General features: G+C 61.5%; 103 protein-coding genes, 3 tRNA genes, 2 pseudogenes and 1 riboswitch. Of the genes and pseudogenes, 56 read left to right on the forward strand and 52 right to left on the reverse strand.

Annotation, left to right across the window (positions count from 1 at the left end; genetic code table 11):
• Window positions 1-229 precede the first annotated feature (229 nt).
• Both E5221_RS11180 and nhaR read right to left on the reverse strand, forming a co-directional pair.
• Entirely contained in the window at window positions 230-2,356 is a 2,127-nt protein-coding gene (locus E5221_RS11180) for a TonB-dependent receptor (RefSeq protein ID WP_247847418.1), read from the reverse strand.
• Window positions 2,357-2,464: 108 nt separating this feature from the next.
• Window positions 2,465-2,673: riboswitch (cobalamin riboswitch) on the reverse strand.
• A 34-nt stretch (window positions 2,674-2,707) separates the two neighbouring features.
• Window positions 2,708-3,601, reverse strand: a complete 894-nt coding sequence (gene nhaR, locus E5221_RS11185) for a transcriptional activator NhaR (protein ID WP_015269780.1) — start codon at window positions 3,599-3,601, stop codon at window positions 2,708-2,710.
• A 134-nt stretch (window positions 3,602-3,735) separates the two neighbouring features.
• On the opposite strand from nhaR, the gene E5221_RS11190 reads away from it, so the two are divergent.
• Together E5221_RS11190 and E5221_RS11195 are read left to right on the forward strand one after the other, a co-directional pair.
• Entirely contained in the window at window positions 3,736-3,975 is a 240-nt protein-coding gene (locus tag E5221_RS11190) for a hypothetical protein (RefSeq protein ID WP_247847420.1), read from the forward strand.
• Window positions 3,976-4,004: 29 nt separating this feature from the next.
• Window positions 4,005-4,757: a TerC family protein gene (locus tag E5221_RS11195; protein ID WP_003260907.1), complete on the forward strand. Its 753-nt coding sequence runs from the start codon at window positions 4,005-4,007 to the stop codon at window positions 4,755-4,757.
• A gap of 131 nt (window positions 4,758-4,888) precedes the next feature.
• On the opposite strand, the gene E5221_RS11200 is transcribed toward E5221_RS11195, so the two are convergent.
• Window positions 4,889-5,065 carry a hypothetical protein gene (locus E5221_RS11200; protein ID WP_015269782.1) on the reverse strand — a complete coding sequence of 59 codons (177 nt, stop codon included), beginning with the start codon at window positions 5,063-5,065 and terminating at the stop codon, window positions 4,889-4,891.
• A gap of 165 nt (window positions 5,066-5,230) precedes the next feature.
• On the opposite strand from E5221_RS11200, the gene E5221_RS11205 reads away from it, so the two are divergent.
• Window positions 5,231-5,965 (forward strand): peptidase C39 family protein, encoded by a 735-nt coding sequence (locus tag E5221_RS11205; protein ID WP_061302677.1) that lies wholly within the window; start codon window positions 5,231-5,233, stop codon window positions 5,963-5,965.
• 120 nt (window positions 5,966-6,085) lie between these two features.
• On the opposite strand, the gene E5221_RS11210 is transcribed toward E5221_RS11205, so the two are convergent.
• Window positions 6,086-7,369, reverse strand: coding sequence for an FAD-binding oxidoreductase (locus E5221_RS11210; RefSeq protein ID WP_247847423.1), 1,284 nt, complete (start codon window positions 7,367-7,369; stop codon window positions 6,086-6,088).
• 203 nt (window positions 7,370-7,572) lie between these two features.
• On the opposite strand from E5221_RS11210, the gene E5221_RS11215 reads away from it, so the two are divergent.
• The 4 genes from E5221_RS11215 (at window position 7,573) to E5221_RS11230 (ending at window position 9,258) form a co-directional block, all read left to right on the forward strand.
• Window positions 7,573-7,649: transfer RNA gene (locus E5221_RS11215), tRNA-Val, on the forward strand.
• 166 nt (window positions 7,650-7,815) lie between these two features.
• Window positions 7,816-7,892, forward strand: a tRNA-Val gene (locus E5221_RS11220).
• A 131-nt stretch (window positions 7,893-8,023) separates the two neighbouring features.
• A complete protein-coding gene (locus tag E5221_RS11225) occupies window positions 8,024-8,593 on the forward strand; it encodes an SPOR domain-containing protein (RefSeq protein ID WP_003260952.1) in 570 nt (189 codons plus the stop codon).
• A gap of 239 nt (window positions 8,594-8,832) precedes the next feature.
• On the forward strand, window positions 8,833-9,258 hold the full coding sequence (locus E5221_RS11230) for an HD domain-containing protein (RefSeq protein ID WP_003260953.1): 426 nt from the start codon (window positions 8,833-8,835) through the stop codon (window positions 9,256-9,258).
• 12 nt (window positions 9,259-9,270) lie between these two features.
• Here E5221_RS11230 and E5221_RS11235 read toward each other — a convergent pair whose 3' ends face one another.
• Complete coding sequence (locus E5221_RS11235; protein WP_003260955.1) at window positions 9,271-9,513, reverse strand: DUF1654 domain-containing protein; 243 nt, start codon at window positions 9,511-9,513, stop codon at window positions 9,271-9,273.
• A gap of 124 nt (window positions 9,514-9,637) precedes the next feature.
• Window positions 9,638-10,726, reverse strand: a complete 1,089-nt coding sequence (locus tag E5221_RS11240) for an asparaginase (RefSeq protein ID WP_015269784.1) — start codon at window positions 10,724-10,726, stop codon at window positions 9,638-9,640.
• Window positions 10,727-11,132: 406 nt separating this feature from the next.
• Between E5221_RS11240 and E5221_RS11245 the strand changes: the two genes are divergently transcribed.
• The 7 genes from E5221_RS11245 to E5221_RS11275 all read left to right on the forward strand — a co-directional run bounded on the left by E5221_RS11245 (window position 11,133) and on the right by E5221_RS11275 (window position 18,152).
• Window positions 11,133-12,089, forward strand: coding sequence for a sugar ABC transporter substrate-binding protein (locus E5221_RS11245; protein WP_061550493.1), 957 nt, complete (start codon window positions 11,133-11,135; stop codon window positions 12,087-12,089).
• Window positions 12,090-12,110: 21 nt separating this feature from the next.
• A complete protein-coding gene (locus E5221_RS11250) occupies window positions 12,111-13,664 on the forward strand; it encodes a sugar ABC transporter ATP-binding protein (RefSeq protein WP_061550492.1) in 1,554 nt (517 codons plus the stop codon).
• Window positions 13,661-14,656, forward strand: coding sequence for an ABC transporter permease (locus E5221_RS11255; protein ID WP_061550491.1), 996 nt, complete (start codon window positions 13,661-13,663; stop codon window positions 14,654-14,656). The genes E5221_RS11250 and E5221_RS11255 overlap by 4 nt, the downstream gene beginning before the upstream one ends.
• 4 nt (window positions 14,657-14,660) lie before the next feature.
• The gene (locus E5221_RS11260) at window positions 14,661-15,683 is read left to right on the forward strand and encodes a LacI family DNA-binding transcriptional regulator (protein ID WP_061550490.1); all 1,023 of its coding nucleotides are present in this window, start codon (window positions 14,661-14,663) and stop codon (window positions 15,681-15,683) included.
• Window positions 15,684-15,698: 15 nt separating this feature from the next.
• Window positions 15,699-16,607: a ribokinase gene (gene rbsK / locus E5221_RS11265; protein ID WP_182328656.1), complete on the forward strand. Its 909-nt coding sequence runs from the start codon at window positions 15,699-15,701 to the stop codon at window positions 16,605-16,607.
• Complete coding sequence (gene rbsD, locus E5221_RS11270) at window positions 16,604-17,002, forward strand: D-ribose pyranase (RefSeq protein ID WP_061550488.1); 399 nt, start codon at window positions 16,604-16,606, stop codon at window positions 17,000-17,002. The genes rbsK and rbsD overlap by 4 nt, the downstream gene beginning before the upstream one ends.
• Window positions 17,003-17,150: 148 nt before the next feature.
• Window positions 17,151-18,152, forward strand: coding sequence for a nucleoside hydrolase (locus E5221_RS11275; protein ID WP_247847426.1), 1,002 nt, complete (start codon window positions 17,151-17,153; stop codon window positions 18,150-18,152).
• Here E5221_RS11275 and E5221_RS11280 read toward each other — a convergent pair.
• Window positions 18,124-18,336 (reverse strand): hypothetical protein, encoded by a 213-nt coding sequence (locus tag E5221_RS11280; protein WP_003260960.1) that lies wholly within the window; start codon window positions 18,334-18,336, stop codon window positions 18,124-18,126. The genes E5221_RS11275 and E5221_RS11280 overlap by 29 nt on opposite strands.
• Window positions 18,337-18,612: 276 nt before the next feature.
• Between E5221_RS11280 and E5221_RS11285 the strand changes: the two genes are divergently transcribed.
• A complete protein-coding gene (locus E5221_RS11285; protein WP_023660761.1) occupies window positions 18,613-18,933 on the forward strand; it encodes an I78 family peptidase inhibitor in 321 nt (106 codons plus the stop codon).
• 222 nt (window positions 18,934-19,155) lie between these two features.
• Here E5221_RS11285 and E5221_RS11290 read toward each other — a convergent pair whose 3' ends face one another.
• Window positions 19,156-19,368 (reverse strand): cold-shock protein, encoded by a 213-nt coding sequence (locus E5221_RS11290; RefSeq protein WP_003250656.1) that lies wholly within the window; start codon window positions 19,366-19,368, stop codon window positions 19,156-19,158.
• A 162-nt stretch (window positions 19,369-19,530) separates the two neighbouring features.
• Window positions 19,531-19,836: a hypothetical protein gene (locus E5221_RS11295; protein WP_038409261.1), complete on the reverse strand. Its 306-nt coding sequence runs from the start codon at window positions 19,834-19,836 to the stop codon at window positions 19,531-19,533.
• A 338-nt stretch (window positions 19,837-20,174) separates the two neighbouring features.
• On the opposite strand from E5221_RS11295, the gene thrS reads away from it, so the two are divergent.
• From thrS to E5221_RS11340, 9 genes are all read left to right on the forward strand, one after another.
• Window positions 20,175-22,097 carry a threonine--tRNA ligase gene (gene thrS / locus E5221_RS11300; RefSeq protein WP_013972004.1) on the forward strand — a complete coding sequence of 641 codons (1,923 nt, stop codon included), beginning with the start codon at window positions 20,175-20,177 and terminating at the stop codon, window positions 22,095-22,097.
• Window positions 22,097-22,648: a translation initiation factor IF-3 gene (gene infC / locus E5221_RS11305; RefSeq protein ID WP_013972005.1), complete on the forward strand. Its 552-nt coding sequence runs from the start codon at window positions 22,097-22,099 to the stop codon at window positions 22,646-22,648. The genes thrS and infC overlap by 1 nt, the downstream gene beginning before the upstream one ends.
• Window positions 22,649-22,709: 61 nt before the next feature.
• Window positions 22,710-22,904, forward strand: a complete 195-nt coding sequence (gene rpmI, locus E5221_RS11310) for a 50S ribosomal protein L35 (protein ID WP_003250667.1) — start codon at window positions 22,710-22,712, stop codon at window positions 22,902-22,904.
• 27 nt (window positions 22,905-22,931) lie between these two features.
• Window positions 22,932-23,288 (forward strand): 50S ribosomal protein L20, encoded by a 357-nt coding sequence (rplT, locus tag E5221_RS11315; RefSeq protein WP_003250671.1) that lies wholly within the window; start codon window positions 22,932-22,934, stop codon window positions 23,286-23,288.
• A 109-nt stretch (window positions 23,289-23,397) separates the two neighbouring features.
• Window positions 23,398-24,414 carry a phenylalanine--tRNA ligase subunit alpha gene (gene pheS / locus E5221_RS11320; protein ID WP_013972006.1) on the forward strand — a complete coding sequence of 339 codons (1,017 nt, stop codon included), beginning with the start codon at window positions 23,398-23,400 and terminating at the stop codon, window positions 24,412-24,414.
• A 33-nt stretch (window positions 24,415-24,447) separates the two neighbouring features.
• Window positions 24,448-26,829 (forward strand): phenylalanine--tRNA ligase subunit beta, encoded by a 2,382-nt coding sequence (gene pheT, locus E5221_RS11325; protein WP_247847427.1) that lies wholly within the window; start codon window positions 24,448-24,450, stop codon window positions 26,827-26,829.
• Window positions 26,830-26,833: 4 nt separating this feature from the next.
• Window positions 26,834-27,136: an integration host factor subunit alpha gene (gene ihfA / locus E5221_RS11330; RefSeq protein ID WP_003250679.1), complete on the forward strand. Its 303-nt coding sequence runs from the start codon at window positions 26,834-26,836 to the stop codon at window positions 27,134-27,136.
• Window positions 27,117-27,473: a MerR family transcriptional regulator gene (locus E5221_RS11335; protein ID WP_003250681.1), complete on the forward strand. Its 357-nt coding sequence runs from the start codon at window positions 27,117-27,119 to the stop codon at window positions 27,471-27,473. The genes ihfA and E5221_RS11335 overlap by 20 nt, the downstream gene beginning before the upstream one ends.
• A 112-nt stretch (window positions 27,474-27,585) precedes the next feature.
• Window positions 27,586-27,662: transfer RNA gene (locus tag E5221_RS11340), tRNA-Pro, on the forward strand.
• Between the two features lie 580 nt (window positions 27,663-28,242).
• Here the strand turns inward: E5221_RS11340 and E5221_RS11345 are convergent.
• Together E5221_RS11345 and E5221_RS11350 are read right to left on the reverse strand one after the other, a co-directional pair.
• Window positions 28,243-30,111, reverse strand: coding sequence for a DUF2075 domain-containing protein (locus E5221_RS11345; RefSeq protein ID WP_085721282.1), 1,869 nt, complete (start codon window positions 30,109-30,111; stop codon window positions 28,243-28,245).
• A gap of 24 nt (window positions 30,112-30,135) precedes the next feature.
• A complete protein-coding gene (locus tag E5221_RS11350) occupies window positions 30,136-30,519 on the reverse strand; it encodes a nucleotide pyrophosphohydrolase (protein WP_085721283.1) in 384 nt (127 codons plus the stop codon).
• 408 nt (window positions 30,520-30,927) lie between these two features.
• On the opposite strand from E5221_RS11350, the gene E5221_RS11355 reads away from it, so the two are divergent.
• Window positions 30,928-31,791 (forward strand): hypothetical protein, encoded by an 864-nt coding sequence (locus E5221_RS11355; protein ID WP_143492667.1) that lies wholly within the window; start codon window positions 30,928-30,930, stop codon window positions 31,789-31,791.
• Window positions 31,792-31,999: 208 nt separating this feature from the next.
• Here the strand turns inward: E5221_RS11355 and E5221_RS11360 are convergent, their stop codons facing one another.
• The 9 genes and pseudogenes from E5221_RS11360 to E5221_RS11400 form a co-directional block, all read right to left on the reverse strand.
• Window positions 32,000-32,623 carry a hypothetical protein gene (locus E5221_RS11360; protein WP_247847429.1) on the reverse strand — a complete coding sequence of 208 codons (624 nt, stop codon included), beginning with the start codon at window positions 32,621-32,623 and terminating at the stop codon, window positions 32,000-32,002.
• A complete protein-coding gene (locus tag E5221_RS11365) occupies window positions 32,610-33,845 on the reverse strand; it encodes a hypothetical protein (protein ID WP_247847431.1) in 1,236 nt (411 codons plus the stop codon). The genes E5221_RS11360 and E5221_RS11365 overlap by 14 nt, the downstream gene beginning before the upstream one ends.
• Window positions 33,846-34,307: 462 nt before the next feature.
• A complete protein-coding gene (locus tag E5221_RS11370) occupies window positions 34,308-35,645 on the reverse strand; it encodes a hypothetical protein (protein ID WP_085721286.1) in 1,338 nt (445 codons plus the stop codon).
• A gap of 276 nt (window positions 35,646-35,921) precedes the next feature.
• Window positions 35,922-36,683, reverse strand: a complete 762-nt coding sequence (locus tag E5221_RS11375; protein WP_143492669.1) for a hypothetical protein — start codon at window positions 36,681-36,683, stop codon at window positions 35,922-35,924.
• Between the two features lie 301 nt (window positions 36,684-36,984).
• Entirely contained in the window at window positions 36,985-37,560 is a 576-nt protein-coding gene (locus E5221_RS11380; protein WP_218191473.1) for a hypothetical protein, read from the reverse strand.
• A gap of 476 nt (window positions 37,561-38,036) precedes the next feature.
• The gene (locus E5221_RS11385; RefSeq protein WP_013973047.1) at window positions 38,037-39,020 is read right to left on the reverse strand and encodes an IS5-like element IS2000 family transposase; all 984 of its coding nucleotides are present in this window, start codon (window positions 39,018-39,020) and stop codon (window positions 38,037-38,039) included.
• Window positions 39,021-39,062: 42 nt separating this feature from the next.
• The gene (locus E5221_RS11390; RefSeq protein ID WP_247847773.1) at window positions 39,063-39,266 is read right to left on the reverse strand and encodes a hypothetical protein; all 204 of its coding nucleotides are present in this window, start codon (window positions 39,264-39,266) and stop codon (window positions 39,063-39,065) included.
• Entirely contained in the window at window positions 39,263-40,243 is a 981-nt protein-coding gene (locus tag E5221_RS11395; RefSeq protein ID WP_085721289.1) for an integrase domain-containing protein, read from the reverse strand. The genes E5221_RS11390 and E5221_RS11395 overlap by 4 nt, the downstream gene beginning before the upstream one ends.
• Window positions 40,244-41,188: 945 nt before the next feature.
• A pseudogene (locus tag E5221_RS11400) lies at window positions 41,189-42,444 on the reverse strand (integrase domain-containing protein).
• Window positions 42,445-42,860: 416 nt separating this feature from the next.
• On the opposite strand from E5221_RS11400, the gene E5221_RS11405 reads away from it, so the two are divergent.
• Window positions 42,861-43,664: an HNH endonuclease gene (locus E5221_RS11405; RefSeq protein ID WP_085721290.1), complete on the forward strand. Its 804-nt coding sequence runs from the start codon at window positions 42,861-42,863 to the stop codon at window positions 43,662-43,664.
• A gap of 116 nt (window positions 43,665-43,780) precedes the next feature.
• Here E5221_RS11405 and E5221_RS11410 read toward each other — a convergent pair whose 3' ends face one another.
• Both E5221_RS11410 and E5221_RS11415 read right to left on the reverse strand, forming a co-directional pair.
• Window positions 43,781-44,044: a DUF3077 domain-containing protein gene (locus tag E5221_RS11410; RefSeq protein ID WP_003256566.1), complete on the reverse strand. Its 264-nt coding sequence runs from the start codon at window positions 44,042-44,044 to the stop codon at window positions 43,781-43,783.
• Window positions 44,045-44,209: 165 nt separating this feature from the next.
• Window positions 44,210-44,452: a hypothetical protein gene (locus E5221_RS11415; RefSeq protein ID WP_085663224.1), complete on the reverse strand. Its 243-nt coding sequence runs from the start codon at window positions 44,450-44,452 to the stop codon at window positions 44,210-44,212.
• A gap of 542 nt (window positions 44,453-44,994) precedes the next feature.
• Here E5221_RS11415 and E5221_RS11420 point away from each other — a divergent pair.
• Complete coding sequence (locus E5221_RS11420) at window positions 44,995-45,657, forward strand: HD domain-containing protein (protein WP_100414106.1); 663 nt, start codon at window positions 44,995-44,997, stop codon at window positions 45,655-45,657.
• Between the two features lie 29 nt (window positions 45,658-45,686).
• Here E5221_RS11420 and E5221_RS11425 read toward each other — a convergent pair whose 3' ends face one another.
• Window positions 45,687-46,523, reverse strand: a complete 837-nt coding sequence (locus tag E5221_RS11425; RefSeq protein WP_247847435.1) for an HNH endonuclease — start codon at window positions 46,521-46,523, stop codon at window positions 45,687-45,689.
• A 226-nt stretch (window positions 46,524-46,749) separates the two neighbouring features.
• On the opposite strand from E5221_RS11425, the gene E5221_RS11430 reads away from it, so the two are divergent.
• Window positions 46,750-47,961: a hypothetical protein gene (locus E5221_RS11430; RefSeq protein WP_137109000.1), complete on the forward strand. Its 1,212-nt coding sequence runs from the start codon at window positions 46,750-46,752 to the stop codon at window positions 47,959-47,961.
• Between the two features lie 242 nt (window positions 47,962-48,203).
• On the opposite strand, the gene E5221_RS11435 is transcribed toward E5221_RS11430, so the two are convergent.
• Window positions 48,204-49,241, reverse strand: a complete 1,038-nt coding sequence (locus E5221_RS11435) for a sensor domain-containing diguanylate cyclase (protein ID WP_247847437.1) — start codon at window positions 49,239-49,241, stop codon at window positions 48,204-48,206.
• Window positions 49,242-49,441: 200 nt separating this feature from the next.
• Between E5221_RS11435 and glsB the strand changes: the two genes are divergently transcribed.
• Window positions 49,442-50,350, forward strand: coding sequence for a glutaminase B (gene glsB / locus E5221_RS11440; RefSeq protein WP_015269909.1), 909 nt, complete (start codon window positions 49,442-49,444; stop codon window positions 50,348-50,350).
• A 39-nt stretch (window positions 50,351-50,389) separates the two neighbouring features.
• Here the strand turns inward: glsB and E5221_RS11445 are convergent, their stop codons facing one another.
• Together E5221_RS11445 and E5221_RS11450 are read right to left on the reverse strand one after the other, a co-directional pair.
• On the reverse strand, window positions 50,390-51,112 hold the full coding sequence (locus tag E5221_RS11445) for a FadR/GntR family transcriptional regulator (RefSeq protein WP_024086746.1): 723 nt from the start codon (window positions 51,110-51,112) through the stop codon (window positions 50,390-50,392).
• 765 nt (window positions 51,113-51,877) lie between these two features.
• Complete coding sequence (locus E5221_RS11450) at window positions 51,878-53,611, reverse strand: IlvD/Edd family dehydratase (protein ID WP_247847438.1); 1,734 nt, start codon at window positions 53,609-53,611, stop codon at window positions 51,878-51,880.
• A 184-nt stretch (window positions 53,612-53,795) separates the two neighbouring features.
• Here E5221_RS11450 and E5221_RS11455 point away from each other — a divergent pair, with 184 nt between their 5' ends.
• The 3 genes from E5221_RS11455 to E5221_RS11465 all read left to right on the forward strand — a co-directional run bounded on the left by E5221_RS11455 (window position 53,796) and on the right by E5221_RS11465 (window position 57,905).
• On the forward strand, window positions 53,796-55,103 hold the full coding sequence (locus tag E5221_RS11455) for an MFS transporter (RefSeq protein ID WP_247847440.1): 1,308 nt from the start codon (window positions 53,796-53,798) through the stop codon (window positions 55,101-55,103).
• A gap of 28 nt (window positions 55,104-55,131) precedes the next feature.
• Window positions 55,132-56,121, forward strand: coding sequence for an AraD1 family protein (gene araD1, locus E5221_RS11460; RefSeq protein WP_247847442.1), 990 nt, complete (start codon window positions 55,132-55,134; stop codon window positions 56,119-56,121).
• Between the two features lie 209 nt (window positions 56,122-56,330).
• Entirely contained in the window at window positions 56,331-57,905 is a 1,575-nt protein-coding gene (locus E5221_RS11465) for an aldehyde dehydrogenase (NADP(+)) (RefSeq protein ID WP_247847444.1), read from the forward strand.
• 57 nt (window positions 57,906-57,962) lie between these two features.
• On the opposite strand, the gene E5221_RS11470 is transcribed toward E5221_RS11465, so the two are convergent.
• From E5221_RS11470 to E5221_RS11485, 4 genes are all read right to left on the reverse strand, one after another.
• On the reverse strand, window positions 57,963-58,727 hold the full coding sequence (locus tag E5221_RS11470; RefSeq protein ID WP_247847445.1) for a DUF2182 domain-containing protein: 765 nt from the start codon (window positions 58,725-58,727) through the stop codon (window positions 57,963-57,965).
• Window positions 58,708-59,343 carry a DUF1326 domain-containing protein gene (locus tag E5221_RS11475; RefSeq protein ID WP_013972018.1) on the reverse strand — a complete coding sequence of 212 codons (636 nt, stop codon included), beginning with the start codon at window positions 59,341-59,343 and terminating at the stop codon, window positions 58,708-58,710. The genes E5221_RS11470 and E5221_RS11475 overlap by 20 nt, the downstream gene beginning before the upstream one ends.
• Before the next feature lie 122 nt (window positions 59,344-59,465).
• Entirely contained in the window at window positions 59,466-60,266 is an 801-nt protein-coding gene (locus E5221_RS28875) for a DUF6708 domain-containing protein (protein ID WP_348984757.1), read from the reverse strand.
• Window positions 60,266-63,481, reverse strand: a complete 3,216-nt coding sequence (locus E5221_RS11485; RefSeq protein WP_247847447.1) for a T6SS effector BTH_I2691 family protein — start codon at window positions 63,479-63,481, stop codon at window positions 60,266-60,268. The genes E5221_RS28875 and E5221_RS11485 overlap by 1 nt, the downstream gene beginning before the upstream one ends.
• 245 nt (window positions 63,482-63,726) lie before the next feature.
• On the opposite strand from E5221_RS11485, the gene E5221_RS11490 reads away from it, so the two are divergent.
• Window positions 63,727-63,894, forward strand: coding sequence for a hypothetical protein (locus E5221_RS11490; protein ID WP_167506594.1), 168 nt, complete (start codon window positions 63,727-63,729; stop codon window positions 63,892-63,894).
• A gap of 96 nt (window positions 63,895-63,990) precedes the next feature.
• Window positions 63,991-64,170, forward strand: coding sequence for a hypothetical protein (locus E5221_RS11495; RefSeq protein ID WP_176240842.1), 180 nt, complete (start codon window positions 63,991-63,993; stop codon window positions 64,168-64,170).
• 333 nt (window positions 64,171-64,503) lie between these two features.
• On the opposite strand, the gene E5221_RS11500 is transcribed toward E5221_RS11495, so the two are convergent.
• The 3 genes from E5221_RS11500 to E5221_RS11510 form a co-directional block, all read right to left on the reverse strand.
• On the reverse strand, window positions 64,504-65,268 hold the full coding sequence (locus E5221_RS11500; RefSeq protein WP_015269918.1) for a hypothetical protein: 765 nt from the start codon (window positions 65,266-65,268) through the stop codon (window positions 64,504-64,506).
• A gap of 64 nt (window positions 65,269-65,332) precedes the next feature.
• The gene (locus E5221_RS11505) at window positions 65,333-66,610 is read right to left on the reverse strand and encodes a bifunctional O-acetylhomoserine aminocarboxypropyltransferase/cysteine synthase (protein WP_024086755.1); all 1,278 of its coding nucleotides are present in this window, start codon (window positions 66,608-66,610) and stop codon (window positions 65,333-65,335) included.
• 170 nt (window positions 66,611-66,780) lie between these two features.
• Window positions 66,781-68,538, reverse strand: a complete 1,758-nt coding sequence (locus E5221_RS11510) for an OPT family oligopeptide transporter (protein WP_247847448.1) — start codon at window positions 68,536-68,538, stop codon at window positions 66,781-66,783.
• Between the two features lie 242 nt (window positions 68,539-68,780).
• Between E5221_RS11510 and E5221_RS11515 the strand changes: the two genes are divergently transcribed.
• Both E5221_RS11515 and E5221_RS11520 read left to right on the forward strand, forming a co-directional pair.
• On the forward strand, window positions 68,781-69,974 hold the full coding sequence (locus E5221_RS11515) for an ATP-binding protein (RefSeq protein ID WP_061550923.1): 1,194 nt from the start codon (window positions 68,781-68,783) through the stop codon (window positions 69,972-69,974).
• Between the two features lie 172 nt (window positions 69,975-70,146).
• Window positions 70,147-70,308 (forward strand): hypothetical protein, encoded by a 162-nt coding sequence (locus E5221_RS11520; protein ID WP_024086757.1) that lies wholly within the window; start codon window positions 70,147-70,149, stop codon window positions 70,306-70,308.
• 80 nt (window positions 70,309-70,388) lie between these two features.
• Here the strand turns inward: E5221_RS11520 and E5221_RS11525 are convergent, their stop codons facing one another.
• Window positions 70,389-71,360, reverse strand: a complete 972-nt coding sequence (locus E5221_RS11525; protein ID WP_247847450.1) for a helix-turn-helix domain-containing protein — start codon at window positions 71,358-71,360, stop codon at window positions 70,389-70,391.
• A 130-nt stretch (window positions 71,361-71,490) separates the two neighbouring features.
• On the opposite strand from E5221_RS11525, the gene E5221_RS11530 reads away from it, so the two are divergent.
• Window positions 71,491-72,132, forward strand: a complete 642-nt coding sequence (locus E5221_RS11530; protein WP_247847451.1) for an HD domain-containing protein — start codon at window positions 71,491-71,493, stop codon at window positions 72,130-72,132.
• 116 nt (window positions 72,133-72,248) lie between these two features.
• On the opposite strand, the gene E5221_RS11535 is transcribed toward E5221_RS11530, so the two are convergent.
• Window positions 72,249-73,235 carry a 5'-nucleotidase gene (locus E5221_RS11535; RefSeq protein ID WP_247847452.1) on the reverse strand — a complete coding sequence of 329 codons (987 nt, stop codon included), beginning with the start codon at window positions 73,233-73,235 and terminating at the stop codon, window positions 72,249-72,251.
• 142 nt (window positions 73,236-73,377) lie between these two features.
• The gene (locus tag E5221_RS11540; protein ID WP_247847454.1) at window positions 73,378-74,286 is read right to left on the reverse strand and encodes a LysR family transcriptional regulator; all 909 of its coding nucleotides are present in this window, start codon (window positions 74,284-74,286) and stop codon (window positions 73,378-73,380) included.
• A 94-nt stretch (window positions 74,287-74,380) separates the two neighbouring features.
• On the opposite strand from E5221_RS11540, the gene E5221_RS11545 reads away from it, so the two are divergent.
• Window positions 74,381-75,556 (forward strand): MFS transporter, encoded by a 1,176-nt coding sequence (locus E5221_RS11545; RefSeq protein ID WP_247847455.1) that lies wholly within the window; start codon window positions 74,381-74,383, stop codon window positions 75,554-75,556.
• A gap of 130 nt (window positions 75,557-75,686) precedes the next feature.
• On the opposite strand, the gene E5221_RS11550 is transcribed toward E5221_RS11545, so the two are convergent.
• Window positions 75,687-76,310 (reverse strand): glutathione S-transferase, encoded by a 624-nt coding sequence (locus E5221_RS11550; RefSeq protein ID WP_247847457.1) that lies wholly within the window; start codon window positions 76,308-76,310, stop codon window positions 75,687-75,689.
• A gap of 197 nt (window positions 76,311-76,507) precedes the next feature.
• On the opposite strand from E5221_RS11550, the gene E5221_RS11555 reads away from it, so the two are divergent.
• Entirely contained in the window at window positions 76,508-76,810 is a 303-nt protein-coding gene (locus tag E5221_RS11555) for a DUF3077 domain-containing protein (RefSeq protein WP_015269932.1), read from the forward strand.
• A 78-nt stretch (window positions 76,811-76,888) separates the two neighbouring features.
• Complete coding sequence (locus E5221_RS11560; RefSeq protein WP_247847458.1) at window positions 76,889-77,611, forward strand: hypothetical protein; 723 nt, start codon at window positions 76,889-76,891, stop codon at window positions 77,609-77,611.
• A 99-nt stretch (window positions 77,612-77,710) separates the two neighbouring features.
• Here E5221_RS11560 and E5221_RS11565 read toward each other — a convergent pair whose 3' ends face one another.
• The 3 genes from E5221_RS11565 to E5221_RS11575 form a co-directional block, all read right to left on the reverse strand.
• Window positions 77,711-78,190 (reverse strand): transposase, encoded by a 480-nt coding sequence (locus E5221_RS11565; protein ID WP_061550929.1) that lies wholly within the window; start codon window positions 78,188-78,190, stop codon window positions 77,711-77,713.
• Between the two features lie 233 nt (window positions 78,191-78,423).
• Window positions 78,424-78,966, reverse strand: coding sequence for a WYL domain-containing protein (locus E5221_RS11570; RefSeq protein ID WP_247847460.1), 543 nt, complete (start codon window positions 78,964-78,966; stop codon window positions 78,424-78,426).
• Window positions 78,967-79,073: 107 nt separating this feature from the next.
• Entirely contained in the window at window positions 79,074-80,060 is a 987-nt protein-coding gene (locus tag E5221_RS11575) for a zinc-binding dehydrogenase (protein WP_061550931.1), read from the reverse strand.
• Window positions 80,061-80,459: 399 nt separating this feature from the next.
• On the opposite strand from E5221_RS11575, the gene E5221_RS11580 reads away from it, so the two are divergent.
• The 4 genes from E5221_RS11580 (at window position 80,460) to E5221_RS11595 (ending at window position 83,550) form a co-directional block, all read left to right on the forward strand.
• Window positions 80,460-81,653, forward strand: a complete 1,194-nt coding sequence (locus tag E5221_RS11580; RefSeq protein WP_247847462.1) for an MFS transporter — start codon at window positions 80,460-80,462, stop codon at window positions 81,651-81,653.
• 30 nt (window positions 81,654-81,683) lie between these two features.
• Complete coding sequence (locus E5221_RS11585) at window positions 81,684-82,790, forward strand: alkene reductase (RefSeq protein ID WP_247847463.1); 1,107 nt, start codon at window positions 81,684-81,686, stop codon at window positions 82,788-82,790.
• Between the two features lie 243 nt (window positions 82,791-83,033).
• Entirely contained in the window at window positions 83,034-83,279 is a 246-nt protein-coding gene (locus tag E5221_RS11590; RefSeq protein WP_013972043.1) for a type II toxin-antitoxin system Phd/YefM family antitoxin, read from the forward strand.
• Window positions 83,269-83,550: a type II toxin-antitoxin system RelE/ParE family toxin gene (locus E5221_RS11595; RefSeq protein WP_003259987.1), complete on the forward strand. Its 282-nt coding sequence runs from the start codon at window positions 83,269-83,271 to the stop codon at window positions 83,548-83,550. Before E5221_RS11590 ends, E5221_RS11595 begins: the two co-directional genes overlap by 11 nt.
• Before the next feature lie 39 nt (window positions 83,551-83,589).
• Here E5221_RS11595 and E5221_RS11600 read toward each other — a convergent pair whose 3' ends face one another.
• Window positions 83,590-83,985 carry a hypothetical protein gene (locus E5221_RS11600; protein WP_023662326.1) on the reverse strand — a complete coding sequence of 132 codons (396 nt, stop codon included), beginning with the start codon at window positions 83,983-83,985 and terminating at the stop codon, window positions 83,590-83,592.
• Between the two features lie 88 nt (window positions 83,986-84,073).
• On the reverse strand, window positions 84,074-84,982 hold the full coding sequence (locus E5221_RS11605) for a LysR family transcriptional regulator (protein ID WP_013972045.1): 909 nt from the start codon (window positions 84,980-84,982) through the stop codon (window positions 84,074-84,076).
• Between the two features lie 291 nt (window positions 84,983-85,273).
• Here E5221_RS11605 and E5221_RS11610 point away from each other — a divergent pair, with 291 nt between their 5' ends.
• Genes E5221_RS11610 through E5221_RS11620 form a run of 3 tightly spaced genes read left to right on the forward strand, consistent with a single transcriptional unit; the run spans window position 85,274 to window position 88,872 of the window.
• Window positions 85,274-86,578, forward strand: a complete 1,305-nt coding sequence (locus E5221_RS11610) for an MFS transporter (RefSeq protein WP_247847465.1) — start codon at window positions 85,274-85,276, stop codon at window positions 86,576-86,578.
• A gap of 30 nt (window positions 86,579-86,608) precedes the next feature.
• The gene (locus E5221_RS11615) at window positions 86,609-87,850 is read left to right on the forward strand and encodes a Zn-dependent hydrolase (RefSeq protein WP_015269941.1); all 1,242 of its coding nucleotides are present in this window, start codon (window positions 86,609-86,611) and stop codon (window positions 87,848-87,850) included.
• Window positions 87,850-88,872, forward strand: coding sequence for a histone deacetylase family protein (locus E5221_RS11620; protein ID WP_247847466.1), 1,023 nt, complete (start codon window positions 87,850-87,852; stop codon window positions 88,870-88,872). Before E5221_RS11615 ends, E5221_RS11620 begins: the two co-directional genes overlap by 1 nt.
• A 343-nt stretch (window positions 88,873-89,215) precedes the next feature.
• Here the strand turns inward: E5221_RS11620 and E5221_RS11625 are convergent, their stop codons facing one another.
• A complete protein-coding gene (locus tag E5221_RS11625; RefSeq protein WP_039613366.1) occupies window positions 89,216-90,640 on the reverse strand; it encodes a PLP-dependent aminotransferase family protein in 1,425 nt (474 codons plus the stop codon).
• Between the two features lie 197 nt (window positions 90,641-90,837).
• Here E5221_RS11625 and E5221_RS28800 point away from each other — a divergent pair, with 197 nt between their 5' ends.
• From E5221_RS28800 to tam, 3 genes are all read left to right on the forward strand, one after another.
• Window positions 90,838-90,963 carry a hypothetical protein gene (locus E5221_RS28800; protein ID WP_023661944.1) on the forward strand — a complete coding sequence of 42 codons (126 nt, stop codon included), beginning with the start codon at window positions 90,838-90,840 and terminating at the stop codon, window positions 90,961-90,963.
• Window positions 90,963-92,372, forward strand: a complete 1,410-nt coding sequence (locus E5221_RS11630) for an amino acid permease (RefSeq protein WP_013972050.1) — start codon at window positions 90,963-90,965, stop codon at window positions 92,370-92,372. Before E5221_RS28800 ends, E5221_RS11630 begins: the two co-directional genes overlap by 1 nt.
• A gap of 128 nt (window positions 92,373-92,500) precedes the next feature.
• Window positions 92,501-93,277 carry a trans-aconitate 2-methyltransferase gene (gene tam, locus E5221_RS11635; protein ID WP_082810535.1) on the forward strand — a complete coding sequence of 259 codons (777 nt, stop codon included), beginning with the start codon at window positions 92,501-92,503 and terminating at the stop codon, window positions 93,275-93,277.
• On the opposite strand, the gene E5221_RS11640 is transcribed toward tam, so the two are convergent.
• Both E5221_RS11640 and E5221_RS11645 read right to left on the reverse strand, forming a co-directional pair.
• A complete protein-coding gene (locus tag E5221_RS11640; RefSeq protein WP_247847467.1) occupies window positions 93,267-93,638 on the reverse strand; it encodes a DUF2784 domain-containing protein in 372 nt (123 codons plus the stop codon). The genes tam and E5221_RS11640 overlap by 11 nt on opposite strands.
• Before the next feature lie 142 nt (window positions 93,639-93,780).
• A complete protein-coding gene (locus tag E5221_RS11645) occupies window positions 93,781-94,650 on the reverse strand; it encodes a LysR substrate-binding domain-containing protein (protein WP_013972053.1) in 870 nt (289 codons plus the stop codon).
• Window positions 94,651-94,893: 243 nt separating this feature from the next.
• On the opposite strand from E5221_RS11645, the pseudogene E5221_RS11650 reads away from it, so the two are divergent.
• The 5 genes and pseudogenes from E5221_RS11650 to E5221_RS11670 all read left to right on the forward strand — a co-directional run.
• A pseudogene (locus E5221_RS11650) lies at window positions 94,894-96,141 on the forward strand (MFS transporter); the annotation flags it as partial.
• A gap of 84 nt (window positions 96,142-96,225) precedes the next feature.
• Window positions 96,226-97,617 carry an FAD-dependent oxidoreductase gene (locus tag E5221_RS11655; protein ID WP_247847468.1) on the forward strand — a complete coding sequence of 464 codons (1,392 nt, stop codon included), beginning with the start codon at window positions 96,226-96,228 and terminating at the stop codon, window positions 97,615-97,617.
• 97 nt (window positions 97,618-97,714) lie between these two features.
• Window positions 97,715-98,425, forward strand: a complete 711-nt coding sequence (locus tag E5221_RS11660) for a YebC/PmpR family DNA-binding transcriptional regulator (RefSeq protein ID WP_123084949.1) — start codon at window positions 97,715-97,717, stop codon at window positions 98,423-98,425.
• Between the two features lie 138 nt (window positions 98,426-98,563).
• Window positions 98,564-99,508 (forward strand): LysR family transcriptional regulator, encoded by a 945-nt coding sequence (locus tag E5221_RS11665; protein WP_015269948.1) that lies wholly within the window; start codon window positions 98,564-98,566, stop codon window positions 99,506-99,508.
• 120 nt (window positions 99,509-99,628) lie between these two features.
• Complete coding sequence (locus E5221_RS11670) at window positions 99,629-101,041, forward strand: DOPA decarboxylase (protein WP_247847470.1); 1,413 nt, start codon at window positions 99,629-99,631, stop codon at window positions 101,039-101,041.
• Window positions 101,042-101,176: 135 nt separating this feature from the next.
• Here the strand turns inward: E5221_RS11670 and E5221_RS11675 are convergent, their stop codons facing one another.
• Entirely contained in the window at window positions 101,177-102,550 is a 1,374-nt protein-coding gene (locus tag E5221_RS11675; protein WP_013972058.1) for an MFS transporter, read from the reverse strand.
• Between the two features lie 290 nt (window positions 102,551-102,840).
• Here E5221_RS11675 and quiC point away from each other — a divergent pair, with 290 nt between their 5' ends.
• Window positions 102,841-104,748: a 3-dehydroshikimate dehydratase QuiC gene (quiC, locus tag E5221_RS11680; protein ID WP_038409298.1), complete on the forward strand. Its 1,908-nt coding sequence runs from the start codon at window positions 102,841-102,843 to the stop codon at window positions 104,746-104,748.
• 144 nt (window positions 104,749-104,892) lie between these two features.
• Here the strand turns inward: quiC and E5221_RS11685 are convergent, their stop codons facing one another.
• From E5221_RS11685 to E5221_RS11710, 6 genes are all read right to left on the reverse strand, one after another.
• On the reverse strand, window positions 104,893-105,561 hold the full coding sequence (locus E5221_RS11685) for a methyltransferase domain-containing protein (RefSeq protein ID WP_015269952.1): 669 nt from the start codon (window positions 105,559-105,561) through the stop codon (window positions 104,893-104,895).
• A gap of 139 nt (window positions 105,562-105,700) precedes the next feature.
• On the reverse strand, window positions 105,701-107,059 hold the full coding sequence (gene chrA / locus E5221_RS11690) for a chromate efflux transporter (RefSeq protein ID WP_054572802.1): 1,359 nt from the start codon (window positions 107,057-107,059) through the stop codon (window positions 105,701-105,703).
• 17 nt (window positions 107,060-107,076) lie between these two features.
• Window positions 107,077-107,940 carry a sensor domain-containing diguanylate cyclase gene (locus E5221_RS11695; protein ID WP_247847471.1) on the reverse strand — a complete coding sequence of 288 codons (864 nt, stop codon included), beginning with the start codon at window positions 107,938-107,940 and terminating at the stop codon, window positions 107,077-107,079.
• Between the two features lie 90 nt (window positions 107,941-108,030).
• Window positions 108,031-109,359, reverse strand: coding sequence for a TolC family outer membrane protein (locus E5221_RS11700; protein WP_247847473.1), 1,329 nt, complete (start codon window positions 109,357-109,359; stop codon window positions 108,031-108,033).
• Between the two features lies 1 nt (window position 109,360).
• Window positions 109,361-110,701, reverse strand: coding sequence for an HlyD family type I secretion periplasmic adaptor subunit (locus tag E5221_RS11705; protein ID WP_039613355.1), 1,341 nt, complete (start codon window positions 110,699-110,701; stop codon window positions 109,361-109,363).
• A 6-nt stretch (window positions 110,702-110,707) separates the two neighbouring features.
• Window positions 110,708-112,444, reverse strand: a complete 1,737-nt coding sequence (locus E5221_RS11710; protein ID WP_247847474.1) for a type I secretion system permease/ATPase — start codon at window positions 112,442-112,444, stop codon at window positions 110,708-110,710.
• Window positions 112,445-112,595 lie beyond the last annotated feature (151 nt).

A 112,595-nucleotide genomic window follows, 5' to 3' on the forward strand; every position in this document is an offset into this window, starting at 1 on the left:
CGTCGGGTAGTGGTTTCTGTGTTGAGCGATCTCTTCGCGGCTACCCAGCGGACCTGTAGGAGCAGCCTTGTGCTGCGAAGGGGTCGGCATGACAGAAGCTTTTCTGTGGCAGTTATGGCCTCTTCGCAGCTCAAGGCTGCTCCTGCAAAGGTTTCTCATCGGGCCTGAGGGCAGCCTACTCCTGTGGGAGCGGGCAAGCCCGCGAAGAGGCCGGTGCAGGCAGTGCAGGTCAGAAACTGTAATCCACCGTCGCAAAGTACGACCGTGGCATCCCCATCAGCCACTGCTGGCCACTGAACGCCGACTGCACATACTCACGGTCGAACAGGTTGTTCAACTGCAACCCCAGCCGCACATCCGGCAACACCTGCCAGCCGATGTCGGCATCCACCACGGTGTAGCCGGGGGCGCTCTGGGTGTTGGCGGTATTGGCATAGCGCTCGTCCACATAACGCGCGCCAATGCCGGCCTCCAGCCGCTGGCCGAAGCCTTTGCTCAGCCACAGGTTGGCGGTACGCCGCGGGACATTGGCCGGGCGATTGCCCGCACGGTCCTGCGCCACGCCGCCGACCATTTCGTTGAAGTCGTCGTACCTTGCGCGCACGATCGCCGCATTGGCCGACACCTGCCACTGGTGCGCCAGCTCCAGTTCCAGGGTTGCCTCCAGGCCGTCGGACGTCTGCTGGCCAGCCTGTTGCTTCTCGTGGGTGATCGGGTCATCCACCAGCAGCTTCTTCTTGACGATGTGGTAGGCCGCCAATGTCCATTCGCCACGCCCTTCCCAGAAGCGCTGCTTCAGGCCCACTTCGGTCTGCCTGGCTTCGGTCAGGTCGTAGTGCATCTGGTTGGCGCTGAGGCTGATGAGGTTGTCGACCCCATCCTCGCTGGTGGAGTACTGGCCATACAGCGACAGGTCGTCGCTGACCGCAAACACCAGCCCGGCACGCCAGTTGCCGCCTTGCAGGCTGCGGTCGCTGCGGCTGTCGGTGGTCAGTTTTTCCTGGTCGATGTGGTTCTGGTCGCGGCGCACGCCGGTGACCAACGACAGGCGATCGCTCAACTGCAGGCGGTTTTCGGCGAACAGGGCAAAGGTGTGGGTGGTGGACAGCGTTTGCGGGCGCAGCGGCGAGGCGCTGTGGAACCAACCCGGTTGTGGCTGCCAAGGGTCGACGTAGTCATCGCCCACATCGTTGTAAGGCGCGTTGCTGTCGACGTTGAAGCGGACCTTGTTGTACTCGGCGCCGACCACGGTCTTGCTGGCCAGGCCAAACAGCCTGTGGTCGAGGGTGAAGGCCTGGCGATCGCCGAACTGTTCCTGGTTGTGCTTGATCTGCAGATAGCTGCCGCGCAGCAGCTGCTGGCGCCCTGCATCCCAGCTGTACTCCTCGGCATTGCGCCAGTGACGGCGGCTCTTGATGTAGTACAGCTGGTTGCTGGCGCTGAGGTGATCGTTCAACGTCCAGTCGGTATTCAGGCGGGTCCATTCATCGACGTAATGCTGCACGTCGTCCTGCACGTTGTAGTTCTTCTTGCGCAGGCTGCTGCGGTAGTGGCCGTCGATCAGCGGGGTGCCGTAGTAGTTGGCAGGCTGCGCATCGCCGCGGTCGTGAGCGAGGGTGAAGCTGAGGTCGTCGCTGGCATCGAAGCGCAGCGCGGCGCTCAGCGCCAGGCTGCGTGACGGGGTGCGGTCGACCCAACCGTTACCGGTTTGCTGGTTCAGGGCCAGGCGGTAGCTCAGGCGCTCACCGAGGCTGCCGCCGCTGTCCAGGCCGAGCTGCTGGCGGTCCCACGAACCGTAGCCCAGGCGCAGGTGGTTGCGTACCTCGCCGGCAAACGGCTTTTTCGGGATCACGTTGACCACCGCCCCGGTGGCGCCTTCGCCATACAGCACCGAAGCCGGGCCGCGAATGACATCGATGCGCTCGACCATCCACGGGTCGACCGGGAACGTCTGGGTGCCGGCACCGGTGTACAGGCGTGCGCCGTCGAACAAGGTCATCATCGAGCCGTGCCCGGTAAAGCCGCGGGCGGACAGCCCCGTGCCGCCGTCGCCCGGGGAGCCGATGTAGCTGATGCCCGCTGAGCGGGTCACCGCGTCCTGCACGGTGAGGTTGTTGCGCTGCAGGATCTGCTCGGCGCTGATGCTGCTGGTGCTGGCCGGTGTCTCCAGGGCGCTGAGGCCCAGGCGCGAACCAGCCTGGGTCGGTGTGGCCAGGTCGATGGCGTGGCTGTCGAGCGTGTCGGTGATGGCCGTGGAGGGCAGGGCCAGTGGCTGTCGCTCGAGGTCATCGGCCAGGGCCGGCAGGGAAACGGCCAGGCAGGCCGCCAGGGGGTGAAGCTTGAAAATACGGGACATGTCGTTCCACTACTGCAGGAATGAATGGATCCCGGTGGAAAACACGCAAAGGCGCACCGTGCACGCAGGCGCACGCACGGATACCGGCCTGCGCCCGCCCACCGCGGGTTGCCAAGTGAAGCTCCAGGCCGGTCTCCGGGCTTGCGAGGGGCATGAAACCTTCACCTTCCCATGCAAGTGCACAGTGGTATCTCGAAGGGTTCGCTCGCTTACCGTTGCGGGGGCAGCGCCGGACTTGTCGTGGGCAACACGACGCACCGGCTTCCCGTTTCACCCTGCGCGCGGCGGCGCAGGGCACCTGAAACTGGCGGGCATATGACCATTGAAACGCGGGGGCGTCAATTCTGCCTGCTACCAGTGAAACAACTCTCGTCGTGCCCCCTCGGTAATCGCCACGATCCCCGGGTGCTTGACCTTGCGCTCCACCGAAATGGCATAGAACGACTCGTGCACCGCCTCGGTCTGCCCGATAAGCTCCACGCCATATTGGCGGCACACTTCCTCGGCGATCACGCTGGGCGCGACGAAGATGCCGCTGCCCGACTGCCCGAATGCCTGCATCAAGGCACTGTCATCGAACTCGCCCACGATTCGTGGCTGCACCTGCTGCTCACCCAGCCAGCGCAGCAGGCGGCTGCGTACCACGGTTTCCTGCCCGGGGATAAGCAATGGCGCATCCTGCAGGCAGGCGGGGAAGGGGCCTTCCAGGCGTTGTGCCAGCGCCGGGGTGGCGAAGAAGCTCAACCCACACTCGCCCAGTTTCTGGCTATAACCCTTGATGTCCAGGTGGCTGGGCATGGGACTGTCGGAAATCACCAGGTCCAGGCGCTGGATCGCCAGGTCGGCCAGCAGCCGTTCGAGCTTGTCTTCGCGGCAGTTGATGCGCAGCACGTCGTCCAGCTCCATGGTCGGTGCCAGCAGGCGGTAGACGATTGACTTGGGCACCACGTCCGCCACACCCACGCGGAACAGGATCTGCTCCTGCGGGCCGGCCCGCAGCATGGCCTCCAGTTCGCTTCCCAGCTGGAACATCTGCTCGGCATAGATCAGCGTCTGGCGCCCGGTTTCGGTCAGTTCCAGCTGGCGCCCCACGCGCTGGAACAGCTCCAGGCCATAGGTCTGCTCGAACAGGCTGATCTGACCGCTGATGGTTTGCGGGGTCAGGTTCAACTGTTCGCTGGCGCGGGCGATGCTGCCGGTCTTGGCCACGGCCCAGAAGTAGTGCAACTGCCGATAGTTGAGCATCGGTATCGTTCCGGATTCGTAAAAACCGAAGTATAACCGCTGAAAATACGAATTTTCCGGATGTGTTGCGCTCTTTAGAATGCGACTCCATCAGGCGCCGTGTGCGCCGCCGGAACATGAAAAGCGAGGAACCCATGCTGCACCTAAAATCCATCGGCACGCCGCTGGTGCTGGCCTTGGCCCTGTTCACCCTGGCCGGTTGCGAGCAGGCCGAGAAATCCGCCCAGCAGATGCTCGACCAGGCCGCGCAGTCGGCCAAGCAGGCCATCGACGACACCAACAAGGCCGCACAGCAGGCGTTGAGCGAGGCCATCGGCAGCGAAGGGCAAAAGCCCAAGGACGCCGACAACAAAGAAGACACCCAGGAAATCTGACCCCCAACCGCTGCTGCAGGATTTGAACAATGGAATACTTGCTGGAACTCGTCGCTAGCCCTACCGCCTGGGTTGCCCTGGCTACGCTGGTGGCCATGGAAGTCGTGCTGGGCATCGACAACCTGATCTTCATCTCCATCCTGACCAACAAGCTGCCGGTGGAATACCGCTCCAAGGCGCGCCGTATCGGTATCAGCATGGCCCTGGTCATGCGCCTGGCCTTGCTCAGCACGGTGGCCTGGATCGTCCAGCTGACCGACCCGGTGTTTGAAGTATTCGGCAATGCCTTCTCCTGGAAGGACGTGATCCTGATTGCCGGTGGCCTGTTCCTGCTGTGGAAGGCGACCAAGGAAATCCACGAGAACGTCGACCCGCACGGGGCCAAGGAAGAAGCCAAGGTGTCGTCGACGGTTACCCTGGGCTTTGCCGCGGCGATCTTCCAGATCCTGTTGCTGGACATCGTCTTCTCGGTAGACAGCATCATCACCGCCGTGGGCATGACCGAGCACCTGCCTATCATGATCATTGCCGTTATCACTGCCGTGATCGTCATGATGGTGGCCGCCGACCCGTTGGCCAACTTCATCAACGACAACCCGACCGTGGTGATGCTGGCCCTGGGCTTCCTGATCATGATCGGCATGACGCTGATCGCCGAAGGTTTCGGCGCCCATGTACCGAAGGGTTATGTGTACGCGGCCATGGCCTTCTCGACGGCGATCGAGATCCTCAACATCCTGGCCCGTCGGGCGCGGTTGAAGCGTGAGGCGGCTGAAGGTTGATGTGAAAAAGCGGGGCGCTTGCGCCCCGTTCGCGGGTGAACCCGCTCCCACAGGTCCCCGCCGTTTCTGAAGGCAGTGGAGGACCTTGTGGGAGCGGGTTCACCCGCGAATGGGCCTCGGAAATCTCTGAATCAGTGCACCCCGGCATGCCGCCGCGACCGGCGCACAGGCTGTGGCTTGGCGGGGGCCTGCGGTGGCAGGTGGTGGTGGGAATGACGCCGCACGATACGCAGTACACCCCATAGCATGGCGGCTGCAACGCTCAGCCACATGCCAACCAGCATGAGGATTGCCATGGTCAGGCTCATCTGTGCCTCCATCTCTACGGGCCGCGCTCGGTCGCCGACGCTGGCCTTCCAGACACTGCTTTAGTCTAGTCTTTCGCCTGTGACGTTCCATTGACCAAAGGTCTATTGCTTGGTCCGATTTGCTCCTAAGCGGTGTCGGACTATACCCGCGCCGCTGTCCGACCTATGATCGGTGGCCAGAGCCGGGCGCTGCCTGCCCGGCGTTGGAGCAAGCGAGTGTCCATGCAGCAACCTTCCTTCAAGACCATCCCTCGTCGGCTGCTGGCTGCCTGCCTGGTTGCAGCCAGCCTGGCCGGTTGCGCCAGCGCACCCTCCGGCAACCTCAAGGGCCTGCCGCAGCGGGTCGAAATCAGCAGCGTGCCGTTCTACCGTGGCAACGCCAACCACAGCGGGGCCATGGCATTGGCGGCGGTGCTGTCGCAACAGGGGGCTCCGATCACGCCGGGGCTGCTGGACAAGCCGCTGAACCTGCCGCAGGGCGCCGAGGCGCTGGACACCAGCATCCCCCGGGTGGCGCGCGACTACGGCATGGTGGTGTATCCGCTGGACAAGCAGCTGGACGCGCTGTTGACCCAGGTGGCGGCGGGCAACCCGGTGCTGCTGCGTTACGAGGATGGTTCGGCCTGGTGGAGCGAGCCACGCTACGCCGTGCTGATCGGCTACGACCGCTACAAGCAGCGGGTGCTGTTGCGCTCGGGCATGCACCGGCGGCAGTTGATGGCGTTCGATGACTTTGCCTCGGCGTGGGCGAAGCTTGGGAGCTGGGCGGTGCTGGTGCAGCCACCTCGGCAGCTGCCAGCCCAGGTGGACCGCCAGCGCTGGTTGCAGGCTGCCGATGAACTGGCCCGGGCGGGGCAGGAGATTGCGGCGAAGCAGGCTGTGAGTAGCCTGAACAAATAGCTTTGTCTGTACCGGCCCTTTCGCGGGTAAACCCGCTCCCACAGGAAACCCGCTGCCCTCAGGTCCAGTGATGTCCCTGTGGGAGCGGGTTTACCCGCGAAGAGGCCAGCCCTGCCTACATCAGAAGCCCAGGCGATCGCGCAGGCTGTAGTACCAGGCCCCAATGGCGCTGAACGGCACGCGCAGCATCTGGCCACCCGGGAACGGGTAGTGCGGCAGGCCGGCGAAGGCGTCGAAACGCTCGGCCTGGCCACGCATGGCCTCGGCCAGCACCTTGCCCGCCAGGTGGGTGTAGGTCACGCCGTGACCCGAGCAGCCCTGGGAGTAGTAGATATTGTCGCCGATACGGCCAACCTGTGGCAGACGCGACAGGGTCAGCAGGAAGTTGCCGGTCCAGGCGTAGTCGATCTTTACGTTTTTCAGTTGCGGGAAGGCCTTGAGCATCTTCGGACGGATGATCGCCTCGATGTTGGCCGGGTCACGCGCGCCGTACACCACGCCACCACCGAAGATCAGGCGCTTGTCGCTGGTCAGGCGGTAGTAGTCGAGCAGGTAGTTGCAATCCTCGACGCAGTAGTCCTGCGGCAGCAGGGTGCGCGCCAGTTCGTCGCCCAGCGGTTCGGTGGTGATCACCTGGGTGCCGCATGGCATGGACTTGCTGGCCAGCTCCGGCACCAGGTTGCCCAGGTAGGCGTTGCCGGCGACGATGATGAACTTGGCGCGGACCTTGCCCTGCGGGGTGTGCACCACCGGGTTGGCGCCGCGCTCGATGCGTACGGCCGGGGTTTGCTCATAGATGATGCCGCCCAGCGACTCGACCGCAGCGGCTTCGCCCAGGGCCAGGTTCAGCGGGTGGATGTGGCCGCCGCTCATGTCCAGCATGCCGCCCACATAGTTTTCGCAGGCGACCACTTCGCGGATGCGCTTCTGGTCCATCAGCTCCAGCTGGTTGTGGCCGAAGCGTTCCCACAGGCGCTTTTGCGACTCCAGGTGGCCCATCTGCTTGCTGGTGAGGGCAGCGAACACGCCACCGTCCTTCAGGTCGCACTGGATGTTGTACTTGGCCACGCGCTCACGAATGATGCGCCCGCCTTCGAAGGCCATGTGGCCCAGCAGTTGGGCCTGCTTGGGGCCGACGGTGCGCTCGATGACGTCGATGTCGCGGCTGTAGCTGTTGACGATCTGGCCGCCGTTGCGGCCCGATGCGCCGAAGCCGACCTTGGCTGCTTCGACGATGCTCACCTTGAAGCCGTTCTCCAGCAGGAACAGGGCGCTGGACAGACCGGTGTAGCCGGCGCCGATGATGCACACATCGGTTTCCACCTCACCCTGCAGCGCCGGACGTGGCGGCACCGGGTTGGCCGAGGCGGCGTAGTAGGACTGGGGGTAGGGGGTGTTAGCCATGCTGCAGGAACCTCGTGTTTTATATTTTTAACGAATGTACCGATGCTATCAATAATAATAAACACCCGCTAGTCGTCCGTTGAAAATCCTTTACTCGGTCCCCGCCAGCGCACTTTTCTATAAAGAGTTTAAGATTCAGTAGGTTAGCGCGAAAAAAAGTGTTGACAGGGTTTTTGGAATGGGTAGAATGCGCACCACACGACAGGCACATAGCTCAGTTGGTTAGAGCACCACCTTGACATGGTGGGGGTCGTTGGTTCGAGTCCAATTGTGCCTACCAAATCGAAGAAGGGGTGATCCGCAAGGGTCACCCCTTTTTTCATTGGGTTCTCGCGGCCTGGTGCTGCGCGGCAGTCCCTTATGCACGAATTCGCAAAGTTTTTGATTTTTCTGAAAAAAACGCTTTACAGGTACGCATTTGATCACTAATATGCGCACCACATGACAGGCACATAGCTCAGTTGGTTAGAGCACCACCTTGACATGGTGGGGGTCGTTGGTTCGAGTCCAATTGTGCCTACCAAATCGAAAAAGGGCGATCAGTAATGATCGCCCTTTTTGCTGTGCGCATGAAGCAGCGTGTAACGTTTGGTCGCGGTTCGGGGCATTGCCCGGCGTGCTAGAATCCGCCCCTTCGAATCTGGAGGTACACGCGTGCGCAAACTGGCTGTGGTAATGGCAGTGCTCGCCCTGGCGGGCTGTGAGAACGAGGTCGAAGGCGTGCACAAACAGGTGGCCGAACACCTGCACAACCCCAAGACCGCCAAGTTCGGCAACGTGCGGATCGACACCCAGGGCACCATCTGCGGCCAGGTCCGTGGCAAGGATGATGCCGGGCAGTACGAGGCCTACCGCAGCTACGTGGCCATCAAGCGCGATGGCCAGTACGAAATCATCGTCGACGACAGCGGCAACAACCTGCGCATCCGCGAGATGTGCGGCGGCGCCGAGCTGCAGCGCCGCGCCGAGGCCCTGGCTGGCCAGCCGGCCCCGCAAGGCTGGGATGTGGAAGTGATTCAGGGTGCAAACATGGGCGCGCTCAGCGACATGACCGCACGCCTGATCGAAAAGGGCATCCCGTCCTCGGTGGAGTACCGCGACGGCAAGCCGGTGGTGCTGATGGGGCCATTCCCCACCCGTGAGGAAGCCGAAGCGCGCAAGGCCGAGGTAATGGCCAAGCTGGGTACCGATTCGGTGGTGATTCAGCACGGCGCAGCGCGCTGAAAACTCTGTGTGAGTGGGGCTGTAGGAGCGGCCTTGTGTCGCGACGGGCTGCGAAGCAGCCCCACAGAATCTGCTGTGATGCCGAAATCCCGGGGCTGCTTCGCAGCCCGTCGCGACGCAAGGCCGCTCCTACAGGGCGTGCGCCAGCTTCCGGATTTCGAGCAGGCTAACGCGCGCTAGACATTGTCCGCACAGTTTTGGCTATGCTTGTCAGGAAGAAGCCGAACGGGGAGGGCCTCATGTCTACACTGGAGCGGGCCATTGCCGTGGCCGCCAGGGCGCATGAAGGGCAATACGACAAGGGTGGGGCCGCTTATATCCTCCACCCGCTACGCGTGATGATGCGGGTTTCCACAACCGAACAACGGATTGTCGCGGTGCTGCACGATGTAATCGAAGACACCCCGCTGACCCTGTCCGACCTGGCGCGCGAGGGTTTCGCGCTGAAAATCCTTGCCGCCCTGCTGGCGCTCAGCCGCCGTGAGGGCGAGGCCTACCAGGACTTCGTGGTGCGCCTGGGCGGTGACCCGCTGGCGCGCACCGTCAAGCTGGCCGATCTGGCCGACAACAGCGACCTTTCGCGCATCCCGTGCCCAGGCCCCACCGACCTGGCGCGGCTGGCGCGTTACCGCGAAGCCAGCGCCTACCTGCAGGCCTTGGCTTGAGGCTGAATGCAGTCAGTCTTCCTTCGGTACCGTCCAGAAAATCTGCACGCCGCCATCGTCGCGGTGGGCGAGGGTGACGTTATCGTTTTCGGCGATTTCCTCTAGCAGGGTTTCCCAATCTTCCGGGGTTTCCTGCTCCAGACGGAAGATCAACGCCGCACGGCTGCGCTGGGCAGTGGGGCTGTTGATGATTTTCTGAATGCGCATACCCAGTTGTTCATAGCTGCTTGGGGTGGCGGAGGCGGTGCTGGACACAAGTGTTTCCTTGTTTTTGCTGTATGCGCATACAGTATTTCACTGTAAGTAATTTCGCAACAGTCAGACAGCAAACGCCCCGCCTGGGCAGCGGGGCTGTTTGCATTTCAGGGGTGGCTGGCGATCAGTACTCCCAGAAGATCCGCTGCAGCTCCTTGCTGTCCTGGGTCCTGGTCATCGCTACCATCGCCAGAATCCGCGCTTTCTGTGGGTTCAGGTCATGGGCCACGACCCAGTCGTTCTTGTCATCCGGCTGCTCGGCGTTGCGCAGCACGAAGCCACCCTGGTTGACGTGCGACGAGCGAATGATCTGCACGCCGTTCTTGCGCAGCTCCTGCAGCGCCGGCACCACGCGCGACGACACCGAACCGTTGCCGGTACCGGCATGGATCAGTGCCTTGGCGCCGTTCTGCGCCAGTGCCTTGTAGGCGGTGTCGGTGACGTTGCCATAGCCATAGGCGATATCCACCTGCGGCAGGCTGCTGATCTGCTTGATGTCGAACTCGGAGTTGACCGTGTGGCGCTTGGCCGGCAGGCGGAACCAGTACGACTTGCCTTCCACCACCATGCCCATCGGGCCCCAGGCGCTCTTGAAGGCTTCGGTCTTGATGTTCACTGCCTTGCTGACATCGCGCCCGGACTGGATCTCGTCATTCATGGTCACCAGCACGCCCTTGCCGCGCGACTGCTTGTCGCTGGCCACGGCCACGGCGTTGTAAAGGTTGAGCATGCCGTCGGCGGACATGGCGGTGCCCGGGCGCATCGAACCGACGACCACGATCGGCTTGTCGGTCTTTTCCACCAGGTTGAGGAAGTAGGCGGTCTCTTCCAGGGTGTCGGTGCCGTGGGTGATGACGATACCGTCGACGTCCTTGCTTTCGGCGAGTTCGGCAACGCGTTTGCCCAACTTGAGCAGGTCGTCGTTTGAGATGCTCTCAGAGGCGATCTGCATGACCTGCTCGCCGCGGACGTTGGCCAGGTCGGCCAGCTCCGGCACACCGGCGATCAGTTTGTCGACGCCCAGCTTGGCGGCCTGGTAGGTGGCGCTGTTGGCGGCGCTGGCACCAGCGCCGGCAATGGTGCCGCCGGTGGCGAGGATGACCACATTGGCCAGCTTCTGCTGGGTTTCAGCCTCTTTGGCCGAAACGGTGGCTGGAATGGCCAGCAGCACGGCGAGTGCGCTGGGGGCGAAGATTTTCAGTGCGGCATTCATCGTTATTGTTCTCTCTCTTCCTAATGAGATGGTGGTTTTGTCGCACAGGGTGCAAGGCAGGTTTCGTACCAGTTGCGCGCACGGCCCTTGTGGGGGCGGCCTTGCGTCGCGAAAGGGGCGCGTAGCGGCCCCGGATTCCGGCGCAACAACACACATTGCCGGGGCCGCCTTGCGGCCCTTTTGCGTCACAAGGCCGCCCCAACATGAAGGTGCGGTCCATTCGAGATTCCGAACAAACGCAGGAAAAGACGTTCGGCTTTTCGGAAAAAATCCGGATAAACTGCGCCAAGCTCGACTTGACCTCCGACAGCCAAACGGATTTGACAAACCCCGGTCCTGTTTCCATAGTTAGGCAACGCAAACGTTTGCGATCCGACAAAAAACACAAGATTCGGAGTCATCGTCCATGAAACTGCCGTTCCCCGGTCGTCTGCTGGCCCTCGCGGTCATTTCCTCGCTGTCCCTGGCCCTGCCAATTTCCACCGCCCATGCCGAAGACAAGCCCAAGGTCGCCCTGGTCATGAAGTCGCTGGCCAACGAGTTCTTCCGCACCATGGAAGACGGCGCCAAGGACTACCAGAAAGCCCACGCCGATGAATTCGAACTGATCGCCAACGGCATCAAGAACGAGACCGACACCGGCGAGCAGATCCGCATCGTCGAGCAAATGGTCAACGCGGGCGCCAAGGCCCTGGTCATTGCCCCGGCGGACTCCAAGGCGCTGGTATCGGCGGTGAAGAAGGCCATGGACCAGGGCGTGGTGGTAATCAATATCGACAACCGCCTGGACCCTGAACTGCTCAAGAGCAAAGGCATCAGCGTACCCTTCGTGGGCCCCGACAACCGCAAGGGCGCGCGCCTGGTGGGTGACTACCTGGCCAACGAGAAGCTCAAGGCCGGCGACCAGGTCGGCATCATCGAAGGCGTGCCGACCACCACCAACGCCCAGCAGCGTACCGCCGGCTTCAAGGACGCCATGGACGCCGCGCAGATCAAGATCGTTTCGGTGCAGAGCGGCAACTGGGAAATCGACAAAGGCAACGCCGTCGCCGCCTCCATGCTCAACGAATACCCCGACCTGAAAGCCCTGCTGGCCGGCAACGACAGCATGGCCCTGGGCGCGGTGTCGGCCGTGCGTGCCGCCGGCAAGACCGGCCAGGTGCAAGTGGTGGGCTACGACAACATCAACGCCATCAAGCCGATGCTCGCCGATGGCCGTGTACTGGCCACCCTCGACCAGGCGGCCAGCCAGCAGGCGGTGTACGGCATCCAGGCGGCGCTGAAAATGGTCAAGGGCGAGAAACCCGACGTGGATGCCGACAACGTCATCCAGACCCCGGTCCAACTCATCACCAAACCCTGATCGCTGGCAGGAGAAACGGCCATGCCTGCATCGGCCAACGAAGTAGTGCTCGCCGCCAGCGGCCTGGGCAAGACCTACGCCCAGCCCGTGCTCGGCGAGGTCAGCCTGAACCTGCGTGCCGGCGAAGTGCTGGCCCTGACCGGCGAGAACGGCGCGGGCAAAAGCACCCTGTCCAAACTCATCAGTGGCCTGGAAACCCCCACCACCGGGCACATGCGCTACCGCGGTCAGGCCTACGCGCCTGGCAGCCGCAGCGAGGCTGAGCGCCTTGGCGTGCGCATGGTCATGCAGGAACTGAACCTGCTGCCCACGCTGACCGTGGCGGAAAACCTGTTCCTCGACAACCTGCCCGGCCGCTTCGGCTGGATCAGCCAGAAGCGCCTGCGCCAGCTGGCCACGGCCGCCATGGCCCAGGTCGGCCTCGACGCCATCGACCCGGACACCCCGGTCGGCGAGCTGGGCATCGGCCACCAGCAGATGGTCGAGATCGCCCGCAACCTGATTGGCGACTGCCATGTGCTGATCTTCGACGAGCCCACCGCCATGCTCACCGCGCGCGAAGTGGAGCTGCTGTTCACCCAGATCGAGCGCCTGCGCCAACGTGGTGTGGCCATCGTCTACATCTCCCATCGCCTGGAAGAACTGCAGCGCGTGGCCCAGCGCATCGTCGTGCTGCGCGACGGCAAGCTGGTGTGCGACGAACCGATCGAGCGCTACAGCAGCGCCGAACTGGTCAACCTGATGGTCGGCCGCGAGCTGGGCGAGCATATCGACCTGGGCCGCCGGCAGATCGGCACGGCGCTGCTCAAGGTCGACAGGCTCAGCCGTGCCGACAAGGTGCGTGGAGTGTCGTTCGAGGTCAGGGCAGGGGAGATCTTCGGCATCTCCGGCCTGATCGGTGCCGGCCGTACTGAGCTGTTGCGCCTGATCTACGGCGCCGACCGTGCCGACAGCGGCAGCATCGCCCTCGGCCAGCCGCCCAAGGCTGTCACCATCGACTCGCCCAAGGCTGCGGTGCAGGCCGGTATCGCGCTGATCACCGAAGACCGCAAAGGCGAGGGCCTGCTGCTGACACAGTCGATCAGCGCGAATATCGCCCTGGGCAACCTCGGCGCGGTTTCACGGGCCGGGGTGCTCGATGGCGAAGCCGAAGCGGCATTGGCCGAACGCCAGATCCAGGCCATGCGCATTCGCAGTGCCGGCGCGCAGCAGGTGGTGGGCGAGCTGTCTGGCGGCAACCAGCAGAAGGTGGTGATCGGCCGCTGGCTGGAGCGCGACTGCCAGGTGCTGCTGTTCGACGAGCCCACCCGTGGCATCGACGTCGGCGCCAAGTTCGACATCTATGGCCTGCTGGCCGAGCTGGCGCGCCAGGGCAAGGCCCTGGTGGTGGTGTCCAGTGACCTGCGCGAGCTGATGCTGATATGCGACCGCATCGCCGTGCTGTCGGCCGGTCGCCTGATCGACACCTTCGAGCGGGACCATTGGAGCCAGGACCAGTTGCTGGCCGCGGCCTTTGCCGGTTATCAGAAACGTGACGCATTGCTGCATGAAGCAGCTCCCAGGATGGATGCATGAAAACCACCCCGCTCGACAGCCAAGGCGCCGCACCGGTGCGCCGCAGTGGCACCTATCTTGGCCTGGGTACCTACCTGGGTCTGGCCGGCGCCTTGCTGGCGATGATCGTGCTGTTCTCGTTCCTCAGCAGCCACTTCTGGTCGTACAACACCTTCAGTACCCTGGCCAACCAGATCCCCGACCTGATGGTACTGGCGGTGGGCATGACCTTCGTGCTGATCATCGGCGGCATCGACCTGTCGGTGGGCTCGGTACTGGCGCTGGCGGCCTCCACGGTCAGCGTGGCGATCCTCGGCTGGGGCTGGGGCGTGGTGCCTTCGGCCCTGCTGGGCATGGCCGTGGCGGCACTGGCCGGCAGCATCACCGGCGGCGTCACCGTGGCCTGGCGCATTCCGTCGTTCATCGTTTCGCTCGGGGTGCTGGAAATGGCCCGCGGCCTGGCCTACCAGTTCACCGACTCGCGCACCGCCTATATCGGTGATGCCTATGCCTGGTTCTCCAACCCCATCGCATTCGGCATCTCGCCGGCGTTCATCATCGCCTTGCTGGTGATCGTGCTGGCCCAGTTGGTGCTGACCCGCACGGTGTTCGGCCGCTACCTGATCGGTATCGGCACCAACGAAGAGGCCGTGCGCCTGGCCGGCATCGACCCGCGCCCGTACAAGGTGCTGGTGTTCGCCCTGATGGGCCTGCTCGCCGGGCTGGCCGCGCTGTTCCAGATCTCGCGCCTGGAAGCCGCCGACCCCAATGCCGGCTCCGGCCTGGAGCTGCAGGTAATCGCCGCCGTGGTGATTGGCGGCACCAGCCTGATGGGCGGGCGCGGCTCGGTCATCAGCACCTTCTTTGGCGTGCTGATCATTTCGGTGCTGGCCGCAGGGCTGGCGCAGATCGGTGCCAGCGAACCGACCAAACGCATCATCACCGGGGCGGTGATCGTCATCGCCGTGGTGCTCGACACCTACCGTAGCCGGCGTGCAGGCCGGCGGAACTGAGAACATGGCAACCATCAAAGACGTCGCGGCACTGGCGGGCATTTCCTACACCACCGTGTCCCATGTGCTGAACAAGACCCGGCCGGTCAGCGAGCAGGTACGGCTGAAAGTCGAAGCCGCCATCGCCGAGCTCGACTACGTGCCCAGCGCCGTGGCCCGCTCGCTGAAAGCACGCAGCACGGCCACCATCGGCTTGCTGGTGCCCAACAGCGTCAACCCGTACTTCGCCGAACTGGCGCGGGGCATCGAAGACGCCTGCGAACGCAACGGCTACTGCGTGATCCTGTGCAACTCCGACGACAACCCGCAGAAGCAGCGCAGCTACCTGCGCGTACTGCTGGAAAAACGCATCGACGGCCTGGTGGTGGCTTCGGTGGGCCAGGACAGCGACCTGCTGCAAAGCCTGACTGGCGTGCGCACGCCAATGGTGATCGTCGACCGCGAACTGGATGGCATCGATGCCGACCTGGTGCGCATCGACCACGAGCAAGGCGCCTACCTGGCCACCCGCCACTTGCTGGAGCTTGGCCACCGCGACATCGCCTACATCGGCGGCCCCGCCGAGACCGGGGTCACCCAGCTGCGCCTGAGCGGCTTCCGTCGCGCCATGGCCGAGGCCGGCGCAGCGGTGCTGGGCGACCGCGTGCTGCACTGCGACTTCACCAGCCCGGGGGGCCATGCGGTGGCAACCCGGTTGCTGGAGGGCAAGCGGCCTACGGCGATTTTTGCCGGCAACGACATGATCGGCTTCGGTGTGTTGCGTGCCGCGGCCGAACGCAATATCAACGTGCCCGGCGAGCTGTCGGTGATCGGCTTCGACGACATCGAGCTCAGCCGTTACGTGTACCCGCCGTTGACCACGGTGGGCCAGTCGATTCGCGAGCTGGGCGAGAGCGCCGCGTCGCTGTTGCTGGCGCGTATCGGCACCCCCCGCCAGGGCGCGGCAGAGCAACGCATCGTCGCCCCGCGCATTGTGCTGCGCGAGTCCACCGGGCCGCGCCCGGACCTGTTCAACGATTACCGCTGATGCTAAGGAAATGTCATGAATGCCAAGGTTGTGGTGGTCGGTAGCCTCAACATGGACCTGGTGGCCCGCGCGCAGCGCCTGCCCCGGGCCGGCGAAACACTCCCCGGCGAAAGCTTTTTCACCGTGCCGGGCGGCAAGGGGGCCAACCAGGCAGTGGCCGTGGCGCGCCTGGGCGGCAGCGTGGCGATGATCGGCAACGTCGGCGACGATGACTATGGTCGACAACTGCACCGGGCCCTGTATGTGGAAGGCATCGACTGCCAGGGCGTCACCACCTGCCAGGGCGTGTCCAGCGGTGTGGCGCTGATCACCGTGGATGCCGCCAGCCAGAACTGCATCGTCATCATCCCCGGTGGCAACGGCCTGCTGACCCCGCAGTCGGTGCAGCGTTTCGATGCGCTGCTGCAGGCGGCCGAAGTGATCATCTGCCAGCTGGAAGTACCGGCCGACACCGTGGCCTGGACCCTTGCCAGGGGGCGCGAGCTGGGCAAGCGGGTAATCCTGAACCCGGCGCCGGCGACCGGCCCCTTGCCGGCGGACTGGTTCGCCCGCATCGACTACCTGACGCCCAACGAAAGCGAGGCCGAAGCCCTGACCGGCGTGGCGGTGACTGACCTGGACAGCGCCCGACGTGCCGGCGAGTGCTTGCTGCAACTGGGCGCGGGCAAAGTGATCATTACCCTGGGCGCGCAAGGGGCCTTGCTGGTCACCCCTGGGGGCCACCAGCACTTCCCCGCGCCGGTGGTGCAGCCGCTGGACACCACGGCAGCCGGCGATACCTTCATCGGCGGCTTTGCCGCTGGCCTGGTGCGCGGCCTGGGGGAGGGCGACGCCATCGCTTTCGGCCAGCGCGCCGCAGCCCTGTCGGTTACCCGCGCCGGCGCCCAGCCGTCGATTCCCTACCTGGCGGAGCTTGCGCCATGAAGAAAACCCCACTGCTGAACGTTGCCCTTTCGCGGACCATCGCCGGCATGGGGCATGGCGACATCCTGGTGATCGGCGATGCCGGGCTGCCGGTGCCGCCGGGTGTCGAACTGATCGACCTGGCCGTCACGCCTGGCCTGCCGGACTTCGCCAGCGTGTTGCGGGTTGTGCTGAGCGAGTTGCAGGTAGAGCGCCACGTGCTGGCCGAAGAGATGCAGAAAGTGGTGCCGCCGGCGCTGGTCGAAATCGAGCGGCTGAAGGGCAAGCTGGGCAAGCGCGAATGGCTGAGCCATGAAGATTTCAAGGAGTTGTCACGCAGTGCCCGTGCGGTTGTGCGCACTGGCGAGTGCCAGCCCTACAGCAACATCGCGCTGATTTCCGGCGTGACTTTCTAGCTCGTCGTCCCCTGTGGGAGCGGGTTCACCCGCGAACACCGGCGAAGCCGGTGCCAGCCACCGCGTTGCCTTCTTCGCGGGTAAACCCGCTCCCACAGGGATTTGCGGTGTATCAGGAATACCAATCCAGGCAACAGGAGTGCCACCCATGCTCAAACCCCTGCTACAAGGAATCGCCCTCATGGCCGCAGCCACCACCCTCCAGGCCGCCCCCATCGACCTGATCATCGACACCGACCCCGGCGCCGACGACGTGGTCGCGCTGTTCCTGGCCATGGCCTCGCCCGACGAGCTCAACGTCCTCGCCATCACCACCGTGGCCGGCAACGTGCGCCTGGAAAAGACCTCGCGCAACGCCCGCCTGGCCCGCGAATGGGCCGGCCGCGAAGACATCCCCGTTTACGCCGGCGCCGCTCGCCCGCTGGTGCGCAAGCCGATCTACGCCGCCGAGGTGCACGGCGAAGAAGGCCTCACCGGCAGCCAGGTGCACGAAACGAAAGCGCCGCTGGCCCAAGGCAATGCCGTGCAATACCTGGTCGACACCCTTGGCGCCGCCAAGCCTCACAGCATCACCATCGCCATGCTCGGCCCGCAAACCAACCTGGCCCTGGCGCTGATCCAGCGCCCGGACATCGCCAAAGGCATCAAGCAAGTGGTGGTCATGGGCGGTGCCCATTTCAACGGTGGCAACATCACCCCGGCGGCGGAGTTCAACCTCTATGCCGACCCGCATGCCGCCGAAGTGGTGCTGGCCAGCGGCGTGCCGCTGACCTACCTGCCGCTGGACGTCACCCACAAGCTGCTGACCAGCGACGCCCGCCTCAAGCAACTGGCGGCGGTGAACAACCAGGCCAGCAAGCGGGTGGTGGATATCCTCAACGCCTACATCACCCACGACATGGACCTGTACGGCATGCCCGGCGGCCCGGTGCACGACGCCAGTGTCATCGCCTACCTGCTCAAGCCCGAACTGTTCAGCGGCCGGCGTATCCACATGACCATCGACAGCCGCGAAGGCCCCAGCTTCGGCCAGACCCTTGCCGACTGGTACGGCGTGCTCAAGCAGCCAGCCAACGTGATGTGGGTGGAAAAGGGCGATGCCCAGGGCCTGTTCGACCTGCTCAGCGCCCGTTTGGCGCGATTGGAATAGCCGTGTGCGGCGCGTAGCGCTCGAACACCTGGTCGAAGAAGCTGCGTGCCGCCTCGGCGCCGCGATCGCGCACCAGCAGGTCGATGGCAATCAGCAGCAACTCCTCCGGCGTGCCAGGGCTGTACGCGCTCTGGCCTTCGGCCCATTTGACCTTGATATCGGCTTCGATGCTGTGGCTGCTCATGAAAGGCTCTCGCTTGGGGCCCGGGACGAAGGGGCGAACACCTGACCCTGGTGTTCGATGGAGGCGGGGTGCGCTCCACTTCTTGCACTAAATCATGACTTTGCGTCAGTGACCTTGCGGCTTAAGCATATGGCAAACGCAGCGGGTTGTGCAAAATCCGGTCACGATTGCGTTTTCGCCTCGGCTGGCGAGTTCAGGCAGACTTGACCGGTTTTGCAACAAAAGATCAGCGGAACTGTCGGATCAGACAGTTCCCGGACCGATTTAGGAGGCTTCATGTTCCGTACCCGTGCTTACCTGGCAACCCTGGCGGTGGCTGCTGTCCTGGCTGGTTGCAGCACTGGTGGCAATTCTGCTGGTGGCGCTGCGCCAGCCACGCCGGCAGGCAACGATGGCCGCTGCGAAGCCAGCGGCGCCGATTTCGCCATTGGCAAGCTTGCCAGCGCCGAGCTGCTGGAGCAGGCGCGCAAGGCCAGTGGTTCGCAGATGGCACGTATTCTCAAGCCGCACGACGTGGTTACCCTCGAGTACCGCTCCGAACGCTTGAACCTGAATGTGGACGAGCAGGGCAAGGTGGTTCGCGTCAACTGCGGTTGATACAGCCCGGAGGATCGACGCGGTCCCTGTAGGAGCGGCCTTGTGTCGCGAAAGGGCCGCAAAGCGGCCCCGGCCATTGATGCTGCGAAGCTGAAACCCTTGGGCCGCTACGCGGCCCTTTCGCGACACAAGGCCGCTCCTACAAAAAACGAGCGCGTGCAGCCTGGTAAACGCCCATAAAAAAACCCGCCACAAGGGCGGGTTTTTTTACAGCTATCCGAATTACTCCGGACGAACCTGTGCAGCCTGCATGCCCTTCTGGCCGCGCTCGGCGACGAAGGAAACAGTCTGGCCTTCTTTCAGGCTCTTGAAGCCGTCAGATTCGATGGCCTTGAAGTGAACGAACAGGTCGTCGCCGCCGCCTGCTGGGGTGATGAAGCCGTAGCCTTTCTCATCATTGAACCATTTGACGGTGCCTTGTTGGCGATTGGACATGGGTGAATCTCCAGAACATTTAGTTTTTTCAGTGGTGCAATGCGGCCGAGGCTACGGAGCACGGAACACATCATAGTCTAATTCTGCGCATCTAGCGCCTTTTACCTTCGCAGGATGTTGATCCAGCTCAAAGAATGGCTGGTCTGCTCTGGCTTTAAGGTTTCAGCTCTTCGGTGCACAGGCCTGTTTCACGGCCATCTGGGCCTTCTGCATCAGCTTGGCGTCCACGCCATCGTTGCTGTCGAGGTCGGCAATTTCCGCGTCGGTGAAATTCTTTTTGATGGTTTGCGCGCCACAGTCGCAGTGCTTTTTCGCGGTCGCAGCGTCAACGCCTTGGCCTTGAGCCACTTGCGTGCACTGGGTCATGTAGGCAGCTTCCTTCCCGGCCGGGAAGTTGCCGGCGTTCGCAGCCATGGGCAGCAGCAGGGCCCCAGCGGCCGCCAGGGCCAGAAGAGACGGAACTCGCATAACCAGTTACTCCTTGGGTTAAGGTCTCATCAAGAGTAGGTTGCTTCCCAAAGTCTGATAGGAATTTTTCCGCGTTAGTTCACCGCTGCGGCGTAATTTCCAAATATTTCTGCCTGGCATGCAACCCGCGTGCTAGCATGCCCGGCTTGCAGCTGACAACTTGCAGCTTGCAGCTATCTTTTTTCTTTCCAGTCACTCTGGTTCGTCCCTGGCAAGCCGAAAGGCTTCTGCCACTGTGAGGCAGGCTTCCCGTTGCGGGAAGGCAGGTCGGATCTTGTACTGGCTCATCCCAACCCACGTGACCTTTGGTAGGGGTCACCACTAGGAGAGGAGGCGCCATGCCCGTTATTACTCTTCCCGATGGCAGTCAACGTTCGTTCGATCATGCCGTATCCGTAGCCGAAGTCGCCGCTTCCATCGGCGCCGGCCTGGCCAAGGCCACCGTGGCCGGCAAGGTCGACGGCAAACTGGTCGATGCCTGCGACCTGATCAGCAACGACGCCACCCTGCAGATCATCACCCCTAAAGATGAAGAGGGACTGGAGATCATCCGTCACTCGTGCGCCCACCTGGTCGGCCACGCGGTGAAACAGCTGTACCCGACCGCCAAGATGGTGATCGGCCCGGTCATCGACGAAGGCTTCTACTACGACATCGCCTACGAGCGCCCCTTCACCCCTGAAGACATGGCCGCCATCGAAAAGCGCATGATGGAGCTGATCGACAAGGACTACGACGTCATCAAGAAGGTGACCCCGCGCGCCGAAGTCATCGACGTGTTCAAGGCCCGTGGCGAAGACTACAAGCTGCGCCTGGTCGAAGACATGCCGGACGAGCAGGCCATGGGCCTGTACTACCACGAAGAATACGTCGACATGTGCCGCGGCCCGCACGTGCCGAACACTCGCTTCCTCAAGGCATTCAAGCTGACCAAGCTGTCCGGCGCCTACTGGCGCGGCGATGCCAAGAACGAGCAGCTGCAACGCGTGTACGGCACCGCCTGGGCCGACAAGAAGCAGCTGGCTGCGTACATCCAGCGCATCGAAGAAGCCGAAAAACGCGACCACCGCAAGATCGGCAAGCAGCTCGACCTGTTCCACCTGCAGGAAGAAGCCCCGGGCATGGTGTTCTGGCACGCCAACGGCTGGACCGTGTACCAGGTACTCGAGCAGTACATGCGCCAGGTCCAGCGCGTCAACGGCTACCAGGAAATCAAGACCCCGCAGGTTGTCGACCGCATTCTCTGGGAACGTTCCGGCCACTGGTCCAACTACGCCGAGAACATGTTCACCACTTCGTCGGAAAGCCGTGACTACGCGGTCAAGCCGATGAACTGCCCGTGCCACGTGCAGGTGTTCAACCAGGGCCTGAAGAGCTACCGCGACCTGCCGCTGCGCCTGGCCGAGTTCGGTGCCTGCCACCGTAACGAGCCGTCCGGCGCCCTGCACGGCATCATGCGCGTGCGTGGCTTCGTGCAGGACGACGCGCACATCTTCTGCACCGAAGAACAGGTGAAGAAGGAAGCCGCCGACTTCATCAAGCTGACCTTGGACGTGTACAAGGACTTCGGCTTCACCGACATCGCCATGAAGCTGTCGACCCGCCCGGCCAAGCGCGTGGGTTCCGAAGAGCTGTGGGACCGTGCCGAAGGCGCACTGGCCGATGCCTTGAACGAATCGGGCCTGGAATGGGAATACCAGCCGGGCGAGGGCGCCTTCTACGGCCCGAAGATCGAGTTCACCCTGCGCGACTGCCTCGGCCGTAACTGGCAGTGCGGTACCCTGCAGTACGACCCGAACCTGCCAGAACGCCTGGATGCCAGCTATATCGCCGAAGATAACAGCCGTGTTCGCCCGGTCATGCTGCACCGCGCCATCCTCGGTTCGTTCGAGCGCTTCATCGGCATGCTGATCGAGCACTACGCCGGCGTGTTCCCGGCCTGGCTGGCCCCAACCCAGGCCGTGATCATGAACATCACCGACAAGCAGGCCGATTTCGCCCTCGAGGTGGAAAATACCCTGAACGGTAGCGGTTTCCGTGCCAAGTCGGACTTGAGAAATGAGAAGATCGGCTTTAAAATCCGCGAGCATACTTTGCTCAAGGTCCCGTACCTTTTGGTTATAGGGGATCGCGAAGTCGAAACGCAGACCGTCGCCGTACGCACCCGTGAAGGCAAAGACCTCGGCTCCATGCCGGTGGCTGAATTCACGCAGCTGCTCAACAGCGCTGTTGCCCAGCGCGGTCGCCTAGAATCGGAGTAATGACTATTAAGCGTGAAATGAGAAACGATAAACGAACTGCACCGAAAGCCCCGATCAACGAGAATATCTCGGCACGCGAGGTTCGGTTAATTGGCGCTGACGGCGAGCAGATTGGCATCGTCTCGATTGATGAAGCGCTTCGTATCGCTGATGAAGCGAAGCTGGATCTGGTGGAAATCTCCGCCGACGCGCAACCGCCCGTCTGCAAGGTGATGGACTACGGCAAGCACCTCTTCGAGAAGAAGAAGCAGGCCAACGAAGCCAAGAAAAACCAGAAGCAGATCCAGATCAAAGAAATCAAGTTTCGTCCAGGGACGGAAGAAGGGGATTACCAGGTAAAACTACGCAACCTGGTACGTTTCCTTACCGATGGGGACAAGGCCAAGATCTCTCTGAGATTCCGCGGCCGTGAGATGGCCCACCAGGAGCTGGGCATGGAGCTGTTGAAGCGGGTCGAAGCCGACCTCGCCGAATACGGCTCCGTTGAGCAGCATCCGAAGATGGAAGGACGCCAGCTTATGATGGTCATCGCCCCCAAAAAGAAGAAGTAATCTCCCGGGCACGGCAGGCCTGATGATTATTGTGTAATTTTATCGAATGCGGAGTTCCAACATGCCAAAAATGAAAACCAAGAGCGGTGCTGCGAAGCGCTTCCTGAAGACCGCTTCCGGCTTCAAGCACAAGCACGCTTTCAAGAGCCACATCCTGACCAAAATGTCGACCAAGCGTAAGCGTCAACTGCGCGGTGCCAGCCTGCTGCACCCGTCTGACGTGGCAAAAGTCGAGCGCATGCTGCGCGTACGTTAATTCTGGTTTAGATAGAGGAAGTTACTCATGGCTCGTGTTAAGCGTGGCGTCATCGCTCGTAAGCGTCACAAGAAAATTCTGAAACTGGCTAAAGGCTACTACGGTGCACGCTCGCGCGTATTCCGCGTTGCCAAGCAGGCTGTCATCAAGGCAGGTCAATATGCCTACCGTGACCGTCGTCAGAAGAAGCGTCAGTTCCGCGCACTGTGGATCGCTCGTATCAACGCCGGTGCCCGCACCAACGGTCTGTCCTACAGCCGTCTGATTGCTGGCCTGAAAAAGGCTTCGATCGAAATCGACCGTAAGGTTCTGGCCGATCTGGCAGTGAACGAAAAAGCGGCGTTTGCTGCGATTGTCGAGAAAGCTAAAGCCGTTCTGGCTTAAGTACCCGCGACAATCACCCGGCGGCGCTAGCGCCGTCGGGCATTGAACGTCATCGATAGGGGAAGAGCCTTCAAAGCTCTTCCCCTATTTTCGTATCTGGAGTCTGTACATGGAAAACCTGGATGCGTTGGTCTCCCAAGCCCTAGAGGCCGTGGAGCGCGCTGAAGACATCAATACCCTGGAACAGATCCGGGTGAATTATCTCGGCAAGAAAGGCGAGCTGACCCAGGTGATGAAGACCCTGGGCAACCTGCCAGCCGAAGAGCGGCCGAAAGTCGGCGCGCTGATCAACGACGCCAAAGAGCGCGTTACTGTTGTGCTCAATGCCCGCAAGGCCGCCTTCGAAGAAGCCGAGCTCAGCGCTCGCCTGGCTGCCGAATGCATTGACGTCACCCTGCCAGGCCGCGGCCAGGCCACCGGTGGCCTGCACCCGATCACCCGTACACTCGAACGCATCGAGCAGTTCTTCACCCACATCGGCTACGGCATTGCCGAAGGCCCAGAGGTGGAAGACGACTACCACAACTTCGAAGCGCTCAACATCCCCGGCCACCACCCGGCCCGGGCGATGCACGACACCTTCTACTTCAATGCCAACATGCTGCTGCGCACCCACACCTCGCCGGTGCAGGTGCGGACCATGGAGTCCACCCAGCCGCCAATCCGCATTGTCTGCCCGGGCCGCGTGTACCGCTGCGACTCGGATATCACCCACTCGCCGATGTTCCACCAGGTCGAAGGCCTGCTGATCGATCGCGATATCAACTTCGCCGACCTCAAGGGCACCATCGAAGAATTCCTGCGCGTGTTCTTCGAAAAAGAACTGGCGGTACGTTTCCGCCCATCGTTCTTCCCCTTCACCGAGCCGTCCGCCGAAGTCGACATCCAGTGCGTGATGTGTTCCGGCAAAGGCTGCCGCGTGTGCAAGCAGACCGGCTGGCTGGAAGTGATGGGCTGCGGCATGGTGCACCCGAACGTGCTGCGCATGTCCGGCATCGACCCTGAAGAGTTCCAGGGCTTCGCCTTCGGCATGGGCGCCGAGCGCCTGGCCATGCTGCGCTACGGCGTCAACGATTTGCGTCTGTTCTTCGACAACGACCTGCGCTTCCTCGCGCAATTCCGCTAGGTCAATGCCCGACGCAACTTTCAGGAGAACAGCATGAAATTCAGTGAACAGTGGCTGCGCGGTTGGGTAAACCCGCAAGTCTCCCGTGACGAACTGGTCGCCCGCCTGTCCATGGCCGGCCTCGAAGTCGACAGCGTTACCCCCGCTGCCGGCCAGTTCAGCGGCATCGTCGTGGGCGAAATCCTCGCCACCGAACAACACCCGGACGCCGACAAGCTGCGCGTGTGCCAGGTAAGCAACGGCCAGGAAACCTTCCAGGTTGTTTGCGGCGCCCCTAACGCCCGCCCAGGCATCAAGATCCCGTTCGCCATGATCGGCGCCGAACTGCCAGGCGACTTCAAGATCAAGAAGGCCAAGCTGCGCGGCGTCGAGTCCTTCGGCATGCTGTGCTCGGCTGCCGAGCTGCAGATCAGCGAAGAGAACGAAGGTCTGCTGGAACTGGCTGCCGACGCCCCGGTTGGCGAAGACATTCGCCAGTACCTGAGCCTGGACGACGCCAGCATCGAAATCGGCCTCACCCCCAACCGCGGCGACTGCCTGTCCATCGCAGGCCTGGCCCGCGACGTCAGCGCCCTGTACGACACCCCGGTCACCCGCCCGGTAGTGCCAGCCGTACCGGCTGCCCACGACGAAGTGCGCCCGGTCGAAGTCAGCGCCCCGGCTGCCTGCCCACGCTACCTGGGCCGCGTCATCCGCAACGTCGACCTGAGCAAGCCGACCCCCCTGTGGATGGTCGAACGCCTGCGCCGCAGCGACGTGCGCAGCATCGACGCTGCCGTCGACATCACCAACTACGTGATGCTCGAACTCGGCCAGCCGATGCACGCCTTCGACCTGGCAGAAATCAACGGCGGCATCCGCGTACGCATGGCTGAAGAGGGCGAGAAGCTCGTCCTGCTCGACGGCCAGGAAGTTGCCCTGCGCGCCGACACCCTGGTAATCGCCGACCACACCCGCGCCCTGGCCATCGCCGGCGTCATGGGTGGCGAGCACAGCGGTGTGAACACCGAAAAAACCCGCGACCTGTTCCTGGAAAGCGCCTTCTTCGAGCCAATCTCCGTCGCAGGTAAAGCCCGTTCCTACGGCCTGCACACCGACGCCTCGCACCGCTACGAGCGCGGCGTGGACTCGCAGCTGGCCCGCGAAGCCATGGAGCGCGCCACCCAGCTGCTGCTGGACATCGTCGGCGGCGAAGCCGGCCCGGTCGTCGAAGCCGTCAGCGAACAGCACCTGCCGCAAGTGGCCCCGGTCACCCTGCGCGCCGAACGCATCACCCAGATGCTCGGCATGGAAATGGACCCAGCCCAGGTCGAGCAACTGCTCAACGCTCTGGAGCTGACCACGACTAAAAACGGGGAAGGGCAGTGGACCGTCAACGTCCCAAGCCACCGCTTCGACATCAGCCTGGAAGTGGACCTGATCGAAGAGCTGGCCCGCCTGTACGGCTACAACAACCTGCCGGTTCGCTACCCGCAAGCCCGCCTGGCCCCCCAGGGCAAGCCGGAAACCCGCGGTGACCTGCCGACCCTGCGCCGCCTGCTGGTTGCCCGCGGCTACCAGGAAGCCATCACCTACAGCTTCATCGACCCGAAACTGTTCGAACTGTTCAGCCCGGGCGTAGAGCCGCTGTTGCTGGCCAACCCCATCTCCAGCGACATGGCCGCCATGCGTGCGTCCCTGTGGCCGGGCCTGGTCAAGGCACTGCAGCACAACCTGAACCGCCAGCAAGACCGCGTGCGCCTGTTCGAAAGCGGCCTGCGCTTCGTCGGCCAGCTCGGCGACCTGAAGCAGCAGCCGATGATCGCCGGCGTTGTCACCGGCAGCCGCCTGCCAGAAGGCTGGGCCAACGGCCGCGACGGCGTCGACTTCTTCGACGTGAAGGCCGACGTGGAAGCCCTGCTGGGCTACTCCGGCGCCCTGAGCGACTTCACCTTCAGCGCCGGCAAGCACCCAGCCCTGCACCCAGGCCAGACCGCCGCCATCGAGCGTGACGGCAAGCTGGTCGGCTACCTCGGCGCCATCCACCCAGAGCTGGCAAAAGCCCTGGACCTGGACCGCCCGGTGTTCCTGTTCGAGCTGGTGCTGGGCGACGTGGTCGAAGGCCGCCTGCCGAAATTCAGCGAGCTGTCCAAGTTCCCGGAAACCCGCCGCGACCTGGCCTTGATCGCAGGACGTGATGTAGCTTCTAGCTCGGTGCTTGAAGTAATTCGTGACAATGCAGGCGAATGGCTCACAGACCTCAGGCTGTTTGATGTCTACCAAGGTAAAGGCATTGATCCTGATAGAAAAAGCCTTGCCGTCGGCTTGACCTGGCAGCATCCATCGCGCACTCTTAACGACGATGAGGTGAACGCCGCACTGCAAAACATCCTCACCTCGCTCGAACAAAGGTTGAACACCACGTTAAGGAAATAACGGCATGGGTGCTCTGACGAAAGCTGAGATGGCCGAAAGGCTGTACGAGGAGCTGGGGCTTAACAAGCGTGAGGCCAAGGAGCTGGTCGAGCTGTTTTTTGAAGAAATTCGGCACGCACTTGAAGAGAACGAGCAGGTCAAGCTGTCCGGTTTCGGCAACTTCGACCTTCGCGACAAACGCCAGCGGCCGGGCCGCAACCCCAAGACAGGGGAAGAAATCCCGATCACCGCACGGCGCGTCGTCACCTTTCGTCCAGGGCAGAAGTTGAAGGCCCGGGTTGAGGCCTATGCTGGAACCAAGCCATAACGACGAACTGCCCCCCATACCGGGCAAAAGGTACTTCACCATTGGTGAGGTGAGTGAGCTTTGTGCGGTAAAACCGCACGTGCTGCGGTATTGGGAGCAGGAGTTCGATCAGCTCAATCCCGTGAAGCGGCGGGGGAACCGGCGGTACTATCAGCGGCAGGATGTGCTGATGATTCGCCAGATTCGTGCGCTGCTTTATGATCAGGGGTTCACCATTGGCGGGGCTCGGTTGAGGCTTTCCAGTGATGAGGCCAAGGATGAGTCAAGCCAGTACAAGCAGCTGATTCGGCAGATGATTGTCGAGTTGGAGGATGTGTTGGTGGTGTTGAAGAAGTGACCTGAGTTTTTGATGAGTGAAAATTTTTGAGAAAAAGCTTTCATTTATCAGGAGGTTAGGGTACATTCTTCAACGTTCTCGGTAGCATTGAGAACATGCTTCAAAGCCCAGTCGGGGCGTAGCGCAGCCCGGTAGCGCACTTGCATGGGGTGCAAGGGGTCGAGTGTTCGAATCACTCCGTCCCGACCATTATTTAAACGACTAAGCCACCTTCGGGTGGCTTTGTTGTTTCTGGAGTTCTTGGTTTTTTAGAGGCTTCGCTTGTTTCATTAATCAATCTTGTGATTCGGTTAGGCAAGATAGCTGCGCGCATCGTTTCGCGAACCTCTTAACTGAGCAGGCGTATCGTAAAGGGGTAGGCTAACCTGGTTCGATTCGCTGTCCAGCTACGGATGTTCCCTGCGCTAAGTGATGAGGGCCGGTGTGGGCGAATAGATTTGCGGGCTGAACTTCTTGTGTTGGACCGTAAGCAGCTTTTCACTGGTCGTGCTACGGAGTGCGCGACCCATGCATCGAGAGCGCCGGGGTAATTTGAAACCAGTCGGTATCTATCTGTTTTTTTCTAGTTAATAATTTATTGGTCAACTTGCTTGGAATACCAGCTGGAACGCAGCGTGGTCTGGACTCCGATGGATGGTGCTTTTGTGAACCCCCCCCCAAACGCGAATCGGGTCCAAATCTATCAAGCAAATGGTCGTGCTGTTGATTGTCGCCCCTGCGCGTACGATGTCCCCACTCGCACGTACAGGAGCTCCTGACGACGATACCGTCAATGATTACCGTGCTGGCTAAGCCGACTCTCGAAGTACTGCGCAGTCTCTTTGTCGGTGCAGTACAGGTAGCAACCCTTCATCCCGCGTGTCATCAGGGTTCGATACGTATTTTTGATGATCAGGTCTGTTTCACTTTTCGCGAGTGTAGGTTGCTCTTTCATCATTTTTTTCCAGCCGCGAATCGATTTATCGTGCTTGTCGCGCTCATCTGGGGATGTCACGACCTTACCGTCACGTACGACTAGGTCTGGCCCGATGATCACCCCGACGTAGTCGACTTCCAAACCTTGGCAGGTATGAATGCAGCCAACCTGCTCAATGGAGTTCTCAGCGATGATCCATAGGCTGCCATCCTGATCCAGGTTCCATTGGCGTTTGTAGTCACCAATCACGATATCAGCAGCGGTGGGGTCTTTCTTGCTCAACCAAGGCCAGCAATAGCCCGCGACCACACGAGCTTTGTTCCCGTGGTTTTTCTCGTTGATTGCGTCATGCATCGCCTGAGGTGAGTCGAACACCTTAAACTCGTACTCTTGGGTCTCAAGCGTCGGATTTGCCGTCGAGCGAATGCCTAGCGTGTCATCCAGCCATGCCAGGTAACCGTCAGAACCACTGCAGCGAAACTGCGAAGACAGCACGTGTTCTTCAACCACCGCACCCTTGGCTTTCGCAAAGGCGCGAATCGCCTGCTTGCTGCCGATATCGCTCAAGGTTACACGCTGGTCCTCATCAATGAAGAAAATGGAGCATTTCGCTGAGTCAATCAGCTCCTTGATCTGGTTCTCCCCAAGGTTTCCATAAAGCCCGCTTTTCTCATTCAGCCGGTGAGCCTCGTCTACGATAAGCGCATCGAATGTGTTGGGCTCAGTGTCGATGAATGCCCCAGAGCCTGAAAAGAAATTCGAGAAATGGCTACGCTTGATAGTGCCAACCAGTTTGCTTTCGTAGACCTTGCGAGGGGCAGCATTCTTGGAGACGTATTTGCTCATCAGCTTCAATTCGGTGAGCTTCACCAGCAGATTGATAGCCAGAACAGTTTTTCCGGTGCCCGGTCCACCTTCGATGATCATCACCTTGGATGCTTGGTCCGAGGCCTCGCTTGCCGCCGCCAGCGCCGACTCAAAAATTGCTTTCTGATCGTCAATCAATACGAACTCGGGCTTGCCTTTCATCAACCCCCCAAGGGCTTCGGCTAGCGCCTTGGAGGGGCGAATTTTTCCTTCGGACAGCTCGTAAAGAACCTCTTTGTTGTCGCCATGACTTATATGCTTTTTCAGAAAGGCTCTGAGTTTACTGAGCTCTTCCGGGCCTTTCAGAAACAGCGGAGCCTTGCTGATGTGGGGCTCATAGTGGGCTGAATCTATGACCCCGTCGCTGACGTAGTTATGGAGGTAGGCACACGGACGGATTTCGATGCTTTTGTCATACACCGCCTCGTTGAAGCCTTCCAGCAGCGCTGCATAGGACCATACCTGATAGGACGGGTGAATGGTTTCAATGAGGCCGCCACCCAACGCCGTTTTGACGATGGCGTCTTTGGTCGTGGCGTTGGCCTTGCTCCATTGCTTCAGCTCGATCAGTACGGCCTTTTTTGCCTGTTTTTCGTCGCGACCGGTGAGTAGAAAGTCGATTCGCTTCGACGACTGCGGAATGTGCAATTCAATGGCCAGGCCCGCATCGCTCGGCAGGCCCTCATCTCTAAGGACCTTGGCCATGTACGTTAGGGACCCTTGCCACGACCTGATTTCCGAGGTGCCAACGTTCTTGCCGGTTGCTTCCTTGTAATGCCTGAGGATCACCTCCTCAATGTCATCGTTATCGTTGTCTTTGAGAAATTGCTGTTTGGTCGCAGCGTAAACGATCACGGGTTGTCCTTAGGTGCGTGTTGGTCAGAGTCGGTCGTACTTTTTGCTGTTGCTTCTGGCTTTATCTACGGGGTACTTCTGGCCATTCGAGGCGAGTTTCTGTGTCACGGCCTCGTTGAGGTCAATGCCGAGTACGCTGCTCAGGCGAACCAGGTACATCAGTACGTCCGCCAGTTCGTCCTTCACGGCTTGGCCGATTTCGGGATCTGTTGCGGCGGAGATCGAGTCGGCATCGCTCATCCATTGAAAAATCTCGCACAGCTCGCCTACCTCGCCAGTGAGAGCCAGGATGAGATTTTTGGGGGAGTGGAACTGCTGCCAGTCGCGATCATCTGCGAACTGTTGGAGGGATGCGGCAAGCCTCACTACGTCAACCAGTGGCGCGGACGAGCTGTCTGAGTCACTCACGGGGCTATCTCTTGGGCTTCGGTGGGGAAATGTGTAGGAAATCAGATCGTGGATTGTAAGGGGTTTTGCTCCCTTCGCAGTTTTTTTGTGCTTTGTCTTGCCTGTGGCTGCCAGCCGGATTGCTGTCCACATTGAGCGTAGAGGCCATTCGTGCATGCAAGATAGATAGGCAAGCTAATCAAGCCGATCGGCAGAAAACGACCCAAATCTATGGTTGGTAGAGGGCTTCTTTCGACCCAATGCTGCACTTCACCACAGGCAGCAAACGACTAAACACGTACCGCGCCGCAGTTACGTAACAACCTTTCGTTGAGGATTGGATTTCTCTAAGGAATCTGGGGGTATTCCGTATTTCCGTTTGTGCAGTATAAAATGTTGAAAAATCGCCGCATCGCCTAGAAGCATAAAATGACAAACCAAAGCACAACGCGACACCAAATACCCAGTCCAAATACCGACACCGTTCAGACGACCGCTCCCTCCAAAAGCTTTCTAGCAGATCTCATGGCGCTTCTTGAGAGACATCCTGCTGTAAGCAAAGCTCTTATGATTGCTTTCTCTGCCATAGGTGGATTCTTACTGTCCTTGTCAGCATCCTATAAATTTATTGAGCAGCAAGTGCAGTCACAAGCAGAAGTAAAATTGGCTCCATATGAAAAACTTTTTTCTGTTCAGTCGCTTCTATTAAGCGGTGAGTATGATTTGGCCGCGCAAGAACTTCACGAACTGACTGCGGAGAAAGTGATAGAAAAATTCCCTAAAAAAATGCAAGTCACAATATATGACAATCTATTGTTCGCCATAGTTAATGCCAATAGCTACACGGACTATGAGCCTGATATATATAAGATACAAGCCAAGTTTCACGAGAGTGCTCCAAGCACTGGCTGGCGATCCCAGCAGCTAGGTTGGTATTTTATGCGACTTGGCGTCTATGATAAAGCTATAGAGTACTTCAACAAGTCAAAAGCGGCGTTCGACTCGCAAAGCGACTACCTCTCAAGCGTCGACCCGCTTCGAGGGCTCCTCACAATCGCTATAGTGCAGGGCAAAATGAATGATGCGAAAGACGCATCAGAAAGAATAATGGCTATAAATAGTATGGCCTACAGAAGTTACGATGATTTGATTGCAGATGTAAAGCAAATACCCAGTAACAAAGATTTTCTAAATGTACGTTCTAGAGAAAGAGAAAACTTTGACGTTAATTTAAGAAATTATATAAAGCTACTGGATGGCCAGAGCAGTGAACTGAAGAAGGTCAGCAAGTAGGGGGCCAATCCGTACCGAATCCTAGAGGCGATCTAGCGAAAGATGTGCGTATCGCATCATCAAAGTGAATCGCCTCGGTTTTGGGGGCTAGATTTAGTGTCTGCTTTTGGCCGTTAGCTGCCTGCCTCGAATGGCAGCTCTCGACCTATAGCAGCCCTTCGCAGTGGGGTCCTACTGGTTAAAACAGCGCCTGGCTTACAAACGTTCTCTAGTGAAGCTCCGATGCGATCGAGTTTTTTTGGGGCTCCAAATAGGTAACCTGGCCTAGCTCTGTTAGTAATTTTGAGTTTATGTTCAAATCGCCATCTTTGATATTGTAGTACCAAATAGAGTCTTTATCCTTCCTGAAGGCGCAAGCCTTAGTTGTGCTTTCCTTGTCCTTTAAGATTACCCAGTGGCATCTCTCAATAAAAGTCTCTGAAAGCTTGATTCCGACTTCTTGTGATTTTTGGTAGGACGAAAAACACAGGTATATTATATAAAGGAGCAACAGGAAGCCAAGCGGGGTGTATTGCAGTGCGCTTTTTATTTGACCAAAATAGCTGGGTATATTCGCTATCGCGGAGCCAGGGCTAGTTAATTTGGCTACAGACCAGGCTACTGCCAGCAAGATAGCAATGATGAAATATAACAAGAAGAATAACTTTAAGTGGCCGTAAAATATTTCAAAGGTGATAAGCCCTCCATCATATAGTATCTTGTCGATAGATGGTTGGCTGAATTCTGGATTAATGCCGAACTCTCGCATGAAAGCACTGTTTTGGCTTGTGCCAGCGGCATAGACACATCCTGTTATTAATAGTGCGCTGCTGATTGGCTCAACGATTTTCATGAGATTTCCCTATCTCCAGCACGTTGATACCAAACTCGAATGCTTCGAGCTTTTCAGTATCTACCTTAGTGAGGCTTAGGTTGAGACTCTTTTTTACCTCAATGATTGAGTGATCTTGACTTTCAATGTTTTCAGCTTGAGAGCTGGCGGCCTTGGCAATAGATTTTAGTTTCTGAGATATGGCGGGGGTTTTATACTTGTCAGAGAATATATCGTTTGTGTCTTTTTTTATAGCCAGTGTCGGTGCGGCTTCGTTATTTGTCAGGCTGGCTATCTCCTCGGCGCCTACTTGTCCGGTAAGTAGTAGGCAAGCCAAGACGGAAGCAAAAATTTGATTTGTAAGGGATTCGCCAATTAGCGGTATTCTACACCACATATCACCTGGCGACATAAACTCAGCTTGACAGGTGACTATGTCGCTCGTCCCCAAAAGTACTGCGCTTTCGGCAAGCTGCGCCAACCGATTTATATCGAAATGCTCTTCGCTAAGAAGGATCTCGGTTAGGCTTTTGATTAGTGCGACATTTTGGAAGAGCTTGCCTACAGCAAGTGCATTTACACGGTGACTTGTTTTGATTTTGTTTGAAAAGAATAGTGACTCGCCATCCGTGAAAAACGGATAAATTAAGTGAAATATTTTCTCTTTGTGGTTATTTAAGGAAGTAACTGTTTGCTGGCCGCTTGTAGCTTTTCTAACTGCGCCAGGTAGCTCAGATCGAGAAATTGACGGTCCCCAAATTACTCGCTTTCTCAATTTATACTCTAATGAGGATCGTTCAAAGCCAAGTGTGCCATCTTTTTTGGTGGTTGGTATGCGAATAGGGGTGTGGTCGATATAAGGAATAGTATCACTGCAGATTCCGAAACTATAGCCGTCATCCTTTTCGTTTCGCGTAACTATAAGGTCTCCACACTTGATTTCATTTGAAAACCGTCTAATCTGACTTAAAATATTGAATCCAGCTCTATTAAGCTTGCGACTCTCTTTTCCGTCTGTGCTTTCGCGAAATTCGCTATATTTTTCATTTGCTAATAGTTGTACCTTAAGAAACTCTTCGGTAGGTAGCGCGCTGGGAATATTTCCACTATACGCCCTCTCCAAATGCTCGATTGCTATCACACCCCCGGCTCGAAAGTGTTTAGCATATTTTCCTTTTTCTGCGCGTATGAACCATACGTTTTGTTCTTTCGTAAGGAGAGCGATTTTCAAATTTTGAAGCATTTTAAATCCTTTTAATTTAAATGTATTTACAGCTGGCGATAATGTAGGGGGGCACGATTCAATAGCCGTATGAGCAGCATGATGACATGATGGCTCGATGATGGCTATACAGCGGTGGTTGGGCCTCATCCGAATATGGCATACGAACCTGACACTCGATCTCGCATTACGAGCGCTAGCAGCAAGCACACCTTGATTCTCGTAGACACAAGATTGAGTTCCTGGGCCGGAGGCACCCGCTACTCGGACGCCCACAGCCGATTCGTCCATCATGAGATGGCCTTAACCCATACCCGTCGTTTAGGAAAAGCAAAAAAGGCCATGAACTGACTTTGACGAAGGGCTCCTGTTGGCCGTTAGCTGCTCGCTATGAGTGGCAGCTATCGACCCATAGTTGCCCTGCGCAGATCAGAGCTAACAGCCAATGATTGTCACTTGCAGCATGGTCCAGAGCTCCTCTTGCTATCCCCGCTTGAAGAGGTTGGATGTACACATTGCAACGTAACTTACCCATCGGCCTGAACCGACCAGTAGGCGTTTCAGTAAATGCACGCCCTGGCTTATGCGGAGTCGAGCCGCGCGAAAGACGCGACGCCTGTCAGCTACGGGTCGCGCATCAATCAGGCATAGCTTGGTGGTGGCCAAGGCCACTTTTGCACCAACCGCAGCGGCGACAGCGAGGAAATATAGCCAGCGATGATTCTTGGCTTGATCATGCTGGCCAACCAGCGCCGACAACTGCTTCAAATAGGGCTTAGCAGCGGCGAGCCGAGGAATAATGCATTCGCTGGCCAACGCTACAGTGTGGCTGCCTATACCGTCGCTCACAAGACCTTGGGGGCCATCAGGTTTGACAGAACAAAAATAGTGAGGGACATACTCGCAGGTACTCGAGATCGGCGATGACTGTGAAATGTCTCGGGATAGGTTCTTTACTGGGCATAGTTTTTGATTGTATTCGGCAATCTCTTTTCGAATCGAAATGACATCGTCATCGCTTAACGTCCAACGACTCGCTGAGTAAAATCCTTTAGAGTCATCTGGCGCGAATGTTATGAAGTAGTTAGCTTCACCTTCTTTGATTTTTGTGAAAGTCCACTGCGAATAGCGGCTCCACTGGCACGACTTCAAATCACTTAGTCCATTGGCCTTGCAGTAGTCGTCGTAGCGCCTAATTTGGCTTAGCAAATAGCCGCTTGCTTCCTGGATGCCTGCCGTCGTCCCTTTCAGCATAGCATTGTCCTCACTTGCGCCGTTGTCTGATACGAAGAACACTGCGGCGACCAATGCCATCGGGAACCAGAAATGATCGTAGACCTGACGGAACCGATCGGTAAGGTTGAGGTTGTCATACGCGAGAACCATGATGCCCCACCCAATGATGGCGCACAGCATCAATAGGGGAATCAGCCCAATCTCACTTCCTAGGTTTCCCACACCATGGATAGTGTAACGAGTAGGAAGGTAATTAATCGTCGGAAATAGGCCCGCGCAGTTCAATACACCTGGCAAGAGTAATAGCGTCAAAAATGTGAGTAGGCCCTGCTTCTTGCCTACCGTATAGGCTGCCGCTGCAAGCATTGGAATCACCAACAGCGACAGCATTACCAAATAGCCTAGCGTAATCACCATCGCTTGATCGGGCGACCAATAGCCGGCAATGATTTTCCCAGCGGCGTCACGCTCGGTGAAGCTTGATGACACAACGTCCAGGCCTTCCAAAACTTGGTGCAGATTGTAGGCTGCGCCATGGAGAAACTTTGCATACGGGTGGAAGAAGCTAGCGATGGAGATTGACATAAATGTTGGTCCTTGGATTGTACCCCTTTCATTTCTTTTGCTAGGCGTAAATAAGGGCAGCCCTTGATAAGAAGTACTCAAACGTTTGGGCTATACGAACCTTTACGAAGGCCTGCAATCGACCAGAAGTATCCGTTCGTGCATTAGCCTTCAGTTTTGTGCGGCCCTAACGCAAACTTTTAGTGTCTGAAAGCGACAACGGTAGGCGTCCTTGTAGTCAGCCAGGTTGGTGAGCCATATCATGAATCCTGGTTCAACGAATTAGTCCGTCTGGTACTAACCTACCTCGCAGGTACTCTCATCTGCATACTTGTTTGGATCTTGAAGCAATTCTTCGATTAGTGGCTGAGTCGCGGCAAGTTGGACCTTCAGCGGAGGCGTCTTAGATAGCAACAACTGCATTGATGCCACCATAGACATTTTCATGGCCTCGCTCCCTTCTTTACCAAACGCTCCGCTAAAACTCATTTGGTACGCACTCCGATCAATTATTGAGTTAAGTGCTTCCATTTGCATGATTAGCGACATTAATTCGGCGCGTAGTTGATGGTGTGTGATTTCGCCAGAGCTAACCAGATCAGACGCTACGAATACTTGAAATTTAATGCCGGGAACCGTCGTGCCGGACTGATAAAGATACTTCTCTTCCTGCATTAGGTTGCAGATCTGAATGTTTGATGTGATTTCGGCTGAAAGTGCGGTAATTCTAGATACAAGTAGTGCTCTAGCTAATCGATCTTTTTCGGCTGCAGCCTCATTAGACTGAGTGAAAGTTACGTAAAGCTGAGCGAATACAGTGAGCGCTGCAACGCTTGCGACCAGAGAGAAAACAGAAGATGCGCTTTCAATTGCGGGGCGCCACGCTGGCTTACCGAGCCACGTTATCAAAACTGCGATACACATTACGCCGATTAGAACAATAAGTGCTTTTAGCATGGGGGAGTACTTTCGAAATTTAGGCAAAAATAGCCTAGAGGCTGATTGCCGGGCAAGAATTTTTTCGTCTTGCATGAGCAAAAAACGATCATTGCCATCCACTGTGATGGCGACTCCGCGCGGATGAGGGCGAGGAGTCTAAGGCGGTAGCAGCATGTCCATCGTCAACGTTGACCGACTAATATTGCTTTCGTGAGGCATGCCATATTTCCACGGGACTGAATCTGATCGATTTCTGTACATCACCAACGGCGTCTAAGGATCGGGAGCTGCCGGTCGCCGCTAAATGCTATAAGCCAATAGCGGTCATCGAGAGAGAGAAAAATACGGTAGTGGTAAATGAAATCTTCGCCCGCTACTTGTGGATGGGGTCCACGTATTAATTGTTGGAGCCTGCTCTGCGCTACTTTTGTGCTTTGCGCCAGTGCTCAAGAAGCTCAGTATTACCAGATGCCACCTCAATAAGCATTTGCAGTGACAAGATCGGGCCGGGAACTATGCTTGCTTCATCAATATGCTGTTCGTCAAAATCTGGGTTGGTGGCAATTTCAAAGTTAACAACCCACCATATTTCTATTTTTCGCAGCAGCTCTAACAACTCTTCGAAATGAGCTTCATGATTAGACTCGACCTGACCTGTGACCACCTCGAACAGTTGATGTGCTAACAAGTTTCTAGTTTTTTTGAGTTTTTCGTACTGCTCAAGATCTTTGCTGTCTAGTGCTCCACTTTCTTGCAACCAATCAAGAGATGCATAAAGCGCGCTCTTGTTACGAGACAAAACTCTATTTTGGTACTCCACGCTAATGATCGGGCCGGTTTCGTCCCGCCCATTTGTATAGAAATTGCGAAGACGGTCAATCGTCGAGTTTTTAAGTATCTCAAAAGCTGTGATGAACATCGTCGCTAGAAAAAGAGAGGGTTTGACCAAATCTGGGTCAAGAAAGCGTTCCCATCGTTCAGGAGTAGTTTCCATCATGTTCTTAACTCTTGGTTAATTGTCTGGCTTTAGCCCGTCCTAGCGAGCGAATCGAACGATTTTAACTACTTGTTACACCAGCCAAAGTGACGTCATTGCTAGACGTTACCAATCGGCCTAGGAGCTGTCTAGCTGACGTGTAGGGAAGTGTGGAAAGGGCCAGCTCTTGACTGCCCACGCCCGCTCACCAGAAGATCTATGCTGACGCCAACGGCAGGTATGGGTCAATACAAGCCGGTCTCATTCATAGAAATTCCATGTTTTTAGTAAACGACGAGCGATCAGTCGCACGGTGAGCAAATAGTAATACCGTGTAGAACCGCTGCGTTGACTCAGCCTATGCTCAAGAAACCAATCTAAGGAAACTCCGAACAAGTTGCTCATCAGTCGGAAATGGGCGGCTTAGGGATGCCGAAAAGCCCGCTTTTCAGTCGCTGATTATTGGATAACCAAGGCAAAGCCTTGGTTATCCGGACTCACGGGCGCACCTCTCCCGCAGCAGGCAATAATTGCCGGCGCACCATCCACAGATTCGACAGGGCAAACAGCGTGGTCAGTTGCGCCGTGTTCTTGGCCAAGCCGCGAAAACGAGTCTTTACATAGCCGAACTGGCGTTTGATCACCCGGAACGGGTGCTCCACCTTCGCACGCACTTGCGCCTTGGCCTTTTCGATCTTGCGCTTGGCTTGGTAGAGCACGCTGCGTTTGCTCAAGTGTTTGTAGGTGCTGCGGCGGGCAGCGACCTGCCATATCACCTGCCGTCCCTCGTGTTCTGGCCGCTTTTCCACGCCTGTGTAACCCGCATCCGCACACACGACATTCTCTTCGCCATGCAATAGCTGAGCGACCTCCGTCACGTCAGCTACGTTCGCGGCGGTGCCATGAACGTGATGCACCAGACCCGATTCAGCATCCGCGCCGATGTGGGCCTTCATGCCGAAATAGTACTGGTTGCCCTTCTTCGTTTGATGCATTTCAGGATCGCGCTTGCCTTCCTTGTTCTTGGTCGAACTGGGCGCGTGGATGATGGTCGCGTCGACAATGGTGCCCTGGCGCAACGACAGGCCCTTGTCTTGCAGGTAATTGTTGATGGTTTCCAGAATGCCGGCTGCCAACTGATGCTTCTCCAGCAGGTGCCGGAAGTTCATGATCGTCGTGTCTTCGGGGATCGGAGCGCTGAGCGTCAGACGAGCGAACTGGCGCATCGAAGTGATCTCGTACAGCGCCTCTTCCATGGCGGGATCGCTCAAAGAGAACCAATTCTGCAGCAGGTGAATGCGCAGCATGGTTTCCAGAGGATAAGGCTTGCGGCCACCGCCAGCCTTTGGGTAGTGAGGCTCGATCAACGCCACCAGTCCACTCCACGGTACCACCTGTTCCATCTCGGCCAGGAAACGCTCGCGACGGGTTTGCTTGCGCTTGCCGGCGTACTCGAAATCGGAAAAGCTCATCTGACTCATGGGATGGCGGACTTGTAGAAGGCAGTTGGACGGAGGGCTATTTCAGCACAGGTCAGATGGCCTGTGCTGACTTGATCGGAGAATCCCTAAGTGTTTTTTCTTCCAAGCCCAAGGCGTCTGTTGCTGCCAGCGCTCTGCTATTTCAGCCTGAATGATTTTCGCCTGGCGTATATGGCGCTGCCGCGTTGCGTACGATCCCGCCATCACCGCAGCCAAGAACAGTTCCATATCGAATGGCTTACTCACATGCTTCCTCCAATGTAGGCCGCGACCACATCGATTCGACCGTGCCCCAGCTCATAGCTGATTTGCCTTCTGGCCTTACGATCAAGGTTTTTTACTAACTGGTAGCATTGCCCGCCGTTGATAGGTGCGTGGTGCTGGGTGATTTGCTCATAGCGCTCACATGCGTACGCTGCTCGTAGCTCATGGAAGCCTTTGAGGTTGTGGTCATGCAGGATGTCCCGCGCAGGGCGGATGATTTCCTGCATTAAAGTCAGGTAGCTTTCATCTGGTGCAATCAGGTTGCGGCTACCCGCAGGTGACACCTGCCGTGCAAACCCAAGTGCAGCTCGAACATGTTCGTTCACCGCAATCCAGCGTGGCGCCAAGGCTCCGGCGCGCCCGCCTTTGGTGCCGTCCTGAATGTTGATCCGGCCTAAGTCTTGAGCCTCACGGCTCAGCCGTGGCAGGTCAGCCAAGATGGCCTCACGCAAGCGCATGCCGGTGGCTCGCGCCAACAGAACAATCGCTGCGGCCCGTTGCTGATGATCGCGACAAAGCGCATCGACGATCTGCTTAACCTGTTCGCGGTCTTGGCCTTGCGGAGCCGATTGGCGAACTCCGGTGCGCTGCATTCCCAACGCCTTGCTCGGACTGGGCAATTTCACACTCTGATCACCGCGCAGCGCCGCCATTGTCCTGTTAACGCTGGATAGGCGGTTTTGTGCGGTGCTGACAGCAAGGTCACCGCGCCTTACCACGTCGCGCAGGTACGCCGCATAGTCCGCCAATACCTTCCGATCAATCTGCCGCGCATCATTGATACCGGGCCCTTGTTCGGAGCGGCACCATCTGACGAATGCCTGCCACCGATCACAGTGTGCCTTCACCGTGCCGTAGTGGCCGCCGCCGAACATGTCTTTCAACGCCTGCGGCCCTGCGTAGCTCAGTTGCCTGCCGTAGCCGAAATTACGGCCATCGCGTCTACCCACCAATGCCATGTCGAATCACCTCATCGCCTGGTCTCCGATCCTCGCCCCACGTCATCCCGCCAAGAATGTTGAGTGTTATCAGGGATCAAGGCCCATGCGACCTGTGGGGAATGTCCTCTGCGCGGGACTGGCGGCTCCTTACGACCGGGAGCAAGGGCATCTCATGATCTGGCCTCCTGAGCACTGTTACCGGTGGGCGGGTGGAGGCAGCACTGGCTGACGAGACCTGCGCCTGAAGATCCTGAGCCATGTGCAAGCAGCAATGCGATGACCGGGGCATGCCTGACTGTCAGTCAGGTGCAGTTCATTCCTTGGTCTGCGGCACCATCATCTACAGCGCTGTTGCTGGTGACATCGGCGTTTGTCACGCCGATTGTCACGAGGGGAATTGCCGCAAAGCCATGTGCGATCAGGGCTGCAGCAGTGGTAGAAGTGCCCGTCTCTTTCCAGAGAAAGAGACGGGCACAGGTTGGCGCAGGATTCGGCCAAGCGGATAGGTTGCTGCAGGGCAGCGAGGTACGGTGTATCTGGCGCACGAGCGCTATATGTGTAAGAGCATCCACCACATGGGTAGTGACCGGGCGAGCTACCGGATGCGAATCGCCCTTGGGGAGAACCACCGCAGAGCGGCGTGACCTTTAAGGCTCGGGTCACCTGGGGTGCTGTCATCGACAGCCTTTGCACGGCCAGTTCTACGCCTGTGGATAAACCCGGTCAAGGGCCGAAATTCAGCGCCCTTGAGGGCGTGAAAAGTGGTTATCCATCGGTGGAATTCCATGGTAAATCCCGGACAACGTTGTGGCTTTTAGCTCTTCAAAGTGAGGTCCATCCAAACAGGGCGGCTTTGCAGCCCTGTTTGGATGGACCCGTGCTGACAAGCGGATAAACGAGGCTGCTTTCCCTGAATCTTGAACGCTCAGTTGTTGTCGCTGCCGTTATTGCGCCTGCATAGCGCTAGCGGATCGGCACCACGTTCTTGTCTCTGATTTGGCCGTATGCAGAGACGAGCAGGCTGCCGGTGGCGGCTTTCTGGATGTACTCACTCCACCAGGCCATCATCGGGCGCCTTCGCTCAATGTAGTCGGCTCGGTTGTAGGCGCTGCGCACCTCATCCTTGTCGACATGCGCCAGTGCGACCTCAATGAGTTCGGGGTCCCACCCATGTTCATTCAAGATGGTGCTGGCCATCGAGCGCATGCCGTGGCTAACCAACCGATCCTGAAAACCCATGCGTTTCAACGCCATGTTGGCGGTCTGGCTATTGGCGTGAGTGCGTGGATTTCTATCGGCCGGGAAGACGTACTCGCGATGACCGCTGTGAGTCTTCAGTGACTCCAGCAGTGCGACAGCGTGATCACTCAACGGGATGCTATGTGGGCGGCGCTTCTTCATCCGCTCCGCAGGGATAGTCCAAACGCGCCTTTCAAAGTCGATGTCTGCCCAGCGAGTAGTCGCTGCCTCGGCGGGGCGAGTCATCGTGTGCAACTGCCATTCGATCAGGCAGCGAGTGGTGCGTTTGATGCTGGCGTTCGCGATCTCCAGCATGAGCTCGGGGAGTTCTTCGGGCGGAAGCGCAGCCATGTTTTGTTTCTTGGGCTTCTTGAATACTGCCCGAATGCCGGTGAGCGGGTTGGCGAAGATCAGGCCGGAGTTTACGCCGTAGGTCATGATCTCGTTTAGCCGCTGGCTAAGACGCTTGACCGTCTCCAGGCTGCCTTTCGCTTCGATTGGGCGAAGCAGTGCGATCACCATCGGCGCAGTGATTTTCGCGAGTGGTGTCGTCTTCAAATCGGGGAATACGTGCAGTGTTAGAGACCGCCAGATGTCCTCGGCGTAGGCCGGGGTGACCGAGTCCTTCTTAAGCTCGAACCACGCGGTGGCCACGTTCTCGAAGGTGTGTTCGGTTTCCGCGCGTTTGGCTTCATTCAGCGTATTGCGCTGCACCTTCGGATCGATGCCTTGAGCGAGCAGCTCGCGGGCATCGACTGCCATCTTTCGTGCATTCGCCAGTGACAGGTCGGGGTAGGTCCCGAACCCGATGTTGATGCGCTTTTTGGTCACCGGTTCGCGGTAGTTGAAATTCCACAGCAACGAGCCGTTGCTGCCTACCCGGAGCTGCAAACCGTCACCGTCCGTAAGGACATAATCCTTGGACGCCGGTTTGACTCCCTTAGCTGTCGATCGGAGAGGCGGAGGTATTGAGCAGGCATGAGATCGTCCTCAAGCACTGATTCGGTATTCCAAAGATTAGCACCGGGTGAGCTGGAATACCGTCTGGAATACCCGAACGGCTGGAACTCAAAAACTCTCAAAAGACCGCAAAAACGTTGGAGGTCGCGTATTTGCTGGGTTTCAGGCACAAAAAAAGACGTCCGTGGACGTCTTTGATTGATCATTTGGTGGAGCCGGGGGGAACTGAACCCGCGTCCGCCATACGCTAACGTATCGCTAGTTCATAAGCTACAAGCTCGTGAAGGTTGGAATGCTGTAGGTACGACATACCACCTCGGCTCTTGTAGGACATGGCCAGTTCTACAACCGCTGGAAATGGGGCTCACTTCTCATTATGTCGTAGGAAATTTCCTCTTTTTTGATAGGCTTTTGCCATCAGTCGAGAGGAAAGTATATGCCCGTCGTCATCGTTGAAAACGACACATCGCAGTGGGAAGACGAGACAGGCGCTGTCTATCACTTCCCCAAGCGCTACCAAGCCTGGCTCGCGCAGGGAACCGAGGTGATCTACTACAAAGGGCGCATCAAGGACAAAGCCTTTGCTCCCCTCCGCCTCAGCACCGATCCGCATTATTTTGGTAAGGCACGCATAGGTCAGGTCTATGCAGACCGGAGGAGTGACAAGGGTGATCTGTTTGCTCTGATCGAAAACTTCACGCCGTTTGAAGACTCTGTCCCCGCGAAAATTGACGGCGAGTACCTGGAGACTATCCCCGCCAGCCGTATGAGTAACTACTGGCGTGATGGCGTTCGGCCAATTTCTCAATCCGATTACGATGCCATCTTAAGCCATGCGACGCTCCTGCCTTCGGGTGCTGAGGCGGCTGTACCGGATACGGAAGACGACCCACTTACTTTTGAATCGGCCAGTGAAGGCAGCAAAACAAGCTACTTTGGAACCCGTTACGAGCGCCGGAAAGATCTCAGGGTAAAGGCCATCGCCATCCACGGGCTTGACTGCAAGGCATGCGGGTTTGATTTCGAACAGGCATACGGCGAACACGCGAAGGGCTTCATTCACGTTCATCACGTAGTACCGATTTCGGACTTTGGTGGGGAGAAGGCCGTGAACCCTGAGACAGACCTCGTGACGTTGTGCGCCAACTGTCACGCGGTTGTCCATCGCAAGAGAGATAAGACTCTAAGTGTTGACGAGTTGAAAGTAATGTTGCGCGGGCGATGGGTAATCGAGTCCTAGTAGATTGCTAAGCGCACGCTAACACTGCCTGGGTGTGAAGGTGGGGGGCAGCTGGAGCGCCTTCAAAACGAGGGATGGACTTAGGTTTTGAAGGCATCCAGTGAGGGAGGGGTGCTTCAGCGCATCATTCCCAGCTCGGCATCATCCATCAGCGCCTTAGCCAATGCGCAGAGGTAATGCGATGCCCAGATCAGCTGAGGTTTGTCTTCCATCAAGCCGTCCAGGGTCATATCCCGTGCATAGCCCATCAGCTCCGAGGCCTGTTCGCGGGCGCTCTGGCAGGGGATGCCTGCTTCGATGCGGAACAGCGGATGTGTCTGGTTTTCACCTTGGTAGAAGGTGGTTTTGCCGACGGTGAATTTGGTTTCTTCTGTGGTCATTGTTCAATCTCCCCGAAATTTCTAGTGCCTGGTCTGGCCTCATCGCCGGCAAGCCAGCTCCCACAAATACTGCATAGGCCTCGAGATTTGTGGGGCAGCTTAGATCCATGTGGGAGCCTTGCTTGCTGGCGATAGGGGCAGCCCAGGCGACACATAAATGAAGCCTTAGTGCAAAGTCCTAGGCTCAGTGGGCATCTGCACCTGGACCAGTGCGGACTCAAGCAAAGCTCGCAGCGTCTCCAGTTCATGCATCGAGGCCATCATCAGAATCGACGCAGGCGATTTGGGCTGCAGCAACATAGCCTGATGCACAACGGTCGCCGCGCACAGCGCGTAATCCGTGGCCTGGATCAGGGTGTCTTCAAGGGATAGAACATTGTGGGGTGGATCAGGGACTATCTTCAGCATAAACCCTCTCAGTGCCTTAAAGGGCTGCCGCAGATCCGCTGTCAAACGGAAGGGTGGCAGCTGTTTGTGGGTTGACAGACCGGGGGCACTGAGAATCCCGGCGCACACAAAGGTGCCCCACGCACAGCTGCCATAACTGGCATTGCACATGCTCTCAGTGAACCACGGCCTGTCAAAACCGTGCCGCCAATTGGTAGCGGCAGGTCGAGACTATGGTTCACGATTTCCATGTGCAACGAAAAACAGGCGCAGGGAGTATCTTTGGGAAATGGCCTACAAGGAAGGGGTTAATTCTGACTTTTTTTGCCCATTCACCTTCACAGCATGCAACGCCGACTGCTCAGTTAACGGCCAGTGGATCTCAAAAAGCTTTCCACTCACGAATCCCTGTATCCAGTTATGTCGCGATGCCAACAAACGGTCGAGCATGGACTTTAGCCACTCAAGCCTTGAAACTGACCCGCTCGCATCTGGACCAAGGCAGGTCACGGGCCAGCCCCCTGCAACGGACGCCAAGTAACAGCCCATGGAATGCACCAAAGATGACTATCGAAGCTTTTGCCCCTTTCCAGCGCTTTGCCGCGGACCTGCTGAAGTATCTACCGGCTGACCAGCCAGATGGCTCCCACGACCTGTCCCACATCCATCGCGTATGGGTCAACGCGCAACGGATACAGCGCGTAGAAGGCGGCGACCTGGAAGTGCTGCTTGCAGCGACTGTGCTGCATGATTGTGTCGCAGTAGAAAAGAACTCGCCCTTGCGTGGGCAGGCGTCAACGCTGTCCGCACAAAGGGCGGCGTCAATCCTGGCTGATATGGGCTGGCCCTTGCAGCGCATCGAGCAGGTGGCGCATGCAGTCAAAACCCACAGCTACTCGGCTGGCTTCGAACCACTCACCCTTGAGGCCAGGATTCTTCAGGACAGCGATCGCCTGGACGCCATAGGTGCAGTGGGTATCGCCCGGTGTTTTTACGTTTCCGGGCGAATGGGGTCGGCGCTGTACGATTTCGAGAACCCCACTGCGCGGGGGAGGGAGTATCAGGACAAGGCGTATACGGTCGAGCACTTTCATACCAAGCTGCTCAAGCTTGCGTCAGGTTTTAAAACTGCTGAAGGGGCTCGGCTGGCTGCTGAACGTCATGTTCGGCTTGAAGTGTTTCTTGCGGATTTCATGGATGAGATCGGGGCTGGCGGTACTGGCTGAAGTGCTTGAGCCCCGAGCTCTTCGACTGATTAGAGTAACTGTTCACCTAGCGCTGCTGGGACATCTACCCAGGAGTGCCGCTGGTAGTGATCGGCAAGGGCTTCACGACTAGGGCGTAGCGCAGGATCGTCGGGTAGATGCGCAGCCTTGCCATGCAAACCGGCCGTCATATTTTCATCTGCGTGGGAGTAGGGACCGTCGGCCATTTCGGGGTCGCAAAAATGAACCCGTGCATCCGGAGTGATAGTAATAACGCCGCCATCGAACAGCCGATGATGTAAGGAGCAGAGAAGAAGCCCGTTTCTCGGGTCGAGACGTTGGCCGGGAGTAGCGAAGGTCCAAGGGATGATATGAGCAGCATCAAGCGCTTGTGGGAAGCTAAGCTTGCACATGGCGCATTGCCCCCGATACGCCAACATTAATGCTTTCTTGAAGACCGTTTGTGCAATGCCTCGAACTTTTACCTTGGCATAAACGTCCTCACGGTTTTCAGGATTTTCAACCAGAGAGTGTGCCAAAGACTCCGGGGTATCCATCACGCCAAAAGCCTCGTACGGATTCGCAACCTGGCTCCAGTCGTAGGCAAAGACGAGCTCATGAGCGGTGCCGATATCATCCAGCGGCCATCCAATGAAACCAGGTCCAGGAACCCCCGTCACGGCTCCGATTACGATGGATGATAGTGGGGGTAGACCCGCATCCAGACAATGCACCTGAATTGGGTCAAGAGCATAGCGCATCGACAACGGGTTGGTCTGCACCAAGGGCGATAGCTCACCGTATGTTGGGGTCTGACGCTTCGATGCAGCTTCAACAAGGCGGGGCCACAAAATGCCTGCCGCATGGAACCAGTTTCTTCCTGTCACGTTCTCTGTCCTTATAGAAATACCTCAAGCCCCTCATTTTGCCAGAACACATGGAGGTGGTGGCAAATTAATGGCGCTGAACCCGGAAGTCATCCCGCTGCAACTCTGGCCCAGACGCCTTTAAAGCTGCTCAGCGAAATATTTATGTTAGATTGAGCTCGCTCATCAACGGCGGCGTTAGTGCCGTTATGAGTTGCGTAAGGAAATTACCAATAAGGGACTAGCCATGTCAGATTCTAGTGCAACAAATTTTCCAAGCTTTAGTAAGAAGTGGTTGCGACGTTTATCCGAGCACTGGTCGGCTATTAGTGTGTTTCTGATTTTCGTTGGAACAGGCTTTGGTATGCTCAGCCTTTATGTATACACGCTGGCGATTGGTCGTGCCGATCTCTTTATGCTGACGCTGGACTCGAAGTCAGCTTTGTTGGCATGGTTATTGTGCGTGCTTTTTATCATGTTTTTGCAGTTTTGGGTTTTAATGTCGTGCGCATGGCTGTTCTCCACTTCAGTTTCATTTATTTCGCGGCGCAGAAATGTTACACGCTTCCTGGCTGTCTGGTTGCTTATTCCGGTAATAGTAGGGATCGTCTCCTTTGTTGTGGTTGTATTCTATTTTAGCGATCGAGTGGGCGTAGCTGGGTCTTTATCAATAGTGGCACTTGCCACAATATTTGCATTTTTAGCGGTTACGCGAATTCCTAAGGCACGGCGCCTCATCGCTGTGGGGGCTCCCCGAAATGCAAGGAGGGTGGTGAGTTTTTCTATCACATTCACACTGGTCCTCACAGTAATATCCGGTGCGGCTCCACTGCTGCTGATAACACAGAGCTACGTCGGAAGAGATGATCAAGAGGCAGTAAATTTTGTAGCGGTGTTCTCGAGTTTTGTTCTGGTGCTGAGCCTCGTTCCGGCGATGCTGTTTCATCTACTTCAGGGAGATGTCTATCGTCGAGTGCAAATAGCTGCCTTGGGCGTTATGTTATTTTTCGGTGGTTATTTGGTCGCTTCTCATGGCGCAATGTCGAGCATTACATATATTGTTGCGGGGAAACTGAAGGTTCGACAAATGCAGGCTACTAGTTTCGTCCTAGATGAGCAGGTGAAGCTTGCTGATCTGGACCCTTTGCAATGGCATCCCAAGCTTCGCTCTGATGGCAGGGTACAAGTGGATGCGTTTCAGCTTTTTACTTTTGGTGATACCTTATTGATGTGCCCTACAGCTGTTCGAGGTGTAGGTCTGCACGGTTTGCCTTATTATAGTAAGTTGTGTTATTTGACCTTCAACAGTAAGGTCGCCCGAATGCCGCCTCGGCTGCTTATAGGTGCAAAAACACCCAGAGAGGTATGGAACCAGATGGCAGGAAAAATCTTCAACTGGCAGTACGTGCGGGTACACCTGATGCCCCCTCAGTTACCAATACTCGCTCTGAACAAATGATGAAATGATCCCGGGCAGCTTCAACATCTTAGCTCGGGCCTTGGTGTCTACCAAGGGTAATTTGGAGTTTCTACGCAGCCAGCGTTGGCAAGCCAACTCATAGTCTTTGCGTGCAGCAAGCTGTCGATTGAGCAAGCTAAGGCGGAGGTGGACTTGCCTTGAGGGCGACACACTTTAAGCGAACCAGAAAATCAGGGCTGACGTGCGGGAAGAGATGCCGCACAACCCGGATCGTGCTCGTCTCAGAGGGGTAGCGCTATGTACACAACCCGGTTTCGTCCATTCTGTTTGGCGTCATAAAGCCCTTTGTCAGCGCGTTCCAGTGCGTCATCCAGCGTTTCACCCTTGGTGAACAGGGTGCACCCGATGCTCAGGGTTACGTTCAACTGGCCACAGGGCAACTGCATCGGGCTGGCACCCACCTGTTCGCGAATCCGCTCAGCAATCCGGGTCAGCTCTTCGCTGTCCTTCACCTGCAAAATTGCAACAAACTCCTCACCCCCATGGCGCACCACCAGGTCATCGGGGCGCAGTGCCGCGCGCAGGCGACGGGCCGTTTCGCAAAGCACCTTGTCACCACCGCCATGGCCGTACTTGTCGTTGATGGACTTGAAGTGATCCAGGTCGGCATAAACCGCACCCAGCTGTAAGCCGTTCACCTCGGCCAATCGCCGTTCATGCGCTTCAAACGCCGACAGCGCGCCGCGGTTCCACAGTTGTGTCAAAGGGTCGAGCAGGGCTTTGCGCTGCTCGCGATCCATTTCAAGCCGCAGATCGCGGTTCACCTGGGCCAAGGTACGCAGCTGCAGATACCCCTCGGCGAGCGTGGCCAGGTCCCTGAAGTTCGCTTGCTGAGCCTCGCTGAGCACGCGCGGGCGCGGGTCGAACATGCACAGCGTACCGATGGCTTTACCGTTGCCAGCACGCAAGGGGTGGCCGGCGTAAAAGCGGATGTAGGGCGCGTTCAGCACGAGCGGGTTGTCGACGAAGCGCCTGTCGCACTTGGCGTCGGGCACCATCAGGGTATCCTCGCCGAGAATGGCGTAGCCGCAGAACGAAACACTGCGCGTCGTCTCGCTTGCCTCAAGGCCTATGCGGGCCTTGAACCACTGCCGGTCCTGGTCGATCAGGCTGATCAGCACAGTGTCCACATGGGCCAGGTCCTGGGTGAGCCGCACCAAGGTATCCAGGTAATGCTCGGCTGGCGTGTCGACCAGGTTCATGTCGTCGAGCGTGCGCTGGCGCAGCGCTTCGTCAGCGGGCAAGGGGCAAGCTGGCATTGTGGGTCCTCCGTTCCTTGGTTGGCTTGGGTACCTGGCGGGTGCGCGGTCTGTATACCGTCGAAACAAGCACAGCATAGGCCATGGCGTGATGCACGGTCGGCCGACAATTTCTTGCCGGGAGTGTGATTTCTTTCGCTCGATCTTCGTCAAGAATGCTACCCCTTAGCCGTCGTCTGGGGACTGATACAGGGCCTTTCATGCAAACGCTGTTGAACGAGATTCTCGAAGAAGTACGTCCCTTGATCGGCAAGGGCAAAGTGGCTGACTACATTCCCGCGCTGGCCGATGTGCCGGCGAACCAGCTGGGCATCGCGGTCTATGGCAACGATGGCAGCTATTACTGCGCAGGCGACGCGCTGGTGCCGTTCTCGGTGCAGAGTATTTCCAAGGTGTTCAGCCTTGTGCAGGCGATCGGGCACTCCGGGGAAGCCATTTGGCAGCGGCTTGGCCATGAGCCTTCCGGCCAGCCGTTCAACTCGCTGGTACAGCTGGAGTTCGAACGCGGTCGGCCGCGTAATCCCTTTATCAATGCGGGTGCGTTGGTGATCTGCGATATCAACCAGTCGCGCTTCGCTGCACCCACGTTGTCGATGCGCGATTTCGTGCGGCGGCTATCGGGCAATCCCCATATCGCGATCGATGCCCGCGTTGCCGACTCGGAGTATCAGTTCCGTGCGCGTAACGCGGCCATGGCTTACCTGATGCAGTCATTCGGCAACTTCCATAACGAAGTGGAGACGGTGCTGCGCAGCTATTTCAGCTATTGCGCGCTGCAGATGAATTGCCTGGACCTGGCCCGGGCGTTCTGTTTCCTGGCCAATGATGGGTTCTGCAAGCACAGCGGTGAGCAGATTCTGACCCGGCGCCAGACCCAGCAGGTGAACTCGATCATGGCCACCAGCGGGTTGTATGACGAAGCAGGGAATTTCGCCTATCGGGTAGGGTTGCCGGGCAAGAGTGGCGTGGGGGGCGGGATTGTGGCCATCGTGCCGGGGCAATTCACCGTGTGCGTGTGGTCGCCGGAGTTGAATGCGGCGGGTAACTCCCTGGCCGGGATGGCGGCGCTCGAACTGCTCAGTTCGCGGATCGGCTGGTCGGTGTTCTGATCGGCGGGCCCGGTGGCTGAGGTAGGCTCGGTCGATACCTCAGCTTGTCGGGTCCTGCCCCAGTACCTTGGCCAGCGCCACGCGGGCATCTTCAAGCTGTACCAGTGAAGCATGCCGCGCGCCCAGCGCGTCACCGTTCTGGATAGCGGTCAGAATCGCCTTGTGGCGGGGCAGGGCGAGTTCGTCGAAATTCGCCCGCTGGTTGGAGTAGCGCACCGACTCGCGCAGCGCCATCGACAGCATGTTGCACAGGTAGGCCAGCAGGTCGTTGTGGGTGGCGTCGGCGATGCGGGCGTGGAAGTCCAGGTCCGGTTGCAGGCGCTCTTCATGGTTGCGGGCGGCTTCCATGCGTTGGTAGGCCTCGGCGATCGAGTCGACGTCGTCGGCGCTGGCGTTGGTGGCGGCCAGTGCGGCGGCGGCGGGTTCGATGACCCAGCGTACGCTGCTCAGCATGTTGAAGAATTCCTGTTGCGGTGTGGCCTGCATCAGCCAGTGCAGCACGTCCGGGTCGAGCATGTGCCAGTCATGGCGCGGCCGAACCAGGGTACCCACCCGCGGGCGGGCCTCGATCAGGCCCTTGGCGGTAAGGGCGCGCATCGCCTCGCGGAACACCGGCCGGCTGATCGCGTAGGCTTCGCAAAGGCTGGCCTCGGAAGGCAGCTTCTGCCCGGGTGCGAGTTGGCCGGATACGATCTGTACGCCAAGGTCCTGGACCAGGGTGGCGTGCATGCTCTTGCGCGTGGTGGGTTGGCGGTAGTTCATGTGGGGCGGGGCGGATCCTTCTGGCGGGGGCAGCATCATAGCATTAGCGCGTCGACGCGGTGCATGGCACCGGCTGCGCCGGTGTTCGCGGCTGAAGCCGCTCCTACAGGTACCGCGTGAGCCTGAAGCCTGCGCCGTCCCCGTGGGAGCGGGTTCACCCGCGAAGCAGGCGACGCGGTGGATGGCACCGGCTGCGCCGGTGTTCGCGGCTGAAGCCGCTCCTACAGGTACAGCGTGAGCCTGAAGCCTGCGCCGTCCCTGTGGGAGCGGGTTCACCCGCGAAGCAGGTGACGCGGTGGATGGCACCGGCTGCGCCGGTGTTCGCGGCTGAAGCCGCTCCTACAGGTACAGCGCGAGCCCAAAGCCTGCGCCGTCCCTGTGGGAGCGGGTTCACCCGCGAAGCAGGCGACGCGGTGGATGGCACCGGCTGCGCCGGTGTTCACGGCCACGGCCGCTCCCGCAGGTACCGCGTGAGCCTGAAGCCTGCGCCGTCCCTGTGGGAGCGGGTTCACCCGCGAAGCAGGCGACGCGGTGGATGGCACCGGCTGCGCCGGTGTTCGCGGCTGAAGCCGCTCCTACAGGTACCGCGTGAGCCTGAAGCCTGCGCCGTCCCTGTGGGAGCGGGTTCACCCGCGAAGCAGGCGACGCGGTGGATGGCACCGGCTACGCCGGTGTTCGCGGCTGAAGCCGCTCCCACAGGTGTAGCGTCAACTCGAAGCCAGCGCAGTACCTGCGGGGGCGGGCATGCCCCAATGACATCAGGCCTTAGTGCGAGTGCTTGGGCACCGCCGCCCCTCGGCATCCGACCAGGAAGTCGAAGTCGCAACCCTCATCGGCCTGCATGACGTGGTCCAGGTACAGCCTGGCGTAACCACCGCTGATCAACTGCGGCGGGGCTTGCAGGTCTGCCAGGCGGCCGGCCAGTTCCTCGTCGGAAATGTCCAGGTGCAGCCGGCCTTCCTTGCAATCCAGTTCGATCCAGTCGCCTTCGCGCACGGCAGCCAACGGCCCGCCAGCTGCCGCTTCCGGCGCCACGTGCAGCACCACGGTGCCGTAGGCGGTGCCGCTCATGCGGGCATCGGAAATACGCACCATGTCGGTCACGCCCTGGGCCAGCAGCTTGGCCGGCAGGCCCATGTTGCCGACCTCGGCCATGCCCGGGTAGCCCTTGGGCCCGCAGTGCTTCATCACCAGCACGGAACTGGCATCCACATCCAGCTCGGGGTCGTTGATGCGTGCCTTGTAGTCGTCGAAGTTCTCGAACACCACGGCGCGGCCACGATGCTGCATCAGCGCCGGGGTGGCGGCCGAGGGCTTGAGCACGGCGCCCTTGGGCGCCAGGTTGCCGCGCAGGATGCAGATGCCGCCGTCGGCCACCAGCGGCTTGTCGATCGGGCGGATCACCTCTTCGTCATACAGCGGTGCGGCCTGGCAGTTGTCCCACAGGCTCTTGCCGTTGGCCGTCAGCGCGGCAGGGTTGGGCAGCAGGCCGTGTTCGCCCAGGCGGCGGATGACCGCAGGCAGGCCGCCGGCGTAGTAGAACTCTTCCATCAGGAAACGGCCCGAAGGCTGCAGGTCGACCAGGGTTGGCGTACCGCGGCCGATACGGGTCCAGTCTTCCAGCTGCAGGTCCACGCCGATACGCCCGGCAATGGCCTTCAGGTGAATCACCGCGTTGGTCGAGCCACCGATGGCGGCGTTGACGCGGATGGCGTTCTCGAAGGCTTCGCGGGTGAGGATTTTCGACAGGCGCAGGTCTTCGCGCACCATGTCGACAATGCGCATGCCCGACAGGTGGGCGAGCACGTAACGGCGTGCATCCACCGCCGGAATGGCGGCGTTGTGCGGCAGCGAGGTGCCCAGCGCTTCGGCCATGCAGGCCATGGTCGAGGCGGTGCCCATGGTGTTGCAGGTACCCGCCGAGCGCGACATGCCGGCCTCGGCCGAGAGGAACTCGTTGAGGTCGATCTGGCCGGCCTTGTAGGCCTCGTGCATCTGCCAGACGATGGTGCCGGCGCCAATGTCCTTGCCTTTGTGCTTGCCGTTCAGCATCGGCCCGCCGGTAACCACGATCGCCGGCACATCACAGCTCGCCGCGCCCATCAGCAGCGCCGGGGTGGTCTTGTCGCAGCCGGTCAGCAGCACCACGGCGTCCACCGGGTTGCCACGGATCGCTTCCTCCACATCCATGCTCGCCAGGTTGCGGGTGAGCATGGCGGTGGGGCGCAGGTTGGACTCGCCGCTGGAGAACACCGGGAACTCCACCGGGAAGCCGCCAGCCTCCAGCACGCCCTTTTTGACATGTTCGGCAATCTTGCGGAAGTGCGCGTTGCACGGGGTCAGCTCCGACCAGGTGTTGCAGATGCCGATGATCGGCTTGCCCTGGAATTCGTGGTCAGGAATACCCTGGTTCTTCATCCAGCTGCGGTACATGAAACCGTTCTTGTCGGCGGTGCCGAACCATTGGGCGGAGCGCAGTGGGCGTTTGTTATCAGACATGGGAACACCTAATTAGTATTACTATTTGTCGTTGTGCGATCGACTGTACTGATAAAAATGCTCTCTGTGAAGGCTTGTTGGCTCAATTAGTAATACTATAAGATCATTCACCCAGGTCAGAGGTCTGCCAAAAAGTCCCCGGCCAGGTGCTGTACCCATTACAAGAACAATTGGAGACATCGCCATGATTCAGGAGCAGCGGCTCGTCCGCCTGATCACACTGAAACTCATCCCTTTTCTGGTACTGCTTTACCTGGTGGCCTATGTCGACCGTTCCGCGGTGGGCTTCGCCAAGCTGCACATGGGCGCCGACATCGGCCTGGGTGACGCGGCCTACGGCCTTGGTGCCGGGCTCTTCTTCATTGGTTACTTCCTGTTCGAGGTGCCGAGCAACCTGTTGCTCGACCGCTTTGGCGCGCGCCGCTGGTTCGCCCGCATTCTGGTTACCTGGGGCGCGATCACCGTCGGCATGGCGTTCGTTACCGGGCCCAACGGTTTCTACGTGATGCGCTTTCTGCTGGGGGCGGCCGAGGCGGGCTTCTTTCCGGGCGTGCTGTACTACATCACCCAGTGGTACCCGGTGCGCCATCGCGGCAAGATCCTCGGCTTCTTCATCCTCTCCCAGCCGCTGGCGATGCTGATCACCGGGCCGCTCTCGGGCGCGCTGCTGGGGCTCGATGGCATCTACGGCCTGCATGGCTGGCAATGGCTGTTCATCTGCATCGGTACCCCCGCGGTGCTGCTGGCCTGGCCGACCCTGCGCCTGCTGCCAGACAGCCCGGCCAAGGTGCGCTGGCTCAGCGACGAACAGCGCAGCTGGCTGCAGGAACAACTGGCCAACGACCTGCGCGAGTTCGGCCAGACCCGCCATGGCAATCCGTTGCATGCCCTGAAGGACAGCCGGGTGCTGTTGCTGGCGCTGTTCTACCTGCCGGTGACCCTGAGCATTTACGGCCTGGGCCTTTGGCTGCCGACGCTGATCCACCAGTTTGGCGGCAGTGACCTGGTCACCGGTTTCGTTTCGGCCGTGCCTTACCTGTTCGGCATCATCGGCCTGCTGATCGTGCCGCGCAGCTCCGACCGCCTGAACGACCGCTATGGCCACCTCGGCCTGCTGTATTCCCTGGGTGCGATCGGCCTGTTCTTCAGTGCCTGGCTTAGCGTGCCGGTCATGCAGCTGGCAGCGCTGTGCCTGGTGGCATTCGCGTTGTTCTCCTGCACCGCCATTTTCTGGACCTTGCCGGGCCGTTTCTTCTCCGGGGCCAGCGCTGCAGCCGGCATCGCCTTGATCAACTCGATCGGCAACCTCGGCGGCTACCTGGGCCCGTTCGGTATCGGCGCGCTCAAGGAGCACACCGGGCAGCTTTCGTCGGGGCTGTATTTCCTGGCCGTGGTGATGCTGTTCGGGCTGTTGCTCACCGGGGTTGTCTACAACCGCCTGGAGCGCCGCCAGCGCCTGGCTTCCACGCGGGCAGCCGAAGCCTCCCGCTAATTTTCGCAACCGAGAAGCGAGCACAAACATGCGATTGATCCAATTTGAAACCGCCACCGGCGAGCGCTGCGTGGGCGTGGTGGAAGGCGATTACGCCCTGCAGGTGCAGGGCGCTGGAAGCACCCGCGAGCTGGCCCTGCAAGCCATTGCCGCCGGCCGTGACCTGGCCGCTGAAGTGCAGGCTGCCGGCCTGGGCGAGCGCCACGACTACCTGGCCCTGCTGGCTGAAGGCCGCGTGTTGCCACCACTGGACCACCCGGACCCGGCGCACTGCCTGGTCACCGGCACCGGGCTGACCCACCTGGGCAGCGCCGCAACCCGCGACAAGATGCATCAGCAGCAGGCCGAAGGCGCGGTGACCGACAGCATGCGCATGTTCCAGTGGGGCCTCGATGGCGGTCGGCCGCCGGCAGGCCAGGAGGGCGCGCAGCCGGAGTGGTTCTACAAGGGCGACGGTGGCATCGTCGTGCGCCCTGGCGCCGACCTGCCGCTGCCGGCGTTCGCCGAAGATGCCGGCGAGGAGCCAGAGCTGGTCGGGCTGTACCTGATCGGTGCCGACGGCATGCCTTACCGTCTTGGCTATGCGTTGGGTAACGAGTTTTCCGACCATGTGATGGAGCGGCGCAACTACCTGTACCTGGCCCATTCCAAGCTGCGCGCCTGCAGCTTCGGCCCAGAGCTGCGCCTGGGTGCGCTGCCGGCCCACCTGGAAGGCACCAGCCGCATCCTGCGCGACGGCCAGGAGCTGTGGCGCAAGCCGTTCCTCTCGGGCGAGCAGAACATGTGCCACAGCTTCGAGAACCTGGAATTTCACCACTTCAAGTACACCCAGTTCCTGCGCCCCGGCGATATCCACGTGCATTACTTCGGCACTGCCACGCTGTCGTTCGCCGACGGCATCCAGGCGCGCCCGGGCGACACCTTCGAAGTCAGCCTCGACGCCTTCGGCCAGCCGCTGCGCAACGGCATTGCCGCCGCGCCCGGGCAGGTTCGCCCCGGGGTGGTGAAAAGCCTTTGAGCAGTCAGGCGAGCAGTGTGTCGGGTTCGCCCGCGTACCTGTGGGAGCGGCTTTAGCCGCGAAGGGCCCGGCGCGGTGCATGGCACCGGCTGCGCCGGTGTTCGCGGCTGAAGCCGCTCCCACAGGGGCCCTGCTGACATGGCGGGGCATGTGCACTCCATGGCTGACATGAACCTTTGAATCTTCTTTCCTCATTACAGGAGCCAACCATGACCGGAAGCAACTTCATTGGCGGCCAGCGCAGCGCTGCCGGCAGCGTGCGCCTGCAAAGCCTCGACGCGCGCACCGGCGAAGCCTTGCCGCAGGCCTTTGCCCAAGCCACCCCGGAGGAGGTGGACGCCGCCGCCCAGGCTGCCGAAGCGGCCTTCGCCGAATACAACGCCCTGGCGCCGCAGCGCCGTGCGCAGTTCCTCGATGCCATTGCCGACCAGCTGGATGCGCTGGACGACACCTTTGTCGCCACCGTGTGCCGCGAAACCGCACTGCCGGCCGGGCGCATCCAGGGCGAACGCGCGCGCACCAGCAACCAGATGCGCCTGTTCGCCTCGGTGCTTCGTCGTGGCGACTACCTGGGGGCTCGCATCGACCGTGCCCAACCCCAGCGTCAGCCGCTGCCGCGCCCCGACCTGCGCCAGTATCGCACCGGCGTCGGCCCGGTAGCTGTGTTCGGCGCCAGCAACTTCCCGCTGGCCTTCTCCACCGCTGGGGGTGATACCGCCGCAGCGCTGGCCGCCGGTTGCCCGGTGGTGGTGAAGGCGCACAGCGGCCACATGGCCACTGCCGAACGGGTGGCCGAGGCCATCGAGCGGGCAGTGGTGGCCACCGGCATGCCCGCGGGCGTGTTCAACATGATCTACGGTGCCGGTGTCGGCGAAGCGCTGGTGCGCCACCCGGCGATCCAGGCCGTGGGCTTCACCGGTTCGCTCAAGGGCGGCCGTGCGCTGTGCGAGCTGGCTGCAGCGCGCCCGCAGCCGATTCCGGTGTTCGCCGAAATGAGCAGCATCAACCCGGTGCTGGTCTTGCCGGCGGCCTTGCAGGCCAGGGGCGAGCAGGTGGCCAGGGAGCTGGCCGGTTCGGTGGTGCTGGGCTGCGGGCAGTTCTGCACCAACCCCGGGCTGGTCATCGGTATTGCCGGCGAAGCGTTCAGCAACTTCCTGGCGGCCCTTGGTGCGCAGCTGGCCGACCAGCCCGGGCAGACCATGCTCAATGCCGGTACATTGCGCAGCTATGCCCAGGGCGTGCAACGCCTGCACCAGCACCCGGGCGTGCGTCACCTGGCCGGCGCCGACCAGGCTGGCGACCAGGCGCAGGCGCAGCTGTTCCAGGCGGATGTGAGCCTGCTGCTTGACGGTGATGCGTTGCTTCAGGAGGAGGTGTTCGGGCCGGCCACGGTGGCCGTGGCGGTGGCCGACGAAGCCGAACTGCGCCGCGCGCTGCAAGCCTTGCACGGGCAGCTGACGGCAACGCTGATTGCCGAGCCACAAGACCTGCAGCGCTTCGCTGCGCTGGTGCCGCTGCTGCAGCGCAAGGCTGGGCGCCTGCTGGTCAATGGTTACCCGACCGGTGTCGAAGTGTGCGATGCCATGGTGCATGGCGGGCCATACCCGGCCACGTCCGATGCCCGTGGGACCTCGGTCGGCACTTTGGCCATCGACCGCTTCCTGCGGCCGGTGTGCTACCAGGACTACCCGGATGCGCTGCTGCCCGACGCCCTGAAAAACGCCAACCCGCTGGGCCTGCAACGCCTGGTCGACGGCCAGCACAGCCGCGAGGCGCTGGCCTGACGCCAATGGCTTCGGCGTGGTACCGCTGCACCCGCCCGGGTAGGCCCGGGCGGGTTGTCAGATATGCGGCCATAGCGCCAGCAGCAGACCACCAGCGCTAAGCAGGGCGCCACTGTAGCGGCGCCAGGCCGCGCCCAACCGCAACACTTTCTCCGCCAGAACCAGCATCGCCAGCGCGGCCATGCCCCACAGGCTCATGGCGCCAACCACCAGCAGCACCAGCATCAGCGCCCAGCAGCAACCGATGCAGTACAGGCCATGCTGCAACCCCAGCCTCCAGGCGCCGCCAAGGCCCGGGCGTACATGGTGCTGAAGAAAGAAAAGCGGGCTCTGGCAATGCTCCAGGCAAGCGGCCTTGCCCTGGCTCATCTGGTAGCCACCGGCCAGCAGAAGCAGTAACGCACCCATGAGCGGTGGCAGGCGCAGGGTCATGGGATCGAGCCAGCCAAGCCATTCGCCAAGGGCCTGCAGCAGGGTCATCAGCAGGGCGAAGCCACACCAGAGCAGCGCATAGGCCGCGCAGAACAGCAGCAGCTTGAATGGGCCGGTGCTGTCGCGCAGCAGGCAGCGTCGGTAAAGCAGGAACACCGGCAGGGCGGCCGGCAGCATCATCGCCTGCATCATCGCCAACCACATCAGCAGGGTCAGCGCGCCCTGGCGCGACCACCAGGCGGTGGGTGGCATCTGCATCTCGCCCATCGCCGCCATGGTCGTTGCCTGCTCGACGTGCCACCACCAACCCAGCGCGCTGATCATCAGCACCAGCGCGCCGGTCAGCAGCGCGCCCGGGGCTGGCCAGCGGCTAGCCGCGGATGATGCCATTTGGCCCCATATCCAGGTCGTAGAGCATGGCGTTTCGCCCGGCATAGTCCAGCTTCACCGCCCCGGAGCAGTTGAAGGTGGCGCTGGCGCAGTCCGTTTCGCCGAACTCGAAGCCCTCTGGCAGCACCAGCCTGGCCCGGTGCACCGATCCGTCCACGGGGTTGCGGATCGGCTCGGCCCGGCCATCCAGCACCCCGGGCACGTGGATGCTGGCGGTCAGTGCGGCGCGGTCGGTGTGCACCTCAACCGGCACGAACTGCGGTGCGTGCATGGTCTGCACCGTGCTGGCAAAAATGGCGAAGAAGGCCGTGGGTTCCTGCTCCTGGCCGCTGAGAATGGTCAGCAATGCCTGGCGCTGGGCATCACTGGCGCGTTCATCGATAAAGGCCTGGCATTGCCCACCGCCCTCGTGGATGGGCCCAGGCCAGGCGAAGGTGCAGGCCACATTCAAGCCGGCCAGCGACACCTCGTCGAAGTACCCCTCCTCGATGTGATAGCCCACTGCCGCTTCGCAAGTGCCATGGGTGGGCAAGGCATTGAACTGGCAGGGGCAGCCATAATCGCAGTTGCAAAGGTCGACCCCTGCGCCGCGCAATCGCCAATCGACATAGGCCATGATCCTATCCTCGCAAACAAGTGCCACTTGTTAGTTTAGTTCCGGATCATGCCGCCATATTTAGATAGATTCGGCATCTGTCACGGGCCGTATAAAACCACTGCTTCAAAGCATCGGCCTTCTCAGTCAGATGGGGCAGTGCGGGATTCACGGTCAATGTCCTCCGGCCAATGAACCTTTGGTGCCAGGCAATGCATGTGGCTCAGGCCATCGTCATCGTTCCAGTCACGGGGTGGGTGTACGAACTTCGGCAGGGCTTCGGGGCCTTGCTGCATGAATAGTCGGGCGATGGCCCAGTAGGCTTCGCCTTTGTAGAGGTCATAGGTGAAGAACACACGGTCGATGACTTCGTTGGTTTCCGGGTTGCGGACCGACAGCATGACGTTTTCGATCAGGCCACCGTGGCCGGGGGCGTAGACTCGGTAGACTTCGGCGGTTACATCGTCCCAGTTGTAGGCGACCGGTTTGACGCCCCAGCGTTTGCGACTGAAGATGAAGATACGGTCATATCGAAACTCATAAAGATATATTTTCTGGCGAAGTCGGTTGAAGCGAATTGGCTCGTCTCTAGGGGCAACCAGATCAAGCCTGACATAGGCAGTCAAAGCCCCTAATGCTACCGGAAGAAGAGCTATTGATATGTTTGTAAGCCAGTCGCGCGGCCAACTGCCATGCAAAAGGATCCAATATAAGTAAAGCGTCATTCCTAGAGTAAATAGTAAGCTCGGAACCCCAATCAAAAATATAACACCTCGAAGGATGGTGCTGCTCCGTGGTAACTCGAGATACACATCATCGAAATAATTGGGTGCAGGTTTGACACTCGCCCATACGCTCCGCCATTTTGGCACTTCATCCACCTTGGGAAGGTCATGACTCCAGCCTAAAGCACGTTCGCACAAAACTTCATCATCACGTTTCACTAGTTAATCTCCCTGACACAAATCTCAATGTACCCACTTGGTAGACTCCGATCCGGCCAGTACATGACCAACAGCGTAGCCGCCAAGATCGTGTGCTTTCCTATAGTTGCCATGAGCGATATCGAGCCAGAAATCTCTAACTGACAGAGTCCAGTAGAATAAGGTTTCTGCTTCTCGCTAATTGAAATACTGCGGTCGTGATCGGGGATTCGTGGCGATGCAAAGCTGGAAAATGAAGAGGACGGTGAGAGAGGTTCTTCAGCATTTGCAAAAAAATCACCCGAAGCAATAGTTTCCCCGCCAACGTAATCGGGGTGACTGCCATCACCGTGACGATGCACGATCAACTTCCAGCGATATCCCGATGACCGCTGATCATACATAGGCAATGCGATCAAGAATTTTAACTTTCTAATTATTTCGGCACCAATCAAGCCGCCGATTTTCGGAAGCCCTGGATCAGTTGCCAAGCGCGACTCAAAATTCAACTTCGCCTGAACGCCTAGCGTGGCAGCATTGAGTTCGGCAAAAGCGATATCCGCCTGTTCTGGAACATTCCAATGAATGGTCGGCTTTTCGTCTGCTTTTCCAAAGCAGCACCGCCTTACCCAGCGCTCCAGATCAGTTGATTCATTTTCCTGAGCGCGTTTGCTTAGTTGATAAGCAGCAAGCGTGAGGGCGATCGCCAATCCCAGCGGGCCGAAAACCAAGGGATTGAGTACTGCGAATCCGAAAGCGACAGTGCCAAAAACATACAAAACGGCCGAAATTAGATGTCGGTTGTATGCGGCATCATCACCCGCAGCGGCGGTGCGCCTCATGGCATTGATTGCTTGAGCCGCATCAAAGACCCCTGCAACCGCACTCACCAAAGCACCAAGCCTTATCAAGGCCTCCCCTGTGGCTGCTACACCCTTTGCTCGTCCCAAATTCAGTGGACCAGCACTTGATCTCAAAATGAGCCCAACCAGTTCGACTTGCCCTCCCAATAGGCCCAACTGGGATCCTTGCAACGCCAACCTGGCCTCATACGCCTTGGGCCCAATCTCCGTTTCCGCCTTGTCCTGATTCCTGCCCAGGCTGTCCTGCTGCAGATACAACCCGCCTATCGCCAGCAGGACTTCCCAGCTGCCAGCAATCCCGCGCAACCCGGAAAAACCGGTTCTAACCAATCGGGCCGCCTGCTGCGTCGTGATCTTCATCCCGTGCAACAACCTGCGCGCATCGGTTTCCAACGTCCCTGCCGCCACCGAGATATCCACCAAGGCAAGCTGCGCCGCGCTGCTCGCCTGGGTCACCCCCATGCTGGCCTCCTTGAACAACCGGCCATGCACTTCCTCGGCCTTGCCCTCGACCCACACCGTCACGCTGATCATCGTATTGGTGAACCGTGGATCGAGCACGGCCAGGCTCATCAGCCCGTGCTGGATGATCGGCCGCACCTTGCGCATGGCCTTCATCGAGCCAAACTCGAAGTCATCGATATTGCGGCGCATCCGGTCCCGCGCCTCGGCGATCGACACATTGGCCTTGTGCTGCAACTCCCGGAGGTGGGCGCTCTGCAAGGCGTAGTACTCGCCCAGCTTCATCTTCACTTCCAGTTCGATCAGGTGGACGCCGTTGTAGAGAAACTGCGTGGCACTGTTCAAATGCCGCACAGCCTTCTGAATACCTGGCGACAGACATGGCGCCAGCCGCTGACTGGCCGCATTGAGCGCACCCTGCGTTTCAGCAATGGCCTGTTTGAGGGTATTGCGCGTGCGCAAGCCAGCGTCATCGCTGGCGATGATCTTGCTCAGCATGCCGTAAAGCTTGTCGCTGTCGTTCCAGTTGATCGCTTCTGTGGCGGAGAAACTGGGCAGCAGCCCGGCCAGCAGTGCCTGGTCGCGCATCAGCAAGGCGCGGTAGGGCGGGCTGTCAGGGTCCTGCAGCCATTTCAACCAGAGCAGTTCGCTGGTGCCGGAAGCGGGAATATGCGGTTCAAGGCGGGGGACGACAGCTTCCGTAACCCCGCCGCCCAGGCACAGGGCCATGGTCTTGGCGTAGGCCACCCCGGACTCACGATCATTACCGTCGTAGTCGTATGCCTCGGCCACCTTGAACATGGGCGTATCGAACAAGGCAACGTACGCCTGGGCGTCCTTGTCGATGTAACGCTGAAACTCACGTTCCTGCTGCTCATATTCAGCCTGGAACGCGGCCCGCTGCGGTTCGTGGTAGCGCTCTTCAAGCCGCTCGTCACTCGCCTGCTGCGCACGCTCGACCAACAGCTGCCGCTCGACTGCCGGGTCGGTGAACACCGGCGGCCCATCACCCGTCATCGGTTCCAGCGACGGCACCTTCTGCGCCGCCCATTCCCTGTGCGTGGCACGAATGATCTGCAGGATCTGCGAGGTCTGCAGCTGATAGGCGCGCATCGGTTCTTCACGCCAGGCCTGACGCTTCACTACCCAGTTCAAGCGCTGATGGTTGTACTCCTGAATCAGCCCGACAGTGTCGTCGAGCACCACTGCCAGCACGCCGTTTTCCAGCTTGTGCCGGTTGATCGCATTGACCAGATACCCGCGCAGGGCGAACCGGCGCAACCAGCGGCTGTGAAAGCCATGCGCACTGTCGAAGGGGGCACAGCCATGCTGGGCATACTCGAACACCTGCTGGTCGACCCCAAGCTTATCGGGTGTCATGGCGATGCCCAGCAGTTCGGGATCGTTGCGCGCCTGAATCAGGTCCAGGCCCTGGAAGCGATGCGCAGGCGACGCGCCGCTCTTGTAGGCGTTCAGCACGCTCACCGGCCAGGCGTCACTGGAGAAGGCCAGCCAGGCGCTGGTGTACCTGTCGGTATCGAGGTTGAGAAAGGCCGAAGGAATGTCGTGATCTGCGTTCACGCATTTTTCGGGCAGCGGCGAAGGCGGGCCATCTGGCGGCTCGTAAGGGTTGAAGCGGCGCAGATGACCTTGCTCGCTGACGGCATAGGCATGCCAGACCTGCTGGTCGAGCAGCACATACAGGAAGCCCCTGCGCAAGGTGCGCAAGCCGATCTTCGCCGTGATATGCCGGTTATCCGCCACGGTGGAAACACACTCGGGGCGGGTATCGGGCACCAGGGCGCGGCGCAGCGGCAGGATCGGCAGGCCCTGGCGCTCGCAGAACATGCACTGGTCGTGCGGCAGCCCGGCTTCGGCAATCGCGAGGGCAATACGTTGGCTGATGGTCATGAGCGATCCTCGTGTTGGACAGGTCCTTGTCGACCTCTGAACACTAACGGGGAATCGCTTTCTAGAGAGGCATTGGGCTTCCTAAAAGCTTGTAGGAAACGTCTCTGAATAATGGTTTAGCTCTATATGGGGCCATGATCGGTACCCCGGCCTTTTGCGCCACCTGTCGAACCCAAGGCACTGCTGCTGGCCGTTTTCCGTCCGATCTGTATGCGCGATCAATGCGCAAACCCAGGAGAACTTCCATGGCAAACGATCAGAATGACCCCGGCCTCGAGCAAACCGAATCCCAGCCCGGCAGCGGTGACGGAGAGATCCCGCTACCTTCGGATGACGAAGGCCCGATCGAGGAGGAGATGGAGGACGTGCAGGCCAACAATTCGGTTTCTGCCGAGCACCCGCAGCCTCGCTGACGGAATTGCCCGGAACGAATGCGGTTCACACCTTTTCTTGCGAGGTATGCAGCGATGAGCCCCGATCCGAATGCACAAGGCGGCACGAACCTGGACATGCCCACTTCACCTGACCTGGCCGTTGACCCCGACCGCCCGACCATACCCGACCCTGACGACGACCCGCTCATGAACGAAGAAGAGGGTGGTGATTGGCAGGAGGAAGACAGCTTGGCTGATGACGGCAGGCAGAGCGTGGAGCAGCCTGCGGTAGACCTGGATCAGCGCAGGGAGTGACCATTGATAGGGCGGGGCCCTGTGGGAGCGGGTTTACCCGCGAAAAATCCGACACAGTGCATGGCACCGGCTGCGCCGGTGTTCGCGGGTGAACCCGCTCCCACAGGTACTGCGGCTGCCTTGAAGGTTGTGGTAATCCTGTAGGAGCGGGCATGCCCGCGAAGAATCCAACGCAGTGCATGGCACCGGCTACGCCGGTGTTCGCGGGTGAACCCGCTCCCACAGGTACTGCATCTGCCTTGAAGGCTGTAGTGATCCTGTAGGAGCTGGCTTGCCTGCGATGGGCTGCGCAGCAGCCCCGATGGACACAGCCCTGGCATGCGCGCCGGTGTATCACCCCCGTCGCAACGCAGCCGCCAGCCCCACGGTCAGGACCACGGCACAAAGCATTGCCAGGCTGATGGCAATTGCGACACCCCAGGCATCGAGCAGCCCCGCCAATACCAGATAAAACGCAATCACCCCCACCGCCCCGATCGCATTGCCCCGCACCATCGCCGCCATTCCTGCACGGCCAGTCTGCACATGGGCGAACACCACCAGCGGCCAGGCAATCACCGGGATCGGCGCCAGCATCCCGCTGGTCGCCGGGCCCAGCCAGTTGGCCAGGCTTGTGGTGACCATCAGCAACGAAGTGGCAGACACCATGCGCAGAGGGATTTCCCAAAATCGATGCCGGGGCCGGACCAGGGTGTCCGGCCTGGGCTCGCGGCCGCTGGCGCGTATCAGCACGCCGATCAGCACCAGCGCCACGGCAATCGACAGATACAGGTTGCCCCCGTGGGTAAACGCGTAGGCCGCGACGCCATAGAACAGCATCGCCAGCAATACAGCCCAGCCGATGCCGAGCCTGCGTGTGGCGAACAGGTAGAAGGTGTACGTGGCCTGCACCGCCGCCAGGCCGCCCAGCGCGCCGGGCACCGCACCCAAGGCAAAGGCCGTGCCCTGCTCCAGGCACAGGAAGGTCATTACCAAGGCCGAAGTGATCGGCAGGCCGGACAGCAACCCACCGAGCAGGCCGCCCCAGCGACGCGAGGCGAGGGAGATGGCCCACATAAGGAGCGGGGTGACGATCAGCTTGAGGTAGAACAGGGTCATCGCAGGGCTATCCAGATGTGCGGAAGGTGCGCCCGCCGTAGGCATTGGGTAGGGCGCAGATGAATCAACCGCGGCTGGCCTCCAGCGCCTGGGCCAGGTCGGCGATGATATCGTCGCTGTGCTCGATGCCGATCGACAGGCGCACCATGTCCCGTGGCACGCCGGCCTTTTCCAGCTCCTCGTCGTTGAGCTGGCGGTGGGTAGTGGAGGCGGGGTGGCAGGCCAGCGACTTGGCGTCGCCGATGTTCACCAGGCGCACCACCAGCTGCAACGCATCGATGAAGCGCGCACCGGCCGCCTGGCCGCCCTTGATGCCGAACGACAGGATCGACGCTGGTTTGCCGCCGGTGTAGCGCTGGGCCAGTTCATGCTCGGGGTGGTCAGGCAGCCCTGCATATTTCACCCACGCTACCTGCTCGTGGGCTTGCAGGTAACGGGCGACCTTCAGCGCGTTCTCGGTGTGGCGCTCCATGCGCAAGGCCAAGGTTTCCAGGCCTTGCAGGATCAGGAAGGCGTTGAACGGCGACAGCGCCGCGCCAGTATTGCGCAATGGCACCACGCGGCAGCGGCCGATGAAGGCGGCGGGGCCGAAGGCTTCGGTGTAAGTGACACCATGGTAGGACGGGTCGGGGGTGTTGAGCAGGGCGAAGCGCTCCTTGTTGTCCGCCCAGGGGAACTTGCCGGAGTCGATGACGATGCCGCCGATGCTGGTGCCGTGGCCGCCGATGTACTTGGTCAGCGAGTGCACGACGATATCGGCACCGTGCTCGAACGGCCGGCACAGCACCGGGGTGGCCACGGTGTTGTCGACGATCAGCGGCACACCATGGCGGTGGGCAGCCTCGGCCAGCGCGGCGATGTCGACGATATTGCCGGCAGGGTTGCCGATGGACTCGCAGAACACCGCCTTGGTGCGCGAATCGATCAATGCCTCGAGGGCGTCGATGTCGTCGTGGGCGGCGAAGCGGGTATGGATACCCATGCGTGGCAGGGTGTGGGCCAGCAGGTTGTAGGTGCCGCCGTACAGCTTGGCCACCGAGACAATGTTGTCGCCGGCCTCGGCGACGGTCTGGATGGCGTAGGTGATGGCCGCCATGCCCGAGGCCACCGCCAGCGCGCCAACCCCGCCCTCCAGGGCGGCCATGCGCTGCTCTAGCACGTCGTTGGTGGGGTTCATGATGCGCGAGTAGATGTTACCGGCCACCTTCAGGTCGAACAGGTCGGCGCCGTGCTGGGTGTCGTCGAAGGCGAAGGAAGTGGTCTGGTAGATCGGTACGGCCACTGCCCGGGTGGTCGGGTCGGGGCTGAAGCCTGCGTGGATGGCGAGGGTTTCCAGCTTCATGCAATCGTTCCTTGAGCGTGGGTGGAGCGATCGAGCATGTGGTGGGGGGAGGGTGTGGGTCAAGGGTGAAGGCGCGATGGGCTGCCCGGCAGCAACCCAGCGCATCCAAGGGCGCGTCAGAACGTTGTAAATGGCGCGCAGGTGCAGCATGGCACGTGCCATGCCAACCGCTACAGCATTCTCACCATCTCCCAGAACGATGCCGCCACCCCGGTAATGCTTTCCCCGGCAATCAGCCCCGCTGCGGCCGTGATCGCAAACCGCTCTGTAACGCTCGGCCAACGGCAACCGACCAGCCAGGTGACCACCGCGCCGAACCCCATCATCATGCTGATCGATGCCGGCAGTATGAACGCCAGCCCCAGTGCGCCGGTACTCGGCAGCCAACGCGCCACCCATTGCGGCAGCAGGCTGTCCAGCGTGCCTAGCAGTACGCCTGCCGCGCTGCCGGCCACAATCGCCCAGCGCAGCTCCGGCGACAGCGCCCCCAGCCCCTGCATCAGGGTCTGGGCCACGGCCTTCCAGGTTGCCACGGCCGGTGCGGGCCATTGCTCGGTAAGCAGCAGTGTCTGCGGCTCGGGAATCAGCACCAGGTACACCAGCACGCCCGCCACGCTGCCGATGAGGATGCCCAGGCACTGTGCAATCAGTTGTTTGTGTGGCGTCGCGCCGATCGCCTGGCCAACCTTGAAGTCGTTCATCAGGTCGGTGGCTTGCCCGGCCGCGCCACCGGCAGTGTTGGCGCTCATCAGGTTCATGGCCACCTGGCCCGGGGCAATCAAGCCAAAGCTCAGCTGCGACAGCTTGCCGATGGCGCCGATCGGCGCAATACCGGTGGCGCCGACCACGCGCGCGGCGACCACCGCAAGGCATATCGCCAAGGGAATGCTCAACAGCGCCATCCACCAGTCGATGCCGAACAGCAACGCCTGTAACGCCACCACAAGCGCAATGGACAATAGCAGCCCGCACGCAGGTGCCAGGGGAAACCGCCCACGGGCGTGCGCTGCCCGACTTGCCAGCGGGGCGGTGGGCCTCTGCCGGGGCATTTGCAACAGGCGAACCGACAATGACGTCAGGGTCGCGCATACCATCAGGCTGACGCCCGGCCACAACAGCCATTCCACCAGGGCGGCGAACTGTGGGCCGCTGGCGTTCGGGGCCAATACCACCAGGGCATGGTCTATCAGCCACGGTGCCAGCCCGCCCCAGGCCAGCGCGGCGCCGAACAGCAGTGTAAGGCCCACCCGGATGCCGATGATGCCGCCGAAGCCGACCACCATCAGCGAAGGGTCGAGCGTGAAGGTCAGGCGCTCGAGCACAGGCGAGGGTGCCCAGCGCGGTATCGCCCAGACGAACCCGTCAATCCACTTCACCAGCCCCGACAGCAACGCGGCGCTGCACAGCACCTTTATCCGCATCATGGCTTCGTGGCCGTGGCGGTAGATCTGCTGCAATGTCTCCAGGGTCGCCATGCCCTCAGGGAACTTCAGGCCATGGTCATCGAGCAGGGCGGGGCGCAGATACCAGGCGATCCAGATGCCCAGGAAGCTCACGGAGAACACCCAGGCCATCATCGGCACCGGGTCCAGCTGGTGACCGGTGAGCAGGGTATAGGCGGGGATCGGCGCGACCAGCCCGCCAGAAACGATGGAAGCGGCGGCCGAGGCCACGGTCTGGTTGATGTTGCTTTCGTGCAACGTCCATGTGGGCCGGCCCTTGCTGCGCCCCGCCAGGCCCTGCCACAGGGTGAAACCGACCAGCAAGGCGATGATCGACATGTTGAACGACCAGCCGATCCGAAGGCCCGCGTATACATTCGAGGGCGTCAGCAGAATGCCCAGCGCTACACCGGTGAGCACCGCCCGCGGGCTCAGTTCACGTTCGATGCGAGCCTGGGGAAGGGCGGTGGAGGGGGCAGGTCTCATGGCAATCCCTTGTCGGAGTGGTAAGCGCGCTTTGCACAACTGAGCCACTGCTGCCACAAAGGTTCACTGTCGCTTCTGGTTGTGAAAGGTGTCCGGCAATAGCCCGGAAGTGCTAGCGGCAACACCGTCGGGTCTCAAGAAAAGTGCTGTGCACAGGGGCTTGCTTTTGCTGACATTGCCGAATCAAGAGAGATTAGTTAAGTTATCTAAATTCGATAACTTTCCTAAACTCGGTATAAGTCATGGACCCGATCGCTAATCCCTATTCCCCGGGAGCAGGCGCGCCGCCGCCGGCATTGGCTGGTCGCGACGCATTGCTCAAGCAGGTAAGCATCGCAATCGCCCGCATTCGCCGGGGCCGAGCGGCGAAGAGCGTGCTGATGGTCGGCTTGCGCGGCGTGGGTAAGACTGTACTGCTGGAAAAAATGCGCATTGAAGCCGAAGCCGAGGGCGTTCATGCCATACGCATGGAGGCGCCGGAAAACCGTTCGCTACCCGCGTTGTTGGCGCCTCAACTGCGCTTGGCGCTGCTTCGCCTGAGCCGGGTGGAAGCGGCTCGGGACCTGGCTCAACGGGGGTTGCGAGCCCTTGCCGGTTTTGCAAAGTCGTTGAAGGTTGCCTACGCGGACATAGAAGTAGGCCTGGACCTGGAGCCGGAACCTGGCTTGGCTGATAACGGTGACCTGGAAGGTGACCTGGCGACCTTGCTGGAGGAGGCCGGCAAGGCCGCACAGCGCGCCGACACGGCGCTGGTGATGTTCATCGACGAGTTGCAGTACGTTGCCGAAGATCAGTTGGCCGCGTTGATTACAGCCTTGCATCGCTGTGCCCAGGGCCAGTTACCTGTCACGCTGGTTGGGGCTGGCCTGCCTCAATTGCGCGGCCGTTGTGGCAACGCGAAATCCTATGCGGAGCGACTGTTCGATTTCCCTGAGATCGGCCCGCTTGCTCCTGAGGCCGCAAGGTTTGCGGTAGTGCGGCCTGCAGAAGATGAAGGCGTGGAATTCGAAGAGGCGGCGCTGGAAAGTGTGCTGGCACATTCACAGGGCTATCCGTACTTCCTGCAGGAGTGGGGCAAGCACTCATGGGATGTAGCCTCGCAGAGCCCCATCACCAGCGCTGATGTCGAAACCGCTTCAGAGCAGGCGATTGCCACACTGGATGAGAGCTTCTTCCGGGTGCGCTTTGACCGCCTTACGCTTGCGGAAAAGAAATACCTGCGTGGCATGGCGGATCTGGGGGCCGGCCCTCATCGTTCTGGTGATATCGCGGCCAGCCTGGCGCGGAAGGTTTCCACGCTCGCACCACTGCGCAGTGCATTGATCGAGAAAGGGATGATCTACAGCCCGAACCACGGTGATACGGCGTTCACTGTGCCGCTTTTCGATGAGTTCATGCGGCGTATCATGCCGGGCGATGATTGGCGGTTGGGCTAGCCTGCTCTACAGGCATGCAAGCCGCAATCACAGGCAACGGTCCTCCCCGATTGCCAGTACGACTGTAAAGATATGAAAAGTTTCCCTAGGCCATCACGCTGTCACTCTAGAATCCGCCCGCTGCCGAACCTGGTAATGGCAGGCAGCAGATCTAGCCTTGTGGAGCGTTCCAATGAAGTCGAAACACCTTTTCCGCGCAGCCCTGGTTGCGGCGCTGGTATCGGCCTTGTCAGGCTGCTGGATGTTCATGCCGCCGGGTGGTGGCGGTGGTCATGGTGGTGGCCACGGTGGCGGCGGTGGCTTTGGCGGCCATCAGGGCGGTGGCCCTCGCTAAGCTGACCTAGCGATGGAGCGCACAGCCTCGGCCGGGACGCTAAAGCGTACCCGGCGCGAGCGCACATAACACGGTTCAGCTCACCCCGACTGCCCAAACCGCTTGCGATACTCCGCCGGCGTAACCCCCACATGCTTCACGAACGCCCGCCGCAACGTATCTGCATTGGCAAACCCGCACAGCGCCGCCACCTGCTTCGGTGCCTCTCGCCCAGCCTCCAGCCGCACCCGCGCAGCATTCACCCGCGCCAGCTCCACCCACGCGGCCGGGGTCATTCCCACATCACTCTGAAACACCCGCGCAAAATGCCTCGGGCTCAGCCCAACCCGCGCGGCCAGGCTGGCAACCCCGTGGTCCAGTGCAGGGTTGGCGGCCACGTAACGCTGCAACCCCTGCAATGCCGAACGCCCAACCGGTGATGTCCCACCTTGCCGGCTGAACTGCAGCTGCCCGCCAGGCCGCTTGAAGTACATCACCAGATGCCCGGCCACCTGCCTGGCAATGTCGCGCCCCAGATCCTCTTCGACCAACGTCAGTGCCAGGTCCAACCCGGCCGTTACCCCCGCAGCGGTACGCAGGTTGCCGTCATGTACCTGAATGGCATCGGCATCTACCTGTACCCGCGGATAACGCTCGGCCAACGGCTGCGCCACGGCCCAATGGGTGGTCACTCGCCGTTCATCCAGCAACCCGGCAGCCGCCAGGGCAAACGCCCCCGTGCACACCGAGCCGTAACGCCGGCAAGCGCCCGCGCGTTGCCGCAGCCAGTCGAGAATGCCGGGGCGCAGGTATTGCTCGGCAGCCTGCGGTGTGCCGGCGACCAGCAGGGTGTCGATGGGTTCCAGGTCTTCGCCGATCCATCCGTCGGCGACCAGGCGCGTACCGGAAGAGCTCACCAGCGGCCCCGGTTCGCAAGCCAGCAACAGCAGGCGATAGGCTTCACGGCCGGCCTGACGGTTGGCTTCGGCGAATACATCGAGCGGGCCGCAGGCATCCAGCAGTTGTACGCCAGGCATGGCCAGGATGGCGACCGTGATTGGGGAAAAGGGCATGGTGGCTCCGGGCGTTGCGTCGCAAGTCCGTAATCCGCCGACAATGGCAGTATCTGGCGCCACAAGTCAATTGAGGACATTGGCACACGACCGCAGACTGGGCTCGTCATCAACCCACCCAGGAGCGACCATGTCTTCATCCATCGCCGGTATCCAGGTGCCCGACAGCGCCATGGCTCGGGAAATCACCGAGCTCGTCCGTGACACGGCTTCCCCTTTGCTGTTCCACCACTCCAGCCGGGTCTTCTACTTCGCGGCCCTTGCCGGGCAGCGGTTGGGGCTGCGTTACGACAGTGAACTGTTGTACGCAGGCTGCATGTTCCATGACATGGGCCTGACCCATCAGCACAGCAGCGATTGCTGCCGCTTCGAGGTGGACGGTGCCAATGCGGCGCGCGATTTCCTCCAGCGCCACGGCGTGGACGAGCGCGATGTCGAGCGTGTGTGGACGGCGATCGCGCTGCATACCACGCCGGGTATTCCAGAGCACATGCACCCGCTGATCGCCCTGGTCACGGCGGGGGTAGAGACTGATGTGCTGGGGCTGCACCACGATGCGCTGGGGATTGCCGCGCGGGATGCCGTGGTCCAGGCGCACCCGCGTGGGGAGCGGTTCAAGGAGGCGATCATCCAGGCGTTTTACGAGGGCATCCGGCACAAGCCGCAGACCACGTTTGGCAACGTGAAGGCGGATGTGATCGCGGACAAGGACCCTGCATTCCGGCCTGGGAATTTTTGCAGCGTCATTCGGCAGTCCTGCTGGGCGAGCTGAGTAAAGCGGGCTGGTGCTGCCGGTGTTGGCAGGCCCTGGTGCCTGTCAGCTAAACAGATTGGGGCCGCTTTGCGGCCCTTCGCGGGCGTGCCCGCTCCCACAGGTTGCGCATCAGATCAAACCGGTGCCCTCGAAGTGGTAGCTGGCTCGTCGAGCGCAGAGTCCGCCGCCGAGCGCTCGCGATTCGCCACCCCGAACGGCACATGCACCATCGGCAAGTCCCCCGCCGGTGACTGCAGGTGGCTGCGCTGGTCATCAAAGAACACATGTGGCTTCAGTATCGACAGCACCCTGGGTTTTTCCATCCCGCCCAGAAAGAAGCACTCGTCCGGCGATACGCCCCAGTCCTTCAGCGTCGTCACCACCCGCTCATGCGAAGGGGCATTGCGCGCCGTCACGATGGCAATCCGCAAGATGCGCTTGTACGCCGGGTCTTCGGCCAACTTGCGGTCCTCGAGCATGCGAATCAGCGAAAGCTTGCGGTACAGGTCCGCCAAGGGCCCCGGCGAATGCGGGATCCCCTTGCGCACACGTTCATGCTCCTGAAACTCGTCCAGGTTGTCGTCGCGCTTGTACACGCGCTCGGCCTCGTCATCGGCAATCACCCCGTCAAAGTCGAAGGCCACCCGCAATTCGGTGTCGATCTCGTCATCGTAGATGCGTGTCGGCAGCACCCGCCCGGCGGGGTAGTTGGCGTCGATGGCTTTCTGTACATCTTCCTCGTTGGCACTGAGGAATAGCGAGGCATTGAACGCCGGGATGTACTCGTAGGGCGAGCGGCCCGACATGAATGCCGCGCGGGTGATGTCCAGCTGGTAGTGGTTGATCGAGCGAAACACCCGCAGGCCGGTCTCCGGCGAATTGCGCGACAGCAGCACCACCTCCACCGGCAACTGCTCGGGGAAGGCCTGGTTGATGCTCAGGAAGCGGCGAATGAACGGGAACGCCACGCCCTTGGGGAAGGGCTCGTCCAGGTTCTGCTGCTGGTGCCGACGGTAAGCCTCGACGCCCTCGGTCTGGTAGATGTCGTCCGAGACGGTGAGGTCGAACAGCGCACTCGAAGCAACGCCGATGACCAGTTTCTGTTCGATGGGGTAGGGCATGAAACAACTCCTGAACATGAGCCGAGGGCAAGGGTTCCTCTACAGCAGGATTCTGTAGGAGCAGCCTCGTGCTGCGAAGAGGCCGGTCCAGGCAACAGCTATGCATTGTCAGTACGGACCTCTTCACAGCGCAAGGCTGCTCCTACAGGGCGTTGGGCAGGCCTGACAGTTGCTCCACCAGAAAATCCACGAACACCCGCACCCGCGCCGCCATCGCCGGGCCGCCGACGAACACCGCATGGATCGGCTCGCGATCACCGGGGTTGTACGCCTCCAGCAACGGCACCAGCTGCCCGTTGGCCAGGTCATCGGCCACGGTAAAGGTACCGATGCGCGCCACGCCGGCGCCAAGCCTTGCCAACTGCGCCAGGGCCTCGCCGCTGCTGCATTCGATATTGCCCGTCACCTTCAATGAAAACGCCTGCCCGTCGCGACGGAACGGCCAGTCGGGTGCGGCGCGGCGGAAGTTGAAACGCAGGCAGTTGTGCCGGGCCAGGTCCTCTGGCACAAGCGGCGTACCGCAGCGCGCCAGGTACTCGGGCGAGGCGACGATCACCTGGCCGGTTTCGCCAATGGCACGGGCGCTCAACGAGCTGTCCGGCAGGTGGCCGAAGCGCAGCGCCACATCGGCCTGGCCGCCGAGAATGTCGGCCACTTCGTCGCTGAGGGTAAGGTCGACCAGCACCTGCGGGTAGCGCGCGCTGAACGCCGCCAGCAGCGGCACCACGGTCAGCCGGCCATGGCCCAGCGCTGCGCTGACCCGCAAGCGCCCGCGGGGCACACCCTGGTCGGTGATGGCCTCTTCCACTTCTAGCATGTCGGCGAGCACCCGCCGTGCACCGCGCAGATACGCTTCGCCCTCAGGCGTGAGGGTGATCGCCCGGGTGGTACGCAGCAGCAGGCGGGTGCCCAGGCGCTGTTCGGTCCGCGCGAGGATGCGGCTCACCGCCGACGGCGTCAGGCCCAGCGCGCGGGCGGCGGCGGACAGGCTGCCCTCCTGGGCCACCTTGGCAAAGATTTCCATCTCTCCGGATCTTCCACTGAAGTCCATTTGTGCCTCTTGAGCAAAGGTGGTTCGCAAAAATGCAGTCTAGTGCGGCTCAGCTTCGGATCGTAGCATTTGCAGCACAGATAAGGAGCTTGCCATGCGTATCAATCCACCTCTTGTCGCGCTCGCCATCGGTGCCTTCGGCATCGGTGTCACCGAGTTCGCCCCCATGGGCATGTTACCCAGCATCGCCACCGACCTGGGCGTCTCCATCCCCGCAGCCGGGCTGTTGGTCAGTGCCTATGCGATCGGTGTGCTGATCGGTGCACCGCTGATGACCCTGGCCACGGTGAAGATCCCCCGGCGTTACCTGCTGATCGGGTTGATGGCCATCTTCACCCTCGGCAACCTGATGTCGGCCCTGGCCTGCGACTATGCCAGCCTGCTGGTCGCCCGTGTGGTCACCTCGCTGAACCACGGTGCGTTCTTCGGCATCGGTTCGATCGTCGCGGCCAGCGTGGTGCCGCCAGAGAAGCGCGCCGGGGCCGTGGCCGCCATGTTCATGGGGTTGACCCTGGCCACCATCGGCGGTGTGCCGCTGGCGACCTGGTTCGGTGAAATGCTGGGCTGGCGTACGGCGTTCTGGGGCATCGCCGGGCTCGGCCTGGTGGCAATGACAACCCTCTGGTACGCACTGCCCGATGTGCCGTCGCCCAAGGGTGGCGGGGCCATGGCCGAAATCCGCGTGCTCGGCCGCGGGCCGGTGCTGGCGGCATTGCTGCTGACCGTGGTGGGCTCCAGTGCGATGTTCACGGTATTCACCTACATCGCGCCGATCCTGCAGAGCGAGGCGGCAGCGTCCACCACCTTCGTCACGGCCATGCTGGTGTTGTTCGGTGTCGGCCTGACCTTGGGCAACGTGTGGGGTGGCAAGGCGGCGGACCGCTCGATCGACCGTACCCTGATGCTGTCGCTGGCCGTGCTGATTGCGGTGTTGCTGGTGTTCCCGCTGGTGATGGACTGGCCGCTGCCGACTGCGCTGGCGATCCTGGTGTGGGGCGCTGCCAGCTTTGCCCTGGTGCCGCCGCTGCAGATGCGGGTGATGGAGGCGGCCAAGGATGCGCCCAACTTGGCGTCGGCGGTGAATATCGGGGCGTTCAACCTGGGTAACGCGATTGGTGCGGCGCTGGGTGGGGCGGTGATCAATGCGGGGCTTGGGTATTCGGCGGTTTCCCTGGCGGGGGCGGCGATGGCGGTTTTGGGCCTGGTGATGGTGCTGCTGTTCGCTTGGCGGGGGCGGGCGGGGGCTGCGGCGAGTCAAGTTGCTGTGTAACAGGTGGAAATCTTCGGGGGCGCTTTGCGCCCCATCGCGACACAAGGCCGCTACTACAGGAAACCGCGATTCCTTGTAGGAGCGGCCTTGTGTCGCGATGGGCTGCAAGGCAGCCCCACAGTCTTGCCCATCACGGCGTACCGTTACGGCCATGCAGGTGATAGGCCGGGCGCTCGCTCAGCCGTTCGTAATAATCGCGCACGGCCGGCAGGTGCGGGTGCTCTAACGGCGTTTCGAACCAGCGGTTGACCGACAGGCCAATGGGGATGTCGGCCAAGGTGAACTGGCTGCCGGCCACATAGGCACCGGTACTTGACAGCTGGCGGTCGAGAATGTGCATGTAGCGCGCCCAGTCCGCGCAGCCGGCGGCCAGGGCCTGTGGGTCCTGGTGGGCCGGCGAGTGCCTGACCAGCGACATGAACGCGTAGCTCCAGGAACGGTTGAGGTCCGAGGCCTGCCAGTCGATCCACTGGTCGATCCTGGCCCGCGCCTGCGCCTCGCCCGGGTAGAACCCAGTGGCGCCATAGCGCGTGGCCAGGTAGCGGATGATGCTGTTGGATTCCCACAGGGTGAAATCGCCATCCTGGATCACCGGGATCATGGCGTTCGGGTTCAACGCAAGGAATTCGGCGCTGTCCGTGGGCTTGACGCCCGCCCCCCAGTCTTCGCGCTCGAACGCGACCTCGAACTCGGCACATGCCCACAGGACTTTTCGTACATTGATGGAGGAGGCTCTGCCCAATATCCGTAGCATGGTGTTCATCCTTGTGAGGGGGGATTGATCGTCCGTCACTGCCGCTTGCCGGTCAAGAGCCAGCGTGGTGGCGGAGCGTCCTCTTTGTAGGGTTCTTGTAGTCCATTTCCGAAAGTAAGCCTTTCCACCCCCAAGGTTATTGTGGCGGGGCAGGCAGCGCCCTAGTCTCGGTACGCTCGTAACCCGAGGAAATGGACATGGACAAAGACACTCCGAAAGAAAGCGGCAATCTCAATGTCGTGCGTGCAGCGGGCCGTTTTGGCAACGGTGGTGCCGAACTGGTGCAGATGAACGCGCAGTTGCCGATGCGCACGGCATTGATGGAGGCCTCGAGCATCATGGGCTGCATTACCGAACTCACCCGCAAGGCCATCGACCGGCCCGGTGACCGCAAGGCGATGATGCAGGCCACGTACTACCTGGCAGGCATGGCCAAGGCGCTGATCGACGGCCAGTTGCAGCAGTTGCGCCAGGCTCGGGGAGGCGAGCAGGAGCCTTAGTCAGGCTTGCCTGGGGACCATGAACTTGGCACCCTTGGTCAGTTTGAATCTCTGTATCACGACAGAAGGAAGTTCGCATTGAGCTGGGACAAGGTGGGGAAACTCCTCGTAGCCGTGCTGCTTGGCCTGATGGTCCTGCTGGCCGCCTATGGGTTGCTCAGGGGCAACCCGCGCCTGGAGGCATCGCTGACCTATGCCTACCTCACCTATCCCAGCCAGTTCAGCGAACGCATCACCAAAGCCAGCGAACAGCTCAAGTACGAGCAGTTGCAGGGGCGTATCAATGCCATCAGCGAGGGCGGGCTGAGCCACGATCAGGTCGAGCGGCTGATCGAAATGGCCCAGGCGCCGTATGCCCAGCTGTTCGCCAAGCCCTTCGAGGCCGGGTTGGTCGACCACCGTACCGGTCTGCTCATCGAGCTGCGCAACCGTGGTGATGCGCAGGTGCGCCAGGTGAAAATCCGCCTGCCGGCGAAAGGCCTGGTGCAGGTGCGCGATGCAACTGGCAATGACACCATCGTGGAAACCTCCACCATGCAAGCGGATATCCCCACCATCGAGCCGGGTGGCGTATGCAAGGTATGGGTGTATTTCGATGCAGACTATTCGCAGATCCGCCAGGGCGGGGTCAGCATCAGTCACGCCGATGGCAAGGCTGACATACAGGTTTACCGCGAGGTCATCGGTTTCCCGGCCTGGGTAGCCCGCTACAGCCGCGAGCTGATGGTGCTGCTGGGCGTATTGGCGGCCAGCGTGCTGGGCCTGGGGTATGCCTGCCTGTCGCGCCGTAACCCGCACTGAACGCCTCACCTGTAGGAGCAGCCTTGTGCTGCGAAGAGGCCGGTACTGACTGAACATGTGTACCACCTGTACCGGCCTCTTCGCAGCACAAGGCTGCTCCTACAAGGAGTTGTGCAGGCTGTCAGTGAGCCATACTGCGTCCCAGTGTGGATAATCGCCAATCTCTGCTACCAGGCCAGCCCGCAGAGGGTTGGCAACGATGTATCGGGCTACCTTGCGCACATCATCTTCCTGGCGCAGCGCTCGGTCATGAAACCCGCGTTGCCAGACTGGGCCCGGGCTCACGCCCGCCTTGCACAATGCCGTACCAGATCGCGATTTGAACTGTCGCATCAGGCTACTTAATGTGACGACACGCAGCTCCACCAGCCAATGCAAGTGGTCAGGCATCAGCACCCAGGCGAGTGAGCGGCAAGCGCCAAGCCGTTCCGACTGCCTCAGCTCCCTGATGACCAGGCGAGCTGTGCGAAGATCCTGAAACAGTGGCTTGCGTGCATGGGTGACAGTGGTCAGCAGGTACAGCCTGCCAGGCTCTGAAAAACGCCCCCGACGTAGCCGGTTGGCCTCAGCACGATCCATGTAATCTTCCTCGCATCCGTTCCGTGTGGGATACCTACAATAGAGATCCCAGACGCTACCGACGTTGGCAGATCGTTACCCGTTTTTTCAGTCATACACATTTGTAGGAGCAGCCTTGTGCTGCGAAGAGGCCGGTACGAGCGATACACATTTTTGGTCAGTACCGGCCTCTTCGCAGCACAAGGCTGCTCCTACAGGTCAGTGACTCGCCACGGGGTTGGTGTTCTTGCCGGTCAACAACCACCCTCGTGCAGCGCCAGGCTCTGGCGCAACTGCACGAGCATGGCCTGTCGCAATGCCTGCGGCGCCTGCACGCGGATCGAGCCGGCCTGGGACAGCAGCCAGCCCATCAGCGAGCGGTTGTCGTCGACGGTAGCTACCAGGGTGGCACCACCTTCCGCCTGCAGCGTCAGTTGCATATCTGCCGACAGTGGCGACGCCTCAAGGCGCCGGGCAAGGGCATCATCGACCCAGGCGTGCAACTCGACCTGTTCCGAAGGTGTGAGCGCATCGGGCTGCAGCTGTTGCGCTTCGCCAGGGCTCAGGCCCGCTTGCCAGTACCAGCCGTAGGGCATGCCTTTGCTGTTGCACTGCAGCGGGAACAGTGCCGCGAGTTCGACCAGGTCGCGTTCGACCGTGCGTTTGCTGGTGATATAGCCAACGGTGGTCAGGGCGGCCTGCAACTGGGTGGAACTCATCCCCGGGTGACGGCCTGGCAGCAGCTTTAGCAGCTGCCACTGGCGGGCGATGGTGTGGCGGGTAGGGTGGCTGGGCAAAGGGCTCGTCCTTGAAGGCAGGCACGAAGCCTGCCTAAGTAGTGGCGTTTAGCTATTGCTCAGCATACCTTGTAGCAGAATGGGATCCAAGTTTTCGCATTTGGCGTTCAGTCCAGGCGCGTCACCCATTTGCCTGTGCCTTGGCCCTCTTTCAGCTGCCGCAGAGCCTGTGGCAAAGCAGAGAAGGTGAACTCGCGGCGCTGTGGAGCGATCAAGCGACCATCGGCAATGGCCTGCAGCAATTTTTCACCGGCCACGCGCAGGGCTTGGCGGTCTGCCAATTGGCCGTAGGCATGAATGCTGTTGAGCGCCACTTCATGCAGCGAGATCGCCGTGCTGAAAGCGGGCGTTGGTGCGGTTTCCTGGCGGTCCTGGATGCACACGAGGTGGCCGTTGTAGCCGAGCAGGTGGGCCAGGCTGCCGGCATGGGCGCCGCTGACGGTGTCGAACAGGGCATGCAGCGGGCGCTCGCCCAGGGCGGCCTGCAGTTGGTTCTGCCAGTCGGCGTCGTGATAGTCGAACACCCCGCTCACACCGAGGGCCTTGAGCGAGGCGTGGTGGTGTTGGCCGGCACTGGCCCACACGCGCAGGCCACGCTGCGCGGCCAGCTGCGCGAGGTAGAAGCCCACCGCGCCACCGGCGCCGATCACCAGCACGTCGCGGCTGGCACCTTCGGGTACCTTGGCCAGGGCCTGCCAGGCGGTCAGGGCGGGGCAGGGCACGGCGGCCGCGGCGGTGTCGCCGAGCGCGCTGGGGATATGCATGACCAGGCTTGCATCGAGCAGGCAGTGCTCGGCAAAACTGCCGTCACGCGCCAGCGATTGGTGGTAGGCGACGCGGCTGCCCAACGGCATGTCGACGCCTGCGCCAACCGCGACTACCACACCGGCGCCATCCACGCCCGGGACCGTGCCCTGCTGCCAGGCCGGGTGGCCCCACTCGCAGATTTTCCAGTCCACCGGGTTGAGGGCAATGGCGCGGTTGGCCACCAGCACCTCACCGGGGCCGGGTTGTGGCAGGGGTTTACGCAGCAGTTGCAGGCCGTCGAGGCCGGCGTTCGGGGTCCAGGCCCAGGCTTGATGATCGGTTGGCATGGTGCGGGTCCTTACGAGACGGGTGTGGGCGGCAGGCTAGCGGGGATCGGGCGTGGGAAAAAGGTGCGGTGAGGGCAAGGTGTTTTGACTGGAGGACAAAAAAGCGGGGCCGCTGGGCGGCCCATCGCAGGCAAGCCAGCTCCTACAGGTACAGCACCAGCCCGGAGCCTGTGCAATTCCGGTGGGAGCAACTGTCTTTAGAAATTTATTTTCAAGCGTGCCCTTCGGGCAGTGCTTCGCCCTCCATTCGCGGGCAACACAAAAGATTGACCCTTTCGCAACAGCCCAATCGCAACCTTTGCTTTCAGATCAAAACTCATTGTCCCGCGCCCATCTTTTTCCCGTCCCCACGTCCCCCCGAGAATCCACCCATCCCAACCTTCCACAGGTGATTCTCAAATGCCTCTCGCCTTGTTAGCCCTGACCCTGGCGGCTTTCGCCATCGGCACCACGGAGTTCGTGATCGTCGGCCTCATCCCGACCATCGCCAATGACCTGGCAGTGACACTGCCTTCGGCCGGCCTGCTGGTAAGCCTTTACGCCCTCAGCGTCGCCATCGGCGCGCCCCTGCTCACCGCCATGACCGGCCGCGTCCCGCGCAAGCTGCTGCTGGTCGGCCTGATGGCGCTGTTCACAGCCGGTAACCTGGTGGCCTGGCAGGCGCCCAGCTACGAATCGCTGATCATGGCGCGCATCCTCACCGGCCTGGCCCACGGGGTGTTCTTCTCGGTGGGCTCGATCATCGCCACCAGCCTGGTGCCGAAAGAAAAAGCCGCCAGCGCCATCGCCACCATGTTCAGTGGCATGACCGTGGCCTTCGTCACCGGTATCCCGCTGGGTACCTTCATCGGCCAGCACTTCGGCTGGCGCGTGACCTTCCTGGTGGTGGCTGCCTTCGGCCTGGTAGCGCTGCTCGGCGCACTGGTGTTCGTGCCCAAGCGCATCCAGCACAGCCAGCCGGCACCGCTGCTGCGCCAACTGCGGGTGATGCTGCAACCGCGCCTGCTGCTGGTGTATGCCATGACTGCCGTGGGTTACGGCGGCTCGCTGATCGCCTTTACCTTCCTTGCCCCGATCCTGCAGGACATCGCCGGCTTCGGCGCCAACAGCGTCGCCCTGGTGCTGCTCGCCTACGGCTTTTCGGTTGCCCTGGGCAACATCTGGGGCGGCCGCCTGGCCGACCGCAAAGGCCCGGTCAAGGCACTGTCGATCATCTTCCTGCTGCTGGCCGTGGTGCTGCTGGCGCTGACCTTCACCGCGCCGCATCCGGTACTGGTGGTAATCACCGTACTGGCCTGGGGCGCGGTGGCCTTCGGCAATGTGCCGGGCCTGCAGGTGTACGTGGTGCAGCAGGCGGAAAAGGTCGCCCCCGACGCAGTCGACGTGGCGGCCGGTTTCAACATCGCCGCCTTCAACCTGGGTGTGGCCGGTGGCTCCTGGGGCGGTGCCCAGGTGGTGCAACAACTCGGCCTCGGCCACACCCCATGGATTGCCGCGCTGGTCACCCTCGGTGCCCTGGCCCTGACCCTGTACAGCGGCCGCCTCGACCGCCGCGTACCTGCCCAGTCACAACCTGTCGTCAGCCGCGCCTGACCCCTGATTCGCCTTACGGAGATGCTCGCAATGGCTCAAGATCCACTGTTCCAACCCCTGCAATTCGGCGCCCTTAACCTGCCCAACCGCGTGCTGATGCCGCCGATGACCCGCTCCCGCGCTGCCCAGCCTGGCGATGTACCGACCGCGCTGATGGCCGAGTACTACGCACAACGCGCCAGTGCCGGGCTGATCGTCAGTGAAGGCACCTGGATCTCGCCACTGGGCAAGGGTTACGCCCGCACCCCGGGTATCCACACCCAGGCGCAGATCGACGGCTGGCGCCTGGTCACCGAGGCTGTGCATGCCGCGGGCGGGCGCATGTTCGCCCAGCTCTGGCACGTCGGCCGCCTCAGCCACAGCAGCCTGCTTGGTGGCCAGGCACCGGTGTCGTCCTCGGCGATGCAGGCCGAAGGCGTGAATGTGTTCATCGACAATGCCGACGGCACGCCAGGCTTTGTCCAGGCTTCCAAGCCACGCGCGTTGAGCGAAGCGGAAATTGCCGAGATCATCGAGCAATACCGCCAGGCTGCGCGCAACGCCATGGCCGCCGGTTTTGATGGTGTCGAGTTGCACGCGGCCAACGGTTACCTGGTCAACCAGTTCCTCGATTCCGGCGCCAACGACCGCACCGACCGCTTCGGCGGTTCGCTGGAAAACCGCCTGCGTTTCCTCGACCTGGTCACCCGTGCGCTGGTCGAAGGCGCCGGCGACGCCCAGCGCGTAGGCGTACGCCTGGCGCCGCTGACCACGCTCAATGGCTGTGTCGACGCCGACCCGGTCACCACCTATACCGCAGCGGCCAAGCGCCTGGGCGACATCGGCATCGGCTACCTGCACATTGCCGAAGCAGACTGGGATGACGCGCCGGACATGCCGGTGGACTTCAAGCAACAGCTGCGGGCGGTGTTCCCCGGGGTGATGGTGTATGCCGGCAAATACACCGGCGAACGTGCACGGCGCGCGCTGGAGGAGGGCTGGGCTGACCTGGTCGGCTTCGGCCGGCCATTCGTGGCCAACCCGGACCTGCCGGCGCGGCTGAAGCTGAATGCGCCCCTGGCCGAGCACGAACGGGCCACGCTGTTCGGTGGTGATGCCCATGGCCTGACCGACTACCCGGCACTGGCAACAGCCTGACCCCGATCGCTCCTCATGGAACTGCAAGTGACTCATTGAGTTAGCAGGGACCCTGTGGGAGCGGCTTTAGCCGCGAACACCGGCGCAGCCGGTGCCATGCGCCGCGGTGGATTCAAAGGGCTGGGCGATCTCCCCCAAACACGGCATTTCGCCTGACGTGTCTCACCTCTGTGCTTGAGCAGTGACGACTTGTTTGTGTCCTATATATGGACCAAAATATGGCTCTCTATTGAGGGTGCAAACATGCAAAACATATTCGCTGACGTGGCCGTAAGCGTGTCGGAACTGAAAAAGAACCCATCCGCGGTGATGACCGGCGCTGCGGGTATGCCCGTCGCTGTGCTCAATCACAACCGCGTGATGGGTTACATGGTGCCGGCCGAACTGTACGAGGCCATGATGGAACGCTTGGAAGATCTCGAATTGAGCGAACTGGCCAAGTCGAGGTTGGGTGAAAAAGGCGTACCGGTATCCCTGGATGACCTATAAACTCGAATTCCTGCCTTCGGCACTGAAAGAGTGGGGCAAGCTAGGCCACACCGTGCGCGAACAGATCAAGAAAAAACTCGCCGAGCGCCTGCAGTCACCCAAGGTACAGGCCGACGCGCTGCGTGACCTGCCGAACCACTACAAAATCAAGCTCAAGGCCTCTGGATATCGCCTCGTCTATCGAGTCGAGGACGAGCGTATCGTTGTAGTGGTGGTATCGGTTGGCAAGCGCGAGCGTAGCGAGGTGTATCGATCCGCTCAGAAGCGGTAAACATCATCAACGGTGTAGCCATCCCTCTGTTCCTCGTTGCTATTCCATCAGCATCACAGCGTTGGCGTATTTTTCCTGGTCCGGTGTGAACGTTGTCAGCATGCCGGTGTGATTACAGGTCAGGGTAAGCTCTGTTCGCGTATCGATGAACAGATCCTCGCCGCGAAGGCCCTGCCATTGCGCCAGGTACTTGAACGAACCGTACTTCATCGGTTTCTTCAATGCGCGATCATGGCCACCTTTCCAACCTAGCACCGGGAGCGCGCCATCGGCGCAGTGCCGGGCAAGTTCTGGCTGGGCCAGAGCCCGCTCACGGCCAATCTCCCAGCAGCGGATCAAGCCCTCGTCGGGCCCCTTCCATGCTTCTTCCCAAGTGATCAAGGGGCGGATGGGGTGATGAATAGGGCGTCGAATGACCCCGGTAGCTCGATCCATGACTGAGATTGTCCGTAATGTTCAGTTGGTCTGGATGCTACTAATTGGCCACTATCGTGTCCAGTGCTCGTCGACCCCAGCTCTGCGTTCAGTCAAGGCTGTGCTGCAACGCCTCGATAAACACCTCTTCCGCGCGGCTGAAGCGCTGCTCCCTGTTCCACAACAGGTGGATATCCACATCGGCAATCCCTTCCTGCGGCGGCAGCTTCCACAGCAACCCGGCGTCTACATCCGGCGCTACCACATGCTCGGGCAGGCAACCTATGCCAAACCCGGCAATCACCAGCCGGCGTACCTCCTCAAGGCTTGGTGACGAGGCCACGATCCGCCCGGCAAACCCCTGCTGGTCGCGGAAAATGGTCAGTGGCGACAGCATGCCGCCAATCTGGTCACTGGTGAAACTGACGAAGTTCTCGCGCTGCAGATCGCCCTCGTCCTGGCCAAATAATGCGTGGTGCTTGCCACAGAAGAACGCATAGCGCTGGCGCAGGAACAACCGTTGCTCCAGCCGTGGCTGCGCACGCCGGTTAAGGCTGAGGCCCGCCGTGGCGGTTTTTTCCTGCAGGGCGGCAACGATGTCGGAGCTGCGCATCACGTCGATCTCCAGCTCCACCCGCGGGTGCTGGCGGTGGAAGTCGGCGAGGAAGTCGTCGAAGTGTTCGTTGACGATACGGCTGATCATCAGCAGGCGTACCTTGCCCACCAGTTCGTCCGCCGGCTGCTCCAACAAGCCGCCGATCTGCGACATCTGCCCATAGACCTCGCCAGCCAGCTGGAACAGCTGCTCGCCCATTTCCGTCAGCACGAAGCGCGGCCCGCGGCGGGCGATCAGTTGGCGGCCAAGCTGTTCTTCAAGGCGCTTGAGCGCCTGGCTCACTGCCGGCTGGGTGAGGTGCAGGCGGGCGGCAGCACGGCTGATGGACAGCTCCTGGCCGATGACCCGGAAGGTGCGCAGCAGGTTCCAGTCGAGGCGGTCGTTGAGCAGACGGTCGGGCATGGCAGGGCTCGATAATAAGCAAGGCTAATATTTCGAATAATAAATAGAAAATTGACTAATCATAGCCCCGGGCCGATAAATCGCAGATATCGAGGCCTGCCGAATCGGTGTTGGCTTCTTCGCGGGTAAACCCGCTCCCACAGGTACTGCAGCGCTTGCAGACCTTGTGCAATCCCTGTGGGAGCGGGTTTACCCGCGAAGAAGCTGACACCAGACCAACAGGCCAAGCGCCACAAGAGCGCCACCGTGCCCCTGACAACTCCTGCCAGAACAACAAGCAAAGGAGCCCCCATGAAGCCCACCGCTTCCCCCCAGCCACGCCGTGCCGCCGCCGCCGCGTTCATCGGCACCATGATCGAGTGGTATGACTTCTACATCTACGCCACCGCCGCCGCCCTGGTGTTCGGCGCGCTGTTCTTCCCCTCCGACAACAGCCTGTTCAGCACCATGGCAGCGTTCGGCACCTTCGCCGTCGGCTTCTTCGCCCGGCCGCTGGGGGGCATCGTCTTCGGCCATGTGGGCGACCGTATCGGCCGTAAGAAGTCGCTGGTCATCACCTTGCTGATGATGGGCATCGTCACCGTGGGCATCGGCCTGCTGCCGACCTACGCACAAATCGGCGCCACCGCGCCGGTACTGCTGATCCTGCTGCGCATCGTCCAGGGCATTGCCGTGGGCGGCGAGTGGGGCGGGGCGGTGCTGATGGCCGGTGAGCATGCACCCAAGGGCCGGCGCAACTTCTTCGCTTCGTTCGCCCAGCTGGGCAGCCCGGCGGGCCTGATCCTGTCGCTGCTGGCCTTCGGCGCGGTCACCCGCCTGCCGGAAGAAGACCTGATGAACTGGGGCTGGCGCGTGCCGTTCCTGGCCAGCGCGCTGTTGCTGCTGGTGGGCCTGGCGATTCGCCTGGGGGTGAATGAGTCGCCCGAGTTCATCGCCAGCCGCGAGCAGGCGGAAAAGGCCCGGCGCAAGGAGCAGGCCCCGGTATTCGAAGTGCTGCGCACGGCCTGGCGCCCGCTGTTGCTGTGCATCGGTGCCAATACTCTGGGTATTGCCGGGGTCTACTTCACCAACACCTTCATGATCAGCTACACCACCACGCAATTGCACCTGGAGCGCTCCTTGATCCTGGAATGCCTGTTCTTCGTGGCGATCATCCAGTTCTGCGTGCAGCCGTTGGCCGCCTGGCTATCGGAAAAGATCGGCGCCACCCGCTTCCTGGCCCTGGTCGCGTTGCTGGCGATGGCCTCGCCTTACCCGATGTTCGTGCTGGTCAGCTCGGGCCAGGGCCCGTTGATCGTGCTCGGCATCGCCCTGGCCGCAGCGTGCATGGCGTCGTTCTACGCGGTGATCGCCGGCTATGTCAGCGGCATGTTCGACACCCGTGTGCGCTACACCGCCATATCCCTGGCCTACCAGGTCTGCGGCGCCATCGCGGGCGGCCTGACCCCGCTGATCGGTACCTGGCTGGCCCACACCTTCACCGGCCAATGGTGGCCGATGGCGGTGTTCTACACCCTGATCGCCACCATTTCGCTGGTCTGCGTGCTCGCCCTGGCGCGCCAGTACGCCCGCAGCCAGCGCCTGGAACTGGCCTGATCGAACCGCTTTTTTCTGGAGTACCCGCACATGTTGAAAAGCAATGGCGAACGCCTGTGGGCGAGCCTGATGGCCATGGCCGAAATCGGCGCTACCGCCCGTGGCGGCAGCTGCCGCCTGGCCCTGAGCGACGAGGACAAGGCTGGCCGTGAACTGTTCAGCCACTGGTGCCGCGAAGCCGGCCTGACGCTGACTGTGGATGCCATCGGCAACCTGTTCGCCCGCCGCGCTGGCAGCGACCCCGATGCAGCGCCGGTGATGATGGGTAGCCACCTCGACACCCAACCTGAGGGCGGCCGTTTCGATGGCGTCTACGGTGTGCTGGCAGGCCTTGAAGTGGTGCGCCGGCTCAATGACCTGAACATCCAGACGCGCAAGCCGCTGGAGATCGCCGTATGGACCAACGAGGAGGGCGCCCGCTTCACCCCGGCCATGTTCGGTTCGGCGGTGTTCACCGGTACCCTGGCGCTGGACGAAGCGCTGGCCATTCGCGATGCCGATGGCATCAGCGTCGCCGACGAACTGCAGCGCACCGGTTACGCCGGCCGGCGCCCGCTGGGTGGCCAGGTCGATGCCTATTTCGAGGCCCACATCGAGCAAGGCCCGATCCTTGAAGACAACGCCAAGGCCATCGGCGTGGTCAGCGGCGGGCAGGCTATCCGATGGCTCGACGTCACGGTCGAAGGCATGGCCGCGCACGCCGGTACCACGCCGATGCCACTGCGCAAGGATGCCCTGTATGGCACCGCGCGGATGATCCAGGCAGTCGAGCAACTGGCTGCCGATTTTGCCCCTGAAGGCCTGACCACGGTGGGTGAACTGTCCATCGCCAAGTCCTCGCGCAACACCATTCCGGGGCTGCTGCAGTTCACAGTCGACTTGCGTCATCACCGGGACGAAGCCATCGAGGCGATGGAACGCGAGCTGACTTTGAAGCTGCAAGCCATCGCCAATCAACGCGGGTTGCAGGTGCGTATCGAGCGCCACTGGACAAGCCCGGCCACGCCATTCGATGCCGATTGCGTAGCCGCCGTGCAGCAGGCGGTGGATGGCCTCGGCTATGCCCAGCAGTCGATCGTCAGCGGCGCCGGCCACGACGCCATCCTGCTGGCCCGCTACTGCCCGACCGCCATGGTGTTCATCCCCTGTGTCGGCGGCTTGAGCCACAACGAAGCCGAAGACGTGTTGCCCGACGACGCCCGCCAGGGTGCCGATGTACTGCTCAATGCCGTGCTGGCCCGCGCGGGCATTGTCGAACAAGGAGAAGCCTGATGCGTTGCTACTTCCACCCCGAACAACTGCTGCACCACCCACGCAGCTACTACTCGCGCGGCGCCATGCGCACCCCGCAGGAAGTCCCCGAACGCGCCCAGCGCCTGCTGCAGGCGGCCAGGGATCTGGGCTTCGACATCCGTCAGCCGGAGGACGCCGGCCTCGAACCGCTCAAGGCAGTGCACGGCGAGGCCTACCTGGCCTTCCTCGAAGAGGCCCATGCGCGCTGGAAGGAAGTGCCCGAGGACTGGGGCGACGAGGTCATGTCCAACATCTTCGTGCGTGAACCCAACGCCTTGCGCGGCATCCTCGCCCAGGCCGGGCGCTACCTGGCTGACGGCAGCTGCCCTGTAGGCGAACACACCTGGCGCTCGGCCTATTGGTCTGCGCAAAGCGCAGTGGCCGGTGCCAAGGCCATTCTCGACGGCGAGCCGGCGGCCTATGCCCTGTGCCGGCCGCCAGGCCACCATGCGCGCTTCGATGCGGCCGGTGGTTTCTGCTACCTCAACAACGCCGCTGTCGCTGCCCAGGCCTTGCGCAGCCGCTACAGCCGCGTGGCCATCCTCGATACCGACATGCACCACGGGCAGGGGATTCAGGAAATTTTCTACGACCGCCGGGATGTGCTGTATGTGTCGGTACATGGCGACCCCACCAATTTCTACCCGGGTGTGGCCGGGTTCGCGGACGAGCGTGGCAGCGGTGCGGGGGAGGGGTACAACCTCAACTTGCCGATGGCGCATGGGGCTAGCGAAGCGGACTTCATGGGCCAGCTGGAGATCGCGCTGGCGGCGGTGAAGGACTTTGGCGCCGAGGTGCTGTTGTTGTCGCTGGGGTTCGATATCTACGAACTCGACCCGCAGAGCAAGGTGGCGGTGACGACTGAAGGGTTTGCGGAATTGGGCGAGCGGATTCGGGCGATGCGCTTGCCGTGCCTGATCGTGCAGGAAGGGGGGTATCACCTGGAAAGCCTGGAGGCGAACGCGCAGGCGTTTTTTGCCGACAAGGCGGACTGGCGATAAGGAGGGGCGGGGCTGACAGGTGCTTGCCATGACAGTTTCAGCGCCTATGAGATCGAGCGCCGCCCGCGCGGCGCTTCGCAGCACAAGGCTGCTCCTACATCTGTTTCAGGCCAATTATTCCTGTGCCTGGTGGGTTGCAGCCTTGGTGCATGACTGGAGATGGATGAAAAGCAGCAAAGCAACCTTCGATATCGAATGGAACAAACAAGGCGGGCAGAGGTGACCTCACAGGAGTGACTGGCCCGAAACAGATGTAGGAGCAGCCTTGTGCTGCGAAGCGCCGCGCGGGCGGCGCTCGATCTCTCAGGCGCTGAAAGTGTTGTGGCGAACACCCCGCAATCCGTTACATCCCACCCCGCCGCACATGCTTCACCAACACCTTCTCCAGCAACTCCCACATCGCCGGCTCGGTACTGAACGCCACGTTGAACCGCATCCACCCGGTCGCTTTGGCATCGACCATGAACAACTGCCCAGGCCCGAGCATGATGCCTTTCTCCAGCGCATCATCCAGCAACGCCGCACTGTCTGGAATCGCCGGGTGGCGGGTCCAGATATACATCCCTTCATCCGACTCGATGAACAGCTCGAAGCCCAACCGATGCAGATGCCGGCCAACTTCCTGGTGCGCCTCGGCCAGCCGCTGGCGCAGGCGCTTGAGGTGCTTGCGCCAGCGCCCGTCGATGATCGCGGCATACACCACGCGCTCCATCACCTGCGAGGTGGTCAGGCCCGAGCGCATCTTCAGGTGCAGCAGCTTCTGCATCAGCTCGGGGTTGGCCAGCATGTAGCCGACCCGCACATTGGGCGAAATGCTCTTGGAGTAGCTGCCCACGTACACCACCTGCTGCAGGTGGTCGAGGCTGGCCAGGCACGGCTGCGGTTCGGCGACCATGTCGGCATACAGGTTGTTCTCCACCAGGCGGAAACCGTGCTGACTGGCCAGTTGCAGCAGGCGGTGCAGCTGCGGTAGCGGCGTGCGCGAGCAGGTCGGGCTGTGCAGGTGCGGCTGGGTGAAGAATGCAGTGGGGCGGTGGTGGGTGAGCAACTGTTCCAGCTGGTTCAGGTCGTAGCCGGCCGGTGTGCGCGGCACGCCGACCAGGGTCGCGCCCTGGGTACGCAGGATGCTCATCAGGTTGGGGTAACCGGGGTCGTCCACCAACACCACGTCGCCCGGGCGCACCAGGGTGCGCGCGGCCAGGTCCAGGGCCTGGCTGGCGCCATGGGTAAGCATCAGCTGCGCCGGGTTGGCAACGATCGACAGTTCCTGCTGCAGGTTCTGTGCGGTCAGTGCACGCAGCTCCATCAGGCCCATGGGGTCGCCGTAGCCCGACAGCTCCAGCGGGCTGCCGGCCACCTGGCGCAGGCCGCGGCGCAGGCCGTCTTCATACATCCAGTCGTTGGGCAGCCAGCCGCACCCGGGCTTGAACGGCAATTGGCGGATTTCGAAGATCTGCTGCAGGTACCACTCGGAGTTGAACGTTGGTCGACTGGTGTCGGCCTCGGCGTTGTGCGGGTCGAGCAATTCGCCCGCCGCGCGGTTGACGAAGAACCCCGCATTGCCCCGGCTCACCAGCAGGCCCTGGGCGACCAGACGGTCGTAGGCCTCGACCACGGTGAAGGTGCTCACCGAGTAGCTCGCAGCAAAGGCGCGGATCGAGGGGACCTTGGCGCCTGGCTTGAGGGTCTGGTTGTCGATCAGCTCGCGCAGCCCGTCGATGATCTGGTTCACCAGCGGGGTCGAGGAGTCTGGATGTAATTCGAACATTTGGGCCTTCAGGTTGCGTATCGCCCGGCGTTTGCAAGGTGTATTGCAAGGGCGACCTGTACAGTGCAGTGCGAGTTTCATGCCACTGTGCATGGCTCTCTGCGTCGGACATTTTTACATTAGGTGTCAGATATCGCCACCTAAAGCATGTTCAGTTCGCTCCAGGCGCCTGCCCTGGGGCGCGTCAGCAGGCCGCCATGGAAGGCCTGCGTGTGTTCGCTCACACCATCCTGCGCGCATTAGCACTGATGTACGTGAAACCGCCAGCCATCGGGGTTTCACAGTTTTCCTTGGATAAAAAGAAGCACGGGGTACACAACTGATGGACGCAACATCCACAACCACCACCGCGAAAAGCGGGCATGAGAGCAAGCTCAGTGCCTCGCTCAAGTCGCGCCACCTGACGATGATGTCGATCGCCGGGGTTATCGGCGGCGCCTTGTTCGTCGGTTCCGGCAGCGTGATTCACAGCGCCGGCCCAGCTGCTGTGCTGGCCTACCTGGCAGGCGGCATCCTGGTGGTACTGATCATGCGCATGCTGGGTGAAATGGCGACTTCCTCGCCAGACACCGGTTCGTTCTCCACCTACGCCGATCGCGCCATCGGCCGTTGGGCCGGTTTCACCATCGGCTGGCTGTACTGGTGGTACTGGGTCATCCTTATGGCCTGGGAAGCTTATGTGGCGGGCAAGATCCTGCATGGTTTCTTCCCCGACGTCAGCGTCAACGTGTTCGTGCTGGCCACGACCCTGTTGCTGATCACTGTCAACTTCTTCAACGTCAAGCACTACGGTGAGTTCGAGTTCTGGTTCGCCTTGATCAAGGTGATCGCGATTGTCTGCTTCCTGATCGTGTGTACCGCTGCCGTGCTGAACATCTGGCAGTTCGGTGAAGTGCGTGGCATCAGCCACCTCACCGCCGAAGGCTTCATGCCCAATGGCATCACCACCGTGATCGGTGCCCTGCTAGGGGTGATGTTCGCCTTCCTCGGTGCGGAAATCGTCACCATCGCCGCTTCCGAAGCCAAGGACCCGGCTGCGCAGATCGTCAAGGCGACCAACTCGGTGGTCTGGCGTGTGTGCCTGTTCTACGTGGGTTCGATCTTCCTGATCGTCTGCCTGGTACCGTGGAACGATCCGCACCTGGGCGTTTCCGGCTATGGCGCCTACCGCCGCACCCTGGAGCTGCTGGGCGTGCCATATGCCGAGCTGCTGATGAACTTCGTGGTGCTGACCTCGGTGAGCAGCTGCCTGATCTCGGGCCACTACACCGCTTCGCGCATGCTGTTCTCCCTGGCCCAGCGTGGCGACGCGCCGTCGTTCTTCAAGATCACCCGCGCCGGCACCGGTGTACCGGTGTACGCGATCATGGGTTCGTGCGCCGTGGCCGTGGTGTGTGCGCTGATCAACTTCAGCGAGACCCTGCGCCCGAAAGACGTGCTGGAAACCCTGATGAACACCACCGGCATGATCGCCCTGCTGGTGTACCTGGTGATTGCTTTCTCGCAGCTGCGCATGCGCCGCAAGCTGGTTGCCGAAGGCAAGGAAGTACGCCTGAAGATGTGGCTGTTCCCATGGCTGACCTACCTGGTTATCGCGTTCATCGTGGCCGCCCTGGTAACCATGGCCTTCATGCCTGACTACCAGATCCTGGTGATCTCCACCGGTATCGCCGCGGCAATCGTGGTGGCGATGGGTGTAGTGCACCAGATCCGTACTGGCAAGCAGCACTAAGCATCACTGCTTCTCGAAACGGCCGGCTCCCTGGGGGACCCGGCCGTTTTGCGTTATTGGGCCAGGGGTATATGGCCGCCTGTTACATGGCATATGCTGAACACATTGCCCGCCCAAAGGAGCTTCACATGGCCTGGTCCGCCACCCAGTATTCGCAGTTCGAAGACGAGCGTACCCGCGCGGTGCGTGACCTGCTGGCCGCTGTACCGGCACGCCCGGTACGCCACGCCACCGACCTGGGCTGTGGCCCTGGCAATTCCACCGAGGTGCTGCTGCAACGTTACCCGGATGCCCAGGTGACGGCCCTGGACAGCGACCCGGACATGATCGACAAGGCCCGCGAGCGCAAACGGCTGTGCATCCCCCGCGTGCGCACAGTCATCGCTGACATTGCCGGCTGGTCCGCCCCCGAGCCGCAGGACCTGATCCTGGCCAATGCTTCGTTACAGTGGGTTCCCGACCACGCCTCGCTGTACCCGCACCTGGTGCGCCAGCTGAGCGAAGGTGCCAGCCTGGCCGTGCAGACCCCGGACAACCTCGATGAGCCGGCCCACCGGCAACTGCGCGAAATCGCCAGCCAGGGCCCCTGGGCGGCGAAGTTCGCTGATTTCCAGCTGCCGCCACGGCACAACGCGGCGTTCTATTACGATCTGCTCAGCCCGTTGTGCGCGCGGGTGGATGTGTGGCGTACCACCTATCATCACCCTTTGGCCGGCGGTGCCGAAGCCGTGGTGGAATGGTTCAAGGGTTCGGCCTTGCGACCGTACCTGGCGCGGTTGGATCCCCAGGAGCAGACGGATTTCCTGCAGATGTACCTGCAGGCGATGCAGCGCGACTACCCGCCGGCCACCGATGGCAAGGTGCTGTTGCCGTTCCCGCGGCTGTTCGTGATCGCTACCCGCTAGGGCGGCGCCAGCGCCAGGCCACGTAACCGTAGACGCCGAGGTTGAGCAGCAGCACGAAAGTGCCCAGCAGCAGCTGGATGTGCGGTGTCAGCCCGGCGGGGTAGATCAACGGCCAGATATAGTGTTCGACGAAGCCGCCCTGATAGCCCGCGTCACCAGCCGCGCTGCGCATGCGGTTTTCCCAGGTGGTCAACGGGCAGCCCAGGTGCAGGCATTCCACCGCCAGGCCCCAGGCCATCGCCGGCAGGTGCAGCAGCAGGGCAGGGCGCCAGCGCAGTACCAGCAGGCCGCCGAACAGCACCAGCAGGATGAAGAGCAGGTGCAACAGGACCAGGGTGTCGGCGGCAAGGCGGTAGAGCATTGGTTGTGTGCCGAGGGTTGAGGTTATCCCAGCATAGTTGGGTTGCCTGTGCTGGCCTCTTCGCAGCACAAGGCTGCTCCTACAGGGGGAGTGCGATAATCCTGTAGGAGCAGCCTTGTGCTGCGAAAGGGCCGGCACAGGCTTACAACCCTTCCTCCACCATCTGCAGGAAGGTCGCCACCACCCGCCGCGTGCGCTGCTCGCTCAGGCACACCAGTGTCTCGGTCAGGTGCCGCTGGCAATCGACGATCGGCAACGCGCACACCCGCGCATCCGCACCAAACTCCGCCGCCGACACCACCCCCACACCAATCCCCACCACCACCGCTTCCCGCGCCGCTTCCCGGCCTTCCACCTGGATCGCCGGGCGAATCCGCAGCCCGGCCCGTTGCATTTCTTCTTCCAGCGTCTGCCGCGTCACCGACCCGGGCTCGCGCAGCACCAGCGGCGTATCGTCCAGATCCGCCAGGCTGATCGCGCCGCGGCTGGCCCAGGGGTGCTGGTGCGAGACAAACGCCACCATCGGGTCGCGGCGCAGCGGCAGGCAGTGCAGCCGCTCATCGTCGACGTCCCGCCCCAGCAGGGCCAGGTCGGCCTGGTAGCTGAACAGCCGGGCCAGCGACTCGTCGGTGTTGCCGGTCTCGATCTTGACCTGGATGCCCGGGTAGCGCTGGCAGAAGCGGGCGATCTGCGGCAGCACGTGCACCGGCGCGTCCACCGCCAGCACCAGGCTGCCGGTGTGCAGCGCACGCGAATCCTGCAGCAGTTCATGGGCCTCGGCCTCGCAGGCGAACAGGCGCTGGCTGATGCCCAGCAGGCGTTCGCCGAGGTCGGTGAGCTGCACCGAACGCTTGTTGCGGTGGAACAGCAAGACGCCGAAGCGCTCCTCCAGTTTGCGCACCTGGTCCGACACCGCGGGCTGGGTAAGAAACAGCTTTTCGGCGGCGCGGGTAAAGCTGCCGTGCACCGCCACGGCGTGGAAGGCCTTGAGTTGTGCGTGGGAAACCGACATGACGACCTCAGTAACAAGCTGGGCTTATGTGTGAAATACGATAAATCGATTTTATTTATCTTAGCGCAACTGTTTCCATGCATGTCAGCCCGACGCTGGCACCACAAGTGCCGCCAGGGCCATGGCACCCAAACGGCGCCATCTGACCCGATGACAGCCTCGTCATCGCTGTGCGTAACACAAGAACAAGACAGGCGTTTCTTCACATTCTGCCGGCACACTCAAGCAAGAGGTCAGACTTACATGAACCAATCCCTAGCCGCGTTCAAACGCTGGCGTATCCAGATTTTCGCCATTACCTGGCTGGCCTACGCCGCCTTCTACTTCACCCGCAAGGCCTTCTCGGTGGCCAAGCTGGGCATCGGTGAAGACCCCGACTTCATGCTCGACAAGGCCGCCATGGCCAACCTTGACGCCATCTACCTGGCCGCCTACGCCGTGGGCCAGTTCACCTGGGGCATGCTTGCCGACCGCTTTGGCCCACGCGTGGTGGTGCTCGGCGGCCTGCTGATTTCTGCTGTTGCGGCGGTGGTGATGGGCAGTTACGCCACATTCCCGATCTTCGCCACCTGCATGCTGGTACAGGGCCTGGCGCAATCCACCGGCTGGGCCGGGTTGTGCAAGAACATCGGCAGCTTCTTCCCGGCGTCGCAGCGTGGGCGGGTGCTGGGCCTGTGGAGCTCCTGCTATGCCTTCGGCGGCCTGGTGGCCTCGCCGTTCGCCGGCTGGTGGGCCTATACCCTGGTCGGTACCTGGCACGCGGCGTTCTTCTCCAGTGCCGCGGTGGTGGCACTGGTGGCCGTGCTGTTCTTCTTCCTGCAGCGCAACAAACCTGAAGACGTCGGCCTGCCGGCGGTGGAGCCCGAGCCGCAGAGCATGGCCCCGGCCGGCAACCTGTGCAGCGTGTGGGCGCCACTGAAGGAGATCATGCGCAACCGCACGGTGCTGACCCTGGGGCTGGCGTACTTCCTGTTGAAACCGGCGCGCTACGCCATCCTGCTGTGGGGGCCGGTGATCGTCTTCGAGCAGATGCCCTCGGTGGGCAAGGTGGGGGCAGCGATCATCCCGACAGCCTTCGAACTGGCCGGGCTGCTCGGCCCGATCATCATCGGCCTGGCCTCCGACAAGCTGTTCGGCGCCCGGCGCATGCCGGCCTGTGTCATCAGCCTGGTGCTGCTGACCGTGGCACTGGCGGCATTCATGGCGGCCATGCACACCGGCAGCGTGATCCTGGTGGTGGCCCTGCTGTTCGTCATGGGCCTGACCCTGTACGGGCCGGATTCGATGATCAGCGGTGCCGCGGCCATCGACTTCGGCACCGCCAAGGCCGGTGCCACCGCAGCAGGCTTCGTCAACGGCTGCGGCTCGGTGGGGGCGGTGCTGGGCGGGCTGCTGCCGGGGTACTTCGATGGCGTCACGGTGTTCATCGTGTTTGCCGGCTGCGCGCTGTTCTCGGCGCTGGTGCTGCTGCCGCACTGGAACAGCCGCCCAGCCAGCGCTGCGCAAAGCACCGACGTGGCACCGAATACCAGCATGGCAATCAAGCCACTGCGTACCTGAAAGGAAAGCGAGCGAATGAGACCCTTCTGGCTGCAACAGGCCCTGGATTCGGCGCAAGAGGCGGTGTGCCCGCCGCTGCAAGGCGATGCCCGTTGCGATGTATGCATCGTCGGCGGCGGCTATACCGGCCTGTGGACCGCACTGATGCTCAAGGAAGCGGTGCCGGCCCTGGATATCGTGCTGATCGAGGCCGATATCTGCGGTGCCGGTGCCAGTGGCCGCAATGGTGGCTGTGCGTTGTCGTGGTCGGCCAAGTACTTCACCCTCGAGCGGTTGTTCGGGGTGGCCGAGGCGGTGCGCCTGGTGCGTGAGTCGGAGCGCAGCATCGGTGAGATCGGCGCGTTCTGCGCGGCCAATGGCATCGACTGCGACTACCGCCTGGATGGCACGCTGTACACCGCCACCAACGCCGCGCAGGTCGGCGCCACCGACGCGGTGATCGCTGCGCTGGAGCAAAAGGGGATCAATTCGTTTCGCCGCCTGCCGCTGCCGCAGGTGCAGCGCCTGGCGGGTTCGGCGCGGCACCTGGAAGGCTGGTTCTCGCCGGCCGCGGCCACGGTGCAGCCGGGCAAGCTGGTGCGCGGCCTGCGCCGGGTGGCCTTGCAGCGTGGCGTGCGCATCCATGAGGGCACCGCCATGACCGGCCTGGAGCACGGCGCCCCGGTGCAGGTGCGCACGGCCCATGGCACGGTGCGCGCCGACCGCGTGGTATTGGGCCTGAATGCCTGGATGGCGCGGGCTTTCCCGCAGTTCGAGCGCAGCGTGGCGATTGTTTCCAGCGACATGGTGATCACCGAACCTTGCCCCGAGCTGCTGCACCAGGTCGGCCTGGACAGTGGCATCAGCGTGCTCGATTCGCGGATTTTCGTGCATTACTACCACAACACCTCCGATGGTCGGCTGATGCTCGGCAAGGGCGGCAATACCTTCGCCTATGGCGGGCGCATGCTGCCGGTGTTCGACCAGCCGTCGCCGTACCGGCCGCTGCTGCGTGAAAGCCTGGGCGGGTTCTTCCCGGCGCTGGCGCAAGTGCCGCTGGCGGCCAGTTGGAACGGGCCGTCCGACCGCTCGGTGACCGGTTTGCCGTTCTTTGGCCGGCTGAACGGGCAGGGCAACGTGTTCTACGGCTTTGGTTACTCCGGCAGCGGCGTCGGGCCGTGCCACATGGGCGGGCAGATTCTGTCGTCGCTGGCGCTGGGGCTGGACAACCCATGGACCCGTTCGCCGCTGGTCAAGGGGCCGCTGGGGCTGTTCCCGCCCGAGCCGATTCGCTACCTGGGCTCGCTGATGGTGCGCAATGCCATCCGCCGCAAGGAGCGGGCAGAGGACCGTGGGCAGCGGCCGCGGAGGCTGGATGTGCGGTTGGCGCGGTTCGCGGCGGCGGCGGGCAAAGCCGATAAAGGCTGATGAGATTTCTTGTCGAATACAGGCCAGAGGGCGTATAAACTGCACCCACTTTTGGCCGGTCGCTTCCTGAACCGGCCGCTGAAACAAGAGAGTCGACATGGGCGCACAGTGGAAAGCCAAACATAAAGAAGCCGCGGCCAACGCCAAAGGCAAGATCATGGGCAAGCTGTCCAAAGAGATCCAGATCGCCGCCAAATCCGGCGCCGACCCGGACATGAACCCACGCCTGCGCCTGGCCATCGAGCAGGCCAAGAAGGCCTCGATGACCCGCGAGACCCTGGAGCGCGCAATCCGCAAGGGCGCGGGCCTGGACGGCGATGCCGTGCAGTACTCGGCGGTAAGCTACGAAGGTTTCGCCCCGCATCAGGTGCCGCTGATCGTCGAGTGCCTGACTGACAACGTCAACCGCACCGTCGCGCAGATCCGCGTGCTGTTCCGCAAGGGCCAGCTGGGTGCCAGCGGTTCGGTGGCCTGGGACTTCAACCATGTCGGCCTGATCGAAGCCACCCCGATCGGCGACGCCGACCCGGAAATGGCGGCCATCGAAGCCGGTGCCCAGGACTTTGAAGACGGCGACGAAGAGGGTTCGACCCTGTTCATCACCGACACCACCGACCTGGACGCCGTGCAGAAGGCCCTGCCGGAGCACGGCTTCACCGTGACCTCGGCGAAGATCGGCTACACCCCGAAGAACCCGGTGAGCGCGGCAACCCTGAGTGCCGAGGCGCTGGCCGAGGTGGAAGCGTTCCTCGAAGCCATCGACGAGAACGATGACGTGCAGAACGTTTATGTTGGTCTGACTGACTGATCTGCTTCTCTGGGGCCGCTTTGCGGCCCATCGCGACACAAGGCCGCTCCTACAGGGGAACGCATGACCCATGTAGGAGCGGCCTTGTGTCGCGAAACGAGGGCAAAGCCCTCGCCAGCGGTCTGGAGCCGAACCCCGATGAACCCCGCTTTCGCCTCCCTCAGCCTTGCCCACCTGCGCACCCTCGACCACCTGCTGCAGCTGAAGAACCTCAGCCACGCCGCCGAGCGCCTGGGCGTCAGCCAGTCCGCCCTCAGCCGCCAGCTGGCCCATTTGCGCGAAGCCTTCGACGACCCCTTGCTGGTACGCCAGGGCCGCGGTTACGTGCTCAGCGAACACGCCGAAGCCCTGGTCGAACCCCTGCGCCAGGTCCTCGAGGAGCTGCACGCCCTGCGCCAGCCCGCGGTGTTCGACCCGGCGCGTTGCGAGCGGCGCTTCTGTCTGGCCGCGTCGGACTATGTGGCCGAGCACATGCTGCCGCTGCTGGTGGCGGCGCTGGAGCGCGAAGCGCCGGGAGTATCGCTGGAGTACCGCACCTGGCAGGCCGGCCAGTACGCCTTGCTGGCCAGCGGCGAGATCGACCTGGCCACCACCTTGTTCGACGAGTCGCCACCCAACCTGCACGGTCGGCTGTTGGGCGAGGACCGGGCAGTGTGCCTGATGCGCCACGACCACCCGCTGGCTGCCCACGGTGCGCTCAGCCAGGCCGACTACCTGGCGCACAAGCATGTGCGTATTTCCGGCGGAGGCGACAAGGACAGCTTCATCGACCGCCACTTGCGCGCCCAGGGCCTGCAACGGCAGGTCAGCCTGGAAGTGCCGTTCTTCTCGGCCACCGTGCAGGTGATTGCCAACAGCCAGGCGCTGGCCACCGTGCCCGAGCACATCGCCCGGCAGCTGTGCCGCCTGCATGACCTGGCCTGGCGGCCGCTGGGCTTCATCGACCACAGCCAGCGCTACTGGGTGGTGTGGCACCAGCGCCTGCAGGCCTCGGCCGAACACCGCTGGTTGCGCAACCGGGTGTTCGAGTTGTGGCGCCAGTCGCAGTTCGGTGTGCAGGGTGGGCATGCGGGTTTGCCATAGCAGGTATGCGCGAAGCGGGGTTATTCACTTCAGGACAGGTGCCTAGACTGGGGGCATTGTGCTGCCTGCGCTGGCCTCTTCGCGGGCACAGGCAGCGAAAAACCCCACAGGAGACCCCAGGTGACCCCCGAACAATTCCGCCAGTACGGCCACCAACTGATCGACCTGATCGCCGACTACCGCCAATCCGTCGGCGAGCGCCCGGTCATGGCCCAGGTTGAGCCCGGCTATCTCAAGGCTGCGTTGCCTGCACAGCCCCCCCGGCAAGGCGAGCCTTTCGCAGCGATCTTCGACGACGTCAACCAGTTGGTCATGCCCGGCCTGTCCCATTGGCAGCACCCGGACTTCTACGGCTACTTCCCCTCCAATGGCACCCTGTCGTCGGTCCTCGGTGACTTCCTCAGCACTGGCCTGGGCGTGCTGGGCCTTTCCTGGCAGTCCAGCCCGGCCCTGAGCGAGCTGGAGGAAACCACCCTCGACTGGCTGCGTCAGCTGCTCGGCCTGTCTGGCCAATGGAGCGGGGTGATCCAGGACACCGCATCCACCAGCACCCTGGTGGCGCTGATCTGCGCACGGGAACGCGCCAGCGACTACGCACTGGTACGCGGCGGCCTGCAAGCCCAGGCCAAGCCGCTGATCGTCTATGTCAGCGCCCATGCCCACAGCTCGGTGGACAAAGCCGCATTGCTGGCCGGTTTTGGCCGCGACAACATACGCCTGATCCCGACCGACGAACGCTACGCTCTGCGCCCGGAGGCCCTGCAGGCTGCGATCGAGCAGGATCTGGCCGCTGGCAACCAGCCTTGCGCGGTGGTCGCGACCACCGGCACCACCGCCACCACAGCCCTCGACCCACTGCGGCCGATCGGCGAGATCGCCCAGGCCCATGGCCTGTGGCTGCATGTGGACTCGGCCATGGCCGGCTCGGCGATGATCCTGCCGGAATGCCGCTGGATGTGGGACGGCATCGAGCTGGCCGATTCGCTGGTGGTCAACGCGCACAAGTGGCTGGGCGTGGCCTTCGATTGCTCGATCTACTACGTGCGCGACCCACAGCACCTGATCCGGGTGATGAGCACCAACCCCAGCTACCTGCAGTCGGCGGTGGACGGCGAGGTGAAGAACCTGCGTGACTGGGGTATCCCGCTGGGCCGCCGGTTCCGCGCATTGAAGCTGTGGTTCATGCTGCGCAGCGAGGGGGTCGAGGCGTTGCAGGCGCGGCTGCGGCGTGATCTGGACAATGCCCAGTGGCTGGCCGGGCAAATCGGCGCGGCGGCGGAGTGGGAGGTGCTGGCGCCGGTGCAGTTGCAGACGTTGTGCATTCGCCATCGGCCGGCGGGGCTGGAAGGGGAGGCGCTGGATGCGCATACCAAGGGCTGGGCCGAACGGCTGAATGCGTCCGGGGATGCCTATGTGACGCCGGCGACGCTGGATGGGCGGTGGATGGTGCGGGTGTCGATTGGCGCATTGCCGACCGAGCGGGAGCATGTCGAACAGCTCTGGGCGCGCTTGCAGGAAGTGGTCAAGGGCTGAAACTGCCGGGGCCGCGTTGCGGCCCATTCGCGGGCAAGCCCGCTCCCACAGGGACCGCACAAGACTTGAAGCCTATGCGGTCAAGGTGGGAGCTGGCTTGCCGGCGAAAGGGCTGCAGAGCAGCCCCCTGCAATCTCAGTTGCTCACCGCCTGAAAGCTCCCTTTACGGCTAGCTTCATACGCGGTCTTGTCCATCGGCTTGGCATCGGGGTTACCCAGGTCTTCCATCGCCAGGCGATGGGTTTCCGGTGCAATGTAGGCTGCCAAAGCACACACGCAGGTGATGAAGAACGCCAGGCTACCAACCACCAACGGGATGTTGTCCGAACCAGGCGGGGCAACCAGGGCGAACAGCGCCGGCAGCATGGCGGTCAGCATGGTGCCGATGTTCTGCGCGATGGCCATGGCCGAAACACGGTAGCGGGTGTGGAACAGCTCTGGGTAGAAGCTTGGGAACACCGCGTTGTAACCCTGGTACACCATGCCCCACATCACGATCGACGAGGCGAACGCCAGCGGTACGTTCTGGATGCTGATCGCATACAGGTAGACGAAGGCCAGCAGGCCAGAGCCCAGGCAACCGGCGATCATGGTCGGGCGACGGCCAATCTTGTCGGACAGGTTGCCGACAAACGGAATCACCAGCACCGCAACGATGTTGCCGACTACCGGAATCCACAGGTACACGCTCTTGTCGAAGCCGATGCCATAGGCCGGCTGCACCGCGTAGGCCGCACCGAAGATGGTGGCGACCACCGGGATCACGTTCATCAAGGCCATGAACATCACCAGCACCATGTGCTTCCAGCTGTGGCGGAAGGCCTCGCTGATCGGCGACTTGGCGACCTTGTCCTGCTTCTCTTCCTTCACGAACGCCGGGGTTTCGTGCACTTCCTTACGGATGATGAAGCCGGCGATCAGCACGAAGGCGCTCAGCAGGAACGGAATGCGCCAGCCCCAGTCGTTGAAGGCTTCGCTAGGCATGAAGTAGGCCAGTGGCAGGAACACTGCCGCCGCCAGCACCTGGCCAGCCTGCACGCCTTGCAAGGTGAAACTGGCGTAGTAGCCCCGTCGACCGAACGGTGCGTGCTCCATGATCATGGAACTGGCTCCGGAGATTTCCCCGGCCACGGCAAAGCCCTGGACCAGGCGCAGCACCACCAGCAACGCCGGGGCGAGCAGGCCGATGTCGTGGTAGGTGGGCAGCAGGCCAACGGCCATGGTCGACAGGCCCATCAGGAACATGCACAGCAGCAGTACGTTCTTGCGGCCGCGGGTGTCACCCCAGTGGCCCAGCACGAAGGCGCCGACCGGGCGCGCCAGGTAACCCACGCCGTAGGTGGCCAGCGAGGCAATGATGGCCATTTTCGGGTCGGTGTTGGGGAAGAAGATCTGCGGGAAAATCAGCGCAGCAGCCTGGGCGTAGATGAAGAAGTCGTAGTACTCGAGTGCCGAGCCTATCCATCCACTGGCAGTCGCTTTCTTGGCTTGAGAGCTGGAGTGAGCCATCGTTGTCTCCGTTGTTATTGTTGTTTGCACAGGTTCCGCCGGAGATTCGCCAAGGCAGGAGGCGAGGGTCGGTGTGCCTGCGTCTGTGGTTCATGTTGACCACGGGCCAGTGGGCTGGCAATTCGCTAAAACCGGTTTTGTTCGATAATCGAACGCAAAACTAACCATTCCGTACAAAGAGATTGAAGCGACGACTTTACCTGCGAATAATCGATCGTGCCAGGAACTGTGGCGCTGATTTTCCAGGTCCTGCCCTGGCCTTGATCCTCTAACAACAAGGAACTCCCGCCATGCAGCGTTCGATCGCTACCGTGTCCTTGAGCGGCACCCTGCCGGAAAAGCTCGAAGCCATCGCCGCCGCCGGTTTTGACGGCGTCGAGATCTTCGAAAACGACCTGCTCTATTACGCCGGCAGCCCGCGCCAGGTACGGCAGATGTGCGCCGACCTGGGTATTGCCATCACCCTGTTCCAGCCGTTCCGCGATTTCGAGGGTTGCCGCCGCGACCGCCTGCAGAAGAACCTCGACCGCGCCGAGCGCAAGTTCGACCTGATGCAGGAACTGGGCACCGACCTGGTGCTGGTATGCAGCAACGTCCAGGCCGATGCCCTGGGTGAAGAGCAATTGCTGGTCGACGACCTGCGCCTGCTGGCCGAGCACGCCGGCAAACGCGGCCTGCGCATTGGCTACGAAGCCCTGGCCTGGGGCCGCCACGTCAACACCTACCAGCAAGTCTGGAACCTGGTGCGCCAGGCCGACCACCCGGCCCTCGGGGTGATCCTCGACAGCTTCCACACCTTGTCGCTCAAGGGCGACCCGAGCGCGATCCGCGATATCCCCGGCGACAAGATCTTCTTCGTGCAAATGGCCGACGCGCCAATCCTGGCCATGGATGTGCTGGAGTGGAGCCGCCACTTCCGCTGCTTCCCGGGGCAGGGCGAGATGGACATGGCCGGTTTCCTGGCGCCGATCCTTGCCACCGGCTACCGTGGGCCGCTGTCGCTGGAAATCTTCAACGACGGCTTCCGCGCCGCGCCGCCCCGGCAGAATGCCGCCGACGGCCTGCGTTCGCTGCTGTATCTCGAAGAGCACACCCGCCTGCGCCTGGAGCAGGAAGGTACCTCGATCGAGCCCGGTGTGCTGTTCACCCCACCGGCGGCCAGTGCTTATGACGGCGTGGAGTTCCTCGAGTTTGCAGTCGACGAAGCCGTCGGCGCGCGCCTGGGCAGCTGGCTGAAGCGCCTGGGCTTTGCCGATGCCGGCAAGCACCGCAGCAAAGAGGTGCAGTTGCTGCGCCAGGGCGATATCAACATTGTGCTGAACGCCGAACCCTATTCCTTCGGCCACAACTTCTTCGAGGCCCACGGGCCGTCGCTGTGCGCCACCGCGCTGCGGGTCAAGGACCAGCAAGCCGCCCTGAAGCGCGCCACCGCCTTCCGTGGCCAGCCATTCCGTGGCCTGGTCGGGCCCAACGAGTGCGAAGTGCCAGCAGTTCGTGCGCCAGATGGCAGCCTGCTGTACCTGGTGGAGCAGGGCACTGCCGGCCAGACCCTGTACGACACCGACTTCAGCCTGGACAAGAACGCCACGGCCACCGGCGGCCTGCGCCGTATCGACCACATGGCCCTGGCCCTGCCGGCCGAGTCGCTGGACAGCTGGGTGCTGTTCTACAAGAGCCTGTTCGATTTCGAAGCCGATGACGAAGTAGTGCTGCCGGACCCGTACGGCCTGGTCAAGAGCCGCGCGCTGCGTAGCCAATGCGGCACCCTGCGCCTGCCGCTGAACATCTCGGAAAACCGCAACACCGCCATCGCCCATGCGCTGTCCAGCTATCGTGGTTCGGGCGTGCACCACATCGCTTTCGATTGCGACGACATCTTCCGCGAAGTGGCGCGGGCCAAACTGGCCGGGGTACCGTTGCTGGAGATCCCGCTGAACTACTACGACGACCTGGCGGCGCGTTTCGATTTCGACGACGAGTTCCTCAGCGAACTGGCCTACTACAACGTGCTGTACGACCGCGATGCCCAGGGCGGCGAGCTGTTCCACGTGTATACCGAGCCGTTCGAAGAGCGTTTCTTCTTCGAGATCATCCAGCGCAAGGGGGGGTATGCCGGTTACGGTGCGGCCAACGTTGCGGTGCGCCTGGCGGCCATGGCCAAGGCCCGCAGCGGGGCGGCGCGCAAGCCAGTCCTCTGAGCCCGGCGCGGTCGGTGTAGGAGCGGCCTTGTGTCGCGATGGGCTGCAAGGCGGCCCCAGGATTTCAGCAGCACCGCATGAATCCTGGGGCCGCTTTGCGGCCCATCGCGACACAAGGCCGCTCCTACACCGACCGCGTATGCTTCAAGAGCGTTCGGCCACCAACAGCAGCGACTGTGGCAGCGCACTCTGGGGGTGCTGTGGCTCCTGCAGGCTGACCAGCCGCAACCCCGCCATGTCCAGCGCGTTCAACCAGCTGGCCAGGGTGCGGAAGTACCACGGCATCACCTGCCAATCCCCGCCGAACCCGGCAAACGACTCTTCCCGCCAGCCATCCTGGTAATCGCCATCCGCCACGCTCCACGGGTGCAGGGTCTGGATCACCAGTGCACCGCCAGGCGCCAGCAAGGCATTCATCGCTGCCAGCAGCGGGATGATGTCCTGCTGCAACAGGGCGAAGTTGGCACAGATCAGGTCATAGTCCTTGCCAATATAGGCCTGCGCAGCGGCCAGCTGTGCATAGCTGGCCAGGTGCACCTCGGCGGAACCCGCAGCACGCGCGGCATCCACCAGCGCCCGGTCACCGTCCACACCTACCGCCTCGACACCCCGGTCGCCCAGCGCGCGCAGCAGCCAACCTTCACCACAGCCCAGGTCGAGCACCCGTTCGGGCTGGCGGCCCAGGATCGCCAGCAGGATGGCCTGGTCGGTAACCTGGCGACGGCTCTCGATACTGCCGCTGCGCACCGCATCGATCCAGGCCTGGGCGTTGTGCTGCCAGCTGTCGAGCAAGGCGTCTTCAGGGTTGCGCATGTTCATCTCCGTTGGATTGGAGATAGGCCCTGCGACCTATCACTACCCTCTGTAGGAGCAGCCTTGTGCTGCGAAGAGGTCAGTATGGCAGACAGATTTCCGCCAGCCATGCGGGCATCTTCGCAGCACCAGGCTGCTCCTACAGTGGGCTCGACAGATGGGTGGCAAGCCCCGCCAGGGCACAGGCTATCAACACCTGGATCACCCCACGCTTGTAACGGAACAGCGCCACCGCCGCCGCCAGCGCAATCAGCGCCGAAGGCCAGTCGAACCGCCCGTCGAAACCGGCCGGCCACAATACGTGGTAGCCGAAGAACAGCGCGAGGTTGAGGATCACGCCCACTACCGCCGCGGTTATCCCGGTCAGCGGGGCGGTGAATTTGAGTTCGTTGTGGGTCGATTCCACCAGCGGGCCACCGGCCAGGATGAACAGGAACGAGGGCAGGAAGGTGAACCAGGTCACCAGGCTCGCTGCTACCGCGCCGGCCATGAACGCCTGGTCGGTGCCGAACATGGGGTGCAGGTAGCCACCGACGAAGCCGACGAAGGCCACCACCATGATCAGCGGCCCGGGGGTGGTTTCCCCCAACGCCAGGCCATCGATCATCTGCGTCGGCGACAGCCAGCCGTAATGGCCGACGGCCCCCTGGTAGACGTAGGGCAGCACCGCGTAGGCGCCACCGAAGGTCAGCAATGCCGCCTTGGTGAAGAACCAGCCCATTTGCGTCAAGGTGCCTTGCCAGCCAAAGGTAGCCATCAGTACACCCATGGGCAGCAGCCACAGCGCGGCACCCACCAGCAGCAGGCCCAGCAGCCGCCCCCAGCTGAAGCGGGCGTGCTCTGGCGCCGGTGTGTCGTCGTCGATCACGGCCGGGCCATGGCTGGCTCTGGTTGCGCCGTGGCCACCACCAGGCGCGAACTGCCCCGGTAGCAGCCGCCCGCCGATATGGCCCAGCAGCGCGGCCGCCAGCACGATCAGCGGGAAGGGAACGTCGAGCGCGAAAATGGCCACGAACGAGGCCGCGGCAATGGCCCACAACCAGCCGTTTTTCAGGGCGCGCGTGCCAATGCGGTGGGCGGCATGCACGACGATGGCGGTCACGGCCGGCTTGATCCCGTAGAAAATGCCAGCCACCACCGGCACTTCACCCCAGGCCAGATAGACCCACGACAGGCCGATCAGGATGAACAGCGACGGCAGCACGAACAGGGTGCCGGCAATCACCCCGCCCCAGGTGCGGTGCATCAGCCAGCCAATGTAGGTGGCCAGTTGCTGGGCCTCGGGGCCAGGCAGCAGCATGCAGTAGTTGAGGGCATGCAGAAAGCGCCGCTCGCTGATCCAGCGGCGCCGCTCCACCAGTTCCTGATGCATGATCGCTATCTGCCCCGCCGGGCCGCCGAAGCTGATGAAACCCAGCTTCAGCCAGAACAGCAAGGCCTCGATCCGGCTGATGTGACCACGCGTTTGCTCGGCGGCGCCTTGCAGGTGTTCCGTCATTTTCTTCCCTTTGGTATTCAGCTGGCCGCAGCGCGCTGTCGCTTGATCCGGTACATATCGCCATCAGCATGGCGCAGCAGCATGTCGGCATCATTGCCGTCTTCGGGGAAACGGGCCACGCCAATGCTGCAGGACGGCGCTCCGATGCCTGCAAACTCGGCGCCGAGTGGCTCGGCCATGGCTGCCAGGATGCGTGCCACCTGCTCGGCAATGGCCTCTGGCGAGGCGTGGTCGGTCAACAGCACGGTGAACTCGTCACCGCCCATCCGCGCCACTGTATCGGTCGCCCCAACGCAGCCTTCCAGGCGCCGCGCCAGGGTGCACAGCACCCGGTCACCCACGCTGTGGCCGTGGTTGTCGTTGATATCCTTGAAGTCATTGATATCGATGAACAGCAACGCCAGCGGCTGGTTGTGGTGCCGAGCCGCGACAAGTGCGGTGCCCAGCCGCTCATTGAACATGGCCCGGTTGGCCAGGCGAGTCAGCGGGTCATGGTGGGCCAGGAAACGCAATTCTTCCTCGGCCTGGTGTTGGGCGGTGATATCCCGCGCTACACCAATGCGGGCATTGGCCTCATCGGACCAGGAGGCCGACCACAGGATATGCACGATACTGCCATCCTTGCGGATGTAGCGGTTACGGAAGTCGTAATGGGGTTGGCCGTTCATCACCCGTACGATCGACGCGCGGGTAATCGCCAGGTCGTCAGGGTGCATGTAGTCGGTGATCGGGGTGCCGATCAGCTCGCAGGCCTGGTAGCCCAGCAGCGCCTCGCAGGCATCGCTGACGAAAACGATCTGGTTGTCCCTGTCGACCACGAACACCGTGTCCAGCATCAGGTGGATCAGCCTGGGGTATAACGATTGCAGGTCTACGGGCATGGGGCATGGCGTCCGCGGCGGGGTCACCGATCATAGCCTGAAATGGAACAAAATGCGGTAGGCGCCGCTGTGGGAGCGGGCCGCCGATAGTCAGTTGCTTACTACCAGTTCGGGCCCGAGGTAATCGTTGATCTGCTGGATATCGTCATCTCCCAGGCTGCCCACCGACGATGCCAGGCGCAGCCGCGACATCAGGTAGTTCAGCTTCGCCTCGAACAGGTCATGCCGGGCGTCAAAAAGCAATTCCTCGGCATTGAGCACATCCGAGTTGGTGCTGGTGCCGCCCTCCCTGAAGCCCTTGCGGGCCGAAAGCAGCGAGCGTTCGTTGGATGCCACGGCCTTTTCCAGCGCCTGGATGCGCAAGGCGCCACTCTGTACGCCGCGGTACTCGCGGGTGGTGTCGGAGATCACTTCCTGGCGCGTGGCATCCAGTTCATCCAGTGCCTTGGAACTGTTGGCGCTGGCCTGGCGGGTGAGGGCGCTGGTGCTGCCGCCGCTGTATAGCGGAATGTTCAGCTCCAGCCCGATCGAGCTGTAGTGGTTGCGCTGGTTCAGTTCGGAGATCGACTGGCTGCTGCCGGCGGTATAGCCCGCCACGAAATCCAGGGTCGGCCAGTGCCCGGCGCGGGCGCGTTTCACTTCTTCTTCGGCCAGCTCGTAGTTGTGCCGGCGCGCATGGATCAACGGGCTGTCGGCCTGGGCCTTGACCAGCCAGTCCTGCAGGTTGCCCGGCATCAGCGGCGGTGTGTTGAAGCCCGGTTGCAAGGTGGTCAGCGACTCCGGTGTTTCACCAATGTATTCCTCCAGCTTGCGGCGGGCGTTGACCAGGTTGTCCTGGGCCTCGATCAGGTCGGCCTCGGCCAGGTCGCGACGGGCTACCGACTCGTCGATGTCGGTGATGGTGCCAGCGCCCAGCTCCATGCGCCGCTTTGCCGACGCCAGCTGCTCTTCGAAGGCATTCAGCTTGGCCTTGGCCAGGGTGATGGTTTCGCTGGCCAGCAGCACGTCGAAGTAGGCTTCGGCCAGGCGCACCGCAGCGTCCTGGGTCTTGGCATCGAACACCGCCACGCTGTAGTCGGCACGCTGCTGGCCCTGGTGGTATTCGGCCATCTTCTGCTTGTTGAACAGCGGTTGACGCAAACGCACGTTGGCGCCCTTGGAGTCATAGTCCAGGTCGCTATCCCGTCCACTCTGACGCTGGCTGCCATTGACCTTGTTGAAGTAGCCCGCAGCGTTGATCTGCGGCAGCAGGCCGGCCTGCCCGATGGCGCGGTTCTCGCTGCCGGCTTCCTTCTCGTGCACCGCGGCGCGGTAGATCGGGCCCTGATACTGCAGCAGGTCCCAGGCTTGCTTCAGGTCCATGGCACTGGCCTGTACGGACAACCCCAACAGGCACAACATCAGGCACGGGCGATTCATGTCATTGCTCCTTGAACGAGGCGTCCACGCGTTCGAGCATCGGCTTGAGCAGGTAGCTGAGCAGGTTGCGCTCGCCGGTCTTGATGGTGACGGTGGCCGGCATCCCGGGGCGGATATGGTTGCTGCCCAGCAGGGCCATGCCGTCCTGCGTCACTTCCACCTGGGCCAGGTAGTACGGCTGCTTGCTTTCTTCGTCCATCAGGCGGTCGGCGGAGATGGTCTTGACCCGCCCCGGGATATTCGGTGTCTTCGCATGGTTGAAGGCCGGGAAGGCCAGGTCCACGTCCAGGCCCGGCACCATCTTGTCGATGGCCTGTACCGGGATCATCGCGTCCACTTGCAACGGCTGGTCGAGCGGTACCACCTCCATGATCTTGGCCCCTGGCTGGATGATGCCGCCGACCGTGGCGATGCTCAGGGCCTGGACCATGCCGTCGATCGGCGAGCGGATCACCGTATGGGTCACTTCGTAGTCCAGCGCGCGCAGGCGATCGGCCAGGGTGGTGTTCTCCTTGGCGGTATCGGTCAGCTGTGATTCCACTTCCTTGAGGTAGTCGTGCTGGCGTTGCAGGATGCGCAGCTTGATCTCGGTGGCCTGGCTGCGCGCCCGGGCAATGTTGTTGAGGTTTTCGGCCTGACCGGCGGACAGGTCTGCATTGTTGCGCTCCAGCTCCAGCAGGCGGTTGCGTGGTACATAGCCTTCGGCGGCGAGCACGCGTGTGCCTTGCAGTTCCTGGTTGAGGAAGCCGATCTGCGAGGCGCGGGCGCCGTACACCTGCTGCAGGCCCTTGAGCTGCACTGCCGTGGCAGCCAGGTTTTCCTCGAGGATGCTCAGTTCGCCGGCAAGGCCTGCGCGGCGGGTGTCCAGCAGGCGCTGTTGCAGGTCCATGGCTGCCAGCAGGCGCGGGTCGCCGCCATAGTGCTCGAGCAGGGCAGGGTCGAAGGTGACCTGGTCGCGGCCATCGCGCTCGGCTTCCAGGCGGTTCTCCACGGTCTTGCTGACGATGTACTGGGCACTGACCGCACCCTGTTCGGCCACCGCGCGCAGGGCGTCCAGGCGTACCACCTCCTGGCCTTTCTTCACAACATCGCCTTCACGCACCAGGATCGCCTCGACCGTGCCACCGGTCAGGTGCTGCACGGCCTTGCGGTTGCTGCTGACCTTGACGGTACCGGTGGCGACTACACCGGCATCCAGCGGCGCCAGGCCCGACCACAGCAGGAAACCGCCAAAGCCGGCGACGACCAGCCACACGCCCCAGCGTGCCGGCCGATGAATGTCCAGGTCGATCTCGTGGCGAGCCTCGGCGGGAATCAACTCGGTGTGTTGGGTCATCTGCATGATCGGTCACTCCCGTACTTTTACCGACGCCAGCGGCGCAGCGGTCGCCGTCGGGATCACGCTGGCCTTGCGCAGCGCCGCGAACACTTCGTCGCGGCTGCCGAGCATGTGCACGGTACCGTCACGCAGCATCAGCACCTTGTCGACCGCGCACAGCACATTGGGCCGGTGGGAAATCAGGATTACCGTGGCCCCGCGTGCCTTGAGTTCGGCCAGCGCATCGACCAGGGCCTTTTCGCCAACGTCATCGAGGTTGGCGTTGGGCTCGTCCAGCACCACCAGGTTCGGCTCGCCATACAACGCGCGGGCCAGGGCGATGCGTTGCTTCTGGCCACCGGACAGCGGGCTGCCGTCGGCTGCCAGGCGGGTGTCGTAGCCCTGCGGGAAGCGCAGGATCATGTCGTGCACACCGCTGCTGCGGGCAGCGCGGATCACCGCTTCGCTGTCCACTTCGGCAAAGCGTGCGATGTTTTCGGCGATGGTGCCCTCGAACAACTCCACGTCCTGCGGCAGGTAGCCGAGCCACGGGCCGAGTTCGGCCTTGTTCCAGGTGAAGATGTCGGCGCCGTCCAGGCGCACCTTGCCGGCCTGGGTCGGCCACACGCCTACCAGCAGGCGGGCGAGGGTGGATTTGCCCGAAGCCGACGGGCCGATGATGCCCAGGCTTTCACCCGGGACCAGGCTGAAGCTGACCCCGCGCACGATGCTGTTGCTGGTGCCGGGAGCACCGGCGACCACGTTTTCCACGGCCAGCATGCCCATTGGCCGTTGCAGCGACATGCTTGGTGGCCGCTGCGGGTAGTCGTGCAGCAGACCGTTGAGCCGGCCCCAGGCGGAGCGGCTGCCTTGCAGTTGCTTCCACGCGGCGATCACCTGTTCTACCGGGGCCAGGGCGCGGCCGGTGAGGATCGAGCAGGCGATCATCATGCCGGGGGTGATCTTGCCTTCGATCGCCAGCAGTGCGCCGGCGCCGAGGATCACCGATTGCAAGGTAATGCGCACGAAGCGCCCGGTGCTACTGATGATCGCCGCGCGGTCGGAGGCCAGGGTCTGCATCTGCAGGATGCGCAAATGGCCCTGAAACCAGCGCTTGCCGATCGCCGGCAGCATGCCCATGGCTTCGATCACTTCGGCGTTGCGCAGGTTGTTGTTGGCGTAGCTGGCCGAGGAAAGGGCCGCCTGGTTGGCCTCGGCCAAGGGTTTTTGCGTGGCCTTCTCGGTGAGGTAGGCCAGGCCCACCAGGATCAGCGAACCGATCAGCGTGATCAGCCCCAGAAGTGGGTGGATCAGGTAGCAGACCAGCAGGTAGATCGGTGTCCACGGGGCATCGAAGAAAGCGAACAGGCCGTTGCCGGTGAGAAACTGCCGTACCTGGGCCAGGTCCTGCAAGGCCTGGGCCGGGTTGCCGCCGGCGCGGCTCAGGTTGCGTTCGAAGGCAGCGCTGAAGATGCGTCGGTTCAGGTCCATGTCGAGGAAGTTGCCGACCCGGATCAGTACGCGGGTGCGGACCATCTCCAGGGCCGACATCAGCATGAACAGGCCGATCACCAGCAAGGTGAGCATGGTCAGGGTGGTGACGTTGCGGCTGACCAAGGCGCGGTCGTACACCTGCAACATATAAATAGCTGGCGTCAACATCATGACGTTTATGACGCCGCTGAAGGCGGCCAGGGCAAAAAAGCTGCGGCGCAGGCGGAACAGCACGTCGGCCAGCTCGGAACGGGTGCGTGGCGGCTTGTGCATCGGGGGCCTCCCTTTATCACAAACGGGAAGCCCTTGCGGCGGCCCGTACAGCGGCAGTTGTGGCTTCTGGTCGGCTCGCAGGCGGGTCGCTCTGAGGGCGAATGGTCCAAAACGCTGCGTTGCTCCCACATGCTGGAGCGTAGGTTGCAGT

Origin of the sequence: Pseudomonas sp. A2 (genome assembly GCF_023100865.1) — a bacterium.
GTDB lineage: Bacteria > Pseudomonadota > Gammaproteobacteria > Pseudomonadales > Pseudomonadaceae > Aquipseudomonas > Aquipseudomonas asiatica.

Excerpts from the sequence above, each read along its gene's own strand:
- E5221_RS11500 (WP_015269918.1), bottom strand. The coding sequence starts at position 65,268 with ATGACCCTGTTCTACCTCAAGCTGATCGTCACCCCGCTCCTTATGTGG.
- E5221_RS11210 (WP_247847423.1), bottom strand. The coding sequence starts at position 7,369 with ATGGCTAACACCCCCTACCCCCAGTCCTACTACGCCGCCTCGGCCAAC.
- E5221_RS11335 (WP_003250681.1), top strand. The coding sequence starts at position 27,117 with ATGCTGGAACCAAGCCATAACGACGAACTGCCCCCCATACCGGGCAAA.
- E5221_RS11365 (WP_247847431.1), bottom strand. The coding sequence starts at position 33,845 with ATGCTTCAAAATTTGAAAATCGCTCTCCTTACGAAAGAACAAAACGTA.
- E5221_RS11195 (WP_003260907.1), top strand. The coding sequence starts at position 4,005 with ATGGAATACTTGCTGGAACTCGTCGCTAGCCCTACCGCCTGGGTTGCC.
- E5221_RS11455 (WP_247847440.1), top strand. The coding sequence starts at position 53,796 with ATGATTCAGGAGCAGCGGCTCGTCCGCCTGATCACACTGAAACTCATC.
- E5221_RS11295 (WP_038409261.1), bottom strand. The coding sequence starts at position 19,836 with ATGCGAGTTCCGTCTCTTCTGGCCCTGGCGGCCGCTGGGGCCCTGCTG.
- E5221_RS11685 (WP_015269952.1), bottom strand. The coding sequence starts at position 105,561 with ATGCGCAACCCTGAAGACGCCTTGCTCGACAGCTGGCAGCACAACGCC.
- E5221_RS11675 (WP_013972058.1), bottom strand. The coding sequence starts at position 102,550 with ATGGCTCACTCCAGCTCTCAAGCCAAGAAAGCGACTGCCAGTGGATGG.
- E5221_RS11280 (WP_003260960.1), bottom strand. The coding sequence starts at position 18,336 with ATGAGCAGCCACAGCATCGAAGCCGATATCAAGGTCAAATGGGCCGAA.
- E5221_RS11590 (WP_013972043.1), top strand. The coding sequence starts at position 83,034 with ATGCAAAACATATTCGCTGACGTGGCCGTAAGCGTGTCGGAACTGAAA.
- rplT (WP_003250671.1), top strand. The coding sequence starts at position 22,932 with ATGGCTCGTGTTAAGCGTGGCGTCATCGCTCGTAAGCGTCACAAGAAA.
- E5221_RS11435 (WP_247847437.1), bottom strand. The coding sequence starts at position 49,241 with ATGCCAGCTTGCCCCTTGCCCGCTGACGAAGCGCTGCGCCAGCGCACG.
- E5221_RS11190 (WP_247847420.1), top strand. The coding sequence starts at position 3,736 with ATGCTGCACCTAAAATCCATCGGCACGCCGCTGGTGCTGGCCTTGGCC.
- E5221_RS11640 (WP_247847467.1), bottom strand. The coding sequence starts at position 93,638 with ATGCTCTACCGCCTTGCCGCCGACACCCTGGTCCTGTTGCACCTGCTC.
- E5221_RS11505 (WP_024086755.1), bottom strand. The coding sequence starts at position 66,610 with ATGAAGCTGGAAACCCTCGCCATCCACGCAGGCTTCAGCCCCGACCCG.
- E5221_RS11410 (WP_003256566.1), bottom strand. The coding sequence starts at position 44,044 with ATGACCACAGAAGAAACCAAATTCACCGTCGGCAAAACCACCTTCTAC.
- E5221_RS11655 (WP_247847468.1), top strand. The coding sequence starts at position 96,226 with ATGAGACCCTTCTGGCTGCAACAGGCCCTGGATTCGGCGCAAGAGGCG.
- E5221_RS11585 (WP_247847463.1), top strand. The coding sequence starts at position 81,684 with ATGGCTCAAGATCCACTGTTCCAACCCCTGCAATTCGGCGCCCTTAAC.
- E5221_RS11645 (WP_013972053.1), bottom strand. The coding sequence starts at position 94,650 with ATGTCGGTTTCCCACGCACAACTCAAGGCCTTCCACGCCGTGGCGGTG.
- E5221_RS11530 (WP_247847451.1), top strand. The coding sequence starts at position 71,491 with ATGTCTTCATCCATCGCCGGTATCCAGGTGCCCGACAGCGCCATGGCT.
- E5221_RS11200 (WP_015269782.1), bottom strand. The coding sequence starts at position 5,065 with ATGAGCCTGACCATGGCAATCCTCATGCTGGTTGGCATGTGGCTGAGC.
- E5221_RS28800 (WP_023661944.1), top strand. The coding sequence starts at position 90,838 with ATGGAAGGCCTGCGTGTGTTCGCTCACACCATCCTGCGCGCATTAGCA.
- E5221_RS11625 (WP_039613366.1), bottom strand. The coding sequence starts at position 90,640 with ATGTTCGAATTACATCCAGACTCCTCGACCCCGCTGGTGAACCAGATC.
- E5221_RS11515 (WP_061550923.1), top strand. The coding sequence starts at position 68,781 with ATGGACCCGATCGCTAATCCCTATTCCCCGGGAGCAGGCGCGCCGCCG.
- pheS (WP_013972006.1), top strand. The coding sequence starts at position 23,398 with ATGGAAAACCTGGATGCGTTGGTCTCCCAAGCCCTAGAGGCCGTGGAG.
- E5221_RS11275 (WP_247847426.1), top strand. The coding sequence starts at position 17,151 with ATGCTCAAACCCCTGCTACAAGGAATCGCCCTCATGGCCGCAGCCACC.
- E5221_RS11245 (WP_061550493.1), top strand. The coding sequence starts at position 11,133 with ATGAAACTGCCGTTCCCCGGTCGTCTGCTGGCCCTCGCGGTCATTTCC.
- infC (WP_013972005.1), top strand. The coding sequence starts at position 22,097 with ATGACTATTAAGCGTGAAATGAGAAACGATAAACGAACTGCACCGAAA.
- E5221_RS11420 (WP_100414106.1), top strand. The coding sequence starts at position 44,995 with ATGACTATCGAAGCTTTTGCCCCTTTCCAGCGCTTTGCCGCGGACCTG.
- E5221_RS11610 (WP_247847465.1), top strand. The coding sequence starts at position 85,274 with ATGAAGCCCACCGCTTCCCCCCAGCCACGCCGTGCCGCCGCCGCCGCG.
- E5221_RS11510 (WP_247847448.1), bottom strand. The coding sequence starts at position 68,538 with ATGAGACCTGCCCCCTCCACCGCCCTTCCCCAGGCTCGCATCGAACGT.
- E5221_RS11540 (WP_247847454.1), bottom strand. The coding sequence starts at position 74,286 with ATGGACTTCAGTGGAAGATCCGGAGAGATGGAAATCTTTGCCAAGGTG.
- pheT (WP_247847427.1), top strand. The coding sequence starts at position 24,448 with ATGAAATTCAGTGAACAGTGGCTGCGCGGTTGGGTAAACCCGCAAGTC.
- E5221_RS11605 (WP_013972045.1), bottom strand. The coding sequence starts at position 84,982 with ATGCCCGACCGTCTGCTCAACGACCGCCTCGACTGGAACCTGCTGCGC.
- E5221_RS11180 (WP_247847418.1), bottom strand. The coding sequence starts at position 2,356 with ATGTCCCGTATTTTCAAGCTTCACCCCCTGGCGGCCTGCCTGGCCGTT.
- chrA (WP_054572802.1), bottom strand. The coding sequence starts at position 107,059 with ATGACGGAACACCTGCAAGGCGCCGCCGAGCAAACGCGTGGTCACATC.
- rpmI (WP_003250667.1), top strand. The coding sequence starts at position 22,710 with ATGCCAAAAATGAAAACCAAGAGCGGTGCTGCGAAGCGCTTCCTGAAG.
- E5221_RS11395 (WP_085721289.1), bottom strand. The coding sequence starts at position 40,243 with ATGGCATTGGTGGGTAGACGCGATGGCCGTAATTTCGGCTACGGCAGG.
- E5221_RS11575 (WP_061550931.1), bottom strand. The coding sequence starts at position 80,060 with ATGCCAACCGATCATCAAGCCTGGGCCTGGACCCCGAACGCCGGCCTC.
- E5221_RS11580 (WP_247847462.1), top strand. The coding sequence starts at position 80,460 with ATGCCTCTCGCCTTGTTAGCCCTGACCCTGGCGGCTTTCGCCATCGGC.
- E5221_RS11445 (WP_024086746.1), bottom strand. The coding sequence starts at position 51,112 with ATGAACTACCGCCAACCCACCACGCGCAAGAGCATGCACGCCACCCTG.
- E5221_RS11355 (WP_143492667.1), top strand. The coding sequence starts at position 30,928 with ATGACAAACCAAAGCACAACGCGACACCAAATACCCAGTCCAAATACC.
- E5221_RS11490 (WP_167506594.1), top strand. The coding sequence starts at position 63,727 with ATGGCAAACGATCAGAATGACCCCGGCCTCGAGCAAACCGAATCCCAG.
- E5221_RS11205 (WP_061302677.1), top strand. The coding sequence starts at position 5,231 with ATGATCGGTGGCCAGAGCCGGGCGCTGCCTGCCCGGCGTTGGAGCAAG.
- E5221_RS11470 (WP_247847445.1), bottom strand. The coding sequence starts at position 58,727 with ATGGCATCATCCGCGGCTAGCCGCTGGCCAGCCCCGGGCGCGCTGCTG.
- E5221_RS11700 (WP_247847473.1), bottom strand. The coding sequence starts at position 109,359 with ATGAATCGCCCGTGCCTGATGTTGTGCCTGTTGGGGTTGTCCGTACAG.
- E5221_RS11550 (WP_247847457.1), bottom strand. The coding sequence starts at position 76,310 with ATGCTACGGATATTGGGCAGAGCCTCCTCCATCAATGTACGAAAAGTC.
- rbsK (WP_182328656.1), top strand. The coding sequence starts at position 15,699 with ATGAATGCCAAGGTTGTGGTGGTCGGTAGCCTCAACATGGACCTGGTG.
- E5221_RS11465 (WP_247847444.1), top strand. The coding sequence starts at position 56,331 with ATGACCGGAAGCAACTTCATTGGCGGCCAGCGCAGCGCTGCCGGCAGC.
- E5221_RS11415 (WP_085663224.1), bottom strand. The coding sequence starts at position 44,452 with ATGCTGAAGATAGTCCCTGATCCACCCCACAATGTTCTATCCCTTGAA.
- thrS (WP_013972004.1), top strand. The coding sequence starts at position 20,175 with ATGCCCGTTATTACTCTTCCCGATGGCAGTCAACGTTCGTTCGATCAT.
- E5221_RS11565 (WP_061550929.1), bottom strand. The coding sequence starts at position 78,190 with ATGGATCGTGCTGAGGCCAACCGGCTACGTCGGGGGCGTTTTTCAGAG.
- E5221_RS11535 (WP_247847452.1), bottom strand. The coding sequence starts at position 73,235 with ATGCCCTACCCCATCGAACAGAAACTGGTCATCGGCGTTGCTTCGAGT.
- quiC (WP_038409298.1), top strand. The coding sequence starts at position 102,841 with ATGCAGCGTTCGATCGCTACCGTGTCCTTGAGCGGCACCCTGCCGGAA.
- tam (WP_082810535.1), top strand. The coding sequence starts at position 92,501 with ATGGCCTGGTCCGCCACCCAGTATTCGCAGTTCGAAGACGAGCGTACC.
- glsB (WP_015269909.1), top strand. The coding sequence starts at position 49,442 with ATGCAAACGCTGTTGAACGAGATTCTCGAAGAAGTACGTCCCTTGATC.
- E5221_RS11250 (WP_061550492.1), top strand. The coding sequence starts at position 12,111 with ATGCCTGCATCGGCCAACGAAGTAGTGCTCGCCGCCAGCGGCCTGGGC.
- E5221_RS11475 (WP_013972018.1), bottom strand. The coding sequence starts at position 59,343 with ATGGCCTATGTCGATTGGCGATTGCGCGGCGCAGGGGTCGACCTTTGC.
- E5221_RS11360 (WP_247847429.1), bottom strand. The coding sequence starts at position 32,623 with ATGAAAATCGTTGAGCCAATCAGCAGCGCACTATTAATAACAGGATGT.
- E5221_RS11620 (WP_247847466.1), top strand. The coding sequence starts at position 87,850 with ATGCGTTGCTACTTCCACCCCGAACAACTGCTGCACCACCCACGCAGC.
- E5221_RS11630 (WP_013972050.1), top strand. The coding sequence starts at position 90,963 with ATGGACGCAACATCCACAACCACCACCGCGAAAAGCGGGCATGAGAGC.
- E5221_RS11255 (WP_061550491.1), top strand. The coding sequence starts at position 13,661 with ATGAAAACCACCCCGCTCGACAGCCAAGGCGCCGCACCGGTGCGCCGC.
- E5221_RS11260 (WP_061550490.1), top strand. The coding sequence starts at position 14,661 with ATGGCAACCATCAAAGACGTCGCGGCACTGGCGGGCATTTCCTACACC.
- E5221_RS11665 (WP_015269948.1), top strand. The coding sequence starts at position 98,564 with ATGAACCCCGCTTTCGCCTCCCTCAGCCTTGCCCACCTGCGCACCCTC.
- E5221_RS11385 (WP_013973047.1), bottom strand. The coding sequence starts at position 39,020 with ATGAGTCAGATGAGCTTTTCCGATTTCGAGTACGCCGGCAAGCGCAAG.
- E5221_RS11240 (WP_015269784.1), bottom strand. The coding sequence starts at position 10,726 with ATGAATGCCGCACTGAAAATCTTCGCCCCCAGCGCACTCGCCGTGCTG.
- E5221_RS11290 (WP_003250656.1), bottom strand. The coding sequence starts at position 19,368 with ATGTCCAATCGCCAACAAGGCACCGTCAAATGGTTCAATGATGAGAAA.
- E5221_RS11520 (WP_024086757.1), top strand. The coding sequence starts at position 70,147 with ATGAAGTCGAAACACCTTTTCCGCGCAGCCCTGGTTGCGGCGCTGGTA.
- E5221_RS11370 (WP_085721286.1), bottom strand. The coding sequence starts at position 35,645 with ATGTCAATCTCCATCGCTAGCTTCTTCCACCCGTATGCAAAGTTTCTC.
- E5221_RS11525 (WP_247847450.1), bottom strand. The coding sequence starts at position 71,360 with ATGCCCTTTTCCCCAATCACGGTCGCCATCCTGGCCATGCCTGGCGTA.
- E5221_RS11615 (WP_015269941.1), top strand. The coding sequence starts at position 86,609 with ATGTTGAAAAGCAATGGCGAACGCCTGTGGGCGAGCCTGATGGCCATG.
- nhaR (WP_015269780.1), bottom strand. The coding sequence starts at position 3,601 with ATGCTCAACTATCGGCAGTTGCACTACTTCTGGGCCGTGGCCAAGACC.
- ihfA (WP_003250679.1), top strand. The coding sequence starts at position 26,834 with ATGGGTGCTCTGACGAAAGCTGAGATGGCCGAAAGGCTGTACGAGGAG.
- E5221_RS11380 (WP_218191473.1), bottom strand. The coding sequence starts at position 37,560 with ATGATGGAAACTACTCCTGAACGATGGGAACGCTTTCTTGACCCAGAT.
- E5221_RS11485 (WP_247847447.1), bottom strand. The coding sequence starts at position 63,481 with ATGACCATCAGCCAACGTATTGCCCTCGCGATTGCCGAAGCCGGGCTG.
- E5221_RS11285 (WP_023660761.1), top strand. The coding sequence starts at position 18,613 with ATGTTCCGTACCCGTGCTTACCTGGCAACCCTGGCGGTGGCTGCTGTC.
- E5221_RS11710 (WP_247847474.1), bottom strand. The coding sequence starts at position 112,444 with ATGCACAAGCCGCCACGCACCCGTTCCGAGCTGGCCGACGTGCTGTTC.
- rbsD (WP_061550488.1), top strand. The coding sequence starts at position 16,604 with ATGAAGAAAACCCCACTGCTGAACGTTGCCCTTTCGCGGACCATCGCC.
- E5221_RS11555 (WP_015269932.1), top strand. The coding sequence starts at position 76,508 with ATGGACAAAGACACTCCGAAAGAAAGCGGCAATCTCAATGTCGTGCGT.
- E5221_RS11600 (WP_023662326.1), bottom strand. The coding sequence starts at position 83,985 with ATGGATCGAGCTACCGGGGTCATTCGACGCCCTATTCATCACCCCATC.
- E5221_RS11230 (WP_003260953.1), top strand. The coding sequence starts at position 8,833 with ATGTCTACACTGGAGCGGGCCATTGCCGTGGCCGCCAGGGCGCATGAA.
- E5221_RS11430 (WP_137109000.1), top strand. The coding sequence starts at position 46,750 with ATGTCAGATTCTAGTGCAACAAATTTTCCAAGCTTTAGTAAGAAGTGG.
- araD1 (WP_247847442.1), top strand. The coding sequence starts at position 55,132 with ATGCGATTGATCCAATTTGAAACCGCCACCGGCGAGCGCTGCGTGGGC.
- E5221_RS11705 (WP_039613355.1), bottom strand. The coding sequence starts at position 110,701 with ATGCAGATGACCCAACACACCGAGTTGATTCCCGCCGAGGCTCGCCAC.
- E5221_RS11595 (WP_003259987.1), top strand. The coding sequence starts at position 83,269 with ATGACCTATAAACTCGAATTCCTGCCTTCGGCACTGAAAGAGTGGGGC.
- E5221_RS11450 (WP_247847438.1), bottom strand. The coding sequence starts at position 53,611 with ATGTCTGATAACAAACGCCCACTGCGCTCCGCCCAATGGTTCGGCACC.
- E5221_RS11695 (WP_247847471.1), bottom strand. The coding sequence starts at position 107,940 with ATGCCCGTAGACCTGCAATCGTTATACCCCAGGCTGATCCACCTGATG.
- E5221_RS11660 (WP_123084949.1), top strand. The coding sequence starts at position 97,715 with ATGGGCGCACAGTGGAAAGCCAAACATAAAGAAGCCGCGGCCAACGCC.
- E5221_RS11545 (WP_247847455.1), top strand. The coding sequence starts at position 74,381 with ATGCGTATCAATCCACCTCTTGTCGCGCTCGCCATCGGTGCCTTCGGC.
- E5221_RS11405 (WP_085721290.1), top strand. The coding sequence starts at position 42,861 with ATGCCCGTCGTCATCGTTGAAAACGACACATCGCAGTGGGAAGACGAG.
- E5221_RS11495 (WP_176240842.1), top strand. The coding sequence starts at position 63,991 with ATGCCCACTTCACCTGACCTGGCCGTTGACCCCGACCGCCCGACCATA.